98 protein-coding genes, 3 pseudogenes and 2 riboswitches (1 of these 103 running past the window's edge) are annotated in these 112,900 nt (G+C 63.0%); of the genes and pseudogenes, 43 read left to right on the top strand and 58 right to left on the bottom strand.

The window, feature by feature from the left end:
• The first annotated feature begins 20 nt into the window (after positions 1-20).
• Entirely contained in the window at positions 21-731 is a 711-nt protein-coding gene (locus E8E78_RS08335; protein WP_041167791.1) for a response regulator, read from the top strand.
• Entirely contained in the window at positions 728-2,083 is a 1,356-nt protein-coding gene (locus E8E78_RS08330; RefSeq protein WP_049274938.1) for an ATP-binding protein, read from the top strand. Before E8E78_RS08335 ends, E8E78_RS08330 begins: the two co-directional genes overlap by 4 nt.
• Here E8E78_RS08330 and E8E78_RS08325 read toward each other — a convergent pair whose 3' ends face one another.
• Both E8E78_RS08325 and dkgB read right to left on the bottom strand, forming a co-directional pair.
• Complete coding sequence (locus tag E8E78_RS08325) at positions 2,084-2,548, bottom strand: nuclear transport factor 2 family protein (RefSeq protein ID WP_049274937.1); 465 nt, start codon at positions 2,546-2,548, stop codon at positions 2,084-2,086.
• A 184-nt stretch (positions 2,549-2,732) separates the two neighbouring features.
• Entirely contained in the window at positions 2,733-3,536 is an 804-nt protein-coding gene (dkgB, locus tag E8E78_RS08320) for a 2,5-didehydrogluconate reductase DkgB (protein ID WP_016500496.1), read from the bottom strand.
• A 204-nt stretch (positions 3,537-3,740) separates the two neighbouring features.
• Here dkgB and E8E78_RS08315 point away from each other — a divergent pair, with 204 nt between their 5' ends.
• Complete coding sequence (locus tag E8E78_RS08315; protein WP_280314058.1) at positions 3,741-7,775, top strand: NEL-type E3 ubiquitin ligase domain-containing protein; 4,035 nt, start codon at positions 3,741-3,743, stop codon at positions 7,773-7,775.
• 46 nt (positions 7,776-7,821) lie between these two features.
• Here the strand turns inward: E8E78_RS08315 and E8E78_RS08310 are convergent, their stop codons facing one another.
• The gene (locus E8E78_RS08310) at positions 7,822-8,316 is read right to left on the bottom strand and encodes a DUF934 domain-containing protein (RefSeq protein WP_016485947.1); all 495 of its coding nucleotides are present in this window, start codon (positions 8,314-8,316) and stop codon (positions 7,822-7,824) included.
• Positions 8,300-9,952 (bottom strand): nitrite/sulfite reductase, encoded by a 1,653-nt coding sequence (locus E8E78_RS08305; RefSeq protein ID WP_016500494.1) that lies wholly within the window; start codon positions 9,950-9,952, stop codon positions 8,300-8,302. Before E8E78_RS08305 ends, E8E78_RS08310 begins: the two co-directional genes overlap by 17 nt.
• A 213-nt stretch (positions 9,953-10,165) precedes the next feature.
• Here E8E78_RS08305 and E8E78_RS08300 point away from each other — a divergent pair, with 213 nt between their 5' ends.
• Positions 10,166-11,242: an ABC transporter substrate-binding protein gene (locus E8E78_RS08300; RefSeq protein WP_016500493.1), complete on the top strand. Its 1,077-nt coding sequence runs from the start codon at positions 10,166-10,168 to the stop codon at positions 11,240-11,242.
• Positions 11,243-11,619: 377 nt separating this feature from the next.
• On the opposite strand, the gene E8E78_RS08295 is transcribed toward E8E78_RS08300, so the two are convergent.
• Both E8E78_RS08295 and metH read right to left on the bottom strand, forming a co-directional pair.
• Positions 11,620-11,835 carry a DUF2970 domain-containing protein gene (locus tag E8E78_RS08295; RefSeq protein WP_016500492.1) on the bottom strand — a complete coding sequence of 72 codons (216 nt, stop codon included), beginning with the start codon at positions 11,833-11,835 and terminating at the stop codon, positions 11,620-11,622.
• A 110-nt stretch (positions 11,836-11,945) separates the two neighbouring features.
• On the bottom strand, positions 11,946-15,653 hold the full coding sequence (gene metH / locus E8E78_RS08290; protein WP_049274935.1) for a methionine synthase: 3,708 nt from the start codon (positions 15,651-15,653) through the stop codon (positions 11,946-11,948).
• Positions 15,654-15,828: 175 nt separating this feature from the next.
• Between metH and E8E78_RS08285 the strand changes: the two genes are divergently transcribed.
• From E8E78_RS08285 to E8E78_RS08265, 5 genes are all read left to right on the top strand, one after another.
• Positions 15,829-18,129: a fatty acid cis/trans isomerase gene (locus tag E8E78_RS08285; protein WP_016500490.1), complete on the top strand. Its 2,301-nt coding sequence runs from the start codon at positions 15,829-15,831 to the stop codon at positions 18,127-18,129.
• A gap of 172 nt (positions 18,130-18,301) precedes the next feature.
• A complete protein-coding gene (locus E8E78_RS08280) occupies positions 18,302-19,336 on the top strand; it encodes an acyltransferase (protein ID WP_049275397.1) in 1,035 nt (344 codons plus the stop codon).
• Positions 19,337-19,394: 58 nt separating this feature from the next.
• On the top strand, positions 19,395-19,979 hold the full coding sequence (nfuA, locus tag E8E78_RS08275; protein ID WP_016500488.1) for a Fe-S biogenesis protein NfuA: 585 nt from the start codon (positions 19,395-19,397) through the stop codon (positions 19,977-19,979).
• Between the two features lie 219 nt (positions 19,980-20,198).
• On the top strand, positions 20,199-20,807 hold the full coding sequence (locus tag E8E78_RS08270) for an SCO family protein (RefSeq protein WP_016500487.1): 609 nt from the start codon (positions 20,199-20,201) through the stop codon (positions 20,805-20,807).
• Positions 20,808-21,290, top strand: a complete 483-nt coding sequence (locus E8E78_RS08265; RefSeq protein WP_016500486.1) for a copper chaperone PCu(A)C — start codon at positions 20,808-20,810, stop codon at positions 21,288-21,290.
• A 50-nt stretch (positions 21,291-21,340) separates the two neighbouring features.
• Here the strand turns inward: E8E78_RS08265 and E8E78_RS08260 are convergent, their stop codons facing one another.
• Positions 21,341-21,568 carry a hypothetical protein gene (locus E8E78_RS08260; RefSeq protein WP_016500485.1) on the bottom strand — a complete coding sequence of 76 codons (228 nt, stop codon included), beginning with the start codon at positions 21,566-21,568 and terminating at the stop codon, positions 21,341-21,343.
• A gap of 400 nt (positions 21,569-21,968) precedes the next feature.
• Between E8E78_RS08260 and E8E78_RS08255 the strand changes: the two genes are divergently transcribed.
• Positions 21,969-23,186: an MFS transporter gene (locus E8E78_RS08255; protein WP_049275398.1), complete on the top strand. Its 1,218-nt coding sequence runs from the start codon at positions 21,969-21,971 to the stop codon at positions 23,184-23,186.
• A gap of 42 nt (positions 23,187-23,228) precedes the next feature.
• Here E8E78_RS08255 and E8E78_RS08250 read toward each other — a convergent pair whose 3' ends face one another.
• The 7 genes from E8E78_RS08250 to E8E78_RS08220 form a co-directional block, all read right to left on the bottom strand.
• Positions 23,229-24,074, bottom strand: coding sequence for an AraC family transcriptional regulator (locus E8E78_RS08250; protein ID WP_049275399.1), 846 nt, complete (start codon positions 24,072-24,074; stop codon positions 23,229-23,231).
• A complete protein-coding gene (locus E8E78_RS08245; RefSeq protein WP_010953340.1) occupies positions 24,071-24,385 on the bottom strand; it encodes an AzlD domain-containing protein in 315 nt (104 codons plus the stop codon). The genes E8E78_RS08250 and E8E78_RS08245 overlap by 4 nt, the downstream gene beginning before the upstream one ends.
• Entirely contained in the window at positions 24,382-25,074 is a 693-nt protein-coding gene (locus E8E78_RS08240) for an AzlC family ABC transporter permease (protein ID WP_049275400.1), read from the bottom strand. Before E8E78_RS08240 ends, E8E78_RS08245 begins: the two co-directional genes overlap by 4 nt.
• A 264-nt stretch (positions 25,075-25,338) precedes the next feature.
• The gene (locus E8E78_RS08235) at positions 25,339-26,025 is read right to left on the bottom strand and encodes a sel1 repeat family protein (protein ID WP_065426116.1); all 687 of its coding nucleotides are present in this window, start codon (positions 26,023-26,025) and stop codon (positions 25,339-25,341) included.
• A 147-nt stretch (positions 26,026-26,172) separates the two neighbouring features.
• Positions 26,173-27,255, bottom strand: a complete 1,083-nt coding sequence (locus E8E78_RS08230) for a hypothetical protein (RefSeq protein ID WP_049275266.1) — start codon at positions 27,253-27,255, stop codon at positions 26,173-26,175.
• A gap of 39 nt (positions 27,256-27,294) precedes the next feature.
• Positions 27,295-27,921: a LysE family translocator gene (locus E8E78_RS08225; protein ID WP_016500479.1), complete on the bottom strand. Its 627-nt coding sequence runs from the start codon at positions 27,919-27,921 to the stop codon at positions 27,295-27,297.
• 2 nt (positions 27,922-27,923) lie between these two features.
• A complete protein-coding gene (locus E8E78_RS08220; protein WP_016500478.1) occupies positions 27,924-28,712 on the bottom strand; it encodes a YqcI/YcgG family protein in 789 nt (262 codons plus the stop codon).
• Positions 28,713-28,871: 159 nt separating this feature from the next.
• Between E8E78_RS08220 and E8E78_RS08215 the strand changes: the two genes are divergently transcribed.
• On the top strand, positions 28,872-29,792 hold the full coding sequence (locus tag E8E78_RS08215) for a LysR substrate-binding domain-containing protein (RefSeq protein WP_049275267.1): 921 nt from the start codon (positions 28,872-28,874) through the stop codon (positions 29,790-29,792).
• On the opposite strand, the gene E8E78_RS08210 is transcribed toward E8E78_RS08215, so the two are convergent.
• Positions 29,773-30,669, bottom strand: a complete 897-nt coding sequence (locus E8E78_RS08210; RefSeq protein ID WP_049275294.1) for a LysR family transcriptional regulator — start codon at positions 30,667-30,669, stop codon at positions 29,773-29,775. The two genes, E8E78_RS08215 and E8E78_RS08210, sit on opposite strands and share 20 nt — an antisense overlap.
• 117 nt (positions 30,670-30,786) lie before the next feature.
• Here E8E78_RS08210 and E8E78_RS08205 point away from each other — a divergent pair, with 117 nt between their 5' ends.
• The 8 genes from E8E78_RS08205 (at position 30,787) to E8E78_RS08170 (ending at position 46,517) form a co-directional block, all read left to right on the top strand.
• Entirely contained in the window at positions 30,787-31,977 is a 1,191-nt protein-coding gene (locus E8E78_RS08205) for an MFS transporter (protein WP_049275268.1), read from the top strand.
• A gap of 34 nt (positions 31,978-32,011) precedes the next feature.
• Positions 32,012-34,372, top strand: coding sequence for a DNA polymerase II (locus E8E78_RS08200; protein WP_049275269.1), 2,361 nt, complete (start codon positions 32,012-32,014; stop codon positions 34,370-34,372).
• A 78-nt stretch (positions 34,373-34,450) separates the two neighbouring features.
• A complete protein-coding gene (locus tag E8E78_RS08195) occupies positions 34,451-38,872 on the top strand; it encodes an NEL-type E3 ubiquitin ligase domain-containing protein (protein ID WP_114942470.1) in 4,422 nt (1,473 codons plus the stop codon).
• 98 nt (positions 38,873-38,970) lie between these two features.
• The gene (locus tag E8E78_RS08190) at positions 38,971-43,467 is read left to right on the top strand and encodes an NEL-type E3 ubiquitin ligase domain-containing protein (protein ID WP_114942471.1); all 4,497 of its coding nucleotides are present in this window, start codon (positions 38,971-38,973) and stop codon (positions 43,465-43,467) included.
• Positions 43,468-43,694: 227 nt separating this feature from the next.
• Entirely contained in the window at positions 43,695-44,255 is a 561-nt protein-coding gene (locus tag E8E78_RS08185) for a DUF4174 domain-containing protein (RefSeq protein WP_016500470.1), read from the top strand.
• Positions 44,256-44,429: 174 nt separating this feature from the next.
• Complete coding sequence (locus E8E78_RS08180; protein ID WP_049275272.1) at positions 44,430-44,921, top strand: hypothetical protein; 492 nt, start codon at positions 44,430-44,432, stop codon at positions 44,919-44,921.
• A gap of 74 nt (positions 44,922-44,995) precedes the next feature.
• Positions 44,996-45,829, top strand: a complete 834-nt coding sequence (locus tag E8E78_RS08175) for a DUF692 domain-containing protein (protein ID WP_049275273.1) — start codon at positions 44,996-44,998, stop codon at positions 45,827-45,829.
• The gene (locus tag E8E78_RS08170) at positions 45,822-46,517 is read left to right on the top strand and encodes a putative DNA-binding domain-containing protein (RefSeq protein ID WP_049275274.1); all 696 of its coding nucleotides are present in this window, start codon (positions 45,822-45,824) and stop codon (positions 46,515-46,517) included. Before E8E78_RS08175 ends, E8E78_RS08170 begins: the two co-directional genes overlap by 8 nt.
• Before the next feature lie 33 nt (positions 46,518-46,550).
• Here the strand turns inward: E8E78_RS08170 and E8E78_RS08165 are convergent, their stop codons facing one another.
• The 3 genes from E8E78_RS08165 to E8E78_RS08155 all read right to left on the bottom strand — a co-directional run bounded on the left by E8E78_RS08165 (position 46,551) and on the right by E8E78_RS08155 (position 49,265).
• Entirely contained in the window at positions 46,551-47,072 is a 522-nt protein-coding gene (locus tag E8E78_RS08165; protein ID WP_049275275.1) for a DoxX family protein, read from the bottom strand.
• A 169-nt stretch (positions 47,073-47,241) separates the two neighbouring features.
• A complete protein-coding gene (locus tag E8E78_RS08160; protein ID WP_049275276.1) occupies positions 47,242-48,528 on the bottom strand; it encodes a HAMP domain-containing sensor histidine kinase in 1,287 nt (428 codons plus the stop codon).
• Complete coding sequence (locus tag E8E78_RS08155) at positions 48,525-49,265, bottom strand: response regulator (RefSeq protein ID WP_016500464.1); 741 nt, start codon at positions 49,263-49,265, stop codon at positions 48,525-48,527. Before E8E78_RS08155 ends, E8E78_RS08160 begins: the two co-directional genes overlap by 4 nt.
• 246 nt (positions 49,266-49,511) lie before the next feature.
• Between E8E78_RS08155 and E8E78_RS08150 the strand changes: the two genes are divergently transcribed.
• The 3 genes from E8E78_RS08150 to E8E78_RS08140 all read left to right on the top strand — a co-directional run bounded on the left by E8E78_RS08150 (position 49,512) and on the right by E8E78_RS08140 (position 50,772).
• Positions 49,512-49,709 (top strand): hypothetical protein, encoded by a 198-nt coding sequence (locus tag E8E78_RS08150; RefSeq protein WP_172439585.1) that lies wholly within the window; start codon positions 49,512-49,514, stop codon positions 49,707-49,709.
• Positions 49,710-49,970: 261 nt separating this feature from the next.
• On the top strand, positions 49,971-50,246 hold the full coding sequence (locus E8E78_RS08145) for a DUF2790 domain-containing protein (RefSeq protein ID WP_016500463.1): 276 nt from the start codon (positions 49,971-49,973) through the stop codon (positions 50,244-50,246).
• A 10-nt stretch (positions 50,247-50,256) separates the two neighbouring features.
• A complete protein-coding gene (locus E8E78_RS08140) occupies positions 50,257-50,772 on the top strand; it encodes a thioredoxin family protein (protein ID WP_059395137.1) in 516 nt (171 codons plus the stop codon).
• Positions 50,773-50,832: 60 nt separating this feature from the next.
• Here E8E78_RS08140 and E8E78_RS08135 read toward each other — a convergent pair whose 3' ends face one another.
• On the bottom strand, positions 50,833-51,681 hold the full coding sequence (locus E8E78_RS08135; RefSeq protein WP_041167787.1) for a shikimate dehydrogenase: 849 nt from the start codon (positions 51,679-51,681) through the stop codon (positions 50,833-50,835).
• On the bottom strand, positions 51,678-52,127 hold the full coding sequence (gene aroQ, locus E8E78_RS08130) for a type II 3-dehydroquinate dehydratase (RefSeq protein ID WP_049275278.1): 450 nt from the start codon (positions 52,125-52,127) through the stop codon (positions 51,678-51,680). Before aroQ ends, E8E78_RS08135 begins: the two co-directional genes overlap by 4 nt.
• Before the next feature lie 326 nt (positions 52,128-52,453).
• Between aroQ and E8E78_RS08125 the strand changes: the two genes are divergently transcribed.
• Genes E8E78_RS08125 through E8E78_RS08115 form a run of 3 tightly spaced genes read left to right on the top strand, consistent with a single transcriptional unit; the run spans position 52,454 to position 58,077 of the window.
• Positions 52,454-53,707, top strand: coding sequence for a TolC family protein (locus tag E8E78_RS08125; RefSeq protein WP_049275279.1), 1,254 nt, complete (start codon positions 52,454-52,456; stop codon positions 53,705-53,707).
• Complete coding sequence (locus E8E78_RS08120) at positions 53,700-54,914, top strand: efflux RND transporter periplasmic adaptor subunit (RefSeq protein ID WP_049275280.1); 1,215 nt, start codon at positions 53,700-53,702, stop codon at positions 54,912-54,914. Before E8E78_RS08125 ends, E8E78_RS08120 begins: the two co-directional genes overlap by 8 nt.
• Positions 54,915-54,930: 16 nt before the next feature.
• A complete protein-coding gene (locus E8E78_RS08115; protein WP_049275281.1) occupies positions 54,931-58,077 on the top strand; it encodes a CusA/CzcA family heavy metal efflux RND transporter in 3,147 nt (1,048 codons plus the stop codon).
• Positions 58,078-58,191: 114 nt separating this feature from the next.
• Here the strand turns inward: E8E78_RS08115 and E8E78_RS08110 are convergent, their stop codons facing one another.
• From E8E78_RS08110 to E8E78_RS08080, 7 genes are all read right to left on the bottom strand, one after another.
• A complete protein-coding gene (locus E8E78_RS08110; RefSeq protein ID WP_049275282.1) occupies positions 58,192-59,529 on the bottom strand; it encodes an MFS transporter in 1,338 nt (445 codons plus the stop codon).
• 151 nt (positions 59,530-59,680) lie between these two features.
• Entirely contained in the window at positions 59,681-60,439 is a 759-nt protein-coding gene (locus tag E8E78_RS08105) for a hypothetical protein (protein WP_049275283.1), read from the bottom strand.
• Positions 60,440-60,592: 153 nt separating this feature from the next.
• On the bottom strand, positions 60,593-62,743 hold the full coding sequence (locus E8E78_RS08100) for a TonB-dependent receptor (RefSeq protein ID WP_049275284.1): 2,151 nt from the start codon (positions 62,741-62,743) through the stop codon (positions 60,593-60,595).
• Between the two features lie 68 nt (positions 62,744-62,811).
• A complete protein-coding gene (locus tag E8E78_RS08095; RefSeq protein WP_049275285.1) occupies positions 62,812-63,222 on the bottom strand; it encodes a DUF2946 family protein in 411 nt (136 codons plus the stop codon).
• Between the two features lie 167 nt (positions 63,223-63,389).
• Entirely contained in the window at positions 63,390-64,166 is a 777-nt protein-coding gene (locus E8E78_RS08090) for a ParA family protein (protein ID WP_016500451.1), read from the bottom strand.
• Positions 64,167-64,294: 128 nt separating this feature from the next.
• A complete protein-coding gene (locus E8E78_RS08085) occupies positions 64,295-65,866 on the bottom strand; it encodes a sensor domain-containing diguanylate cyclase (RefSeq protein WP_049275286.1) in 1,572 nt (523 codons plus the stop codon).
• 63 nt (positions 65,867-65,929) lie between these two features.
• On the bottom strand, positions 65,930-66,409 hold the full coding sequence (locus E8E78_RS08080; protein WP_016500449.1) for a hypothetical protein: 480 nt from the start codon (positions 66,407-66,409) through the stop codon (positions 65,930-65,932).
• Positions 66,410-66,539: 130 nt separating this feature from the next.
• Here E8E78_RS08080 and E8E78_RS08075 point away from each other — a divergent pair, with 130 nt between their 5' ends.
• Together E8E78_RS08075 and E8E78_RS08070 are read left to right on the top strand one after the other, a co-directional pair.
• The gene (locus E8E78_RS08075) at positions 66,540-67,037 is read left to right on the top strand and encodes a GNAT family N-acetyltransferase (RefSeq protein WP_016500448.1); all 498 of its coding nucleotides are present in this window, start codon (positions 66,540-66,542) and stop codon (positions 67,035-67,037) included.
• Positions 67,038-67,168: 131 nt separating this feature from the next.
• A complete protein-coding gene (locus tag E8E78_RS08070) occupies positions 67,169-67,483 on the top strand; it encodes a hypothetical protein (protein WP_230676117.1) in 315 nt (104 codons plus the stop codon).
• Positions 67,484-67,604: 121 nt separating this feature from the next.
• Here the strand turns inward: E8E78_RS08070 and E8E78_RS08065 are convergent, their stop codons facing one another.
• The 7 genes from E8E78_RS08065 to E8E78_RS08035 all read right to left on the bottom strand — a co-directional run bounded on the left by E8E78_RS08065 (position 67,605) and on the right by E8E78_RS08035 (position 76,018).
• Positions 67,605-68,942, bottom strand: coding sequence for an OprD family porin (locus tag E8E78_RS08065; protein ID WP_049275288.1), 1,338 nt, complete (start codon positions 68,940-68,942; stop codon positions 67,605-67,607).
• Positions 68,939-69,373 carry a pseudoazurin gene (locus E8E78_RS08060; protein WP_049275289.1) on the bottom strand — a complete coding sequence of 145 codons (435 nt, stop codon included), beginning with the start codon at positions 69,371-69,373 and terminating at the stop codon, positions 68,939-68,941. Before E8E78_RS08060 ends, E8E78_RS08065 begins: the two co-directional genes overlap by 4 nt.
• Before the next feature lie 17 nt (positions 69,374-69,390).
• Positions 69,391-70,179 (bottom strand): ABC transporter ATP-binding protein, encoded by a 789-nt coding sequence (locus tag E8E78_RS08055; protein ID WP_049275290.1) that lies wholly within the window; start codon positions 70,177-70,179, stop codon positions 69,391-69,393.
• Positions 70,176-71,192 carry an iron ABC transporter permease gene (locus tag E8E78_RS08050; protein ID WP_016500443.1) on the bottom strand — a complete coding sequence of 339 codons (1,017 nt, stop codon included), beginning with the start codon at positions 71,190-71,192 and terminating at the stop codon, positions 70,176-70,178. The genes E8E78_RS08055 and E8E78_RS08050 overlap by 4 nt, the downstream gene beginning before the upstream one ends.
• Positions 71,192-72,202, bottom strand: coding sequence for an ABC transporter substrate-binding protein (locus E8E78_RS08045; RefSeq protein ID WP_059395106.1), 1,011 nt, complete (start codon positions 72,200-72,202; stop codon positions 71,192-71,194). Before E8E78_RS08045 ends, E8E78_RS08050 begins: the two co-directional genes overlap by 1 nt.
• 109 nt (positions 72,203-72,311) lie before the next feature.
• A riboswitch (cobalamin riboswitch) is annotated at positions 72,312-72,510 on the bottom strand.
• 28 nt (positions 72,511-72,538) lie between these two features.
• Positions 72,539-73,705, bottom strand: coding sequence for a DUF1624 domain-containing protein (locus E8E78_RS08040; RefSeq protein WP_049275292.1), 1,167 nt, complete (start codon positions 73,703-73,705; stop codon positions 72,539-72,541).
• Positions 73,706-73,891: 186 nt separating this feature from the next.
• Positions 73,892-76,018 (bottom strand): TonB-dependent receptor, encoded by a 2,127-nt coding sequence (locus E8E78_RS08035; RefSeq protein WP_049275296.1) that lies wholly within the window; start codon positions 76,016-76,018, stop codon positions 73,892-73,894.
• Between the two features lie 108 nt (positions 76,019-76,126).
• Positions 76,127-76,335, bottom strand: a riboswitch (cobalamin riboswitch).
• A 160-nt stretch (positions 76,336-76,495) separates the two neighbouring features.
• Here E8E78_RS08035 and E8E78_RS08030 point away from each other — a divergent pair.
• Positions 76,496-77,242: an outer membrane beta-barrel protein gene (locus E8E78_RS08030; RefSeq protein ID WP_049275293.1), complete on the top strand. Its 747-nt coding sequence runs from the start codon at positions 76,496-76,498 to the stop codon at positions 77,240-77,242.
• Between the two features lie 132 nt (positions 77,243-77,374).
• Here the strand turns inward: E8E78_RS08030 and E8E78_RS08025 are convergent, their stop codons facing one another.
• The 3 genes from E8E78_RS08025 to lpxO form a co-directional block, all read right to left on the bottom strand.
• Positions 77,375-77,944: a GNAT family N-acetyltransferase gene (locus tag E8E78_RS08025; protein WP_059395103.1), complete on the bottom strand. Its 570-nt coding sequence runs from the start codon at positions 77,942-77,944 to the stop codon at positions 77,375-77,377.
• A gap of 78 nt (positions 77,945-78,022) precedes the next feature.
• Positions 78,023-78,367, bottom strand: a complete 345-nt coding sequence (locus tag E8E78_RS08020; protein ID WP_049275536.1) for a carboxymuconolactone decarboxylase family protein — start codon at positions 78,365-78,367, stop codon at positions 78,023-78,025.
• A 162-nt stretch (positions 78,368-78,529) separates the two neighbouring features.
• A complete protein-coding gene (gene lpxO, locus E8E78_RS08015) occupies positions 78,530-79,429 on the bottom strand; it encodes a lipid A hydroxylase LpxO (RefSeq protein WP_049275535.1) in 900 nt (299 codons plus the stop codon).
• Positions 79,430-79,587: 158 nt separating this feature from the next.
• Here lpxO and thpR point away from each other — a divergent pair, with 158 nt between their 5' ends.
• Positions 79,588-80,133, top strand: coding sequence for an RNA 2',3'-cyclic phosphodiesterase (gene thpR, locus E8E78_RS08010; protein ID WP_049275534.1), 546 nt, complete (start codon positions 79,588-79,590; stop codon positions 80,131-80,133).
• Positions 80,134-80,140: 7 nt separating this feature from the next.
• Here the strand turns inward: thpR and E8E78_RS08005 are convergent, their stop codons facing one another.
• From E8E78_RS08005 to E8E78_RS07990, 4 genes are all read right to left on the bottom strand, one after another.
• On the bottom strand, positions 80,141-82,573 hold the full coding sequence (locus E8E78_RS08005) for a TonB-dependent receptor (protein WP_049275533.1): 2,433 nt from the start codon (positions 82,571-82,573) through the stop codon (positions 80,141-80,143).
• A gap of 93 nt (positions 82,574-82,666) precedes the next feature.
• Positions 82,667-83,641, bottom strand: a complete 975-nt coding sequence (locus E8E78_RS08000; RefSeq protein WP_049275532.1) for a FecR family protein — start codon at positions 83,639-83,641, stop codon at positions 82,667-82,669.
• Positions 83,638-84,144 carry a sigma-70 family RNA polymerase sigma factor gene (locus E8E78_RS07995; RefSeq protein ID WP_016500433.1) on the bottom strand — a complete coding sequence of 169 codons (507 nt, stop codon included), beginning with the start codon at positions 84,142-84,144 and terminating at the stop codon, positions 83,638-83,640. Before E8E78_RS07995 ends, E8E78_RS08000 begins: the two co-directional genes overlap by 4 nt.
• Before the next feature lie 122 nt (positions 84,145-84,266).
• Positions 84,267-84,863, bottom strand: a complete 597-nt coding sequence (locus E8E78_RS07990; RefSeq protein WP_049275531.1) for an NAD(P)H-dependent oxidoreductase — start codon at positions 84,861-84,863, stop codon at positions 84,267-84,269.
• A 91-nt stretch (positions 84,864-84,954) separates the two neighbouring features.
• On the opposite strand from E8E78_RS07990, the gene E8E78_RS07985 reads away from it, so the two are divergent.
• Positions 84,955-85,554 (top strand): TetR/AcrR family transcriptional regulator, encoded by a 600-nt coding sequence (locus tag E8E78_RS07985; RefSeq protein WP_049275530.1) that lies wholly within the window; start codon positions 84,955-84,957, stop codon positions 85,552-85,554.
• Between the two features lie 119 nt (positions 85,555-85,673).
• Here E8E78_RS07985 and E8E78_RS07980 read toward each other — a convergent pair whose 3' ends face one another.
• Positions 85,674-86,579 (bottom strand): AraC family transcriptional regulator, encoded by a 906-nt coding sequence (locus tag E8E78_RS07980; protein WP_049275529.1) that lies wholly within the window; start codon positions 86,577-86,579, stop codon positions 85,674-85,676.
• 181 nt (positions 86,580-86,760) lie between these two features.
• Here E8E78_RS07980 and calA point away from each other — a divergent pair, with 181 nt between their 5' ends.
• On the top strand, positions 86,761-87,813 hold the full coding sequence (gene calA, locus E8E78_RS07975) for a vanillin reductase (RefSeq protein ID WP_049275527.1): 1,053 nt from the start codon (positions 86,761-86,763) through the stop codon (positions 87,811-87,813).
• 141 nt (positions 87,814-87,954) lie between these two features.
• Here calA and E8E78_RS07970 read toward each other — a convergent pair whose 3' ends face one another.
• Positions 87,955-89,271, bottom strand: coding sequence for a hypothetical protein (locus tag E8E78_RS07970; RefSeq protein ID WP_049275526.1), 1,317 nt, complete (start codon positions 89,269-89,271; stop codon positions 87,955-87,957).
• A gap of 204 nt (positions 89,272-89,475) precedes the next feature.
• On the opposite strand from E8E78_RS07970, the gene E8E78_RS07965 reads away from it, so the two are divergent.
• On the top strand, positions 89,476-90,675 hold the full coding sequence (locus tag E8E78_RS07965) for a sugar transporter (RefSeq protein ID WP_041167785.1): 1,200 nt from the start codon (positions 89,476-89,478) through the stop codon (positions 90,673-90,675).
• Positions 90,676-90,721: 46 nt separating this feature from the next.
• Here E8E78_RS07965 and E8E78_RS07960 read toward each other — a convergent pair whose 3' ends face one another.
• From E8E78_RS07960 to E8E78_RS07950, 3 genes are read right to left on the bottom strand one after another with little or no spacing between them, the layout of a single operon-like run.
• Positions 90,722-91,306, bottom strand: a complete 585-nt coding sequence (locus E8E78_RS07960) for a LysE family translocator (RefSeq protein WP_049275524.1) — start codon at positions 91,304-91,306, stop codon at positions 90,722-90,724.
• Between the two features lie 50 nt (positions 91,307-91,356).
• On the bottom strand, positions 91,357-92,187 hold the full coding sequence (locus E8E78_RS07955) for an AraC family transcriptional regulator (RefSeq protein ID WP_016500425.1): 831 nt from the start codon (positions 92,185-92,187) through the stop codon (positions 91,357-91,359).
• Between the two features lie 48 nt (positions 92,188-92,235).
• Complete coding sequence (locus tag E8E78_RS07950; protein ID WP_016486010.1) at positions 92,236-93,159, bottom strand: LysR family transcriptional regulator; 924 nt, start codon at positions 93,157-93,159, stop codon at positions 92,236-92,238.
• 102 nt (positions 93,160-93,261) lie between these two features.
• Between E8E78_RS07950 and E8E78_RS07945 the strand changes: the two genes are divergently transcribed.
• The gene (locus E8E78_RS07945) at positions 93,262-93,915 is read left to right on the top strand and encodes an oxygen-insensitive NAD(P)H-dependent nitroreductase NfsB (protein ID WP_016500424.1); all 654 of its coding nucleotides are present in this window, start codon (positions 93,262-93,264) and stop codon (positions 93,913-93,915) included.
• A gap of 52 nt (positions 93,916-93,967) precedes the next feature.
• Here E8E78_RS07945 and E8E78_RS07940 read toward each other — a convergent pair whose 3' ends face one another.
• The 3 genes from E8E78_RS07940 to E8E78_RS07930 all read right to left on the bottom strand — a co-directional run bounded on the left by E8E78_RS07940 (position 93,968) and on the right by E8E78_RS07930 (position 96,457).
• The gene (locus E8E78_RS07940; RefSeq protein WP_049275521.1) at positions 93,968-94,903 is read right to left on the bottom strand and encodes a cyclase family protein; all 936 of its coding nucleotides are present in this window, start codon (positions 94,901-94,903) and stop codon (positions 93,968-93,970) included.
• 96 nt (positions 94,904-94,999) lie between these two features.
• Complete coding sequence (locus E8E78_RS07935) at positions 95,000-95,542, bottom strand: WYL domain-containing protein (RefSeq protein ID WP_049275520.1); 543 nt, start codon at positions 95,540-95,542, stop codon at positions 95,000-95,002.
• A 117-nt stretch (positions 95,543-95,659) separates the two neighbouring features.
• Complete coding sequence (locus tag E8E78_RS07930) at positions 95,660-96,457, bottom strand: SDR family oxidoreductase (protein ID WP_059395093.1); 798 nt, start codon at positions 96,455-96,457, stop codon at positions 95,660-95,662.
• 267 nt (positions 96,458-96,724) lie between these two features.
• Here E8E78_RS07930 and E8E78_RS07925 point away from each other — a divergent pair, with 267 nt between their 5' ends.
• Together E8E78_RS07925 and E8E78_RS07920 are read left to right on the top strand one after the other, a co-directional pair.
• Positions 96,725-96,970, top strand: a complete 246-nt coding sequence (locus tag E8E78_RS07925; protein ID WP_016500420.1) for a type II toxin-antitoxin system Phd/YefM family antitoxin — start codon at positions 96,725-96,727, stop codon at positions 96,968-96,970.
• Positions 96,960-97,241 carry a type II toxin-antitoxin system RelE/ParE family toxin gene (locus E8E78_RS07920; protein ID WP_049275518.1) on the top strand — a complete coding sequence of 94 codons (282 nt, stop codon included), beginning with the start codon at positions 96,960-96,962 and terminating at the stop codon, positions 97,239-97,241. Before E8E78_RS07925 ends, E8E78_RS07920 begins: the two co-directional genes overlap by 11 nt.
• Positions 97,242-97,260: 19 nt before the next feature.
• Here the strand turns inward: E8E78_RS07920 and E8E78_RS07915 are convergent.
• From E8E78_RS07915 to E8E78_RS07905, 3 genes and pseudogenes are all read right to left on the bottom strand, one after another.
• Positions 97,261-97,894 (bottom strand): annotated as a pseudogene (locus tag E8E78_RS07915) (BRCT domain-containing protein).
• A gap of 15 nt (positions 97,895-97,909) precedes the next feature.
• Positions 97,910-98,305, bottom strand: coding sequence for a hypothetical protein (locus E8E78_RS07910; RefSeq protein ID WP_049275513.1), 396 nt, complete (start codon positions 98,303-98,305; stop codon positions 97,910-97,912).
• Positions 98,306-98,425: 120 nt separating this feature from the next.
• Positions 98,426-99,334, bottom strand: coding sequence for a LysR family transcriptional regulator (locus E8E78_RS07905; protein ID WP_049275512.1), 909 nt, complete (start codon positions 99,332-99,334; stop codon positions 98,426-98,428).
• Positions 99,335-99,625: 291 nt separating this feature from the next.
• On the opposite strand from E8E78_RS07905, the gene E8E78_RS07900 reads away from it, so the two are divergent.
• Together E8E78_RS07900 and E8E78_RS07895 are read left to right on the top strand one after the other, a co-directional pair.
• Entirely contained in the window at positions 99,626-100,930 is a 1,305-nt protein-coding gene (locus tag E8E78_RS07900) for an MFS transporter (RefSeq protein WP_049275511.1), read from the top strand.
• Positions 100,931-100,961: 31 nt separating this feature from the next.
• Positions 100,962-102,203, top strand: coding sequence for a Zn-dependent hydrolase (locus E8E78_RS07895; RefSeq protein WP_049275510.1), 1,242 nt, complete (start codon positions 100,962-100,964; stop codon positions 102,201-102,203).
• A 132-nt stretch (positions 102,204-102,335) separates the two neighbouring features.
• Here the strand turns inward: E8E78_RS07895 and E8E78_RS07890 are convergent, their stop codons facing one another.
• The 3 genes and pseudogenes from E8E78_RS07890 to E8E78_RS29070 all read right to left on the bottom strand — a co-directional run.
• Complete coding sequence (locus E8E78_RS07890) at positions 102,336-102,611, bottom strand: hypothetical protein (RefSeq protein ID WP_059395092.1); 276 nt, start codon at positions 102,609-102,611, stop codon at positions 102,336-102,338.
• On the bottom strand, positions 102,608-102,877 hold the full coding sequence (locus E8E78_RS29075; protein WP_308115471.1) for a hypothetical protein: 270 nt from the start codon (positions 102,875-102,877) through the stop codon (positions 102,608-102,610). The genes E8E78_RS07890 and E8E78_RS29075 overlap by 4 nt, the downstream gene beginning before the upstream one ends.
• 195 nt (positions 102,878-103,072) lie before the next feature.
• Positions 103,073-103,180, bottom strand: a pseudogene (locus tag E8E78_RS29070) (S-type pyocin domain-containing protein); the annotation flags it as partial.
• A 78-nt stretch (positions 103,181-103,258) separates the two neighbouring features.
• On the opposite strand from E8E78_RS29070, the pseudogene E8E78_RS07880 reads away from it, so the two are divergent.
• A pseudogene (locus E8E78_RS07880) lies at positions 103,259-104,103 on the top strand (IS5 family transposase).
• Positions 104,104-104,139: 36 nt separating this feature from the next.
• Here E8E78_RS07880 and E8E78_RS07875 read toward each other — a convergent pair.
• Positions 104,140-105,564 (bottom strand): PLP-dependent aminotransferase family protein, encoded by a 1,425-nt coding sequence (locus E8E78_RS07875; protein WP_049275504.1) that lies wholly within the window; start codon positions 105,562-105,564, stop codon positions 104,140-104,142.
• Positions 105,565-105,889: 325 nt separating this feature from the next.
• Between E8E78_RS07875 and E8E78_RS07870 the strand changes: the two genes are divergently transcribed.
• Complete coding sequence (locus E8E78_RS07870) at positions 105,890-107,305, top strand: amino acid permease (protein ID WP_016486018.1); 1,416 nt, start codon at positions 105,890-105,892, stop codon at positions 107,303-107,305.
• Between the two features lie 3 nt (positions 107,306-107,308).
• Here E8E78_RS07870 and E8E78_RS07865 read toward each other — a convergent pair whose 3' ends face one another.
• Positions 107,309-107,488 (bottom strand): hypothetical protein, encoded by a 180-nt coding sequence (locus tag E8E78_RS07865; RefSeq protein WP_016500411.1) that lies wholly within the window; start codon positions 107,486-107,488, stop codon positions 107,309-107,311.
• Between the two features lie 193 nt (positions 107,489-107,681).
• Between E8E78_RS07865 and E8E78_RS07860 the strand changes: the two genes are divergently transcribed.
• The 4 genes from E8E78_RS07860 (at position 107,682) to tam (ending at position 112,597) form a co-directional block, all read left to right on the top strand.
• A complete protein-coding gene (locus E8E78_RS07860) occupies positions 107,682-108,218 on the top strand; it encodes an RNA polymerase sigma factor (RefSeq protein ID WP_016500410.1) in 537 nt (178 codons plus the stop codon).
• Complete coding sequence (locus E8E78_RS07855; protein ID WP_049275503.1) at positions 108,215-109,057, top strand: FecR domain-containing protein; 843 nt, start codon at positions 108,215-108,217, stop codon at positions 109,055-109,057. Before E8E78_RS07860 ends, E8E78_RS07855 begins: the two co-directional genes overlap by 4 nt.
• Positions 109,058-109,253: 196 nt before the next feature.
• Complete coding sequence (locus E8E78_RS07850) at positions 109,254-111,659, top strand: TonB-dependent siderophore receptor (RefSeq protein ID WP_280337101.1); 2,406 nt, start codon at positions 109,254-109,256, stop codon at positions 111,657-111,659.
• Positions 111,660-111,820: 161 nt separating this feature from the next.
• Positions 111,821-112,597 (top strand): trans-aconitate 2-methyltransferase, encoded by a 777-nt coding sequence (tam, locus tag E8E78_RS07845; RefSeq protein ID WP_049275500.1) that lies wholly within the window; start codon positions 111,821-111,823, stop codon positions 112,595-112,597.
• Here tam and E8E78_RS07840 read toward each other — a convergent pair.
• Positions 112,587-112,900, bottom strand: partial view of a DUF2784 domain-containing protein gene (locus E8E78_RS07840; RefSeq protein ID WP_016500406.1) — the 3' portion only. Its footprint extends 58 nt past the window's final position; only the last 314 of its 372 coding nucleotides appear in the window; its start codon lies beyond the right edge, outside the window — the gene reads right to left on this strand; the stop codon is at positions 112,587-112,589. The two genes, tam and E8E78_RS07840, sit on opposite strands and share 11 nt — an antisense overlap.

The raw sequence follows: 112,900 nt of genomic DNA, 5'->3' as shown, positions 1-112,900 counted from the left end.
CTTGTCTGTGGTGCGTTTTCGTGAGCCATTTGCTGATAGTCGACGATGATGTCGAGGTGCTTGACCTGCTGCAGAAGTTTCTTCGCCAGCATGGTTACGAAGTGGACGTGGCCCAGGATGGCCAGGGGCTGTGGCAGGCGCTTGATCGGCGGGTGCCGGACCTGGTCATCCTCGATGTGATGTTGCCCGGCGACAGCGGCCTGGTGTTGTGCCAGCGGCTGCTGGCCGAACACAAGGTGGCGGTGATCATGCTCACCGCCATGGGCGAGTTGAGCGACCGGGTTGTGGGCCTGGAACTGGGGGCTGACGACTACGTGACCAAGCCGTTTGCTGCCCGTGAACTGCTGGCGCGGGTGAGGGCAGTCTTGCGTCGGGCCGGCGAAAAGGCAGGGGGCACGGCGGGCCACGCCAGTAGCAGCCTTGAGTTTGCCGGCTGGCAGCTGGACGTGGTGCGGCGCGAATTGCGCTCGCCGGACAACGTCATGATCCCCTTGTCCAATGGCGAATTCGAACTGCTGCTGGTGTTTGCCGAACACCCGCGTCGGGTGCTCAGCCGCCAGCAATTGCTGGACATGGCCCGTGGTGATGCCTACGACGCTTATGACCGCAGCATTGACGTGCAAGTAAGCCGGCTGCGCCGCAAGCTTGAAACCGACAATGGGCGTGAGCCCCTGATCCGTACACTGCGCAACGCCGGTTACCTGTTCACCCCCACGGTCGCGAAGCGATGAGCCTGGTTGCCCGGGTTCGCCAGGCCCTGCCGCAGCCCAGAATCACCATTGCCCGATGGATTGCGTTGACCACGCTGACAGCGATGCTGTTCCTGCTGCTGCTCAAGGGGCTGTTCAGCCTGCTGCTGAGTGTGTGGGCGCAACCACCGCTGCTGGAGAGCGGGGTGATCGAGAAGGTTGCAGCGGTGACCCGCATCCTCGATGCCGCGCCGATGGCGCAGCGTGCCAATATTGCCATTGCGGCAGGTGACGGCTCCTATTCCGTGCGATGGTTGCGACGCCATGACGAGGCGGGTGTGCCGGCGTTGGTCGATGCCGAGTTCCGCGAGGGCACGCCTATCCTGCGTGCACTGCTCAAGCGCCCGGATGCCAGGGTCGAGGCGTTCGAGCCGTCCGACATGCCGGAATACACCTCTGAACGTGGCTATGCCTTGATGATCGAGCTGGCCGACAAGTCGTGGGTGCTGTTTCGAGCCACAGACCGTAGCTGGGGCCTGGACGAGCTGCCGCGCAACCTGATCGTCCTGGTATTGATGCTGGTTTCCAGCCTGGCTGTCGCACTGTCGGCCACACGCTATCTGGCCAAGCCGTTGGAGCGCTTTGCCCAGGGGGTGCGGGGTTTTGGCAAGGACTTCAACGCCCCGCCGATTCCGGTGGTTGGCCCGCACGACCTGCGCCAGGCCATTCTTGCGTTCAATGCCACCCAGGCCCAGCTCAAGCATTACCTGAACGACCGTACCCAGATGCTGGCGGCAATCTCCCACGACTTGCGTGCACCGCTGACGCGCATGCGCTTGCGTGCCGAGTTCATCGACGATGCCCAGCTACAGGCCAAGTTGTTCAAGGACGTGGATGAGATGCAGGCGATGGTCGACGCCGCGTTGGCGTTTTTCCGTGATGATGCGCGGCTGGAGCAGACGACCGTGTTCGACCTGGGCGAGTTGCTGCTCACGGTGGTGGACGATTTCAAGGATGCGGGTGTCGAGGTCGGCCTCAGCGGGCCGCGCCGTTGTGTGTATACAGGGCGGCCGGTGGGTATCAAGCGGGTGTTGGTCAACTTGATCGACAATGCTGCCAAATACGGCCGCGAGCCATCGGTGGTGTTGGCGGTAAGTGCCAGGCAGATCGAGATAACCGTGCAAGACCGCGGCCCGGGCATCGCGCCGGCCCTGCAGGAGCAGGTATTTGTGCCGTTTTACCGTATCGAAGGTTCGCGTAATCGGGACACGGGTGGTGTGGGGCTGGGCCTGCCCGCAGCACGGGCCATCGTGCTGGAGCAAGGCGGCAGCCTGACCCTGAGCAACCGCCCCGGTGGCGGTTTGCAAGCCAGGGTAGAGCTGCCGCTGGGTTGATCAGAGGCCCAGTTCGCTGAGCCCGGGGTGGTCATCCGGGCGGCGACCCAGCGGCCAGTGGAACTTGCGTTCGGCTTCGCTGATGGGGTGTTCGTTGATGCTCGAATGCCGGTTCTGCATCAGCCCATCTTCGGCAAACTCCCAGTTTTCGTTGCCATAGGCACGAAACCACTGGCCGCTGTCGTCGTGGTACTCGTAGGCATAGCGCACGGCAATGCGATTGCCGGTGAAAGCCCATAGCTCCTTGATCAGGCGGTATTCCAGTTCATGGTTCCATTTACGGGTCAGGAATGCCTCGACCTCGGCACGCCCACGGGGGAACTCGGCGCGGTTACGCCAAACCGTATCAGGGGTATAGGCGAGTGCAACTTTGGCCGGGTTGCGGCCGTTCCAGCCATCTTCGGCCAGGCGGACCTTTTCGATGGCGCTTTCGCGGGTAAAGGGCGGCAGGGGTGGGCGGGACATCGCGGTACTCCTCAGGTCGGTTTACGTGTAGCAGATTAACCGCCGATGCCCGATCAAGAGAACGGATGCGCCAGGCACTTCATAATTGCAGTGCGTGGAACAATGCATGATTTCACGCGTAGTGCAGCCGCGGCTACAGGTGGTCGCAGTCAGACAGTACTGGCTGCGGCCACCCAACCCTCCATCAGTCCCAGGCAGGCGCCAGGCCGTCAGGGCTGACCTCGCGGCCATTGCGTTCCAGCGTGGCGATGCGTGCCATGTCGTCGGTGTCCAGCTTCAGGTCGCGGGCAAGCAGGTTGCTGGCCAGGTTTTCGCGCTTGGTCGAAGACGGTATTACCGCGTAGCCCAGCTGCAGGGCCCAGGCCAGGGCAACCTGGGCGACGGTGGCCTTGTGCTTGGCCGCGATGTCGGCCAGCACCGGGTCTTTCAGGACCTTGCCATAGGCCAGGGTCATGTACGAGGTGACGGTGACGCCTTGCTCCTTGAGAAACGCGGCCAGCTTGCTGTTCTGCAGGTACGGGCTGAGTTCGATCTGGTTGGTGGCAATTTCGCCCTTGCCAACGATTTCGATGGCCTGGCGAGTCAGTGCGATGTTGAAATTGGACACACCAATCTGTCGGGTCAGGCCCAGCTTCTTCGCTTCGGCCAGTGCGGTCATGTATTCCGGCAACTCGACGCCGTTGCCTGGGGCTGGCCAGTGGATCAGCAGCAGGTCGACGTAGTCGGTACGCAGTTTCTTCAGGCTTTCGCGCAGGCTTGGCACCAGCTTGTCCGCCGCGTAGTTGTCGACCCAGATCTTGGTGGTAATGAAAAGCTCGCTGCGCGGTACGCCGCTTTCAGCGATGGCTTGGCCGACTTCCGCTTCATTCTTGTAGATCTGTGCGGTGTCGACGGCCCGATAGCCCAGCTCAAGGGCCGATTTGACCGAGTCGATGACGGTCTGGCCAGTGAGTCGGAAGGTGCCGAGGCCGAAGGAAGGAACGCTCATGGGCTTACTCCTGGGAAATAGGGTTGGATCCTGTGGCAGCCAGTGTGCAGGTTCGCAGGGCAACGAATAACCGGCTGCTGCGTCAAAGTCCTTTGACCAGCGGGCAAGAATCGCGTTTCACCCTGGCCTTCATTACATAAGTAACGCCAGAACGGGATGAGACCTTGGGTCAGCTAACGCTTTTATCAAGCGGACACACTGCCCATGACCCCTCCTGTGATACCTGCCGATTCCATCGATGCGCTGATTGCCAATAATCTGCCTGGTTGGGTAAAGCGCGCTCGCGTCGAACACTTGACACTGTTGCGCGCAGCTTCATTGCGTCAGCAGCGGGCGCAGGAGCAACTCCACGCCAGGTTGCAGGCCCTCAAGCCTCTGGACGAGTTCGCCGAGCCGCTGCTCAAAACTGCGCTCGCGGCGCGCTCCATCACACAGGTAGACCTACGCCTGGCCCGGGTCAGATGGGTGACCCTGCGGGCAAATCCGCCGATATCGCCTGCTTTGCCGGCTTCCTCGACGCGGATCGAAAGTACCCAGTCGCTGCTTTCGGCGGCACTGCACAACTTCCACGAAAATGAAACTCGACCGGGCTGGTTCGCCACAGGGTCACAGCTGGTCAATGCCAGTGGAAAAAGGCTGCCAATGAGCGTTGAGGTATTCGCCCAGCTCTGTCGCAGCCTCGATATCGGTCGACATTATCAGCGCCATCTGCAATCGCAGCTGCAAACCGAAAGCATGGCCGGGGTGCAGGTCGAGGCCATCATGGACGAGGCATTGAGCGCCAGGCTGGGGCTTGACGCGGTTGTAGCCAGGGTCAAGGGTGAAATTGACGAGTTGACGTATCAGCGTATCCGCCACGTTGTCGAAGCCGCATCTGGGCCTGCCGAGGACACCGTTGTGAGGTGCCACACCCTGAGGCTGCTGGGCAAGAAGATCATTGGCGCACTGGCGATCGAAGTGCGTCAGAACGCCCGCCTGGTTGGCGTTATCGCATGGTTGCCTGAGGACCGGTACGCCGCAGTGAGCTGGCATGCCAACTGGGAACTGCTGTACCTGACGCTGGGTGTACGCATGCGTGACGAAGCGTATCGCCAGTTCTTTCAGCGTTTTGTCGCAGAGCGGGATCGCGTCGCTTTCTACACGGCCCTGAACGCGCTGCTGAGGCAGGGCAATACTGTGTTACCGCTCGAGCTGGATGGCCGCTGCTTTGCGGTCGAAGGCGACGTGTTCACCGCGCTGCGCAAAGCGCTGCTCGACAAGATGCTGGATGATGCACGGGTACTGGCGGTATCAACGGAGGATGAGGATATCGCCGACCGCCAGGCCCGTCTGCAAGGCTATCTTGACTTGGGGCTGAGCGTGGCAGGCCTGGCAGCGCTGTTTGTGCCCGGGTTGGGCCAGGCCATGCTCGGGCTCACGGTCGCGCAGTTGGCGGGCGAAGTCTACGAAGGGTACGAAGACTGGCAGCTAGGTGATCGCAACGCTGCCTTGGGCCACCTGTTCAACGTGGCGGAGACGGTGGCTACAGGGGCGTTGACGGCTGCAGGGGCGGTGGGTCTCGGCAAGCTCGCGCAGCGCGTCGCACGCGTGGATGCGCTGGTGCCGGTAAGCCTGGCGGATGGCCAGTTGCGTCTGTGTGATCCGGCTTTGCCAGGCTATCAGCTACCGGGCATCGACCTGCCGCCAGGGCAGGCCATCAATGAAAATGGCCGTTCGCTGAGGCGCCTGCACGATGCCGTGTATGAGGTAAGTGAAGGCGACGATGGAGTATGGCGCATTCATCACCCGTCCAGGCCGGGGGCCTATTTACCAGCACTCGAGCACAATGGTGCCGGGGGATGGGTGCATGAGTTCGAGCAACCGCAGCGCTGGCAGGACGCCGCCTACATGGTTCACCGGCTTGCCAGCCGCACAGCGGCTGTTTCCGACGAGGCGGCTGCCTTTGGCGTGCAGGTTACAGGTTACGGCGCGGACCAGCTGCGCCGGTTGGTTCTGGAGAGCGCAGCACCACCGGCGCGTTTGCTCGATGCCATCGAGCGCTGGCACCTGCACAATGAGTTTCCGACTCTGCGGGGTGAGGCATTCGAGGCAATATTCAACGAGCGGCAGGTCAACCCGAACGCTGCGGACCAGGTGCTGATGCGCGACTTCCCTGGCCTTTCCCGTCGCTGCGCACGAGAAATTGTCGAGCACGCCAACAGTGTCGAGCTCGAGCGCCTGGATGATGCGGGGCGGGTGCCGCTTACCTTGGCGGAGCGAGCACGTTGGGCCGTACGTGACAGCCGGATTGATCGTGCCTTGGCAGGGTTGCGTCAGCCTGCTGCGGTAAATGCTGATACTGAAAAGCTCGCGCAGGGCGGGCTGGGCGATGCCCTTGCCGACCGGGAGGTGGCGGCCCGAATGATTGGGCTGGCCCCGGTGGGGCAAGGCGTTCGCCCGCCTTTGCGGTTGTTCGATGGGCGCTTGGGCTACCCGCTCAGTGGCCACCTGTCGGGGACCCGCCAGGCGCTGCGGCGCACTTTGAATCATGTGTTCCCGCTGATGACCGGTGAAGAGTTGCAGTCGTACCTGCAAGACCTGGCTCGGCGGGGTTTAGAGCCGTGGAGCCATGTCAGCCAACTGTTACACGCCAAGGCCAGCCTCAAGCAGGCACTGTACGCCTGGCGGAGTGAGCCAGGGCTGAACCTGGTTCGCCGCTGGCGCCGGATCAAGGTTGCCAGGCGCATCATGATGAGCTGGCAGCGCGCGACGCTGGGTGATGTAGCGGGTGATTACCACCTGAGCATCGTGGGTGAGCGGGTGGGCAATCTGCCGGCGTTGCCTGAGCATGTGTCTTTCGACCACATCACACACCTCACATTGCGCGATATGCGGGTGACGAGCGTCGAGGCGGGTTTTCTGGTTCGCTTCAGCAACGTGCGTAACCTGGATTTGCGGGGCAATCAGCTGACCCGGCTTCCGGCAGGCATCGAGCAACTGGGCGAATTGAGAAACCTGCGCCTTGCTGACAACCAGATCGTACTTACCCGCGACGACAACCTGCGCCTCAGCCAGCTCGAGGGGCTACGCCGCCTCGAGCTGAACGGTAACCCGGTAGGTTTGCTCCCGCCATTGGCATCGTTCCCGCTGATGCGCCGGTTGTCCTTGCGCAACACCGGGCTGGGCGAATTGCCCGTTGATCTGGCCAGGCACGGCAACCTGGAATTGCTGGACATGCGTGACAATCAGATCCCCACGCTGCCTGAGGCACTGTCTGCGCTGCCGCTTCGCTTGTTGCAGGGCCTGGAGCTGCACGACAATCCACTCTCGGATCAGACCTTGCAGCGCCTGCAATTGGCCAGAGCGTCCGCCGGGTTACCTGCACGTCGGCTTGCACCCCACCCATCATCGGGCCCGAGCGCTGCATCACCTTGGCTGTCGGGGTTTTCCACGGCGCAGCGCGAGGCGCGACTGGCGCTATGGGCCCGCTTGTACCGGGAGGACGGTGCGAGTGATCTGTTCCGGTTCATTTCAGACTTGCAGGGCCTGCGTGAATACCACGAACAGCCCCGCGATTTTCAGTTGCGGGTGTGGCACATCCTTGATGCCTGCGAGCAGCACGCTGAAGTGCGTGCTAGCCTGTTAGAGCAAGTTAGCCGGCCGCGCAGTTGCAGTGACGAGTTGCTGCTTACGCTCAGCGAACTGGAGATTGGCGCGATGGTCGCCAGGGCTGGAACAGCTGGCGATGGGTTGCACAAGGAGTGCGCCCTGGTGAAGCTGGGCCGTTCTTTAGCCCGCCTGGACAAAGTCAACGCAATTGCGGCCCGGCATATTGCTGAGCAGCATTCTGTCGATCCCGTCGAGGTGTATTTGACCTATCGCGTGAAGCTTGCGAATAGCCTCGATCTCCCCGCGCAGCCTGAAAAACTGATGTACCAGAGTTTTAGCGGGGTAGGCTCTGACGAGCTGGACGCTGCACGCAACGAGGTCCTGCGAGAGGAAACACCACACTCCTTAGCGCAGGCTCTGGCAGATCGAACCTTCTGGCAGGCCTACCTGCACGAACACCAGGCGGCACGCTTCAGCCAGATGGAGGTGCCTTTCCAGCAGCGCTTGGATACGTTGTTCATGCAATGGAAAACACTGAGTGACGGCGACTATCTCGCGCAAATCGAGCAAATCTGCGCTGAGCGGGAGGCCGTGCGACACCAGCTTCTGCTGGCGTTGAGCCGCGAGGCAATGCAGCGCCACGGCCTTTAAACGAAACAGCCCGCCGAGGGGCGGGCTGTTCGCTGGAGCGGGACGATCAGCGGCGGCGGAACAGCGGCAGCGGTTCGTCTGTCGCGGCCTGGTAGGTCACCGAGAAGTCCTTCAGGCTTTGCAGCGCGTCTTCCGGGTCCTTGTCGGCACGGATGGCGAATGCATCGAAACCGCAACGGGCCATGAAGAACAGCTGGTCGCGCAGTACGTCGCCGATGGCGCGCAGCTCGCCCTTGAACTTGTAGCGGTCACGCAGCAGGCGCGCATTGGAGTAGCTGCGCCCGTCGGTGAAGGCCGGGAAGTTCAGTGCGATGACCTGGAAGTACTGCACGTCTTCGCCGATTTCTTCCGCTTCTTCGTCGCTGTCCAGCCACACGCCCAGGCCGCCGTCGCGGGCCTTGAGCACGTGGGCATGGTCACGCCACAGCTGCAGCGGCACGATGTAGTCGTCGCAGTTGGTCAGCTCGTCGAACGAGGTTTCCTTGGGCAGCAGGTGCCAGGTTTCGTCGACGATCTGGTTGTTCTTAATGATTCGCTGCATAGACGCGTTCCTTGAAGGGGTCGATGCCGATACGCTGGTAGGTGTCGATGAAACGCTCTTCCTCGGTACGTTGCTCGACGTACACGGCGATCAGCTTCTCGATCACATCGGCCATGGCATCCTGGGCAAAGGACGGGCCGAGGATCTTGCCCAGGCTCGCGCCGCGAGCGGCATTGCCGCCCAGCGATACCTGGTAGAACTCCTCACCCTTCTTGTCCACGCCGAGGATGCCGATGTGGCCCACGTGGTGGTGGCCGCAGGCGTTCATGCAGCCAGAGATGTTCAGGTCGATCTCGCCGATGTCGAACAGGTAGTCCAGGTCGTCGAAACGGCGCTGGATGGACTCGGCGATCGGGATCGACTTGGCGTTTGCCAGCGAGCAATAGTCACCGCCCGGGCAGCAGATGATGTCGGTCAGCAGGCCGATGTTCGGGGTGGCGAAGCCACCTTCGCGCAGTTCCAGCCAAAGCGCGTGCAGCTGACGCTGCTCGACGTCGGCGAGGATGATGTTCTGCTCGTGCGAAGTACGCAGGAAGCCGAAACTGTAGCGCTCGGCCAGGTCGGCCACGGCGTCCAGCTGCTTGTCGGTCAGGTCGCCCGGGGCAACGCCGGTAGGCTTAAGCGACAGGGTTACAGCGACGTAGCCAGGGCGCTTGTGGGCCCGGGTGTTACGCGAGCGCCAACGGGCAAAGCCTGGGTTTTCGGCGTCCTGGGCGGCGTAGTCGACGTTTTCGAGGGCCAGGTACTCCGGGTCGACGAAATGGCGCGATACGCGCAGTACTTCGTCTTCGGTCAGCGTGGTGTTGCCGCCGCGCAGGTGGACCATTTCGGCCTCGACCTTCTCGGCGAACACTTCAGGCGTCAGTGCCTTGACCAGGATCTTGATCCGCGCCTTGTACTTGTTGTCACGGCGACCGTAACGGTTGTACACGCGCAGGATGGCGTCCAGGTAGCTGATCAGGTCCTGCCACGGCAGGAACTCGTTGATGAACGAGCCGACCACCGGGGTACGGCCCAGGCCGCCGCCGACCAGTACACGGAAGCCCAGCTCGCCAGCAGCGTTGCGCACCGGCTCCAGGCCGATGTCGTGCACTTCAATGGCAGCGCGGTCTTCCTGCGAGCCGTTGATGGCAATCTTGAACTTGCGCGGCAGGTAGGCGAATTCCGGGTGGAAGGTGGTCCACTGGCGGACGATTTCACACCACGGGCGCGGGTCGATGATTTCGTCTGCGGCCACACCGGCGAACTGGTCGGTGGTGGTGTTGCGCAGGCAGTTGCCGCTGGTCTGGATCGCATGCATCTGCACGGTGGCCAGTTCGGCGAGAATGTCCGGAATGTCTTCCAGTGCCGGCCAGTTGTACTGCACGTTCTGGCGGGTGGAAATGTGCGCGTAGCCCTTGTCGTAGTCGCGAGCGATCTTCGCCAGGGTGCGGACCTGGCGGGCGCTCAGCTGGCCGTACGGCACGGCGACACGCAGCATTGGCGCGAAACGTTGGATGTATAGGCCGTTCTGCAGGCGCAGAGGGCGGAATTCTTCTTCGCTCAGCTCACCGGCCAGGTAGCGGCGGGTCTGATCACGGAACTGCTTGACGCGGTCCTCGATGATCCGCTGATCGTACTCGTCGTATACGTACATAAAAGTCCTGTCTCAGGCATGCAGCTATTCGCGCGCACGGCCGCGCACTCCGGTACGGAGCCGGGGAACGATATCAGGTTGCGGTTATGCGCTAAAGTGATGTTTTTGCATATGAAAAGAACCAAATGAACTATGTGAGACTGACTGCCATTTGTGCGCTGGCGGTAGCCAGGCGTTTATAATCCGGGGTTTGCTTCGCAGAGATGTGACCCCATGCTCAAGGCCCTGTGCCAAAGCTTGTGTCTTGCCCTGCCACTGGCGGCAAATGCGCAGCCGGCCTCGGTGGTGTTTCTCAATCCGGGGCTGTCCACCGAGACGTTCTGGACCAGCTACACCCGCTTCATGCAGGCCGCTGCGGACGAACTGGGCATGTCCCTGCGCGTGGAGTACAGCGAGCGCCGCGCCGACCTGGCGCTGACCCAGGCCAGGGCGATCCTGGGTGGGGCGCATCGGCCGGATTACCTTGTGCTGGTCAACGAGCAGTACGTGGCACCCGAAATTCTGCGGTTATCGCGTGGCACCGGGGTCAAGCTGTTGCTGGTCAACAATGGCCTGACCCCCGGCCAGGCCCGCAGCATCGAGACCCAGCCCGACAAGTATGCCGAGCCCTTGGGTACCTTGATGAGCAACGACGAGCAAGCGGGCTTCCAGATGCTGCACCTGATGGTTGCCCAACTGCCTCGTGACGCAGGCCCGGTGGACCTGGTGGCCTTTGCCGGGCTCAAGACCACACCGGCTTCGCAGCTGCGCGAGGAGGGCATGCGCCGCGCCCTGGCCGACTTCCCTCAGGTCCGCCTGCGCCAGGTGGTATACGGCGGCTGGAGCCGCGAGCGCGCCTACGAGCAGGCGCAGCAATTGCTGGAGCGATACCCGGCCACTCGCCTGGTGTGGTCGGCCAATGACGAGATGGCCTTTGGCGCCATGCAGGCGTTCGAGGAGGCCGGGCGCACACCGGGGCGTGACGTGCTGTTCGGCGCCGTCAACAGTTCGCCCGAGGCCTTGCGTGCGCGCATCGACGGGCGCTTGAGCGCGTTGATGGGTGGGCACTTCACCCTTGGCGGTTGGGCCATGGTGATGTTGCACGACGATGCCCAGGGTGTCGCGCTGAACCGCGACGGCCAGCGCGTGCACAGTGCCCCGGTACTGCAGGCAATCGACGAGGCCAAGGCCAGGCGTTGGCTGAAACTGCTGGAACGGCCCGACTATGGCGTCGACTTTCTGCATTACAGCGCCGAAGGGCGGCCGGCCAGCTACCAGTACCCGTTTCTGACGTCACCGGTCGACTATTGAAAGACCTTGCTTGAGGGAAGGGCATTGCTCGTCTTAACTGCTGGTTGTGAAGTGCATTCCCATAACCACTACAAGAGGCAATGCAATGGGAAACTCAACCAAGGTCCGCAAAGCTGACAGCAGCGTCGATGCCTGGGCGATCCTCTGCCTGATCGTCCTGGTGGTGGTCACTGCCGTGTATTGGGTCAGCCACCAGTAGACTTTTCTTTCAGACCGTGATGTGGCAACAGCGCCTGCGGGGGGATGTCCTGCGGGCGTTTTTGTGTTGCCTGTCCGGGCCTCATCGCCGGCAAGCCAGCTCTCACAGGTACAGCGCAGGCCCTGAGGCTGCAGAAAACCTGTGGGAGCTGGCTTGCCGGCGATGAGGCCGCTACAGGCTAGCGGGTAAGGTGCAGGGCCAGCTGCACCAGGCCGATCAGCACCATGATGAATATCAGGGTGAAGAGCGTCCCCAGCGCAATGAAATGGCTGGCTTTGCCGTGGGTGAAGTCGCGAGCGCGGTTCTTGCCGCTTTGCACGCCAAAAGCGGCGGCGAGGATGCTGTGCAGCATCTGCCAGAAGGTTGGGGGTTTGCCTTGGCTGGAATCGTCCATGGTGGCTCCTGAAGAAATCAGAGGCAATCAGGGACAGTGTAGGCAACGGCGCTAAGGTTGCATGTGCCGGCCTATTCGCGGGGCAAGCCCGCGAAGAGGCTGGCACACCCTTAGTTGTCGTACCCGAGGTTCGGCGCCAACCAGCGCTCGCTGACGCTGACATCCTGGCCTTTACGTGCGCTGTAACGCTCGATCTGGTCCTTGTCGACCTTGCCCACGGCAAAGTACTGCGCCTGCGGGTGGGCAAAGTACCAGCCGCTGACCGCCGCGGCCGGGAACATCGCAAAGTGCTCGGTAAGGAACACGCCGCTCGGCCCGGTTTCGCCAATGGCGGTGCCGTCGAGCAGGCGGAACAGGGTTTCCTTTTCGGTGTGGTCGGGGCAGGCCGGGTAGCCCGGGGCCGGGCGGATGCCGCTGTACTGCTCCTTGATCAGCGCTTCGTTGTCCAGGTGCTCGTCGCGGGCATAGCCCCAGTGCTCTTTACGCACTTGCTCGTGCAGCCACTCGGCGCAGGCTTCGGCCAGGCGGTCGGCCAGGGCCTTGACCATGATCGAGCTGTAGTCGTCGCCTTTGTCCTGGTAAGCCTTGGCCACTTCTTCGGCACCGATGCCGGCGGTGGTGATGAACCCGCCCACATAGTCGGTGACGCCGCTGGCTTTTGGCGCGACAAAGTCGGCCAGCGACCAGTTGGGCTTGCCGTCCGGCTTGATGGTCTGCTGGCGCAGGTGGTGCAGGGTGGCCAACGCCTGGCCGTCTTCGCCGTACACCTCGATGTCGTCATCGGCCACCTGGTTGGCCGGCCAGAAGCCGAACACCGCGCGGGCGCTGATCAGCTTTTCGTCGATCAGCTTGTCGAGCATCTCGCGGGCGTCCTTGTACAGCGAGGTGGCAGCTTCGCCAACCACTTCGTCGGTGAGGATGCGCGGGAACTTGCCGGCCAGGTCCCAGGAGATGAAGAACGGGGTCCAGTCGATGTATTCGGCCAGGGTGCGCAGGTCGATGTCTTCCAGCACCTTGACGCCGGTGAAGGAGGGCACCGCTGGCTGGTAGCCGGCCCAGTCGTACTGCGGCTTGGCGGCGATGGCCTGGGCGTAGCTCAGGCGCTCGGTGCGGGCACTGCGGTTGGCGGTGCGCTCGCGCACGTCCACGTACTCCAGGCGGGTCTTCTCGACGAAGCCCGGCTTGAGCTCCTTGGACAGCAACTGGGTGGCCACGCCAACCGCACGCGAGGCGTCGGTGACGTAGATGACGGCGTCGTTGCTGTACTTCGGTTCGATCTTGACTGCGGTGTGCGCCTTGGAGGTGGTGGCGCCGCCGATCATCAGGGGCAGTTCGAAGCCCTGGCGCTGCATTTCGCGGGCAACGTGGACCATCTCGTCCAGCGACGGGGTGATCAGGCCAGACAACCCGATGATGTCGCACTTCTCGTCGCGGGCGGTTTGCAGGATTTTCTCGGCAGGCACCATCACCCCGAGGTCGACGATGTCGTAACCGTTGCAGCCCAGTACCACGCCGACGATGTTCTTGCCGATGTCGTGCACGTCACCTTTTACCGTGGCCATCAGGATCTTGCCCTTGGCTTCTGGCTTGTCGCCTTTTTCGGCTTCGATGAACGGAATAAGGTGCGCCACTGCCTGCTTCATCACACGGGCCGACTTGACCACCTGGGGCAGGAACATCTTGCCTGCACCGAACAGGTCGCCCACCACGTTCATGCCGCTCATCAGCGGGCCTTCGATGACCTCGATGGGGCGTGCGCATTGCTGGCGGCACTCCTCGGTATCCTCGACGATATACGCGGTGATGCCTTTGACCAGTGCGTGCTCCAGGCGCTTGCCGACCGGCAGCGAACGCCAGGCTTCGTTTTCGACTTCCTTGGTGGCGCCGCCGCCTTTGTAGTCGTCGGCAATGGCCAGCAGGGCATCGGTCCCTTCCGGGGTGCGGTTGAGCACCACGTCCTCGACCTTCTCACGCAGCTGGGCCGGAATTTCGTCGTAGATCTCCAGCTGGCCGGCGTTGACGATACCCATGGTCAGGCCGTTGCGGATGGCGTGGAACAGGAACACCGAGTGGATCGCCTCGCGCACTGGGTTGTTGCCACGGAACGAGAACGACACGTTGGACACACCGCCCGAGGTCAGCGCATGGGGCAGGTGGTCACGGATATAGGCACAGGCCTCGATGAAGTCGACGGCGTAGTTGTTGTGCTCTTCGATGCCGGTGGCAACGGCGAAGATGTTCGGGTCGAAGATGATGTCTTCCGGCGGGAAGCCCACTTCGTTGACCAGAATGTCGTAGCTGCGTTTGCAGATTTCCTTCTTGCGCGCGGCGGTGTCGGCCTGCCCGACCTCGTCGAAGGCCATCACCACCACGGCGGCGCCGTAGCGCTTGCACAGGCGGGCGTGGTGCTTGAACTGCTCGACGCCTTCCTTCATGGAAATGGAGTTGACGATGCCTTTGCCCTGAATGCACTTCAGGCCGGCTTCGATCACTTCCCACTTGGAGGAGTCGATCATGATCGGCACGCGGGAAATGTCCGGCTCGCCAGCGATCATGTTGAGGAAACGGACCATGGCCGCCTGGGAATCGAGCATCCCTTCGTCCATGTTGATGTCGATCACCTGGGCGCCGGCCTCGACCTGCTGCAGGGCGACTTCCAGGGCTTCGGTGTAGTTCTCTTCACGGATCAGCCGGGCGAACTTGGCGGAACCGGTGATGTTGGTGCGCTCACCCACGTTGACGAACAGCGACTGGCGATCGATGGTGAACGGTTCCAGGCCCGACAGGCGACAGGCCTTGGCGATCTCCGGGATCTCGCGTGGCTTGTATTTGGCCACGGCTTCGGCAATGGCCTGGATGTGGCCCGGGGTGGTACCGCAGCAACCCCCGATGATGTTGAGGAAACCACTGGCAGCGAATTCTTCGACTACTGCCGCCATTTCGGCCGGGGTCTCGTCGTACTCACCGAAGGCGTTCGGCAGGCCGGCGTTGGGGTGGGCGGAAACGTGGGTATCGGCCTTGGTCGACAGCTCTTCCAGGTACGGGCGCAGGTCCTTGGCGCCAAGGGCGCAGTTCAGGCCCACGGAAATCGGCTTGGCGTGGCGTACCGAGTTCCAGAACGCTTCGGTGGTCTGGCCCGACAGGGTACGGCCGGAGGCGTCGGTGATGGTGCCGGAGATCATGATCGGCAGTTCGACAGCGTCCTCCTCGAACACCTGCTGCACGGCAAAAATGGCCGCCTTGGCGTTGAGGGTGTCAAAGATGGTTTCGATCAGGATCAGGTCGGCGCCGCCCTCGATCAGGCCACGGGTGGCCTCGATGTAGTTCTCTACCAGCTCATCGAATGTGACGTTGCGGTAGCCGGGGTCGTTGACGTCCGGGGAAATCGAACAGGTGCGGCTGGTAGGGCCGAGCACGCCTGCAACGAAGCGCGGCTTGTCGGGCGTTTCCAGGGTCTTGGCATCGGCTACCTGGCGGGCAATGCGCGCGCCTTCCACGTTCAGCTCATAGACCAGGGATTCCATGCCGTAGTCGGCCTGGGAAATCTGCGTGGCATTGAAGGTGTTGGTTTCAAGGATATCCGCCCCGGCATCGAGGTAGGCTTTCTCGATGGCAGCAATCACGTCCGGGCGGCTGAGCAGCAACAGGTCGTTGTTACCTTTCACATCGCTTGGCCAATCGGCGAAGCGCGTGCCACGATAGTCGTGTTCCTCGAGACGGTAGCTTTGGATCATAGTACCCATGCCGCCGTCGAGGATCAGGATGCGCTCTTTGAGTGCGTTCTGGAGTGCTTGGAGACGAGCGCTGCGGTCGGACATAGGAACTACCTGGTCGGGCAAATATCAGAAGGTGCGGAATCATATCAAAGTTGCGCGGTTCTTAGGCGCATCGCCCATTTGCATGAAAACCGCTCATGTTGATGACACGGTTAACAGCACCCGGCACGACCAGGCAACAATCGTGATAGCTTTTTAGAATCAGGACTTTTCGCACATGGTGCATCGTATCCTTGCCGGCGCCTTCGCCCTGCTCATCAGCGGCGCGGTGTTCGGGCAAGCCCCCCAGTCGAGCCCGGCTATTTCCTACACCCGGGACATTCAGCCGATCTTCACCGAGAAATGCGTGGCCTGCCATGCCTGCAACGACGCCGCCTGCCAGCTGAAGCTGGAAAGCCCCGAAGGTGCGGTACGTGGGGCCAGCAAAGTCCCGGTCTACGAGGGCGACCGCAGCAAGGCGGTGCCCACCACGCGGCTGTTCTACGACGCCCACAGCGAAGAGCAATGGCGCAAGAAAGGCTTCTACTCGGTGCTCGACAACCAGGGCAGCCAGGCCGCGCTGATGGCGCGCATGCTGGAGCTGGGGCACAAGACCCCGCTCACGCCCAACGCCAAGCTGCCCGAGGAAATCGTCCTGGGCCTGAGCCGCAACAACATGTGCCCGTTGCCTCATGAGTTCGACGCCTATGCGGGTGCGCACCCCAAGGAGGGCATGCCGCTGGCGGTTACCGGGCTGACAGACAAGGAATACGACACCATGCGTCGCTGGCTGGCGGCCGGTGCGCCGGTGGAGTACCAGCCGATCAAGCCCAGTGATACCGAAGCCAGGCAGATCGCCGACTGGGAAGAGCTGCTCAACCGCCCGGGTTCCACCGAGGCGCTGGTTGGCCGCTGGCTTTACGAGCATCTGTTCCTGGCGCACATCTACTTCGTCGGCGGCGAGCAGGGCCACTTCTTCCAATGGGTGCGGTCACGCACGCCCAGCGGCCAGCCGGCCGACATCATTGCCACGCGTCGCCCCAACGACCCACCTGGCACCGACTTCTATTACCGCCTGATCCCGGTGCAGGGCGTGATCGTGCACAAGACGCACATCACCTACCCGATGGGGCCGCAGAAGCTCAAGCGGGTGAAGCAGCTGTTCTACGCCGGCGACTGGCATGCCGCCGCGCTGCCAGGCTACGGCCCGCGTCACCGGGCCAACCCGTTCGAAACCTTCGAGGCCATCCCGGCAGTGGCGCGCTACCAGTTCATGCTGGATAACGCCGAGTACTTCGTGCGCACGTTCATCCGTGGCCCGGTGTGCCGCGGGCAGATCGCTACCGACGTGATCCGCGACAACTTTTGGGCATTGTTCCAGGAGCCGGCCTTCGACCGCTATATCACCGATGCCAAGTACCGTGGCGAGGCCACGCCGCTGCTGGCCATGCCCGGGCAGATCGATGACGTGGGCAGCGTGCTGAGCCTGTGGCACGCCTACCGCGACAAGCGCAACGCGTATGAAAAGCTGCGCCGCGACGCCTATGCCGACATGCCGGCGCCGGGCTGGTCGACCTTGTGGGCCGGTAACGACAACGCGCTGCTGAGCATCTTCCGCCATTTCGACAGCGCTTCGGTCAGCAAGGGCCTGATCGGTGATGTGCCGCAGACCGTGTGGCTGTTCGACTACCCGCTGCTGGAACGCACCTATTACCAGCTGGCGGTAAACTTCGACGTGTTCGGCAACGTTTCGCACCAGTTGCAGACGCGCCTGTACTTCGACCTGATCCGCAATGGCGCCGAGGTCAACTTCCTGCGCCTGATGCCGGCCGACCATCGCCAGGCGATTCTCAGCGACTGGTACCAGAACAGCGGCAAGGTGAAGATGTGGATGGATTATGAAGACATCGACAGCGACACCCCGAGCGGCATCAAGCTCGACCCACGCGACCCCAAGCGCGACTTTGGCCTGAAGCTGCTGCAGCGCACCGGCAGCCTGAATGCTGCGCCCGACCCGATCAACCGCTGCCAGGGCGCGTTCTGCTCACGGCCGCAGATGAGCGAAGAGTTCCGCAATGCCGAGCAGTCACTGAGCCGCCTGGTGTCGCGCCCGGCTGCCGGGCTGAAGGTGATCAACCAGTTGCCCGAGGCGACCATGCTGCGCATCGAAGGGCAGGGCGGCCAGCGCCAGGTGTACAGCCTGCTGCGCAACCGCGCGCACAGCAATGTGGCGTTCCTGCTGGGCGAGGCGTACCGCTACCAGCCGGGGCTGGATACCCTGACGCTGTACCCGGGCGTGCTCAGCAGCTATCCCAACTTCATCTTCAATGTGCCAACCAACGATGTGGCGGAATTCGTCGAGGACATGGAGTATGCGAAAGACGATGCAGCCAGGTTCGAGCGCATTGTCATGCGTTGGGGTGTGCGCCGCAGTCACCCTGACTTCTGGCGCTACTTCCATGACCTGAACAGCTTCATCAAGGAGACCACGCCGGTCGAGGCGGGTGTGCTGGACATGAACCGCTATGAGAACCTCTGATCGGGTAGGCTGACCTTTCCGAGTACCCTGCGGTCGGAAATGGTGGGTGGTCCGGGGGCTGCTATGCAGCCCGGTTGCCGGTGAGCGCGGTCCCTGTGGGAGCTGGCTTGCCGGCGATGGAGCGCAAAGCGCGCCCGAAGGCCTCAATACACCGGCAAGCGCAGGGTATTTCATGCTGTATTCGCTTCAGGCACTGCGGGCGTTCGCCGCCTGGGTGGTGGTGTGCCACCATTTCATGCAGATCTTCTTCGATTTCCACGCCACCGGTCCTGTGGGCCAACTGCTCACCGACCGTGGTGCCGTGGGTGTCGACATCTTCTTCGTCATCAGCGGGCTGGTCATCTACCTGTCGACCCGCGACAAAACCATCGAACCGCGCCAGTTCCTGCTCAATCGGGTGCTGCGTATCGTCCCTGCCTACTGGTTTTACACCGCGTTGATGGCCGCTTTGCTGCTGGCCTTCAGCCAATGGATGCCACATCAGGAATTCGCCTGGCATCACATGCTCCTGTCAATGCTGTTCATCCCGGCGGAAAACCCCGGTGGCTATGGCCTGTACCCGACCCTGAATGTGGGCTGGACGCTGAACTTCGAGATGTTCTTCTACCTGCTGTTCGGTTTGGCCTTCCTGGTACGCCAACGGCATCACCTGCTGCTGGTTACCGCCGCACTGTTACTGGTCAGTGAGGTGCTGGGCCGGCTGGGTGTGCTCAGCCGCTTCTACAACAACGACATCATCTACGAGTTCCTGCTCGGCATCGGCCTGGGTGTGTTGTACCGCCGTGGCCTGATCCGCCAGGGGCGTTGGCTGCCGCTGGTGGTGCTGGGGGTGGCGGGCCTGGCCATCTATCACTTGGATGCGTCCCAGCGCTTGCTGCACTGGGGCGTGCCGAGCGCCATGATCGTGCTGGCCTTCATCGCCCTGGAACCGGCCTTCCAGGGCAACCGGCTGCTCAAGGCCTTGGGCGACTGTTCGTATTCGGTGTACCTGGTTCATGTGCTGGTGCTGTACGCCGGCTGGTTCGCTAGCGAGCGGCTGCATTTGAACCCATACCTGGTGTTCGCCCTGTGCGTACCGTCCATTGGACTAATGTCGTGGTTCAGCTACCAGTGGCTGGAGCGCGGCCTGTACCGGCGCATGCAGGCCTGGCTGGCGGCGCCACGGGGGCAGGCCGCGGAATATGCGCTTTCCCGAGTCAAATGCTAGGACTTTGTTCGAGGAGCCGGTTGGCGTACACTTGGCGGCAAGTCTGTGAGGAACCTACATGAGCGATATAACCATTACCGACGCCGCCCATGACTACCTGGCCGATCTGCTTTCCAAGCAGAACACGCCTGGCATCGGCATTCGAATTTTCATCACCCAGCCGGGCACTCAGTACGCAGAGACGTGCATTGCCTATTGCAAGCCGGGCGAAGAGAAGCCTGACGACACCGCCGTGGGTCTGAAGAGCTTCACCGCTTACCTGGACGCAGTCAGCGTGCCGTTCCTGGAAGACGCACTGGTCGACTACGCCACCGACCGCATGGGTGGCCAGCTGACCATCAAGGCACCGAACGCCAAGGTGCCGATGGTCAACGAAGACAGCCCGATCAACGAGCGTATCAACTACTACCTGCAGACCGAGATCAACCCCGGGCTGGCCAGCCACGGTGGCCAGGTCAGTCTGGTGGACGTGGTCGACGACGGCATCGCGGTGCTGCAGTTCGGTGGTGGTTGCCAAGGCTGCGGCCAGGCCGATGTTACCCTGAAGGAAGGCATCGAGCGCACCTTGCTCGAGCGTATTCCGGAGCTGAAGGGCGTGCGTGACGTGACTGACCACACCCAGAAAGAGAACGCCTACTACTAACGCCGATGCACCTGCATGGCTTGTGTAAGGGCGGCTCTCTTAGCAACAAACTGTTACGGTTTCAACCCCTGCGACAACAGGCCGCAGCCCGTATTCAAAGGGCTGCAGGCCATACCCGCGTTCGTCGGGTAGAACCGCTTTGGGTGTCATGCAAGAATGCCCCGGTTTTTCAGCCGGCCCGTCCCGAGGGCCGGCACCTTCCCTGTAAAGGATGGTTTCATGAATGATCTATTTACCCGGCGCGCGGTTGTCGCCGGGATGGGCGTTCTCGGGCTTGGCCTGCTGGCAGGCTGCAGCCCGGCCCGCGGGCTCGAGTTCAAGTACGGCAAGAACATGAGCAACGAGATCCTTGGGCGCAAGTTCCGCCTCAAGGACCCGCAAGGCAATGTGCGCACCCTGTCGAGCTTCTACGGCAGCATGCCGATGATCTTCTTCGGGTTCACCCAGTGCCCGGCGGTTTGCCCGACCACCCTGGCGCGCGCGGCACAAATCCGCAAACTGCTGCGCGGTCGTGACCGCGACCTGTTCCAGGTGGTGTTCATCACCTTGGACCCGGAGCGCGACACCCCCGAAGTGCTCGATGCCTACGTCAAGGCCTTCGACCCGTCGTTCACCGCACTCACTGGCACCCCCGAAGAAATCGCGGAAGTGGCCAAGGAGTTCAAGGTGTTCTACGAGAAGGTCCCGGCCGGTGACACCTATACCATTTCTCACTCGTCCACCAGCTACGTCTACGATACGCGTGGCACCCTGCGCCTGAGCCTGGGCCATTCCCTGAATGCCAAGGAATGCGCCGAAGACCTGGTCACCCTGATGGAGATCTGCTGAATGTCGATGCAACCGATCAAACGCGGCCTGGCTGCCCTGGCACTGATGGGTCTGGCCCTGCCGGCCCTGGCGCAGACTACCGTGAGCGATGCCTGGGTCCGTGCCAGCGTGCCGCACCAGCAGTCCACCGGTGCCTTTATGACCCTGACCGCCAGCAGCGATAGCAAGCTGGTGAGCGTGGCTTCGCCCGTGGCCAAGACCGTGCAGGTGCACGAGATGACCATGAACGGCGACGTGATGGGCATGCGTGAGGTGAAGGCTGTCGAGTTGCCGGCCGGCAAGGCCGTGACCCTGGACCCGAATGGCCTGCATGTGATGCTGATGGGCCTGAACAATCAGGTAAAGGAAGGCGATAAAGTGCCGCTGACCCTTACCATCGAAGATGCAAAAGGTGCCAAGGAAACACTGGACGTGCAGGCAGAAGTGCGCCCGCTCAACGCCGAGGCTGGCGGTGGGCATGACCACATGCACATGAAGCACTGACAGACCAAAGGGCCGCGCTTAGCGGCCCTTTTCTTTTTCAGCGGCGCCTTTCAGCTTCGAAAGCGCGGCAGCGGCCTGTCGAGCGTCAGCGAGGTCAGGGTCTTTCGAACCTGAGCCTCATCGGCCTCCAGTGCCTTCAGGCTGGCGCGGATCTTGCCGGCGGCGGGCACATCGCCCTGCCGGTCGATCCAGTCGGCAATCTCCTTGCAGGCACTGTTCAGGCAGGCCTGGCGCTGGTTCATCAGCGACAGGAGGGTGGTGAGCTCTCTTTCGGACATGGCAGGATCCTCCATTCAGCCTTGTCAGTGTAGCAGAGGGTTGGCGGGGCTCCCGTTGCCTCTGCAGGAGTTGCCGAAGAGGCGAAAATGAACGCTCCATTGCCCAAGTAACACCGAGTTACTGTTTTGGGCGAATAAACACAGTGTTTAAACCGATGCCGCTACGCGGCATGGGGTATCAACCTTAACTGCTTGATCTGGTGTGCTGCATAGTTCTGTCATGCAGTGTTGCAGACCTAGGCCCGCTTTCGGCATCGGTTGACGCGTGTAGGAATATTCTCAGCCTGATTCTTCCTGCGCTGGCCGTGCCCGCTATGGTTACAACTTCAGCATTGAGCCCGGTGGTGGATGAACTCTAAAGTCAGTCGACCTAAACCGCTGGCTCAGGAATACAGCCATTATGCAGGCGTTGAGTCGTAACCCCGGAACACGTTCTCTGGCGTTGGGCTATTGCTTTTCCAAATGTGGTGAATTTGCCTTCGAAGCTGCGTTTGCCGTGGCAATCGTGTCCATGACCGAGGCGGATCTGCTTTTGATTGGCATCGCCTATTTCTTCCGCTACTTGCCGAGCATGGTGTTTTCACCCTTGGGGGGCTGGCTGGCAGATAACGCAGACAAGAAACGAACACTATTTGCGGTCGAGGCGGCCAAAGGTCTGCTGGCACTTGCCTTCTTTACCTTGTTCAGCTTGTCCTCACCCGTGTTGCCCGTCCTGGTCGGCCTTGCGATGCTGATGACAGCGCTCGAATGCCTTTATGTGCCTGCGTTTCGCGCGTACTTTCCGGACCTTGTCGAAAAGGCCCAGCTGGCCTCGGTGAACAGCGCTATCCAGGTGATCGAGGATGCTGCCTCGATTATCGGGCCGTTGGTGTTTTCGGCATGTGTGTTACTGCTGACTCGCGAAGCAACCTTTTTGTTCTTTGCGGGGTGCCTGGTGTTGTCGGCCATTTCCATCGCTACCCTGGGGCCTGCCAGGCAGAGCGCCCGGCAGGCATTCGATGGTCGCGCCATAGTCCGGGATGCGGCGCGCAGTGTCAGTCAGCTCAGGGTCAGCAATGCGCCTTTGTTTGCTGTTATTGGCTGCACCACGCTCTGTGCGATGTTCGCCACCTCGGTGATTCGCTTTATCCTTCCTGCGTCAGTGCTGGAACACTTTGTCTCTGAAGCGGCGGTGGGCTACGTATTCTCACTGCTTGCGGCAGGCACTGTGTTGGGTGGCGTGCTCTACACACGCTTCAACCCGCGCACCACCGCACGATTGGTGGTGCGTTACTGGGTGCTGTACGGTGCACTGTTTTTTGCTGCAGCCGTGGCACTGCAATTCAACAACTGGCTGTTCCTGCTTATGTTGTTCCTGGTCGGCTTCATGGGTGCATTTGTCGATATCGCTATCGTGACCAACATCCAGTGTTTGTCGAGCGAGCATGAAGTTGGCCGGAATTTTTCCCTCTACTACTTTACTGCCGTCATTGGTGACGCCGTGTCAGGGCTGGTTGCCAGCCTGGTCTTTGTGCTTGCGGGGCCGGCCACCTTGGTCTGGATGACGTTCATGCTGTTCATCGCGCCAGTACGCTGGAACCTGAAAGCACATTCCCTGGATGGCGACAATCGTGGATAGCCCGACGCGCGGTGTGGCGCATGGGGCAAGCTTGAGTTGGCTTCAGGCGGGTAATACAGATTGAGCGCATGCCTGCCGATACGCCCCCGGCGTAACCCCATACGCCTGCTTGAACTGCCGGCTCAAATGGCTCTGGTCAGCAAAACCAAGGTCGAACGCCACCTCCGAGGCGGCCAGGCCGCTCTTCAGCATTTCCCGGGCGCGGGCCAGGCGCCGCTGCTTCAGCCAGGCGTGCGGCGGCTGGCCGGTGGCTTGGCGAAACACCCGGGCGAAGTGGAAGGGTGACAGGTTGACGGCCGCCGCCAGCGCTTCGAGCGAGGGTGGGTCGGCCAATTGGCTTTCCAGCAGTTCGCGGGCGCGGGCCACGGCCAGTGGTTCGTGGCCTGGGGCCGAGGGTTCGGCGCATTGCCCGTGGCGTTGCACCAGGGCCAGCACCGCCTGGCGCCAGGCGGTCTGTTGCTGCAGGGCGCTGGCGCCGTTTTCGGACAACTGATGCAGCTGGCTGAAGGCGATGGCCAGGGCCGGGTCGTGGATCACGCTGTCCTTGAAGCTGGGCATGCCGTGGCGGCCCAGTTCCAGTTCGTCCAGTACACCGGTGACCCGCTCGTGCTCGGGGTAGAAGCCGCGATAGCGCCAGCCCGCCTCATGGGCGGTGGCGCCGGTATGCAGCTCGTCGGGGTTGATCAGCACCATGCTGCCGACCGGCGCCAGGTGCTCGCTGCCGCGGTGCCAGAAGCGCTGGGCGCCGGATTCGATCACCGTGAACACATAGCCTTCATGCACATGCGGGGCGAAGCGCTGCTGGAAGTAGCGCGCGTGCAGCATCTCGACGTCGCCCAGGGCCGGCGCCTGCCAGAGGTGTGTCTGCTCGCGCAGGGGCGTGGTCATGCCAGCCAGCTGCGCAGAAGGAAGAAGATCAGCATGCTCACCAGCATGCTCAGCAACACGCTGCGGGTCAACAGTACCAGGGCGATGGCCACCAGTGAACCGAGCAGGTAGGGGTTTAGCAGGCTCAGGTTGAGCTGGTGGTCGGGCATGAAGATGATCGGGCCGCAGATGGCGGTGAGCATGCCGGGCACGGCAAAGCCGAGGAACTGCCGGGCATTGGAGCTCAGGCGCAAGGGCAGGCGTGGCTCAAGGAACGCGTAGCGGTTCAGGAACACAATGGCGCCCATGGCGAAAATCAGGATCCAGGTCATGCGCGGGCTCCGGCAAACTTCTGGCAGATGAACCCGGCGCTCATGCCCAGCAGGCCTGCAGCCACCAAGGCGGCCTCCCAATGCCAGTAGCTGAACAGCACCGAGCAGAACAGCGACACGGCTACACACACCACGGTAGCCAGGTTGCGCACCAGCGGCGCGATCAGGGCGACGAAGGTGGCTACGATGGAAAAATCCAGGCCGAGTTGGTCGAGGTGGGGAATGTTCTGGCCCAGCAGGATGCCGGCCAGGGTGAACAGGTTCCAGGCAACGTAGAACGTCAGGCCTACCCCCAGGGCATACCAGCGGTTGAATTGCTGCTGGTCGTACTTGCTGGTCAACGCGAAGAACTCGTCGGTCAGCAGGAAGCCCAGGCCCAACCGCCAGCGCAATGGCTGGCTGGACAGCACCGGGCGCATCGACAGGCCATAAAGCAGGTGCTGCGAGGTCAGCAGCAGGGTGGTGAGCAGGATCGACGCCAGGTTGGCGCCGCCCTTGAGCATGCCAATGGCAACCAGTTGCGCGGCACCGGCGAAGACGATGGCCGATAGCCCTTGCCCCTGCCAGGCACTGAGGTTGGCCTCGATGGCCATGGAGCCGGCCAGCAGGCCCCAGGGGGCGACGGCCAGGGACAACGGCATGATGGCGATGGCGCCGTGGAGGAAGGCTTGGCGAGCGATGTGGGGCATGATGGCTGCAATGCGTGTACGAGGCAGATCAGCATGCCAGACGGGGCGGGGGATGGCTTGAACGATCTTGCTGATCGGGTTTGATTTCAAGGCAAACACAAGCCCTGTAGGAGCAGCCTTGTGCTGCGAAGAGGTCATTGCAGCCGAAAACAATCTTTAGCCTTACCGGCCTCATCGCAGCACAAGGCTGCTCCTACAGTGATCGCGCGGAATCCAAAGTTTGGGTGAGACAGTTGCCCGACAGGGACCGCGTCTGGCAGAGGATCACGGGTGGCGGGTCAGGTGTTGTTGCGCCGTCACGCAGCCGTTGATGTCCACGGCTTTCTGCAGCAGGCTCAGGCGGTGCGGTGGGTCCAGGTCGCCGAGCAGGCGGTACACCTCGGCCTGGTAGTCGCGCTGGCGCCCCCACAACATTTGCAAGCCTTCTGGCCGGCTGCGGCTGCAGGCCAGGCGGGTCGTCGGTTGCGGGTAGTAGGGGGCGTACACGGTGGCCATGCTGGGGATGGCCTCCAGCGCCGCACGGTATTCGCTGCTGGCATTGTAGGGCCGGCACCAGGTGGCGATCGCTGGCGCGGGTGCGGCAAACCCCTGCTTGAGACTGGCTTCGAGCAACGGACAAGCGGCATCCGGAATTTGCGCGGCGGGCAGGTAAGTCATGTAGTACAGCGCCAGGCGGTACTGGGCGACCGGATGGCCCAGCTCTACCGACTTTTTCAACAGGGCAACCGCTGTCGGCAGCGTATGGGCCATGGCCTGGCCCTGGCGGCTAAGCTCGGGATCGCCGCCCAAGGCGGTGCGCAGGGTACTGGTATCGTCGCCCTGGTTATCGGCCTGCTCCAGCAGCGGCAAGGCCTGGCGATAGAGCAGGTCGGCGTGAGGGTCGATGCGCACCTCCAGCGCGTGCGCAGCCAGCGGCATCAGGGCGGCCAACAGCGGGGGCAGGCGTCGCATGCGGCTCACAGGCAAGCCCCGTGGGCGGCCAGGCAAGGATGGGCGGCTTCGATGTTAATGGCGGTCAAGCGTACGCCTCTGGAAAATCGGAACGACGGCCTATTCTAGCCACCCAATGGGGGTGGCCGGAAGACCAGTCGACAACTGTCAGACGAGCTTGATCGGCGTGACCTTGCGTTGAGCGTGTTTTTCCTGGGCCAGGCCAAGCTTGGCGGTAATGACCTTGGCCAGGGCGTTGTTGCCCAGGTCGTTCAGGTGCAGGCGGTCGATGAACAGGTCGGCGCCGAACACTGGCGAGCTGCTGAGCATGCCGTTCATGTCATAGCAGGGCACCGGGTCGGCCTGGCTTTTGATGCGGCGGAAGAAGGCCGAGTGCAACTGGCTGTCGAATGCGCCGTCCAGCAGCCGGTCGAAGTTTGCCGGTTGTTGTTCCAGCGCGGCCAGCATGGCCTGCTCGCCAGCAGGCAGGGTGTCCCGGCACCAGGGCAGCAACGGCTGCAGGATGAAGGTGAGGGTAGCGTGGCTGTCTGCCAGCAGCCGGTCCCACTGACGCAAGGTGCGGCCAATGCTGTCGGCCGCGCGGGCCAGGCGCTTTTCCGGGGGCGAAAGCGGCCAGATGACCGGAGCTTGGGCCGCAGGCATGGTCAGGGCCTGGCCGATGCGCCGCCACAGTGACGGCCTGCGGGGTGGTGCGGCAGGCTGCAGGCCTTCGCTGAAACTGTTGAGAAAAGCCTGGTAGGCCTTGGCGTGCAGTGGGTTGTTGGGGCTGCCGAGCACTTCACTCAGCGCTTCGTGGGCCAGGCTGTTGAGGCCGCTGAGCACCACCACGTGGCCGAGCTGGCCAAGGCGGTGCTGGTGAGTCAGGAACATAAGCAGCTCCTGGCTGGCATTGAGCCCGCAACCGGCCAGGCTCAGCCAGACCTCGCCGGTGAGCGCCGACAGGTGCGAGGCCACCGTGTGTTCGTCGGAGCTGGCGCCGATGCCCAAGGCCGTGGAGCCGCCGACCAGCAGGTTGATACGTGAAGCGCCGCCGCGTTCGGCCGCCGAAAAACGCTTCCCGGCGCAATGGCTGTAGCGCAGGCCAAGGGCATCTGTGTTGATGGTGCCGGAGCGGTAGCCGGTTTCATGCACGTGCACAGTGTGCGGCGCACGGCGGCTGCCCAGCAGCAGAAAGCGCTGGTAGTCCTGTTGCAGCGGCGAACGAGGCGGGCTCATATCAGTCGCTGTCATGGTCTTTCCTTCTGTTGCAACGGGCACTTCGCATCAGGGTCAGGCCGCCAGTTCGTTAAGGTTGTACAGCAGGCCGCCGGCGGCGATCAGCAGCAGGGCAACGCCCGAAGCCAGGCTGATCACGCGGTTGCTGCGCTGCGAGGCGATTTTGCCGATGGCGAAGATGTACAGGCTGAGCACGGCGAAGTCGATGGCCACCCACAGCAGCGACAACACCACCATGCTTTTGCCGAACGACTCGGTGATCTGGATGAACTGTGGGAAGAAGGCGATGAAGAAGATGATGTCCTTGGGGTTGGAAATACCCACCATGAAGCCTTGCAGCAGCCCGCCACGCGCGGCCTTGGGCGCCTCGCTCGCCGCCTCCGGGGCCGGCGCCTGCAGGGCGTCCCTCAGCGTGCCCACGGCGATGTAGCCGATGAACAGGCAACCCAACAGGCTCATGGTGCTGAGCCATGCCTTGTCGATGGCGGCGCTGGTGAGGATGATCCAGGCTGCGGCGCCGATCAGCACCAGTGAGGCCCAGTTGGTGCCAACGGCGGTGAACATGGCCTTGCGCGAGCCGGAGGCAGCCGCAGTGTTGACGATCAGCGCCACCACCGGGCCGGGGGTGGCGATGAGCAGCAGGACGGTAAGGGCATAGGTGAAGGTGAGTGCGGTATTCACGGTCAGTTCTCGATCAGTAAGTCGGGTGTCGCAGGGTGTGCGGCATGTGCGTGGAACGGGCAGCGTGACGGGTTGAGCGAGCCTGTCTCCTGCAGTTGGTATTGCTTCCATTCGTAGTTGTCGGTGTCGCCGAAAAAGCCAAGGGTGTCGGGCATGACGCCGTCGTTGTAGTGGTGCACGCGCTCGCGTATGCGCTCGCGGATGCGTTTGCCACTCTCGGTGTTGGCGTTGGCCACTTCGTCGAAGTTCGCCCGTGGATTGATGACGAAGGTGATGTGATGCCCCAGGTTGCGGCTTTTCATCTGCTGGTGGCCGGGGAAGTTCATGTTGATGAACAAGGGCATGCCGGCATAGCAGAACGACCAGCCGTTGTCGTCGGGGTCGGTGGGCATGCCCTGCGGCCAGGGGTGCGGGTCGCGCGCATGCACGCCACGCAGCACCTTCCAGGCCAGCGCCTGCTGTTCGGCCAGGGTGTAATCGGCGGCGGTTTCGAGAAACACCACCAGTGGGCTGCCGATGCGCTGCTTGGGTGTGATCGGGGCGACGGTACCCACGTAGTCAGCCAGGCCCTGGGCGATGTCATCGGCCAGTTGCTCGGCGCGGGCGAAGAGGATGTGGCAGGTTTCGCCATTTACCGCCTTGCGGCCGAACAGGCAAGGGAAGTCGGGGTTGGCGAGGATACTGCGAAAGTGTTCTATGGTTTTGAAGGTCCAGTGTTGCGTATTGCATCCATGTTCAACGGCCTGCTCTAGCGCATCCAGGCGATAGCAATTTCCATATCCCGTAAACATGATTTCCCCAGGCGTTGATTAAGTGAACGTTCCAGTCATATGCAGGCAGGATCTTGGTTATGTTTATTATTTACCTGCATTTTCCGAGACGCTCTCGACGTTGTAAAACGCGTGGAACTATGACCTACTATTAGTCTTGTTCATGCTCGGGACGTCGCCATGTCGGAACGGATTCAGGCCTTGCACGCCCTGCGTGCCTTCGAGGTGGCCTCTCGCTATGGCTCTTTTACCCGTGCGGCGGAAGAACTGGCCCTGACCCAGGGGGCGGTCAGCCATCACATCAAAACCCTGGAAGCCCTGTTTGGCTGCGACCTGTTCGAGCGGCGTGGCCCGAAACTGAGCCTGACCGAGCACGGGCGCCTGCTGTCGCAAGAGCTGAAGGTTGGTTTCAAGATCATCGAAAATGCCTGCGCGTTGCTGCGCCAGGACCGCTACGGCCTGCGCCTGAAGGCGCCGTCAACGCTCACCATGCGCTGGCTGTTGCGGGCGCTGGATGCGTTCAAGAAGGCCGATGACAACTGCAGCGTGCAACTGTCCAGCGTGTGGATGGATATCGACACCGTGGACTTCTATTCCGAGCCCTACGACTGCGCCATCCTGTTGGCCAGCGGGCGTTTTCCCGCTGATATCGAGAGTTTCAAGCTGTTCGATGAATGGCTGATCCCGGTGTGCCAGCCCGATTACATGCCACAGGCTCAACCGGCCATGGCGGACCTGGCCCAATGCGAGTTCCTGCACCCGTCACCCGACCGGCGCGACTGGCGGCGCTGGCTGGCGCGGATGGGCGCACTGGAGATCAGCATCGACCAGGGGCAAGTGTTCGATACGCTCGACCAGGGCATTTCGGCTGCCCAGCAAGGCCTGGGTATTTCGGTGGTCGACCTGGTGCTGGCCAGTGCCGACCTGCAGGCCGGGCGCCTGGCCACGCCGTTCAAGCACGCAGTGGCCACCGGTGACGGGTACTACATGACCTGGCTAAAGGCCAGCCCAAAAGCGCGGCAGATGCACAAGCTGCGCGACTTCCTGCTGGGCCAGGTTCCACCACTGGCCTACAAGGACATCAACTACCTGTACGGTTGAACACCCGCTCGAGCATGAAATCGATGAACACCCGCAACTTCGGCGGCATCTGCCGCCCGGACGGCCACAGCAGATAGAAGCTGCCGCGCCGTTCCATGAAGTCGTCGAGCACACTGACCAGCGAGCCATTGGCCAATTCACGACCCACGTTGAAGTCCGGCAGACAGGTAATGCCGCGGTGGTTCAAGGCAAAGCAGACGCGTGTTTCGACGTGGTTGCAGACCATCGAGATGGGGATGTCATAGGCTTGCTCGGGATGCTCCTGGCGCAGCGGCCAGGTTTCCAGCTTGCCGTTGCTGGGGAATCGATAGTGCAGGCAGGTATGCGCCGCCAGGTCGCGTGGGTGCAAGGGTGTGCCGCGTTCGCGCAGGTACTCGGGCGAGGCCACCAGGCGGTGCTGAAAGTGCCCGAGGAATTTGGCGCTGAGCCGGGAGTCCACCGGCTGCCCGCCGCGCATCACCACATCGAAGCCTTCGCCGACGATATCCACCATGCGGTCGGAGAAGTCCAGGTCCAGTTCAACCTGTGGGTACAGTGCCATGAACTCGGCCAGTGCCGGCATTACCAGTCTGGTCACCTGCGGCATGCTCACCCGCAGGCGCCCGCGCGGCGTTTCGCTGGCCTGCGACAGTTCCTGCTCGGTGGCCTCTATTTCGGCTAGGATGCGCCGGCTGCGCTCGAGGAACATCGTGCCTTCGGCGGTGAGGGTAATGCTGCGTGTGCTGCGGTGGAACAGGCGCACGCCCAGGCGGCTTTCCAGGCGCGCCACGCGTTTGCCCACGGCCGAGGCAGTGATGCCCAGCGACTGGCCGGCGGCGACGAAGCTGCGGGTTTCGGCCACCCGATTGAAAACCACGAAGCCGCTGAGGCTGTCCATGTTGCATTCCTGATTGCGGACATGAATGTCCTGGGTGAGCGGCATTGTAACCGTCTTTTTCCGCAGTGGCCTTGCTTGCAGACTGTCCGCCTTGTTTTCCCACTCAAGGCAATTGCAATGTCCCAGACATCCTCCCCACCGTTGCTGGACGCCAGCAGCGAGCGTCTGCCCGTCAGCGGGCTGCTGGCGCTGGCCATGACTGGCTTTATCGCCATCCTCAGCGAAACCCTGCCGGCGGGCTTGCTCGACCAGATCGCCAACGGCATGCACATCAGCCAGGCCATGGCCGGGCAATGGGTCACGGCGTATGCCTTGGGCTCGTTACTGACCGCCATCCCGTTGGTTACGTTGACCCAAGGCTGGTATCGGCGCCGGGCGCTGTTGCTGGCGATCCTCGGCTTCGTGCTGTTCAACGGGCTGACGGCCTTGTCGGGCTCCAACAGCCTGACCCTGGTGCTGCGCTTTTTCACGGGGGCTGCGGCCGGCCTGGCATGGGGCCTGATCGCGGGCCATGCCCGGCGCATGGTGCCGGCACCGTTGCAGGGCCGCGCCATGGCGTTGGCGATGCTCGGGCAGCCGATTGCGCTGTCGCTCGGGCTGCCCATTGCCACCTGGCTGGGCGCTGGGCTGGGCTGGCGTGCAACGTTTGTGCTGGTCACCCTGGTGGCGTTGCTACTGGTGGTGTGGGTGCTGCGCTCGGTGCCGGAGTACCCGGGGCATGCCGCTGGCAAGCGCCCGGCGGCCATGCAGGTGTTGCGCACGCCGGGGGTGTTGATCGTGCTGCTGGTGATCCTGACCTGGATCCTTGGCCACAACATCCTCTACACCTACCTTGTGCCGCTGCTGGCGGCGGCAGGCATGGCTGGGGAAATTGGGGCGGTGCTGATGGTGTTCGGCCTTTCGGCGCTGGCCGGGATCGGCCTGGTGGGGATGCTGGTCGACCGACACCTGCGCAAGCTGGTGTTGCTGAGTTTGGCCGGTTTTGCCTTGGCCACGCTGGCATTGGGGCAGGCGTCGTCGTGGTTCATGTACCTGAGCATCGCCCTGTGGGGCTTGACCTACGGTGGCGCACCGACCCTGCTGCAGACCGCCTGTGCCGATGCGGCGGGCGAGGGCGGGGATGTGGCGCAATCGATGCTGGTGACAGTGTGGAACAGCGCTATCGCCTTGGGCGGGATCGTGGGTGGCGCGTTGCTCGTCGGGGGCGGGACCGAGGCCTTTGGCGGGGTGGTGTTGGCATTGATCGCGGTGGCCTTGTTGCTGACCTGGGCGGCGCGCAGAAGTGGCTTCGTGGCGGGGGCCCGCTAGCGTAGAATTGCGTTTTTCAGCAGAGGTCGACGCAGTGGAGTTGCAGCAGGGTTTTGTGCTGACCCGTCATTGGCATGACACGCCCGAAGGCACCTGCGTGGAGTTCTGGCTGGCAACCGATCAGGGACCACGGCAGCTACGCCTGGCGCCACAGGTCTCGGTGGCGTTCATTGCGCAGACGCATGAGGCGCATGCGCGGGTGTTGCTGGCCAACGAGCCCGGCGTCGAGCTGCGGCCACTGGCCCTGAAAGACTTCGACCAGCGCCCTGTGCTGGGGTTGTACTGCCGGCAGCACCGGCAACTGATGCAGTTGGAGCAACGCCTGCGTACGGCGGGTGTCGAGGTGTTCGAAGCGGATATCCGCCCACCCGAACGCTACCTGATGGAGCGGTTCATCACTGCTCCGGTGCAGTTCACCGGCCAACCCGATGCCCAAGGCGTCCTCTGCGATGCCCAGCTCAAACCCTCGCCCGGTTATCGCCCGCCGCTGCGCCTGGTGTCGCTGGACATCGAGACCAGCGAGCGTGGCGAGCTGTACAGTATCGCGCTGGAGGGCTGTGGCCAGCGCCAGGTGTACATGCTCGGCCCGGCCAACGGCGATGCCGCCGAGCTTGACTTCGACCTGGAGTATTGCGCCGATCGCGCCGCTTTGATTACCCGGCTCAACCAGTGGATGGCCAGGCATGACCCGGACGCGATCATTGGCTGGAACCTGGTGCAGTTCGACCTGCGCTTGCTGCATGAGCATGCCAAGTCGTTGCAGGTGCCACTGACGCTGGGGCGCAACGGTGCGGCCATGACCCTGCGCAGCCATGCCGGTGGTGGCCACGTTTTTGCCGATGCGCCGGGGCGTTTGCTGATCGATGGCATCGAGGCGTTGCGTTCGGCTACCTGGAGTTTTCCCTCGTTCAGCCTGGAGAACGTCGCCCAGACCCTGCTGGGCGAAGGCAAGGCCATCGACACGCCGTACCAACGCATGGACGAGATCAACCGCCGCTTCGCCCAAGACAAACCGGCCCTGGCGCACTACAACCTGAAGGACTGCGAACTGGTCACGCGCATTTTCGCCCATACCCGGCTGCTCGACTTTCTGCTCGAGCGTGCGTCGGTGACGGGGCTGGCCGTGGACCGCAGCGGTGGGTCGGTAGCTGCGTTCTGTCACTTGTACATTCCACAGATGCACCGTCTTGGGTTTGTCGCGCCCAGCCTTGGCAGCCGCCCTGACGAAGCCAGCCCCGGCGGTTTTGTCATGGATTCGCGGCCGGGGCTTTACGATTCGGTGCTGGTGCTGGACTACAAGAGCCTGTACCCGTCGATCATCCGTACCTTTCTCATTGACCCTGTCGGGCTGATTGAAGGCCTGCGTCTGCCTGACGACGCACATTCGGTCGAGGGTTTTCGCGGTGGGCGTTTTTCACGCACACAGCACTGCCTGCCAGCCATCGTCGAACGGGTGTGGCAGGGCAGGGAAGCAGCCAAGCGCGAGGGCAATGCGCCGCTGTCGCAGGCTTTGAAAATCATCATGAATGCCTTCTATGGCGTGCTGGGTTCCAGCGGTTGCCGTTTCTTCGACCCGCGCCTGGCGTCGTCGATCACCATGCGCGGCCACCAGATCATGCGCCAGACCAGGTCCCTGATCGAGGCGTGTGGCTACGATGTGATCTACGGTGATACCGACTCCACCTTTGTCTGGCTCAAGGGGGCCCACGCCGAGGAGGACGCGGCGCGCATCGGCCGCGAGCTGGTGGCAAAGGTCAACCAATGGTGGCAAGCCCATCTGCACGAGACCATGAACCTGCAGAGCGCCCTCGAACTGCAGTTCGAGGTGCATTACCGGCGCTTCCTGATGCCCACCATCCGCGGTACCGATGAAGGCAGTAAAAAGCGCTATGCCGGCCTGGTGCAGCGGGCCGACGGTTCGCAAGAAATGGTTTACAAGGGCCTGGAATCGGTGCGCACCGACTGGTCACCGCTGGCCCGGCAGTTCCAGCAGGAACTCTACGGCCGTGTGTTCCGCAGCCAGCCCTACCGAGATTATGTCCGCGAGTACGTGCGGCGAACGTTGGCCGGCGAGCAGGACGAACTGCTGGTTTATCGCAAGCGCCTGCGTCGCCCGCTGGCCGACTACCAGCGCAACGTGCCGCCGCATGTGCGTGCCGCACGCCTTGCCGACGAGTACAACAAACGTCTGGGGCGCCCTCTGCAGTACCAGCGTGGGGGCTGGATCAGTTACGTGATCACCACCGCCGGCCCTGAGCCGCTGGAAAACCTGCAGGCACCGATCGACTACGATCACTACATCAGCCGTCAGCTACTGCCGGTGGCCGACGCCATCCTGCCCTTTGTCGGCGATGATTTCGTTCGCCTTACTGACCATCAGTTACTGCTGTTCTGAATGGGTGGTAGATAGCTAGGCGTCAGCATCACGCTGCAGTCTTCAGACTCGGGCCTCCATGCTACCGCGGAGGCAGAGATGCAGAACACGAGCAGTCAACCATCGGCTGCGGTCGATACCCTTGCCATGGCACAAGCATGCCAGGACCACTACATTGCACGGCGGCTGCCGGCCTGGATGAAGCGGCTGAGCATGGCCGAATTCACCCTGTTGAGCGAGGCATTGCCTGAACTGCTGGCCTGTCGCGCAGGCTTGTCCTCAGCGCTTGCGCGGCTACGCAACCTGAGTGCATTCACCCAGCCCTTGCTGCAGCAAGCGCTGGGCACCCACGGCAGCCTTGATGTAGATCGCTTGTACTTTCGCCAGTGGTACACCTTCACTTCGCCGACGATCAATTATGTAACGAGTCGGCTTCCGCTTGTCGCCAACGACTACTACGACATCCCTCTGCTCGAGGCCGCCTTGGGCAATTTCACCGCGCAACAGCAGCGCGACCAGCCGCCTGGTAATTGTCTGGTCGATGCGCATGGCGAAAAGCGTGCTGAACTATCTGCAACGGCCTTCGCCAGGCTTTGTCGCACGCTGGACCTCGGGCAGAAATACCAGGCGCACCTGGATGACGTACTGCAGCCCGAGGTCAAGGGATTGCTGACCCGACGGCAACGCTACAGCATGCTGGTGGATGCCTTGCAAGCCAGGGCGCAAGGCGTATTGAGCGCAGCCGAACTGCAGTGGGTGGTCGCGCTCTGCCTTGAGGACACCCTCAACAAACTTGAAGGTGCACCGGTTCGCGTGCGGCAGTTGGCGTTGTTCGGTTGCCGCCTGCAGCAGATCGTCGTGCTGGACGTGATCGACGATGGCGTGTTGTTCGACACCAGCAAGCGCGTGCTGGTCTATGTGCCGGGTGACCCGCATGGCCCCTGGAGCGTGCGCAGCGACCTGGATGAGTACGCCCGCCGGGTGCTTGGCAAACGCCTGCGCGAAGATGACTACCGGCGTTTCTTCAACCGCTTCGTGCGCCGACGCGACAGCCAGCGATTTTTTTCGGCCGTCAGTGAGCGGCTGGATGACGTGGCCGGCTGGGCGACCAGAGACCTCGATGAGCAGACCTTCGCGTATCGCCTGCCCCTGTTCGAACACCTTGCGAACGACTGGGTCGCGTGGATCAAGGACGATGCTGCCGTCATCGCCCCGCCTGTGGCCTTGCTTGATCGCGAGGTCCAGGCCGAACATGCCCGCCGTTTGCGTGCTGAAGGCTGGACGCTGTTGGGTGTTGCAGGGCTTTTCGTTCCGGCCATCGGCGCGGTGTTGTTGGGGGTGATGGCCTGGGAACTGCTACAGCAGACGTTCCAGGCGATAGGGGACTGGCAGGACAACGAACGCAACGCGGCACTTGCGCACCTGCTGAATGTTGGCAAAGGGCTGCTGGCTGTGGGGGCAACCGTTGCCGTCGTCGCCACCGCCCGACGCGCCTGGAGCGTGGTCGACAGCCTGGTACCGGCGCAGCTGGAAAGCGGGGAAGAAAAACTGTGGAACGCAGACCTCAGCCCCTATCGCGGCGAAAGCCCGCCAGCTACGGCAGTGCTGGACATGCAGGGTACGCACCGCCTGGGCGAGCGCCGCTGGATCAGCATGGACGGGCACTGGTATGAGGTGACCTGGCACGACGCCGATGAGCAGTGGCAACTGCTCCCCTATCAGGGTTATGCGCCGCCGCTGCGCCACAATGGCGCCGGTGCGTGGCGGCTGTGGTGCGAGCAGCCCGCCGAGTGGGACGACACCCGCCAGTTGTTCCGCCGCCTGGGCGGGCCATTCAGCGACCTTGACGATGCGCAGATCGACCGGTCGCTGGCGATTCATGGCCTCGATGATCAGCACCTGCGGGCATGGCATGTGTATGGACGACCAGCGGAGGCAGCACTGGTCGACACCGTCGCACGCGTGCGGCTCGCCGGCAGGATTGGTACGTTGATCAACCAGTTGCGCGAGGGAGGGGTTACCGCAGACCCGTTGCTGATGGCGCGGGTCATGCGCCTTCCACAGGCGGCCGGAAAGCATGGGCCAGCGTTGGCCGATGTGGCTTGGGCTGGCCGACGGGAACTGCTGCAGACGGTGTACGACGAGCAGAACCCCGACACGGAAACCGGCCGCCTGTTACGGCAGGATTTCACCAGCCTGCACCGCTTGGCCGCGGATGAGGTGCTGCGCGATGCCAGCGAGGATGACGTGCAGCTGTTGCGTGAAACCGGGCGTGTGCCGTTGCTGATGGGCGAGGCTGCAAGGTTGAAGGTAGCGCGAATTCGAATGGCGCGGGTGTATGAGTCGCTCTGCATCGACACGCCGCAAAACCTCGACCTGGCGCGGGTGGTATTGAACCTGCTGGTGCATGTGCCGGGCGCTGGCGGCCCGGGCTGGCGGTTGTTCGATGCAGATGCCAGCGAGCCGTTACTGACGGTCCAGGGATCGGGGCAGACGTTTGACCTGCTTCATCGCCATGGACTGTTCCGCCTGCGCGCCCGAACGCCCAGCGTTGTCGGTGAGACGGGCGAGTTGTTCGAAGCTTTGGCCGGCGCCTATGACGACCCAGCACAAGCGGCCATCGGCCAGGGTCAGCCTTTTGTGCCTGCGCTGCGCCAGGCGTTGACCAACGTTGCTTTCGACCGACGCCAGGCCGTGGTGAGCCTGCTCAGGCTGGAACAGCCCAGCGGCTCGTTTCTTGCGCCGCAGCGGCTTGCGGATGGCCGGATTGGTTACCCCATGGCTGGCGGCAGGCTATGGGGGGCGCTAGGGCGAAACAGGCCTAGGGCATTTCAGGCCCGGTTGCGAGATCTGTACCCGGCCTTTACCGACGAACAGATCGAGCGCTGGTTGGCCTCAGGCGACGCGCAGGCCAGGTTAAATAGGCTGGAGCAGCAATATGGGGTGCTGAAGAGATACTTGACCAAGTGGGCACGCAGCGCCTTGCTATCCTCGGAACTGGTCGCACGGCGTGAATTCAGAAAGGGCCTGATCAACTGCTGGCGCTGCCTTGTGCCCGAACTGCAAGCGCAAGCGGCACTGGACGACGGGCGCTTCATGCTGACCCAGACGATCAGCCGTTTGGGCCACCTGCCAGCCCTGCCCGCGCCGGTGGGCTTTCCCCACGTCTCCATCCTGGCCCTGCGCTCAATGCGTGTGGAGCATGTTCCGGATGAGTTTCTGCAGGCATTTCCCAACTTGCGCAACCTCGAAATCACCAATTGCCGACTCAGGCGTTTGCCATTGCCGCTGGGGCTTGTCCAGAAGCTGGAGGTGCTGGACTTGTCTGGTAACCAGATCGCGCTCGACCAAGGTCAGGCATTGGTCCTGGCAGATTGCCGGTCCCTGGTGTACCTGAACCTGTCGGACAACCCGCTGCGCAGGGCATTTTCTGTCCTCGCCATGACCGAGCTGAATGCTCTTTTCCTGGCCAACACACAGATACCCGAGTTTCCCTACGGGCTGATGGACTCGCCAGAACTGCATACCGTGAATCTCAGCGACAACCGTATTGCGGAACTGCCAGAGGGTTTTCATCGATCGCAGCTGTGGCGCTCGGGCAGGGTCGAGCTTTCCGGCAACCTGCTGGAGGACGGTCAGGATGGGTTATCAACCTGGCATTTGCTTGAGGCCAATCGCGTGCCTTACCGGTTGCGCATTCTGGATGCGTTGCCTGGCGAACGTCGGGATGAAATGGCTGCACTGTGGGCCCATCTGGAGGCCGAGGAGCAATCGGAAGAGTTCTTCAATACCCTGTCGATGCTGACAGAGTCGGGCGCCTTCAGTTTCTCATCGACCGCATCCGCGCTGGCGGCCCGGGTGTTCGACATGCTCCAGGCGATGTCGGAGCATGATGCCCTCAGGCGGGAGCTGTTCGAGCACGCTGCGGCGACCGGTTGCCAGGATAACGCCACCGCGCGTTTTGCCGACCTGGAACTGCGAGTGATGATATGGCGCACCAGGCACAGCGGATCTGCGAGGCCTGAACGGGCCTTGCTGAAGCTCGGTGCGCGGATGTGGCGGTTGGCGGTGGTTGAGCAAATTGCCGCTGAACATGCTCAGCGGGTGGGGGCGGGGGCTGAATCGATCGAATTCGCCTTGGCCTATCGAATTGGCTTGCGCACGTCGCTGGATTTGCCTGGCCAACCCGATGAAATGCTTTATGCAGGTATCCCTGCCTTGGGTAAGCAGGACCTTCTCCTGGCCCGTGAAAGTGTCCTGGCGCGACAGACCCGAGAGGGCATTGCTGATTACCTGTCACGCCAGCGGTTCTGGCAGGATTACCTGCGCAAGGCCTCTGCGGTTCGCTTGCAAGTGCCCCCATCCATGCACGCAGAGCTGGAGCGGCTGATGGCGCTGGGGAACCGGGACGAGGAAATCGCACGGCTGCAGATCCGCAATCAGCAACGCGAGCATGCGGTGTTGCTGCAGTTGACGCTCGAGGCGCTGGACCGGAATACGGTGCAGCGTGTGCTCAGCTAGCGGGTGGCCGGTTGTCTGGCCGCAGGCATTAGTTATATAGCTCCTGGCGCGGGGCAGGCGACTTAGTCTGGCTTCTTTTCATGAAGAGGCCCCCAGCCATGGACACCACTGTGCCGTCAGATGCGCAGGCCGCCATCGATGCTTTCCAGGACGGCATCATCGGCAGGCGCCTGCCGCCCTGGTTGCGTCATGCACCGGCTGAGCAACTGCCTGAGATCGGCAAGGCATTGGCAAACAGCCTTCGCTGCTGTGAGCACGTGAAGGCGGTGCTGCGAGGTATCGAGGGCCTCGACAGTTTCGTCGCATCAGCCTTGGGGAAGGCCCTCGACGAGCGTTACGGACTTGGCCGCAACCCGTACTTGCTCAGGTTTCTGGAGGGCCGCCGGGAGCCTGTGATCAACAGTCAGCCGGTAGGCACGCACCTGACTGACGTGGTGTATGAAGAAAAGCCGCTGCTCGAAGTGGCATTGCGCAACTTCACGGCCGCGCAGGCGCAGGAAGGTGGTCAGCCGCGCGGTAACCGCCTGCTGCTTCCACGCCATGGCACGGTCAAACCCCCTACGAGCATCGAATTTGCCGGACTGTGTCGTGAGCTGGACCTGGGTGAGCGCTATCAACGTCATCTGGATGCCGTCCTCTCGCCCACTGGCAGTTCCGAGCGCCTGGTATCACAGCTTGTAGATGCCACGCGCTACACCATGCTTGTGGACGCCTACAAAGCCAGGCAGGAGGGAACGCTGGATGCCAGCGAACTCAATGTGATGGTGGCTGTGTGCGAGAAGGGCGAGCTGCCGCGCCTGGCGGGCGACCTTGTGCAGGCCAGGCGACTGAAATTGCTGGGTTGCCGGATTGAGCAGGTGACAGTGTTCGCAGTGGTCGAGCAGGGCGTCCTGTTCAACACGACGCGTCGGGTGTTGCTTTACGTGCCTGGAGACCCTTTTTCGCCCTGGCGCGCGTTCGAGAGCATCGACAAACTGAACCGCGAACTGGGCCGTCGCTTGCGAGACAAGGCTTACCAGCGTTTTTTCAGCCGCTTCGTGCTGCGGCGCGATAGCCAGGCTTTTTTCGCCCAGGTCGCGGAGCGCTTCGATGACCTGCCGGGCTGGGCTTTTCGCGATCTCGAACCGCACTTGCAGGCTTACCCGCAGCCATTGTTCATCAGCCTGGCACAGGCACGTATCCACCAGATCAAGGAAGATGCGGCGATGATCGCGGTCCCTGTGGCCAGACTGGATCGTGAGGTTCAGCGCCAGCATGACCTGCGCCTTGAAGCCGAAGGGTGGGCGCTGCTCAACCTGGCCAGTTTCTTCCTGCCTGGGCTTGGCCTGGCGCTGCTGGCCGTGACGGCCTGCGAATTACTGGGTGAGGTCTACCATGGCGCCGAGGCCTGGCAGGAAGGCGATAGCCAGGAGGCGCTCGACCATTTGACCCACGTGGCGACAGACCTTGCCGTGCTGGCGACCACGGTAGCCGGGGTTGGTGTCGCTCGACGGGTTTGGGCACGCTCTGCGCAGGTCGATGCCATGGTGCCGGCTCGGCTGGAGGACGGCACCGAGAAACTCTGGCAACACGACTTGACCCCGTTTCAAAGCCAGGCCCCCGTTGCGGCCTCGAGCCGGGATGCCTTGGGTATTCGGCGCCAGGACGGGCAGGCCTGGGTCGAAATGGACGGGCATCACTATCGCGTGGCAGAGGCGGGTGATGATCAATGGCAGTTGTATCCGGTCGACGGCCACGGGCCGTTGCTGCGCCACAATGGCGCAGGTGCCTGGCGGTTGTGGAGCGAGCAACCGGCCCGGTGGACCGACAAATACCGCATGTTCCGGCGTTTGGGTGAACCCTTCAATGGGCTGAATGACGAACAGATCGATCAGGTTCTGCTGTTCCATGGCCTTGATGGCGATGACGTGCGTGGCCTGCATGTACACGCCCAGGCACCGAGCCCCGGGATGATCGACAGTGTGGAGCGGGTCAGGCTTGATCAACGCATCCGCAGCATGATTGGCCGCCTGCGCAACGGCGAGCCGGTAGAAGATGCAACAGTGCTCGATCACGCTCGGCACTTGCCAGGCGCGAGTGGCCTGACAGATCAGGCACTGGCCGCGCTGGCATGGACGCAGCGCCGAACACTGCTGCAGCACCTTTTCGAAGCCTTGCAGCCCAGCGACACCCCTGGCAGCGCGGCGCTGCGCCGGGTCTTCCCGGGGCTGAGCGCGCGCACTGCGCAAGCATTGGTACAGGCCGCCAGCAGCGTGGATCGCATGCGGCTGCAGTCCAGCGCAAGGGTTGCACTGGGGTTGGCCGAGGCGGCAAGGGGCAGTGTGCTGGCTACCCGCCAGGCTCGGGTATTTGAGGCGTTGTACCTTGATACGCCGCAGCATGCAGACCTGGCACGGGTGGCGCTGGGCTTGCTGCGGCATGTACCCGGTGGTGAACAAGGTGTGTGCTGGCGTCTGTACGAAGGTTCCCTGGGCGGGCCGATGCTGGCGAAGACCGAACAAGGGCAGCGGGCGTTCGATCTGGTCCACCTGAACGGTACGTTTCAACTGCATGGCAGCCAGGGCACGGCGCTGGGTGAGGCAGGTGAGTTGTTCGAAGTCATCGCGCCAGCCTATACCGAAGCGCAGAGGGAGGCGATGGGGATCGGCGATCCCTTTGCGCACAACCTCAGGGTGATAGTGGCGCGCGAAGCGGCACGCCATCGTGATGAGATCAGTCGTTTGCTTGGCGCGGTACGCCCCGGTGCTGTCCGAGGGCCCATGCGCTTGGCCGATGGACGTATTGGCTACCCACTGGGGGGCGGCGGAGTAGGTGGTTTTGCATCAAGGGGGCGTGCCCTGAGGGCGACGCTGCGCGATCTCTTTCCGTGGTTGAGTGATGAGCAGGTCGAGACCTTCGCCGATGACGCCAGGCGTTCCGGGCATCAGATTGAACAAGTACTGGCTGACCTTCGCAATGAGTTCGCGGTGCTCCGCATCACACTGAATACCTGGGTGGCACGAGGGCAGGGCGATGTCAGGGAAGATCGAGAGGCTTTACGCCAGACGTTGTTCAATTGCTGGCGGCGGTCGGTGGGCGTGGGGGAACTGCAAATCAATGCACAGGAAAACCTCCACGTCATGTTCTGCAATTTCAGATCGAGTGGCTTGCCTAACATACCCGCACAGGTCAGTTTCAGAGGTGTGACCAGCCTGTCGCTGCTGCACCTTGACCTTCTGGAGGTGCCCAGCAGCTTATTGCTGGCTTTCCCTAACCTGCAAACCCTCGATCTGGGAGGGAACCTGTTGACGCGCCTTCCGCAGCCGTTGCTACAGATAGCGCAGCTGCGGCATCTGAGCCTGACCAACAACCGTATCGTCCTGAACACTGCACAAACCGCCACATTGGCCAGTTGCACGGGCCTGCAGTCTCTCGACCTTTCCCATAACCCCCTGGGGAGCCGGTTCACGTTGGCGGGTTTGGCTGAATTGCGTTGGCTGAGCTTGCGCGACACACAGATCTCGCAGTTTCCACTGGGCGTGTTCGACAACGATCAGTTGGTATCCGTTGACTTGCGGGATAACCGGATCAGGCACATTCCAGAGGGTTTCTACCAGTTGCCCCTGTGGCATCGGCGGCGGTTTCGCTTGAATGCGAACCCTTTGGGCGAGGCCCAGACGTTACGCTTGCAGGCTTCGTTGAGTAGCGACGATCCTGCCCACGACGAGGAGCAAGTGCTTCTGCGCCTGCAGCACGCGCGTGAAGTCTGGGGGGATGCCGTGGCCCCGGAGCATCGCGGCTTGATGCTTGCTGCCTGGGACTCGCTGGATGTAGGGCAGGAGGACGCCGAGCGTTTTTTCCGTGTGCTTCGCCAGTTGTTGCTGTCCGAAGACTTTCGTGTCAATCCGCGTGCACTGGGCAATCGGGTAATGGGGATATTACAAGCGATGGCCATTACGCCGGAGCTGCGGCAGAACTTGCTGTCCGTGGCCAATGACGAGTGGGGGTGCCAGGATGGTGCAACCTGGTGCTTGAGCAACCTTGAACTGAAGTTGCTGGTTTGGCAGGTTGAGCACACGGCCAAGGGAGGAAGCGAACGCGCTTTGCTAGACCTGGGCAGACGTTTATGGCGCCAGGATGCAGTCGACATGTTCGCTACCCGATGGGCGTTACAGCATGGCAGGACGCTGGAAGGAAGCGAGGTGGGGTTGGCTTTCAGGATCGGGCTGAGGGAGCGTCTCGACCTGCCATTGCAGGTGGGCGAAATGAGCTTTCTTGCGATCTCGGGCGTCCTGGATGCGGACCTTGCAGAAGCAGAGGCTGCGGTGCGGGATGCAGAAACGCCGGAAGAGATTGCCCGCTCCATGGTTGACCGTGAATTCTGGCAGGCGCACCTGGAGCGTTTCCATCCTGAGCGATTCGCTGCGGTCGACCTGCCGTTCAGAAGGCAGCTTGAAACCGTGCTTGACGACGAAGCGCTGACCGAAGGGGCCATGATCGACCAGGCGGATGCCATTCGTGATGCTCAGCGCGCTGCACGCAGAGGGCTGATGCTGGATATGACGATTTACGCGATGGAAGTCGGCCCCAAGGGGCCAGCGATCGATGTGCGTTGACCTGCGTTCAGATCAAGGGCTGCCTGGCCCTGCCAAAGCGGCTTTGGGCTATGCTCAATCGTGCTGACAGTGGTTTGTAGCAGCGCCGTAGTCTTGGCTTCAGGTGGCTCGGAAATCGACAGTTACTTTTGCACACCCCGTTCTGGAATGAAGTGGTTTAGGCTCCCTGTCGGATTTTTCTCCGTGATCTGTAGTCATTGGTATATCGAGACAATAAGGAGATACGCATGCTTGTCCGGTCACTGACCCTCGCAACCTTGCTTGCTGTTGCCGGCCCCCTGTTTGCCGCAGACAGTGATGCGCCTCTAGCCAAGGAACTGGGCAAGGCCAGACCATTGGTGGTTATCGCTCCCAGCAGTGCCGACCCAACGTTGCGAGGGCTGAACAAGGCGCTCGAGGACCCGGCCACCCAGGCTGCGTTCAAGGAGCGCAACCTTGTCCTGTACAGCGTCGCCAACATGATGGGCAAGCGAGAGGACAAGAACCTCGAGCAGCAGACCACAATGGCCCTCATTCGGGAACTGAAGCTGGGTGCGAGCAAGGGAACCAAGGTGATTCTGGTGGGCAAGGACGGTGAGCGGCACATGCTCAAGGACGACGACACCGGCGAGGCCATCGACCCACAGGTGATCCTCAAAGCGGTCGATGAACTGCCTGCCAGCGAAAAGGCGGTGGCGGCGCCCGAGCCCGTAGCCGCGGCCCCGCAAGCCAAGGACAAGGACAGCAAGCCGGCCAAGCCTGCCAAGCCCGCCAAGCCAGCGGCACCGCCCAAACCGCTGGAAGACTGATCACGCCTCAGGGCCCCAAGGCACCTTGGGGCCCGTCGCCGGGTGGTGTGTATCGCACTGTATCTGCCTGTACTGCAGACCTACTGCCATACAAAAGTGCGCCTGCCACGATACATCCACGACAAACCGCAACGGCCTAATGGCTCCACTTTCCAACCCCAGTGGAGCTGCATCATGACTCAAGCAAAAAACACCCTCGGCCTGCTCGGCGCCGCCCTGATCGGCAGCATGGCATTGAGCAACAGTACGTTCGCCGTCGAGCCGCTGGCTCAAGGTTACCAACTGGCCTCTGCCAAAGTGGCCGGCGAGGGCAAGTGTGGTGAAGGCAAGTGCGGGGGGAGCGGCAAGGCTTCCCAAAGCGAAGGCAAGTGCGGTGAGGGTAAATGCGGCGCCGGCGCCAAGGCCGGGGCTGAGGGCAAGTGTGGTGAAGGCAAGTGCGGTGACGCCTCGTTCGCCAAAACCGACAGCAATCACGATGGCAAGGTCTCGCGCGATGAGTTTCTGGCGGTGGCCAAGGACCGTGCCCGTGAGTTCGACACGATCGACCGCAACCATGACGGCTTCATCTCCGAGCAGGAAGCAGCGGATCACCTCAAGGCGATTTATCAGGCCAATGGCAAAGCCATGCCTGATGGGTTGTTCAGCCACCTGACCGGCAAGCCCTGACTTTCTACCCCATGAGACGCCACAACGCTCCTCCTGCTGGCCAGGTGGGGCGTTGTGCTGGTTGGAGAGCTTTTATGTTTCCTGCGATGTTGAACATCGGGTTAGGCTTGCGTCGTGGCCTGTTGCCGGAACTGCTGGCCATGGAGGCGGGTGCGGTGGACTTTCTCGAGTGTGCGCCGGAAAACTGGATTGCCGTGGGCGGTGCCTATGGCAAGGGCTTGGCCCAGTTGGCGGAGCGCTTTGCTGTCACCTGTCATGGGTTGTCTTTATCGCTGGGTGGCAGTGCGCCGCTGGACCGCCATTTCCTTGAGCAGACCCGGCAGTTTCTCGATCGGTACCAGGTGCGGCTGTACAGCGAGCACCTGAGCTACTGCAGTGATGACGGGCACCTGTACGACCTGATGCCCATCCCGTTCACCGATGAAGCCGTACACCATGTGGCCGCGCGCATACGTCAGGCTCAGGAGCAGCTGGAGCGGCGCATTGCCGTGGAGAACATCAGCTACTACGCCGCGCCGTATCAGGCGATGAGCGAACTCGACTTCATCCGGGCGGTGCTCGAAGAAGCGGATTGTGACCTGCTGCTGGACGTCAACAATGTTTATGTCAACGCCTGCAACCATGGCTACGACGCCCAGCAATTCCTTGCAGGCTTGCCCCCGGCGCGAGTGACCGGGATGCACGTTGCCGGGCATTACGATGAAGCGCCGGACATCAAGGTGGATACCCACGGGGCAGCCGTGAAGGAGGATGTCTGGGCCCTGTACGCCAGCGCTTGCGTGCGCTTTGGTGTAAAGCCGACGGTGCTTGAACGTGATTTCAACTACCCGCCCTTGGCCGAACTGTTGGCCGAGACGGCGCGTATGCGTGCTGTGCAATGCGCTGCCGGAGGGCAAGAAGATGAATGAGACCCTGCGTGCGCAGCAGTATGCCTTGGCCCGTCACCTGCGCGACCCACAACGCCATGCCCCGCCGCCCGGCGTCGAAGCCCGGCGCCTGAAGGTTTACCGTGAATTGTTCTATGGTGCCATCGAAGGGTTGCTGGCTGGCAGCTTCCCGGTCATGCGCCAGGTGTTGGGCGAGCAGCGCTGGCACGCCCGAGTACGTGATTTCTACGCCAGTTACCGTTGCCAGACACCGTTGTTTACCGAAATTGCCGAGACGTTCGTCGACTACTTGCAACGTGTAGCGCTGGACGCCCCTTGGCAGCTGGAGCTGGCGCACTATGAGTGGGTCGAGGCGCAACTGTACCTGAGCGATGCCGAGGACCCGGCGCATGACCCGGGTGGTGACCTGCTGGCGGGAGAGCCGTTGTTGTCTTGTGTGGCGCGGGTGCTGGCCTATCGTTGGCCGGTGGAAAGCATTGGCGTGGACTACCAGCCAACGGCTGCCCCTGCATCGCCGAGCTTGCTGCTGGTTTATCGCGATGCCCGGTTGCAGGTGCGTTTTGCCCGGCTGGCACCCATGGCGTATCGGTTGCTGATGGAGCAGGGGACTGGAAGAGAGCGGCTGCAGGCATTGGGCGGGAATGTGCAGCAAGGGTTGGTATTGTTGGAGGCATTGCGCGAGCAGGGCGTCATTGTCGGAACAATTTGAAGGCATTGGGGGCTGCGCAGCAGCCCCCGACCCTCATCTGCCGAACCGCATGCCAAGCCAATGATCGAGGCTAAGGCGCCCGGCGCCCTTGAGCAGCAGGGGTAGCAACGCCACCAGGTAGATCAATGGCAACTTGTAATTGCCGAAGCCCTGGTCGGTAATGGCATAGCCTTGGGCCAGCTCCGCCAGGCCTGACCAGTGCGCCGGCCAGTGCACTGCCGCTATCGCTACAACGGTTACCACCATCAAACCCAACGATGCCAGCCGGGTACCCAGGCCCAACAGCAGCAGCAACGGCAGCACCAACTCGGCCCACATCGACAGCTGCCAGTTCAACTCCGCGGGCAGTAGGTTGAAGGGGAACGGGAAGCTGGACTGCAGGTCGGCGAACCAGTTGCTGCCGTTGAATTTTTCCAGGCCGGATTCGAAAAACTCCCAGGCCAGAAATACCCGTAATGGCACGTCGGCACTCCAGCTACCGAGGCGATCAACGGTGGTCAGGCCGGCGAGGGCGGCGGACTGCTTCCAGTCGGAGGGCAAGGTGAAGGCTTTCATCAGGGACTCCCGGGGTGTGGTTGTGTGACCGGGAGTGTGTCGAGGCGGGGTATCTGCAGTGTGTCAGGGGGATGCAGTTGTGTATCTGTTTGTAGAGGCGACCTCGCGTTTTACAGGAACGGCCCGATCCAGATCCAAGGCCGTTCCTGCCAACGATCGCAGATGCACTTCAGGAGAGTTCGATCTGCGCGCACAATCCGCCCTGTTCGCGGTTGCTCAGGGTCAGCCGCCCCCCCATGGCCTGGATCAACTGGTGGGCAATGGCCAGTCCCAGGCCGGTGCCACCCGTGCTGCGATTGCGTGAACCTTCAACACGGTAAAACGGCTTGAGCACTTCATCCAGCTCGTCACCGGGTATCCCCGGCCCGTTGTCGAGCACGCGGATTATGGTGGTACTGCCCTCGCGTGATACTTGCAGCTCGGCAGCACCTGCAAACTTCAGGGCGTTGTCGACCAGGTTCACCAGTACCCGGCGCAGCGCATGCGGGCGGGTCTCCAGCAGGGCACCGCTGCTGCCGTGGCGTTCAACCTGGGCGCCGCTGTCCTGGTAGTCGAATACCAGGCTGTCGAGAAAGGCATCAAGGTTGACCCGGCAGGTCGCTTCGGTGCTGCTGTCCATGCTGCGGGCGTAAGCCACGCCTTCGCGCACCAGGTGTTCCATTTCATCCAGGTCGCTTCCGAACTTGTCCTTTTCGACCCCTTCATCCATCACTTCGACCCGCAACTTCATGCGAGTGATGGGGGTTTGCAGGTCGTGGGAAATGGCTGCCAGCAACTGCATGCGTTCCTTGAGGTGGGCAGCAATGCGCGCCTGCAGGGCGTTGAAGGCCACGGCAGCGTAACGCACCTCGCGTGGCCCGCTTTCATCCAGTTGCACGCCGGGGTGGTCCGGGTCGAGGTTGTCCACTGCCTGGGCCAGTCGGGTGAGCGGGCCGATGGCCAGGTGTACCGCCAGCCAGGTACACAGCATCAGCACAGCCAGCTGAATCAGCAGCACCACGGGCAACCAACGGGCTACCGGCACCGGTGCGGGTGTCACGTCGATGGTCAGGGGCGCGCCGTCGGCCAGGTTCAGGTGCGCCTGGAAGCGCGCATTGGGCCCCGGAATTTCCTGGAAGGTCAGGCGGTAGTCGCTGCCAATGGCTTTGACGATCGACGCGGCGGCCATCGGTGGGTCACTGCTGGCCATCGCTTCGCCTGCCAGGCCCTGGTCAAGGCGATAGCGGTAGGTGCGCCGTTCCAGGCGTGGCAGCCAGGCGGCACGCTCGGCTGCAGGCAGGCGATCAAGGATGGCAACCGAAGTCGCCACGTCCTGTTCGAGGTTGCTGAGCATCATCGAGCGGCTGCTGATATAGCGCTCGTAGGCCTGCAGGCCGAACGACAGACCATAAGCCAACACCAGGCCGGTGAAAAAGATCATCGCCAGACGCGAGGCCAGGGTGCGCGGCCATTTCATGAGGGGGACTCGAGCAATTGCACCGGCAGCGAAAACACGTAGCCCTCGCTGCGCACGGTCTTGATGCAGCTGGGCTCGCGGGCGTCGTCGCCCAGGCGCTGGCGCAGGCGGCTGACCAGCAGGTCGATGGAGCGGTCAAAGAGGTCGGCCTCGCGGCCTTGTGTCAGGTTGAGCAACTGTTCGCGGCTGAGCACCCGCTGCGGGTGGTCAAGAAACACCCGCAACAGGCGGTACTCGGCGCCGCTCAGGGCTACCAGGGTGCCGTCGTTGTCGAGCAGGTGGCGTGCGGTGGTGTCCAGCCGCCATTGGCCGAAGCGCAGCAGGCGGCTGCTTTCGCTGATGGTGAGGTTGGGTGGCAGCATGCGCGTGCGGCGCAGCACGGCATTGATACGGGCCAGCAGTTCGCGGGCAGAGAACGGCTTGGTCAGGTAATCGTCGGCGCCCATTTCCAGGCCGATGATGCGGTCGGTTTCATCGTTGCGGGCCGTCAGCATCAACACGGGGGTGTTACGGTGCTTGCCGGCGCGCAATTCACGGCACAGCAGCAGGCCGTCGTCGCCAGGCATCATGATGTCGAGCACGATCAGGTCGACGCTGTTGGCTTCGAGAAAGGCGCGCATCTGCCGGCCGTCGGCGACGATGCTGGTGCGCAGGCCGTTCTTCTTGAGGTAGTTGCCGACCAGTTCGCGGATTTCGCGGTCGTCGTCGACGATCAGGATGTGATCGACGTGTTCCATGCGCAGCGTTCCTGTTCGAGTGGGGTTGGCGCAGTGTACCCGGCGCGTTTGCGCTTGCCTGCGGGGTTTGTATTGCAGTGTATCTGGCAGGGACATATGACCCCGCATGCGGTGGTTTGGGTGGCTCGGGCAGCCAGCGAAACGGTGAGCATTGACCGCCGGGCCGATATAAACCGGGTTTTACTCCGGTTTAGCGCCTGAATGCAGCACAGCGCGTACAATGGCGCCTCGGGTAACTGTATTTCAGTGGCTCATTACCGAGTAGCCTGCATGTCCCAGACATACCCCAGCCCAGCCCATAGAGCCCACGACCGCCTCTGCGAGCAGATCGAAGCGTTCCTCCAGCAAGGCGGCCATATCCAGCAAGTAGCACGCGGTGTCAGCGGCTCCCCGGATGGCGTATCCAAACTTCAGTGGCATAAAGCGCGTACCGCCAAGCCGTGATGGCCAAGCATCCGCAAACGCCTGAGCCGATTGTATTCCTTTGTACAAGCTGGGCGCCCTTCGTGGGCGCCTTCTTTGTTTCAACTACCTGCTTGCAAAGGCTTTTGTAGGATTTCACGAGGTTTGGCCGACAGGCGTGCAGCTACAGGAGGACGCACAGCACAGCGTTGAGCGACACAGACGGGATACATGGCAGGCGTCAAATGGCTCTCGACCGGGGAAAAAACGCCCCACAGCCAAGCGTTACACAGGAGAGATGCCATGAACTTGAAGACTTTCGCCAGCGCCAGCCTGTTTGCCATGCTCAGCTTCGGCGCCATTGCGGCCCAGGCTGCCGCCATGCCGACGCAGAATACAGGTGCAATGCAGTACCACTACGGTGAGCATCTGGATGTAAAGAAAGTGCTGTCGGTGCAGGATGACCAGAGCAACGCCTGCGGCCTGGTGAACACCCGCATGGACTACCTCGACTCCCACGGCCGGCCGCAGAGCGTGGAGTACCGCAGCTACGCCACTGGCGGTTGCCATGACAATTGATGGCCGCTTGATGTTGAAGGTGGGGGGCATTGCGTTGGCGCTGAGTGGGCTGGGTTTGGCCGGGCACCTGATGGCCCGTGACAGTTATGGCGCCATGCCGTCGCTGTCGGGGGCCAGCCAGTGGATCAACTCGACCCCGCTGGATGGGCCAGCGCTGAAGGGGAAGGTGGTGCTGGTGGACTTCTGGACCTGGGACTGCATCAACTGCCAGCGCAGCCTGCCGCATGTGAACGACTGGGCGCGGCGTTATGCCGATCAGGGGCTGGTGGTGGTGGGCGTGCATACGCCGGAGTACGACTACGAGCACGATGTGGGCACCCTGCGAAACAAGGTGGCAGGGCTGGGTATCGGTTACCCGGTGGCGGTGGACAACGACCATAAGGTGTGGAATGCCTGGGGCAACCAGTTCTGGCCGGCGCATTACTTTGTCGACCGCAAGGGGCAGGTGCGCCATGTGCACTTTGGCGAGGGGGATTATGGCGGGCAGGAACAAGTGATACAGGCGTTGCTGGATGAGCGCGGGTGATTCGCCTGTACCGGCCTCTTCGAGGTGGCGAACCGCCGCGAAGAAGCCAACACTTTTCTATCAGGTGAAACTGGCAAAGTGCGCCTGCATCCGCGCCGCATCCGCCTGCCGCCCGCTGAACAGCTCGAACGCCTTTACCGCCTGGAACACCGCCATGTTGCTGCCATCCAGCGTGCGGCAACCCAAAGCCCGAGCCGCACGCAGCAGTTCGGTCTCCAGCGGGAAGTAGATGATTTCCGCAACCCATAATCCCGCATGCAGCAGCTCGACCGGCAGCGGTGTGCCTGGCAGCTTGGCCATGCCGACCGGCGTGGTGTTGACCAGCCCGTCCGCCTCGGCCACGGCTGCGGCCAGGTCGGTGCCGAGCACGGCACGGCCAGCGCCGAAATGGCCATTCAGGTTGTCTACCAAGGCCTGCGCGCGGGCCGCATCCACTTCGAACAGCACCAATTGCTCGACCCCTTCACCCAGCAGGGCGTGAGCCACGGCCGAACCGGCGCCACCGGCACCCATCTGTACCACCTGGCGGCGAGCCACGTCGGGCAGGCCGCGGCGCAAGCCTTCGGCAAAGCCCAGGCAGTCGGTGTTATGGCCGACGCGCTTGCCGTCCTTCAGTACCACGGTATTCACTGCGCCGATGCCACGGGCTTCGTCCGACAGTTCGTCGAGCAGTGGCAGGATCGACTGTTTGAATGGGTAAGTGATGTTCAGCCCGGTGAAGCCTGTGTGTTGCGCGGCGTCTAGCAGGCCGGGCAGGGCGCTGTCCTCCAGTTGCAGCTGGTCGGCATCAATCAGCCGGTACAGGTAGCGCAGGGCCTGGGCGTCACCTTCGTGTTCGTGCAGGGCAGGGGTGCGCGACAGCTGGATGCCGCGGCCGATCAGGCCGGCGAGGATGGCGTGCTGGCTCATGCCGTGCGCTCCTGGAACATTTCGGCAAAGTGGCTGAGGGCCATGCGGTAGCCATGGCTGCCCAGACCGCAGATCACGCCGACGGCAATGGACGATACGAATGACAGGTGGCGGAACGGCTCGCGCTTGTGCACGTTGGACAAGTGCACTTCGATGACTGGCACTTCGCTGGCCACCAAGGCGTCGCGGATGGCCACCGAGGTGTGGGTCCAGGCGCCGGGGTTTATCACGATACCGGCGCAACGGCCGCGGGCGGCGTGGATCCAGTCGATCAGTTCGCCTTCGTGGTTGGTTTGGCGGAATTCGATTTCCAGGCCGTTTGCATGGGCAGTATCGGCACAACTCTGGGCCAGGTCAGCAAGGGTTTCGCGGCCGTATTGGGCAGGCTCGCGGGTACCCAGCATGTTCAGGTTGGGGCCGTTGAGCACGAGAATAAGGGGCTTCATGACGAGCATCGCTTTGTTGTTGTTGGATGCATCTAGTTTTGTACCGACTGGTTAGTTTAGTCAATTGGACTAAACCGCTGCATCGGGAAAGTGGGCGATTATCGAACCCTCAACAGGTACATTCCCCCAGTAGGAGCAGCCTTGTGCTGCGAAGAGGCCGGTACTGCCACAGTAGATGTAATGGCATTGCCGGCCTCTTCGCAGCACAGGGCTGCTCCACAAGGAGAAACGCAGCTGGATTACAGAATTGTAATTTTCCCGCCACCGCCCCGATAAGCACGGCTTTCTAAAGTCCCTCGCCTACACGCGTCGACGAGGATTTGTTCGTGCCCATCCCCCGCAAGATCGCCTTGCTCTGCCTGTTGCTGGCCAGTGCCACCAGCGCCCAGGCCAGTCAGAGCCTGAGCCTGCACCAGGCGCTCGCCGCCGCCTTTGCGCAAAACCCGGAGCTGGCCGCAGCCGGCCGGGAAATCGGCATTGCCGACGGCGAGCGGCGCCAGGCCGGGTTGCTCCCCAACCCAGAGCTCTCCTGGGAGGTCGAGGACACCCGCCGCGACACCAGCACCACCACCGTCACCCTCAGCCAGCCGCTGGAGCTGGGCGGCAAGCGTGGCGCACGGATTGCCGTGGCCGGTACCGGCCAGGCCATTGCCCAGCTTGGCCTGGAGCGCCAGCGCAATGGCCTGCGTGCCGATGTGGTGCAGGCGTTTCACGCCGCCTTGCGCGCGCAGACTGCGCTGGAGCTGGCGCAGCAATCACAGGCATTGACCGAGCGCGGGCTGCGCGTGGTACAGGGACGGGTGACCGCTGGCCAGTCCTCGCCCGTGGAGGCCACCCGTGCCCAGGTGCAACTGGCCCAGGCCCAGGCTGAAGTGCGCCGCGCGCAGACCCAGCGCAGTGTGGCCTACCAGGCTCTGGCACGCCTGACCGGTAGCCCGCTGGCAAGCTTCGACCTGTTGCAGGCCGCTAACCTTTCGCCTGGCGTGGCGCCCAGTGCCGACGCCTTGCTCGACCGTGTCGAGCAAACGGTCGAATGGCGTCTGGCTGCTGCCCAGGTCGAGCGCGGCGACGCGTCGCTGGGGTCGGAAAAGGCTCAGCGTATTCCCAACCTCACCGTCAGCCTCGGTAGCCAGTACAGCCGGGAGGACCGCGAGCGGGTGAATGTAGTTGGCCTGTCCATGCCATTGCCACTGTTCGACCGCAACCAGGGCAACGTGCTGGCGGCTGCACGCCGTGCCGACCAGGCGCGTGACTTGCGTAACGCCGTGGAGCTGCGCCTGCGTAGCGAAACCCGCAGCGCCGTCAGCCAGTGGCACACGGCGATGCAGGAGGTGGATGCCTACGACCGCACCATCCTGCCCTCTGCGCAACAGGCCGTGGACACCGCCACCCGAGGTTTTGAAATGGGCAAGTTCGCGTTCCTCGATGTACTCGACGCCCAGCGCACGCTGATCGAGGCCCGCGGGCTGTACCTGGAAGCTTTGGCTGCGGCCACCGACGCGCGGGCGCAGGTCGAGCGGATCTATGGCGACCTCGATGACCTGAGCACCCCCTTGAACAGCAGGAGCAACAATGACTAACCCACGCAAAGTAGCCCTTCTGGTCGCCGCCATCGCCGCGCTCGGCCTGGGCGGGCTGGCCTGGACCGGCAACCTCGGCCAGGCGTCGAATGCGCAGGCCCGGCACGACGACCATGGCGAAGACAGCCACGGCCATGGTTCCGAGAAGGCGGCCGAAGGCCATGCCGAGGAAGGGCACGGCGAAGAAGAGGGCCAGTTGCACCTGTCCATCGCCCAGATCGAGGCCGCCGGCGTGCAGCTGGCTGCCGCCGGCCCTCGTGAGTTGGGCACCGCCTTCAGCTTCCCGGGGGAAATCCGCTTCGACGAAGACCGCACTGCTCACGTGGTGCCGCGTGTACCCGGCGTGGTCGAGGCGGTGCAAGCCGAACTGGGCCAGGCGGTGAAGCGCGGCCAGGTACTGGCGGTGATCGCCAGCCAGCAGATTTCCGACCTGCGCAGCGAGCAACAGGCCGCCCAGCGCCGCCTTGAGCTGGCGCGCCTGACCTTCCAGCGCGAACAGCAGCTGTGGCAGGAACGCATCAGCGCCGAGCAGGATTACCTGCAGGCGCGCCAGGTACTGCAGGAGGCCGAGATTGCCTTGGCCAACGCCCGGCAGAAGGTCGCCGCCGTAGGCCCGGCCGGCGCTGGCAACCGCTATGAGCTGCGCGCACCGTTCGATGCAGTCGTGGTGGAAAAGCACCTGACTGTGGGCGAGGTGGTCGACGAGACCAGTAACGCGTTTACCTTGTCTGACCTGAGCCGGGTCTGGGCCACCTTCGCCGTGGCCCCGCGTGACCTGGACAAGGTGGTGACCGGCCGCAATGTCACGGTCAGCGCACCGGACCTGGGCGCTCAGGTCGAAGGCAAGGTCAATTACGTCGGCAGCCTGCTCGGCGAGCAGAACCGCGCCGCCACGGTCCGCGCCACCCTGGCCAACCCCAACGGCGCCTGGCGCCCCGGGCTGTTCGTCAATATCGCGGTCAGCGTCGAGCGCTTCAATGCCGCCGTTGTGGTGCCGGAGAGCGCCCTGCAAACCTGGGAAGAACAGACTGTTGTGTTTGCCCGCACCGAGGAAGGCTTCGAAGCCCGCCCGGTGAAGGCCGGCCGCCGCGACGCCGGCCATGTGGAAATTACCAGCGGCCTGGCGGCCGGTACCCAGGTGGCCGCCGCCGGCAGCTTTGTCCTCAAGTCGGAACTGGGCAAGGGCTCGGCCGAGCATAGCCATTGATCACGGGGACGCCTGCATGTTCGAACGCCTGATCCAATTTGCCATCGAGCAGCGCCTGGTGGTGATGCTGGCCGTGGTCCTGATGGCCGCGGTGGGTATCCACAGCTACCAGAAACTGCCGATCGACGCTGTACCGGACATCACCAACGTCCAGGTGCAGATCAACACTGCCGCGCCTGGCTACTCGCCGCTGGAGACCGAGCAGCGCATCACCTTCGCCATCGAGACCGCCATGGCCGGCCTGCCAGGGCTGAAGCAGACCCGCTCGCTGTCGCGTTCGGGCCTGTCGCAGGTCACGGTGATTTTCGATGATGGCACCGACCTGTTCTTCGCCCGCCAGTTGGTCAACGAGCGCCTGCAAGTGGCCCGTGAGCAATTGCCCGAAGGCATGGAAGCGGGCATGGGGCCGATCTCCACCGGGCTGGGCGAAATCTTCCTGTGGACCGTGGAGGCCGAACAGGGCGCACTCAAGGAGGATGGCACCCCGTACACCCTGACCGACCTGCGGGTGATCCAGGACTGGATCATCAAGCCGCAGTTGCGCAATGTGCCCGGGGTGGCCGAAGTGAACAGCATCGGTGGCCATGCCAAGCAGTACCTGATTGCACCGGAGCCCAAGCGGCTGGCGGCCTACAAGCTCACCCTCAACGACCTGATCGCGGCCCTGGAGCGTAACAACGGTAACGTTGGCGCCGGTTACATCGAACGCAATGGCGAGCAGTTGCTGATCCGGGCACCGGGCCAGGTGACCTCGGCCGAAGACATCGCCAATATCGTCATTTCCAGTGTTGATGGCACGCCGATTCGCGTCAGCCATGTGGCCGAGGTTGGCCTGGGCGAAGAACTGCGCTCAGGCGCGGCCACCGAAAACGGTCGGGAAGTGGTGCTGGGCACGGTATTCATGCTGGTTGGCGAGAACAGCCGCACAGTGTCCCAGGCCGTTGCCGCCAAACTGGTCGAGATCAACCGCAACCTGCCCAAGGGTGTGGTAGCGGTGACCGTGTATGACCGCACCAACCTGGTGGAAAAAGCCATCGCCACGGTGAAGAAGAACCTGATCGAAGGCGCGATTCTGGTCATCGCCGTGCTGTTCCTGTTCCTGGGCAACATCCGCGCCGCACTGATCACCGCCATGGTCATCCCGCTGTCGATGCTGTTCACCTTCACCGGCATGTTCAGCAACAAGGTCAGCGCCAACCTGATGAGCCTGGGGGCGCTGGACTTTGGCATCATCGTCGACGGCGCCGTGGTTATCGTGGAAAACGCCATCCGCCGCCTGGCCCATGCACAGCAACGCCACGGCCGCATGCTGACCCGCAGCGAGCGCTTCCATGAAGTGTTCGCCGCCGCCCGCGAGGCGCGTCGGCCACTGATCTACGGGCAGTTGATCATCATGGTGGTGTACCTGCCGATCTTTGCCCTGACCGGGGTCGAGGGCAAGATGTTCCACCCCATGGCCTTTACCGTGGTCATGGCCCTGCTCGGCGCCATGATCCTTTCGGTCACGTTCGTGCCGGCGGCCATCGCCCTGTTCGTCACCGGCAAGGTCAAGGAGGAGGAAGGCCTGGTGATGCGCACGGCGCGTCAGCGCTATGCCCCGGTGCTGGCCTGGGTGCTGGGCCGGCGCAAGCTGGCGTTTGCCGCCGCGGCTAGCTTGGTGGTGCTGTCCGGGGTCATGGCCAGCCGCATGGGCAGCGAGTTCATCCCCAGCCTCAGCGAGGGCGACTTTGCCTTGCAGGCCCTGCGCGTACCGGGTACCAGCCTGTCGCAGTCGGTGGACATGCAGCAGCGCCTGGAGCAGGCGATCATCGCCCAGGTGCCGGAAGTGGAGCGGGTGTTCGCCCGTACCGGTACTGCCGAGATCGCCTCCGACCCGATGCCACCGAACATCTCCGACGCCTATGTGATGTTGCGCCCGCGCGAGCAGTGGGTAGACCCCGGCAAGCCGCGTGACGAACTGATCGCCGAGGTACAACGTGCTGCCGCCAGCGTGCCGGGCAGCAACCACGAGCTGTCGCAGCCGATCCAGTTGCGCTTCAACGAGCTGATTTCCGGGGTGCGCAGCGATGTGGCGGTGAAGTTGTTCGGTGATGACATGGATGTGCTCAACCGCACCGCCGCGCAGATCGCCAGCAGCCTGCAGGGGGTAGCGGGTGCGTCCGAGGTGAAGGTCGAGCAGACCAGCGGCCTGCCGGTGCTGACCATCGACATCGACCGCGACAAGGCGGCGCGCCATGGCCTGAACGTGGGCGACGTGCAGGACGCCATCGCCATTGCCGTGGGTGGCCGCACCGCGGGCACGTTGTATGAAGGTGACCGGCGCTTCGACATGGTGGTGCGCTTGCCGGAAACCTTGCGCACGGATGTGGACGGGCTTTCCAGCCTGCTGATTCCGGTACCGGCCAGTGCTGCAGTGGGCGCTGCGCAAATCGGCTTTATCCCGCTGTCGCAGGTGGCCACGTTGAACCTGCAACTGGGGCCTAACCAGGTCAGCCGCGAGGATGGCAAGCGGGTGGTGGTGGTCAGTGCCAACGTACGTGGGCGTGACCTGGGCTCGTTTGTGGCGGATGCCGAGCAGACTCTGATCCAGCAGGTGCAGATTCCGCCGGGTTACTGGACACGCTGGGGTGGCCAGTTCGAACAGCTGCAATCAGCAACCGAGCGCCTGCAGGTGGTGGTGCCGGTGGCCCTGCTGCTGGTCATGGCGCTGTTGCTGATGATGTTCAACAACCTCAGGGATGGCCTGCTGGTGTTCACCGGGATTCCGTTTGCCCTGACTGGCGGGGTGCTGGCGCTGTGGCTGCGGGATATTCCGTTGTCCATTTCAGCGGGCGTGGGGTTCATTGCCTTGTCGGGGGTGGCGGTGCTGAACGGGCTGGTGATGATCGCCTTTATCCGTAGCCTGCGCGAAGAAGGGCGCCCGTTGCGGGTGGCGGTGGAGGAGGGCGCGCTGACGCGCTTGCGGCCGGTGCTGATGACGGCGCTGGTGGCTTCGCTGGGGTTCATTCCCATGGCGTTGGCGACCGGGACCGGGGCTGAGGTGCAGCGGCCGTTGGCGACGGTGGTGATCGGCGGGATCTTGTCTTCTACCGCGTTGACGTTGCTGGTGTTGCCGGCGTTGTATCAGTGGGCGTATCGGCGCGAAGAGGCGCAGGAGGGCTGATATCTTGGGGCCGCTTTGCGGCCCATCGCGACACAAGGCCGCTCCCACAGGATTGCACATTTACCTGTGGGAGCGGCCTTGTGTCGCGATGGGCTGCAAAGCAGCCCCAAGATATCAAACGGTACTACGAGCTCCAGGCTGCACGCGGTCCACTCCCACCTCATCATGCAACGAAATCCGCGAAGTCTCCGGCAACGCCAACCCGCCCACCAACGCCACCAGCGCAATCACCACCAGGTAAAACGCCGGTGCCAGGCTGCTGCCGGTCTGCCCGATCAGCCAGGTCGCCACCAGCGGCGCGGTACCGCCAAAAAGGGTATAGGCCACGTTGTAGGTAATCGCCGAAGCGGTATAGCGGGTGCGGGTGGGGAAGCTCTCCGACAGCAACGCTGCGGTCACCACGCCACTGCACAAGGCCCCTACCGCCAGCAGGATCACCCCCAGCAGTGCGCCGGACATCGAGCCCGAGCTGGCCAGCCAGTACGCCGGGAACACGCACAGCATCACCCACAGGCAGGTAAAGCCAATGGTCTTGCGCCGCCCCACCCGGTCCGAGAATGCCCCGGCCAGCGGGCAGCCGACAGCGGCGAACAGCAGCGCCACGGTGGTTACCAGCAGCGACTGCGCGCGGGTCAGGTTGCCCACCAGTTGCAGGTAGGTGGCGAAGTAGGTGGTGAACATATAGAACGACAGCGCGGTCAGCGAGATGAAAGCCCCCAGGTTGCGAATGACCCGGCCATGGTGACGCAGGGTGTGTTTGAGCGGCGAATGCTCATGCTCCTTGCCCTGGGCGAGGGCTTCGCGAAATGCCGGTGTTTCCTCCATGCGCCAGCGCAGGTAGAGGCCAACCAACCCCAGCGGTGCGGCGATCAGGAACGGAACGCGCCAGCCCCAGGCATTCATCGCCTCGGCCGACAGGCTGGCTTCCAGCCCATAGGCGATCACGGCGGCGCAGGCGAAGGCGGAAAAGGTCGAGACCGGCACGAAGCTGCCGTAGAAGGCACGCCTGTCGTTGGGCGCGTGCTCCATCATGTAGGCGCAGGCCCCCGCGTACTCGCCACCGGCAGAAAACCCCTGCAGGCAGCGCGCCAGGGTCAGCAGCACGGGGGCTGCCAGGCCGATGCTGGCGTAGGTCGGCAGCAGGCCGATCAGGGTGGTGGAGCCGGCCATCAAGAGGATGGTCAGCGACAGGATGCGCTTGCGCCCCAGGCGGTCGCCCAGCGCGCCGAACACGATGCCGCCCAGCGGGCGAAGGGCGAAGGCCACGGCGAACACCGCAAACGTCTTGAGCAAAGCCACGCTGGCGTCTTCGCTGGCAAAGAACTGGCTGGCGATCAGGGTGGCGAGAAAGCCATACACGGCGAAGTCGAACCATTCGACGAAATTGCCGATGGCCGAGGCTGCGATCACCCTGCGCAGGGTGGCGGGGGATACCTCATGAGGTGCGGACATGCGGGTGCTCTCCGGTTCCATTGGCAGCCATGATGAAAGTGGCACGGTCGGGCCGCGCCATCATTGTTGTGCTTGCCAGTAGATAACCGGGCGCAGGCCGGTGCTTTGTCGAGGGCGACCTCGGGATACCTGATTCAACCGCTGTTGCGGTTTACAGCCGGCCCACCTTCCAGGGGGCGTATTCCATTTCACTGTAACCCTTGGCCCGGCCGTGCTCGTCGGCGCTGAAGCCTGGTAGCTTGCTCAGGTCAAGCGCCATGCAGCGGCTGTTGACTTCGGCCTGCAAATTGCCATCGAGACGAAAGTCATCCGGCCGGTTCGGGTGGGGATAGATCTGCACCAGGCAGCCTTGGACCTTGCCCTGCGCATTCGCATCATAGTAGAGCGAGGCCCTGCCGATGCTGTCTACCGGCAGGTCGCGGAACAGGTGCTGCCAGAAAAACTCACGTTGTGCATTGGCCTTGCGCCGCGCCGTTTCAGGCGCCTGGGCCGCAGCGGGCAGCACCACGAACAGGGGCGCACGTACTTCCACCGTACCGTCTTCGTCGCGCAGCGACTTGGGCACCACGGGGTAGATGGTCTTCCAGCATTGCGCCTCGACTACGCTGGCCAACGCCTTGAAGTCCGAGCGGGGCAGATCGGCAGGCAGCACGGTTTCATACTTGATCGGTGCCTTGCTGGCTTTGCAACTGACGGGCGCGGAATGCTGGTCGAGTTTGACATCCAGCATGACCACGCCGATCTGCTTGTCTGTGTCTGCTGTCGCGATGCCCAGCTTCAGGGCTTGTTGCATGTCGCTGACGAATGTCTGGCGCGCCTGCTTGTCCGCCTCGGAGGCAGGCCGGCTTTGGCAACCTGCCAAGGCGATGAGTGCGGTAGCCACGAGTGCCGGAGACAACGATCTGAACACAGAAACTTCCTTGATGTGATTGAGCCGGCCTTCATGCCAGTGGTAATGAGAACGAATATTATCACTCAAAATGATTGAGGGTTTTGTGTGCTTTTCGTGTAGGAAAGGTATGGTTTTGCGGTATCGGCGCCATGGCCGATACCGCCCTTCACATCAGAAGCGCATGTCCAGCGCCAGCTCGAAAGTGCGCGGCGGCCCCATGTAGTACTGGCTGTTGTAGGCCTGCTTGGCATATACCTCATCGGTCAGGTTGCGCACCCGCCCGGTCAGCGTGGTGTGTTCATCCAGCCGGTAGCGGGCGAACGCGCCGAACAGGGTGTAGGCCGGGGCCTTGAGGCTGTTGGCGTTGTCGGCATACACCGAGCCCACGTAGCGCCCGTCCGCGCCCACCGACCATGCCGGCGACAGGCTGTAGGTCAGCCACAGGTTGGCGACGTTGGCCGGCACGTTGGTCGGTGCATTGCCCTTGCGTGAAACCGATATGCCGTTGACCGCCTCGTTGAACTCATCGTACTGCGCATCGACATAGGCATAGTTGGCCTCGGCCAGCAGTTTCGGCGTTACCTGCAAGCGCCCGGACAGTTCGACGCCGCGTGAGGTCTGCTGCCCGGCCTGGACTGTTAGGTTGGCGTCGTTCGAGTCGCGCACGGCAAAGTCCTTGCGCACGATCTGGTACAGCGCCAGCGTGGCCGCACCGCGCCCGTCGAGGAAGTCGAACTTGCTGCCCACTTCCCACTGCTCGCCCTTGGACAGGTCGAACAGCCCGACGTTGGAGTAGGTCGCCGCTGCCAGCGAACCGGCCGGTAAATCGGCCGAAGAGCTGTACTGCACGTACACGCTGGCCGAAGGTGTCAACGCATAGGTCAGGCCGATGCGCCCGGACAGCGGTTCCCAGCGTCGTTCGAAATAGGCCGGCGAGGTGGGCGTTACCGCGCCGTAGTTGGTCACTTCCATGTCCAGGTAGTCGTAGCGCAGGGCGGTCAGCAAAGCCAGGCGCTCGGTCAGCTGCAAGCGGTTTTCGGCGAACACTGCGCGGTTGATGACCTCGTGGTGGCGTTGCTTGGTCAGGCCGGCATTCACCCCGGGGATGTCATCGAAGCTGCCGGGGTCGAACTGCTCGGCGTCGACCACGTCGCTCCAGCTGCTGGAGGTGGGGTAGAGGGTCTGGCGCATGCGCGAGTACTCCAGCCCCAGCGACCATTGGCTGGCCAGGCCGAGCAGCTGGTTATCGTGGCGCAGCTCGATGCGGTCGCCCAGCAGGTTCTGGTCGTGGCGCTGCAGGTAAGGGCTGCTGCGCTGCACCTGGCCATCGCTGGTATAGGCGTAGCGTTCAAGGTTGCGGTAATCGCGCTGGGCGTTGTAGTGGTACAGGGTGTTCTGCACGCTGGTGCTGTCGCTGATCTGGTAGTCGAGGATCGAGCGTAGCCAGCGCACCCGTTGCTCATAGCGGCCGTCGGCTACGTTGTAGTTTTCGAAGCGGCGGCTGTTGTCGATCTTCATCGTGCTGCGCCCGGGCAGGATCGGTGAGCCCCAGTAGGGGCTGTCTTCGCGGTCTTCCTGATACTCCAGCGCCAGGGTGTGGGTGAGGTTGGGTGCCAGGTCGCTGAGCAGCGAAAAGGCCAGGCTGTTGGTGTGCCGTTCGTTGCGGTCGACGAAGCCGTTGCCATGCCCGCGGCTGAAGTCCAGCCGCGCGAAATGGTGGGCATCGGCGGGGTTGCTGGCCAGCGCCTGGTTGATACCGAACGCCACCTCGCTGTCGTCGAAACTGCCATAGCGGATACGCCCGTCAATGATCTGCTGGTCGCGGCTGGCGAGCTTGGTGATGTAGTTGATCGAGCCGCCCACTGCGCCCGCGCCATGCAGAAACGAAGACGGCCCTCCAATCAGCTCGACGCGGTCGAGTACCCAGGCGTCCACTGGCCGGGTGGCGCTGCTGTAGCCCAGGTTGATGCCGTTGTACAACTGGGTGACCTGGTTCTGGGTAAAGCCGCGATAGGCGACGAAGCCGCCAAAGCCCGGGTTGGCGGAGGCGTTGACGCCGGTCATGGCGTTGACCACGTCCTGGCTGTCTTTGGCGCCGCGTTCTTCGATCAGGCGGCGGTCCGAGACGCTGACCGAGGCGGGCGTTTCCCGCGCGGTCAGGCCAAGGCGCGAACCGGTCCGGATCGGCTCGTCCAGCTGCACGCCGCTGGCGGCGTCGCGTTCGCCGTCGATGGTGGTGGCGCCGAGTTCGACAGGGGCGGTTTCAGCGCAGGCAAAGCTGCAGGTGCCCATGAGGAGCACCAGGGAGGTCTTGCGAAGCATGTTTGTGTGTCTTCCACGCAAAGGTCATGGCTGACGGCGAACGCGCGCAAAGGCGCGCCCGGCTGAAGTCAGGCGAAATGAAGTACGGCTGCGGGGGAGACTGTGGGGGAGGCGCGGGGGTTGAGGGCGGGGCGTTGGTAGCGCGGCGGCGGTTGTGCCCAGCTGCGCACGACGATGGGCGAGGTGGCCACGACTTGCGCCGGGGTGAACGACCAGCCACCGCTGCTGAGCGGTACGGCCAGGCCAAACGAGGAGCACACCGGGCAGTCGAGCTGGGCCATGTGCTGGTCACCGCCGGCACCGTCCAGGTCGATGGCCACGCCATGTTCGCTGTTGACCGAGCAGAAGCCGCCTTCCAGGCCGGCCAGGCGCAGGCCACCCATCTGACCGTGGTGCAGGCCGCACAGCAACAGACTGAACAGGACGCTGGCGTAGAGCGTCCATGCAGTCAGCGTGCGAGTGTGCCGGGTGGTTTTCATGGCGGCGAATCTACCATCCGGATGAACGGTCGGGTAGTGCTTTTACTGCAAGTTTTTGGGGCTGCGTTGCAGCCCTATCGCCACAAAGCCGCTCGCACAGGCAACCGCGATCTCCTGTGGGAGGGGCCTTGTGTCGCGATAGGGGCGCAGAGCGCCCCCAGGGTCTATCAGGCCGCCCGCTCCAGCACATCCAGCAAATCGACAAACTCCAGCGCCAGCTTGTGCCGAGGCGCCAGGTGCACCAACGGCACTGACGCCTGGTGCGATTCACGCATCTTGATCGAATTGCTCAGGTACACCGGCAGCACCGGCAGGCCTTCGCTGCGCAACTGGTCGACCAGGGTCTGGTGCAGGGCGGTGCGCCCGGCGAACTGGTTGACCACCACACCTTCTACCTGCAGCGCCGGGTTGTGGTCCTGGCGCAGTTCCTCGACCTCGGCCATGACACTGTGCAGGGCCTGACGCGAGAAGCTGTCGCAGTCGAACGGGATCAGCAGGCGCTCTGCCGCGACAAGCGCGCTGAAGGTGTAGAAATTGAGCGCCGGCGGGGTGTCGATGTAGATCCGCTCGTAATCCTCGCCCAGTTCCACCAGCAACTTGCGCAGCTTGTTGATCTTGAACTTGCTCTCCAGCTTGCTTTGCAGGTCGCTGAGGTCGGGGCTGGCGGTGACCAGGTGCAGGTTGCTGTAGCGGGTTTCGGTGATCGCTACCCGGTGCTTCTTGCCGGCCGCCGTGACCGGTGACAGGGTCTGGCGGAAGAAGTCGGCGATGCCGGCAGGAATGGCGTCGTTGACCAGGCCGGTCAGGTAGTAAGTGGCATTGGCCTGCGGGTCGAGGTCGACCAGCAAGGTCCGATACCCCTCGGCGGCACTGGCAGCGGCGAGGTTGCAGGCGATGCTTGACTTGCCGACGCCACCTTTCTGATTGAAAACCACACGACGCATGAGACGCTCATCCATGAAATGAAAATGTCAGGTTGGGGTCAATCCTATGACCGGAACAAGACAGTTTTATGACAAGGATTGTTACAACAATCACTTTCATCGTTGGCTGTAACTGCGCAGAGGCCGGTTCAGGCAATAGCTACCCGGTTACGCCCCTCCTGCTTGGCCTGGTAAAGCGCCCGGTCCGCCTCGCTCAATGCGTCCATGGGCCCGCTGCCAGCCTCGCCATCCCAGCGTGCCACCCCCAGCGAAACCGTCACCGCGCCCACCGGCTGCACGGGCGTATCCTGCACCGTGATCCGCAGCCGCTCGGCCACCACGGCGGCCACGTCCAGGCTGGCCCCCGGCAGCAGCATCAAGAATTCCTCGCCGCCGGTGCGGCACAGCAGGTCGCCCTCGCGGCAGCAGCGGCGCATCAGCTCTGCCAGGCGGCGCAGCACTTGGTCGCCGACCTCGTGCCCATGGTTGTCATTGACCTGTTTGAAATGGTCGATGTCCAGCACGATGGCCGCAAAGGCCCGGCCTTCGGCTTCCAGCAATGACAGGCTGAATTCCAGGCTGCGGCGGTTGCCCAGGCCGGTCAGCGGGTCGGTCTGGGCGTCACGGTTTAGCCGGCCGATGCGCTCCTGCAGCAGGTTCAGCCCGATCAACAGGGCGCGCTTGAGTTCGGCTGCCTCGAAGTACCAGGCCCGAACGCGATGCAAGCGCTCGGCGGTGCCAGCACGGTCCATCGCTCGGGCACCGGCAGCCAGTTGCCACAGCGGCCGGGCGATGGTCATGGCCAGCCACCACAGCAGCAGGCAGCCCACCAGCGCCAGGGGCGCAGAAGTGCCCACCACGTTGAGGATCAGGTGGTTCAGTGGCATCACCGTCTGCGTCAGCGGTTGCTGCGCCACCACCCCCCAGCCGGCGCTGGGTACAGTGGCAAACCCGGCGAGCATTTCCACACCCTGGCTGTTGGTCAGTTGGCGGGTACCGTTGTTTAGGGTCGCCAGCTGGTCGATCAGCGCATTGCCCTCCACCACTGTGCCGACCCGTTCGCTATCGGGGTGATACAGCAGGCGGCGGTTGCGGTCGACCACATACAGGTACGAACCGTCCTTGTAGAAATGTTCGCCCAGCAAGCTGTTGAGAATGTTGCGTTCACGCAGGTACAGGCTGCCACCGACATACCCCATGTAGCGACCGTTGCTGTCGAAAACGGGTTGCGACAGCGCCACCACCAGGTTGTCGGCCGCCGAAAGGTAGGGTGTGGAAACCAGCGGGCGGCGTTCTTGCAATGCTTCCTGAGCGCCGGGCGACTGTACGTGACTGCCGACCAGGTGCCGTAGCGGGGCAGGGGATACTGCCAGCAGCACGCCGTTGGCATCGATCACGAAGGTGGAGTTGAAGGCCATGCCCTGGCCCAGTACACGGTCGGTCTCCACCTGCAGCGCAGCGGCATCGCCCAGCTGCCGGCCTTGTAAGCCGGCGCTGAAGGCCAACTGCTGCTGGGCGTTGCCGATGAAGGTTTCGGTGATGCTGGCCAGCTTCATCGCATACACCCGGTTGGCTTCCAGGGCGTGGTCGATCAGCAGCTGGCGCTGCACCCGGTAGCTGGCGAAATAGCTGGCGCACAGCATGACCAGGGCGGTGAGGGCGCAGAGCACCAGAATGAGTGTGCGTAGATCCAGGCGCAATCCGTGCTTGGCGTGTGGCAATCCTGACCTCGGGTAATTGAAAGTAGCGACGACCTTTCGCGCTAGGGGGATGGGGCGCCGCGTTCAGGAACCGGGCCTGTCCAGTGCGTTCAGCTCGTCTTCCACCTGCTGCATGCGCCGCTCCACCAGCGCTTGCACCTTGACGTCGCGGGCGGTTTCGCGCATCAGCGCGGTGAGTTTTTCGCTCAGGCGCTTGCCGGCTTCGGTGTCTTCCAGCGCCCTGGCCTTGGCGGGGTCCTGGGTGGCGGCAACGATGGTGGCAAATTCGGCGTCGCTGAAGTTCTTTTCGCTGTACAGCCGGAACAGGTCCTGGCGCTGGTCCTCGACGGTCAGGTACTTGCGCAGTACATCCTGGATGGTGGCCTGCGACAGCTGCGGGTGAGTGCGGCCCAGCAGCGTGGCCATGCGCTCGATGTTATGGGTGTAGGCATCCTGCAGCGGCAGCTGGGCGAGGATCTGATCTTCGCGGGAGGGCTTCTGGTCGCAGGCGGTGAGGGCGGCAGTCAGCAGCAGGGGCAACAGCAACTTCTGGAAGCGAGGCATGGCGTGGCCTGGTCGGGCAGTGAAGACTGCCGATTATACCGATGTCCGCCTGGCCACGACGAGCTTTGTGATTTGCCTTGAACGGCGCGCTGCGGTAGAACCGTGCCCTCCAACCACTGCCAGCAGCCCCATGCCGAACTGGACCCTGCAACCTGTGGCGCGCGTCGCCATTGCCGAAGTCGTTGCGTTTGTCGATAACGCTCGCCGCGAGCTCTTCCCGATGCTTGCGAAGGCGCCATTGCCGCACGACCTTGCGCATTTTGCCGACACCTACCTGGACGGCGCGGGATGCTTTCTTGAGGCCCGTGATGACGGGCGGCTGGTCGCGGTGATCGGCTACGTGCCCTATGACCACCGCTTTGCCCAGCTTGATTACCACGCTGAGCGGGTAGTCGAAGTGGTACGCCTGTTCGTGCTGCCGGCCTACCGCCGGCATGGCCTGGCTGCCGCGTTGTTCGGCGCGTTGCGCGAGCGGGCGGAGCAGGCAGGCATCGGCTGCCTGTACCTGCATACGCATCCGTTTCTGCCGGGTGCCATTGCGTTCTGGGAGCGGCAAGGGTTCGCGGTGGTGGATGTGGAGCAAGACCCGGTCTGGCAGACCACGCACATGCACTTGCGACTGCCCTGACCTGTGGGAAAGCGCCTACAGCGGAGCTTTTGGCGTGATCGACGCGTTCATTTCAAAACCGGCCCGGCTTGCTTACCTTCCCCAGTGCACGGCTTGCTCACTGCACCCGAGGGAGACTCACGATGCCATACATGGCCCTGTACAAACTCAAGCTGCTGGACGAATTTGAAGAGCGTATTGACCGGTGGACCTTTGCGGATTTTGAACAAAGGCTGATAGGACTGTGGCGGGGGGCGACCTACCATGACGCCAAGGGGATTATAAATGCGGCGCACAAGGAACGCCGTTGGCCGAGGGTGGTGAAGCGGTATCTGCTGACCAATTACAAGGAGTTTGGCTACGTCAGTTCAGAGCTGCAACGGGCGTTTGCCGAGGTGCTGGTCGCGATGAATGAACAACAGCGGGCGGAGTGGGGGTTGTTGCCTGCGGGTAGCTCGCTCGCCTGATCGAGCCTGGGCCGCTCCTACAGGTGTCGCGCAGTCCGGGCTTTTCGCGATCCCTGTAGAGCGGCCTTGCGCCGCGATGGGCTGCAAAGCAGCCCCCGGCTCCATCAGGCAACTCGATCCATCAGAACCCCCCGGACAACGGCCACTCCACCGCCAACCGTATCTGGTCCCCGTCCAGCTCAGCCTGCGCCGTGTTCCCCCGGTGCACGTTATGCCTCACCGAGAACGTCGTCCCCTTGGCCTTGCCGCTCTGCACCACATACCGCGCCTCCAGGTCGCGCTCCCAATGCTTGCCACCCTTGCCATACCCCAGGTACGCATACCCGCCATTGGGGTCGACATGTGTGCCGTCGATATCGAACCCCCTCACGTACAGCGCCGTGAGGTTCAACCCCGGCACCCCATAGGCCCCCATGTTCAGGTCATAGCGTGCCTGCCAGGACTTCTCGTTCGGGGCGTTGAAGTCCGACATCTGCACGGCGTTGGCAATGAAGATTGCCCCTCGCGTCACGTAGTCGAACGGGGTGTTGCCGTCGACCTGCTGCCAGCCAAGGCTGAAACCGTGCGGCCCCTGGCTGTAGCGCGAGACCAGGCTCCAGGTGGTGTTGTCGATGCGCCCGGACAGCGCCTTGCCAGTGTCTGTGGTGCGGTACAGGTTGAGGTCCAGGCTGATGCTGCGTCGGTCATCCAGCGCATGGCTGAGGGTACTGCCCAGGTAGTGCTGGTTCCAGCTGTCTTCGTAGCGCGAGGTATACAGGCTGCCACTGAACGCTGCGCCGGGGTTCCAGACCACACCGGCCAGGTCGAAACTGTTGCCCTGCTTGCCGTTGGAGTAGTTCACCACGAAGCCCTTGTCGTGGCTGGAGGCATTGCGGTCGGTGCTTTCGTTGAAGTGCCCGGCCAGCAGCTTGAGCGTGTCGAACTCGTTGCTGGTGAGGAAGAACCCTGTAGCGGTCTCGGGCAGCAGGCGGCTGTCGGAAGAGCTGAATACCGGGGTCTTGACCCGTTGCTCGCCATAGGAGAGCACGGTATTGGACGCCCGCAACTTCAGCGCTGCCCCTGCACGGCTGTATTCGTTTTTCGGGTGCCCATCGTTATCCACCCCCAGCAGGCGCGCTTTGCCCGCGCGCCCGCCGCCACTGTCGAGTTGCACGCCCAGGTAGGCATGGGCATCGACGCCAACACCGATCAGGCCCTGGGTGAAGCCGGACTGAAAGGTCCCCATCAAACCGTAGGCCCATTCCTCGGCCTTGCCATTACGTTCGCTGCGCGGTTTGTAGGCATTGCGCGCGGCACTGTTGCGCCCACCGTGCTTGTAGTCGCGTTGGTCGAATACGCTGCGGTTGAGGGTATTCCAGCTGCTGTCTTCGACAAAACCGCTGCTTTGCGACTGCGCGGAGTCGGCCAGGGCCAAGGGCGACAACCCCAGCAACGGCAACGCTAACAACAGCCGGTTCATCGCGCGGCCTCAAGCTTCTGCAACTGGGCCGCGAAGCGGGCTTGCGCCCGTGCAGGCAAGCTGGCTGGCAATTCGGCAGCCGGCGCATCACCCACCTGGATCAACATCACCATGCCCATCGCCAGGTGCGGAATGCACTGGATGCCATATACGCCCGGCACGCTGAAGGTTTGCTCGAAAGGCTGGTTCAGTTTGCTCTTGAAGGGTTCGGCGCCTGTGGGCAGCAGGCCGGGCACGCTGGCCGCATTGTGCCCGCTCTGGGTGGGCAGAAAGCGCACGGTGTCGCCGGGGGCAATGCGCAGGTGATCCGGCTCATACACCATGGCGCCTTCGCTGCCGCGGTTGAGCATTTTCACTTCATGCACCTCGGCCAGTGCGGCGGGGGCAAGCAGGGCGCTGACAAGCAGCAGGGCAACAGGGCGCAACAGCATCAGTAGAACTTCCTGGTTCAAGGGGCGCGAAAACGCAGGATGCGCGCGCCATCGAAGGGGTCGGTGAGGTAGCGGGCATGTACGCCGAAGGTGCACAGCAGGCGCTCGGGCGTGAGGACGTCGAACGGTTTGCCAAGGGCGACCAGGTTGCCCTTGTCGAGCACCGCGACGCGGTCGCAGGTGAGTGCCTGGTTGAGGTCGTGCAAGGCCACCAGCGTGGTGACCGGCAAGGCTTGAACTTGCTGCAGCAGGCTTAGCTGGTGCTGAATGTCCAGGTGGTTGGTCGGCTCGTCCAGCAACAGTACCTGTGGCCGTTGCGCCAAGGCGCGGGCGATGTGCACGCGCTGGCGCTCGCCACCCGACAGCGAACCCCACAGGCGTGTGCGCAGGTGCAGGGCGTCGAGGTCAGCCAGGGCCTGCTCGACGATGGCACGGTCCTCCCCAGAGAACGGTGCCAGTGCCGACAACCAAGGCGTACGGCCCAAGGCAACGGCATCGAACACACTGATTGCATCGAGGGTGTCAGCCTGTTGCTCAACCAGCGCCAGGGCCTGTGCAACACGGCGGCGGGGCAGCTGTGCCAGCGGTTTGCCCAGCAGTTGCACGTTGCCGCTGGCCGGCTTGCGCAGCCCGGCCAGCAGCTTGAGCAGTGAGGATTTGCCGGAGCCGTTGGGGCCGACAATGCCCAGGGTTTCACCTGCCACAACGTGCAGGTCAATATCGCGCAGCACGTTATTGCCGGCCAGTTGCAGCCCCAGGCCCTGGCAGCTCAGTGGCGCAAGCTGTGCAGCGATCATGACCGTCATGAGTGCCCTCGGCGGCTGACCAGAATCAGTGCGAACACCGGTGCACCGATCAGTGCGGTTACCACGCCCACGGGAATCACCTGGCCTGTAATCAAGGTGCGCGAAAGTACGTCGGCGGCAATCAGGAACAGTGCGCCGCCCAGTGCGCTGGCGGGCAAAAGGCGGCTGTGCCCGGGGCCGAGCAGCAGGCGCAGGGCATGCGGGATTACCAGCCCGACAAAGCCGATGGCGCCGACGATGGACACCATCACCGCCGTGACCAGTGCCGTGCAACTGATCAGCAGTAACTGGGTGCGCCGCACCGGGATGCCCAGCGATGCAGCCGAATCGGCTCCGAAGGTGAAGGCGTCCAGCGCGCGGCGGTGCAACAGGCACACCACCAGGCCGAACAGCGCCACCGGCACAGCCAGCCACACGGAAGGCCAACGCACGCCGCTGAGATTGCCCAGTAGCCAGAACAGGATGCCGCGTGCCTGTTCGGCGGTGGCCGACTTGGTGATGAGAAAAGCGGTGAGGGCGGTGAACAGTTGCGAGCCGGCGATGCCGGCGAGGATCACCTGCGCGTTGTTGCTGCCTGGGCCGGCCGCGCGGGCCAGTAGCAGCACCAGGGCGAACGCAGCCAGCGCACCGATGAAGGCGCCACCGGACATGCTCAGCGCCAGGCTACCCAGGCCCAGCAGGCCGACCAGCACTGCACCGGTCGAGGCGCCGGCCGACAAGCCCAGCAGGTACGGCTCGGCCAGCGGGTTGCGCAGCAGCGCCTGGAGCACCACACCGCAGGTGGCCAGGCCGGCGCCGCAGGCTGCAGCGACCAGGGTGCGGGTCAGGCGGTAGTTCCAGACGATGCCGGCGTCGATCGGGTCAACCGGGTAGCCGGCCTGCCACAGGTGGTTGGCCAGCACCTGGCCGACCACGCTGGGTGACAGGTTGGTCTCACCGATGGCAGTGCCGGCCAGCAAGGCGGCCAATAGTGCCGCCAAGGCGATTGCGATGCAGGGTAACAGGCGAATCATCACTGGGCCGCTTTACCGCTGGCGAAGGCTGCCGACAAGGTTTGCAGGCCACGGAACAGGCGGATGCCGGCCTGCATGGCGTCGGCGTCGAGGACGATGATGCGTTTGTGCTTCACCGCGTCCATGTTGCGGGTTACCGGGTCGTTGCGCAGGAATTCCAGCTTTTTCTGGTAGTCGTCGGCGGGGAAGCGGCGGCGGTCCATGCGGGCGATGATCAGCCAGGTGGGGTTGGCCTTGGCCAGGGTTTCCCAGCCTACGGTCGGCCACTCCTCGGTGGACTCGACCACATTGCGCACGCCCAACGTGCGCAGCATGAAGTCAGCGACACCTTGACGACCCGCCACGTAAGGGTCGATGTCGAGGTCGGCGCTGGAGAACCAGAACAGTGCCGAAGTGGTGGACAGGTCCTTGCCGGCCAGTTGTGCCTTGGCGCTGTCCAGGCGGCCTTTCAGCTCGGCGTTCAACGCAGTGCCGCGGTCCTGCACGTCAAAGATCTCGGCCAGCTGGCTGACGCTCTTGTAGATGCTGCTGACCTGGAACGCCTGCAGGCGGGTGCCGTCGGCGCCGACCAGGTTGTCCTTGCCCTCGCAGTCCGACGGCAGCAGGTAAGTGGGGATCTTCAGTTCATCGAACTGCTCGCGGGTGCCCACCACACCCTGGGCGCCGACCATCCATTCGAACTGCACCGTCACCAGTTGTGGGCGCTTGCCGACCACGGCCTCGAAGCTGGGGTCATTGTCGGCCAGGCGCGGCACCTTGTCGTTCTGCGCCTGGTACTCGGGCAGCACGTTGTTGAACCACAGCGAGGTGCCCGCCAGCTTGTCGCCCAGCCCGAGTGCGTAGAGCATCTCGGTGCCGGCCTGGCCGATGGTGACGGCGCGCTGCGGCGCCTGGGCGAAGGTTTGCGGTTTGCCGCAGTTCTCGACCGTCAGCGGGTAGTGGGTGGCAGCGGCCTGGGCCAGGCCAGTGAGGCCAAGGCCGGCGAGCAGGGTGGCGAAACGGGGCAGCATGCTGGGCGATCTCCTATCGGACAGTTCGGGTGAGGAACGCACGGACAGGCATCGCCGAGCCCCGCCGATGGCAGGGGCAACACTGATGGCCAATCCCGGACACCCCGCCGGTTGGTAAATGTAGGCCGGCAGGTCTCCTGACTGGTGCGTCATGGCCCGGCTCCGGCCTTCCCGGGCGCGTGGCCCAGTGGCATCGATGGAGCAGGCTCGGCACCTACAGTTGCGGGGGCAGTTCCGTTTGGCCCGTATTGACGGGCCTGGGATTCCCTATTAATTCCGTGGTGGAAACCGGCGGCCCGCATGGTAGACCATCGCGCCGCCGGGTGAAAACGCTTTTCAGAAGTACTTCAGCCAGGTGATGTCGCGGCGGCGCGCTTTCAGGCGGGCGAACCCGCGCACCGGCAGGTACAGCGAAACCGCCAGCGCCGCTGCACCCAGCCACACCGCCGTGATGCTGTCGAAACCGAAATAGTCGCCATGGTTGAGGCCGAACACCGCCACGCAGGCCAGGTACAGCAGTTTCAGCACGTACAGGTGCAACAGGTAGAAGAACATCGGTGCTGCGCCAAACACTGCCAGCGCGCTGATCCACCGGGCCTGGCCGGCGCGTTCGAAGGCGCGCAGCAAAAGCAGGCCGCAGCCCAGGGTCAGGGCCAAGAACAGCAGTGACGGCGGGTATTTGGTGATGTTGAAGAAGCTCATCACGGTTTGGGTGAGAGTAGGGTAACCGCTCCACGGCGCCTCGCCATAGCCGTTGAACAGGCGCAACACGACAAAGCCCAGCAACGCAGTCAGCCCAGCCAGCAGCAGGCGCTGCTGGCGTTGGCCGGCTGTGCTGCCAGGGGCGAACCAGGGGCCCAGGCCATAGCCCAGGGCGATGACGCCGATCCATGGCAGCACCGGGTAAGACGTGCGCAGGCGCAGGTTTTCGGAAAATTCAAGCCAGCCACGGTCGTGCAGGATGGCCCATGGCACGTGCAGGGCGGACTCCACGCCAAAGTGCAGGCCGTCGAGCAGGTTGTGACCGGCAACGATGACTGCGCCCAGGGCGAGCAGGGCCGCACGTGGCAGCCATACGAGCAGCGACAGGGCGATCATGCTGACGCCGATGGCCCAGATGACTTGCAGGTAGATGACGCTGGGGGGCAGCTGGAAGGTCCAGGCGAAGTTGACCAGAGTGAACTCCAGCACCACCAGGAACAGCCCCCGCTTGAACAGGAACGCCGAAACATCGCCACGGCCCTGGTGTTTTTCGCCATACAGCCAGGCCGACAGGCCGGTCAGCAGGACGAACACTGGCGCGCACAGGTGGGCCAGGGTGCGGCTGAAGAACAGCGAAGGCTCTGTGGCGTCGATGGTCATCGGGTCGCTGACCTGTCGGTGCAGGAAGAACGTTTCGCGGACGTGGTCCAGAAGCATGAACAGAATCACCAGGCCGCGCAGGGCATCGATGCTCTGCAGGCGCTGGGTGATCAGGGAGGGCGTGGCGCTGGCGCTTGTCATGGAGGGTCGCTGATAGGAATGAGTGTCATGTGAAATGTTATCTTATAACTAATTTATTAGAGGTTGGTAGAGTTTTTTGTGTTGCCTGGGCCGGCCTCTTCGCAGCGCAAGGCTGCTCCTACCGGTCGGTGGTGACTTACTAGGAGCAGCCTTGTGCTGCGAAGAGGCCGGCCCAGGCAACTCAGTTCAGAAGGTGTAATCCACCGTCGCAAAGTACGACCGCGGCATCCCCATCAACCACTGCTGCCCACTGAACGCCGACTGCACATATTCACGATCAAACAGGTTGTTCAACTGCAAGCCCAACTTCACATCCGGCAGCACCTGCCAGGCGATGTTGGCATCGACCACGGTATACCCGGGGGCGCTCTGGGTATTGGCGGTATCGGCATAACGCTCATCTACGTAGCGCGCACCAATGCCGGCCTCTACCTGCTGGCCGAAGCCTTTGCTCAACCACAGGTTGGCAGTACGCCGTGGCACGTTGGCCGGCCGGTTGCCAGCACGGTCCTGAGCCACGCCGCCGACCATCTCGTCGAAGTCGTCATACCTGGCGCGCACCAGCGACGCGTTGGCCGATACCTGCCACTGATGCGCCAGGGCCAGTTCCAGGGTGGCCTCAAGGCCATCGGACGTCTGCTGCCCCGCCTGCTGCTTCTCGTGGGTGATCGGGTCGTCCACCAGCAGTTTCTTCTTGACGATGTGGTAGGCGGCAAGCGTCCATTCGCCACGGCCGTCCCAGAAGCGCTGCTTGAGGCCTACCTCGGTCTGCTTCGCCTCGGTCAGGTCATAGTGCATCTGTGTGGGGCTGAGGCTGATGAGGTTGTTGACCCCCTCCTGGCTGGTGGAGTACTGCCCGTAGAGCGACAGGTCGTCGGTGACGGCGAACACCAGCCCGGCGCGCCAGTTGCCACCTTGCAGGCTGCGGTCGCTGCGGCTGTCGTTGGTCAGGTTGGTGCGGTCGATGTGGTTCTGGTCGCGGCGCACGCCGGTGACCAGCGACAGCCGGTCGCTCAGCTGCAGGCGGTTTTCGGCGAACAGGGCGAAGGTGTGGGTGCTGGACAAGGTTTGCGGGCGCAGCGGCGAGGCGCTGTGAAACCAGCCCGGTTCTGGTTGCCACGGGTCGATGTAGTCGCCGCCCACATCGTTGTAGGGCGCATTGCTGTCGACGTTGAAGCGGACCTTGTTGTATTCCGCGCCGACCACGGTCTTGCTGGCCAGGCCGAACACGCTGTGGTCAAAGGTGAAGGTCTGGCGGTCGCCGAACTGTTCCTGGTTGTGCTTGATTTCCAGGTAGCTGCCGCGCTGCAATTGCTGGCGCTCGGCGTCCCAGCTGTAGTCTTCGGCGTTGCGCCAGTGGCGGCGGCTCTTGATGTAGTACAGCTGGTTGCTGGCGCTGACGTGGTCGTTCAACGTCCAGTCGGTGGTCAGCCGGGTCCACTCATCGACGTAGTGCTGCACGTCGTTCTGCACGTTGTAGTTTTTCTTGCGCAGGCTGCTGCGGTAGTGCCCGTCGATCAGCGGGGTGCCGTAGTAGTTGGCAGGCTCTGCATCGCCACGGTCGTGGGCAAGGGTAAAGCTGAGGTTGTCACTGGCATCGAAACGCAGCGCGGCACTCAAGGCCAGGCTGCGCGAAGTGGTGCGGTCGACCCAGCCGTTGCCGGCCTGCTGGTTGAGGGTGAGGCGATAGCTCAGGCGCTCGCTGAGGCTGCCGCCGCTGTCCAGGCCCAGCTGCTGGCGGTCCCACGAGCCGTAGCCCAGGCGCAGGTGGTTGCGCACCTCACCGGCAAACGGTTTTTTCGGGATCACGTTGATCACCGCGCCGGTGGCGCCTTCGCCATGCAGTACCGAAGCCGGGCCGCGAATCACATCGATGCGTTCGACCATCCACGGGTCGACAGGGAACGTCTGGGTGCCGGCACCGGTGTACAGGCGGGCGCCGTCGAACAGTGTCATCACCGAGCTGTGGCCGGCAAAGCCGCGGGCGGACAGGCCGGTGCCGCCGTCGCCCGGGGAGCCGACGAAGGTGATGCCCGGCGACCGCGTTACCGCATCCTGCACGGTGAGGTTGTTGCGCTGCTGGATCTGCTCGGCGCTGATGCTGCTGGTGCTGGCCGGTGTTTCCAGGGCGCTGAGGCCAAGGCGCGAGCCTGCCTGGGTTGGCGTGGCCAAGTCGATGGCCCGGCTGTCGAGGGTGTCGGTGATGGCCGTGGAGGGCAAGGCCAGGGGGTGTGGGTCACGGTCATCGGCCAGGGCCGGCAGGGCGACGGCCAGGCAGGCCGCCAGGGGGTGAAGCTTGAACTTACGGGACATGTCGTTCCACTGCTGCAGGAATGAATGGATCCCGGTGGAAAACACGCAAAGGCGAACCATGCAGGCAGGCGCGCGCACGGATTCCGGCCTGCGCCCGCCCACCGCGGGTTGCCAAGTGACGCTCCAGGCCGGTCTCCGGGCTTGCGAGGGGCATGACACCTTCACCTTCCCATGCATGTGCACAGTGGTATCTCGAAGGGGTCGCTCGCTTACCGTTGCGGGGGCAGCGCCGGACTTGTCGTGGGTACCACGACGCACCGGCTTCCCGTTTCACCCTGCGCGCGGCGGCGAAGGGCACCTGAAACTGGCGCGCATCTGACCACTGAAACGCTGTGGCGTCAAATGTTGGCGCCCCATGAATACCGCGATAAAACACAAGGTTGCGCGCGTTTACTGATTTTTTTTCGAACTTTTTTCGCGGCGTTTGTCTCGAACCGCACGTTCGCCTTTCGTTATCAAGTCATGGAGACTTCCCGCATGTCTGCTCGTCAACTGTTGCGCCACACCTGCCTGCTCGCCCTGATCGCCGCGCCGCTGGCCGCCACCGCCGCGCCCAGCACCGACCCGCTGTTCACACTTGGTCTGCAGGGCGCCTACGACAAGTTCAAGTTTGAAGGTGGCAGTGAAAGCGACAAGGAACACATGGGCCAGGGCGGCGTGTTCGCCACCTTCGGCAACAAGCTGACAGCCGAATCCGGTTTCATCTACCAGCTCGGCGCCGAAGCCAAATTCGGCAAGAAGAACGACAACAAGCTCAAGGAGGCCCAGGCCGAACTTGACCTTGGCTGGCGTGCGGCGCTGGACGCTCGCAACTTTGTCGACGTGACCGTGGGCGGCGGTTACAGCTGGTCGCGCTTCGAACCGGAAATCAACGACCTCGATACCAAGCTCACGGTGAAATCGCCCTTTGCCAAAGCGGCATTGGGCTACAACCACCAGTTCGACGCCTCGACCTTGCGCGTGGAAGTTGGGGCACGCCACACCCTGGACGGCCGCGCGCGGCTGAAGGTTGACGACTTTGGTAGCGACACGGTCGACCTGAAAGACCGCACCAACCCGTATGCCGAAGTGACGTTGCTGATGAACCAGCAGGGCGGTATGCCGGTGCAGGCGGGTGTTTACTACACCCGCACCGAATACAAGCTGGATGAAGATTCGCCAGCAGCAGACAACACCAAGCTCAAGCGTGACGAGTTTGGGGTGAAGGTGGGCCTGGCCTTCTGAAACTGAGCGTTTAGCAGGCCCGACCTCTTCGCGGGCTTGCCCGCTCCCACAGGATCTCCACGTACCCCGAGGTGAGTGGGTTTGCTGTGGGAGCGGGCAAGCCCGTGAAGGGGCCGAGCCTGCGAGAGAAGATCAGCGCCCGCGACGCCGCGACACCCGTGCCTCGATATTCTTGCGCCCGATCAGCAGTGGCGGCTTCTCCACCACCGGCTCATCCGCCAGCCACTTGTACATCACCAGGCAGTCCACCAGCCCCAGGCGGGCATGGCGATAAGCCTTGGGCAAACGCCCGACCGTTTCGAAGCCCAGCTTGTGCCACAGTGCCACCGCGACTTCATTGCTGGCCACTACCGAGTTGAACTGCAGGGCCAGAAAGCCCTCTTGGCGTGCCAGCTTCTGCGAGTGCTCGCACATCAGGCGCGCCACGCCCCGGCCTCGTGCCTGTTCGCACACCATGTAGCCGCAGTTGCCCACGTGCGCGCCAGGCCCGGCGGCATTGGCCTTCAGGTAATAAGAACCCAGCAGCTCGCCATCCTCTTCGGCCAGCAGCGTGTGCAATGGCAGCTCCAGCCACAGCTGACGGGCCTGATCGATGCTCAGGGCCGGGTCGTATGCGTAAGTTTCAGCAGCCTGGACAATGGCCTGGAAGGTGGGCCAGAAGCGCTCGAAGTCTTCGGCTGTCATGGGGCGAATGTGGATCATGCGGGTTCCTGCAAGGGCTGGGCCGCCAAGTCTGTGGGGCGCGGCGCCGTCGCGCAAGGGCGACGACGCCGTTTGTGCCTAGTCGTTGGCCTTGCCCACCGCATCCATGGCCCGCGCCGAGTACACCAGCGCCGCACCGGCGTTCATCGCCACGGCCACGCCGAGGGCTTCGGCAATTTCCTCGCGGCTGGCACCGTGCTTGACCGCCTGCTGCGAATGCACGGCGATGCAGCCGTCGCAACGGGTGGTCACGGCCACGGCCAGTGAGATCAACTCACGCGTCTTGGCGTCGAGGTGGTTGGTCTTGGCTCCTGCACCGCTGGCGGTCATGTAACCGGCCACGGTGTCGGGGGAGAGTTGCTTGAGATCGCTGATGCCGGCCATCAACTGCTTACGATAGGCGTCCCAGTCCATCATGCTCATCGTCTTCACCTTGTGGTGGTTGCGAGTGGAGCTTTCAGGCTAGTCGAAGAGTGGCAGGAGCGAGGCTTGTACTTTGGTGGGTGTGCAGCAGTACTTGTGAGGGCAACTGTCTTGCACCATCACTCATGCTGCCGCAGCACCTTGCAGGAGCGCGCTGAGCATTCAGATGTAGATGAACACCAGCACCAGCGCCGCAACCACTGCCCACTTTTCCAGGTAGTAGCGCATGCGGTTGCGCTTTTTCAGCGCCTTGCCGCGTTCACGAATCTTGTAGATGCGGGTGAACAAGCGGTTGATACCGCCGGTCTTGTCGCCGTCACCGTTAGGCGCGGCGGCGGCGGCCATGACGTTGCGGCTGAACCAGCGGTTGAACGCAGTTGCCCAGCGGTACTTGAGCGGGCGCTCGACGTCACAGAACAGGATGATGCGGTTGTGCTCGGTGGTATTCGCCGCATAGTGGATGTAGGTTTCGTCGAAGATCACACCCTCGCCATCGCGCCAGGAATACTTCTCGCCGTCCACGTCAATGTAGCAACCGTCGTCGTTGGGCGTGTCCAGGCCCAGGTGATAGCGGTAAGAGCCGGCATACGGGTCACGGTGGCGCACCAGCTTGGCGCCCGGTGGCAGGGTGGCGAACATGGCGGCCTTGACCGTGCCGATGCTTTGCAGCAGCTCGGTGGTGCGGGGGCACAGGGCCATCGCCGACGGGTGGCTTTCGCCATACCACTTCAGGTAGAAGCGCTTCCACCCGGTCTTGAAGAACGAGTTGAAACCGACGTCATCGTAATTGTCGGACTTCTTGATTTCGCCCACGTGCAGCAACTGGCGGCCTTCCTCGCGGATTTCCTGCCAGTGGTCCTGCAGCGGCTTCAGTTCGGGGAAGGCTTCGACCGGCAAGTAAGGCTTGGCCGGGAGCTTGGAAAACAGGTACAGGAAACTGTTGACCGGTGCCAGGAAGCTGGAGTGGTCGCCCAGCTGGCGGGTCAACTTGTGGCGAACTCGACCGCGCAGGTGCACGTAGGCAATCGAGAGGGCGAAGATAAGTACGAGTGCAATTTTCATGGACGTTTACTTGTCGAAAAATGGCCATGCGCCATGGCATAAGCCCGCCAGCATAAACAATCATGGGGGTAGTTTGTACTTATTGTTACGAAACGCCGGGGCGACATTGGTGTAATACCCTACAGTCTTGCGCAAACGTTTCACGTCATGGAGTTGGTATGGTTCAGGATATACGCCCCAGCGGTAGCCCGTTCAAACGGCTGTTTTTCGCCTTGCCGGTCAGCGATGCCCAGCGCCGGGCCTTGGCCCAGTGGCGGCGTGGGCTGGGCCTGCGCAGCGGCAAACCGGTGCCGGCGGCCAACTTCCACGTCACGCTGTTGTTCCTCGGCGATGTAGATACTGCCCAGGTGCCTGCGATCTGTGCGGCAGTCGATCAACTGGCGCTGCCGGCCATGGCACCGCGGCTTTTGCTTGACCGCTTGCAGGTGTGGCAGCGGGCCGGCGCGCTGGTGCTGGAGCCACAGCAGACACCGCCAGCCCTGTTGCAACTGGTGTACGGCTTGCAGCAGGCACTGCTGCCGTTGGGGGTGGAGGCGGCCAACCGTGAGTATCGGCCACACTTGACCTTGTCCAGGGATTACCGCGGGCAACCACCCGAGGCCAGCAGCGCGCCGGAGTTCTACCTCGCGGCTCGCCATTTCACGCTCTACGAGTCGCGCAAGGGCGCTTACTGGCCCTTGGCGCAGTGGCCGCTGGCAGACTGACCTGGGGTCAGAGTTGCGGGGTGTACTTGACCGTCAACATGAAGTTGCGTGGCTCGCCATAGTTGTTGCTGCCATTGAGCTGGTTGAAGCCTGCAACCCAGTACTTCTTGTCGAACAGGTTGTTGGCGTTGACGGCAAGGTTCACTTCGGGGGTTAGCTGGTAGGCCAGGCGTGCGCTCCACACGGTATAGCCAGGCACGGTGTAGGTACGCTCGTAGCCGAGGGTGTGGCTCTGGGTGGTGAAGCCCAGGCCGGTGCTCCAGCGCTGGCCGTCCAGTGGCAGGGTGTAATCGGCCCATGCACGCAGCATGTGCTTGGGTGTCCACTGGCTGAAGGTGCGGCCTTTGTCGTCAGGGTCATCGAGGAACTTGGTGGTGTTGTAGGTGTAGCCTGCGAACAGTTGCAGGCCACTCAGCACTTCGCCGCTGATTTCGGCTTCGACGCCTTGGCTGCGCACCTTGCCCGCTGCGGTGGAGCAGTACCAGTCATCGCAGGCGAAGCCCGAGGCTACGTCGGTGACGGCGCGGTTTTCCTGGTCGTAGCGGAACAATGCGATCGAGGCGTTGACCCGACCGTCGAACAGTTCGCCCTTCAAGCCCGTTTCGTAGTTGCTGCCGATCACCGGTTTGAGCGGCGTATTGCCCACGGCGCGTTCGGTTTGCGGTACGAACACGTCGGTGTAGCTGGCGTACCATGCCCATTCGCGGGTCAAGTCGTAGATAAAGCCTGCATAGGGGGTGACTTGGCCCGTTTCGGTCATGCGGCTGGTCGGGTAGCGGGTACCGGGGTCGGTCAGGCTGTCGAAGTCGATCGAGTCCCAGCTGTAGTCGAACCAGCTAACGCGCGAGCCAAGGACCAACGTCAGGTCCTGGGTGGGTTTGACGCGCCAGGCGCCGTACAGGCCTTTCTGGCGGATGTCGTAGCTGGCCCTGTTGGCACGTGCCAGTTCGCCCTCGAAGACGCTGTCGCGGCTGGGTTCCGGGCGGTCATGGTCGATGTCGAAGATGTTGCCGCCGGCATCGAAATTGCGCCAGTAGGCGTCATCCGAGGTCAGCTTCGAGTAGTTGCCGCCCACGGTGATTTCATGGGCCAGTGGGCCGGTATCGAAGTGGCCCACCACGTTCATGTCCAGGCCCAGCTTGGTCGAGTGAAAATCGGTGAGCCAGTCGGCGTAGGTGATGCCGCTGCCGTCAGGCGCAACGCCCTGGCGGGTGCTCTGCACGCGCTGGTGGGTGGATGTGTTTGTTTCATCCATGCGCACGGCTGCGGCCTTGAAGGTCCAGTCATCGTTGAAGCGGTGTTCAAGGTCCAGGTAGTACGTGGTGACGTCGGTTTCTGCGCGGCTCCAGCGGGCGCCGGTGTAAGTCGAACGCGGCAGGTCGACCGGTTTGCCACTGGCGTAGCGTGGGAGGCCGCGCAGCATCGGCCGGGACTGCTGACGGTTGTAGCTGATACCGCCGCCCACCGTGGTCGCGTCGTTCAGGTCGATGTCCAGGGCGCCATACAACGAATGGCTTTTGCTCCAGACATAGTCGATGAAGCTGTCGCTTTGGTCTTCGTCAGCGACAAGCCGCCCGCGCACACGGCCGTCGGTCGTCAGCGGGCCGCCGGCATCCAGCTGCAGGCCATAGTGGTCCCAGGAGCCAGCTTTGCCTGTCAGCGTAACGGTCGGCGCCGTTTGGCCACGCTTGCGCACCAGGTTGATTGCGCCACCTGGGCTGCCGGTGCCTTGCAACAAGCCTGAAGCACCGCGCAGCACTTCAACCCGGTCGAAGAACACCAGGTCCTGGGTGGCCCAGTTGCCCAGCGAATAGTTGTTTCGCGGGATCGGCACACCGTCGTATTGCCAGTCATCAATCTGAAAACCACGCGAGGTCACGACCACGCCCGGGCCAATGCCCTGTGCGCCGACAATGCCCGTGGTGTGGTTAAGCGCGTCCTGCAAGTCGGTGATGCCCTGGTCATCCAGTTGCTTGCGCGTGATGACGGTGACCGACTGGGGAATCTCCTTGAGGGTGTGCGTGCCTTTGCCCAGGGTCACCGCGCGGGCGGCATACGACCCGGTGCCTTCGCTGGTTGCGTCCACATAGTTGTCGGTGATACTGGTGCTGCCCAGCTCCATGACGTCGCTGCCCAGGTTGCCGGGCGCCACACTGAAATGGCCCTCGGCGGAAACCCGCAACTGCAAGCCGCTACCGGCCAGCGCAGCTTGCATGGCCTGCTCGGCACTCATCTGGCCGACCACGGCAGGTGCCTGCTTGCCGCGCACCAGTGCTGGCTCCAGCGCGATGATGTGGCCGCTCTGGCTGGCGATGCGGTTGAGCGTGTGAGCCAGGCTGGCGGGTGGCAGGTCGAACACTTGGGTTTGCGCCTGGGCAAGCACGTTGAAGCTGGCCAGGGCAGCGACCAGGGGCAGGGCGCGGGGCAAGGGGTTGTACACGGATTACTCCCGAATGAAGTGGCTGTCAGGAGGTATGTGGGACGAGCAAAGAAAACTTGCCACGATTGCGAATGATTTTGATAAATATTTTTATCAAGCGGGTTTCAGGTCGATCAACATCAGCCACGGGCCATAGCGCTCCACGCTGATTGGCAGGGCCTCGGCCAACGCCTTGAACGCCTGCTGTGGCTGGTCCAGAGGAAATACGCCCTGCACCCGCAGGTCGCGTGCCGCGGGGGCGAGCCGGATGTAGCCGCGCTGGTAGGGGCGCAGCGCGTCGACCACCACATGCAGAGGCTGGTCGAGGACCTCCAGGCGGCCCTCCAGCCATGCAGCGCGTTGCTGTTGCTCGCCTGTCAGCCGCTCGATGGTGTTGTTCCGTAGCAGGGCAGCCTGCCCCTGCTGCAGCTCCGCCCACTGCCCATCGGCGAGACTGGCGCGGACGCTGTGCTGCAGCACCACGACCCGTGTGGCGTCCTGCTCCTGGCTGACCAGAAACCGCGTCCCCAACGCCTGCACTTGCCCTTGCGCGGTGCGCACGCGCAAGGGGCGCAGCGGATCGCGCGCAACCTGGATCAGCAACTCGCCGTGACGCAGCATCAGAAGCCGCTGCCCGCCATCGAACTGCACGTCGACCGCACTGGCACTGTTCAGGCTCAGGCGGCTGCCGTCTGCCAAGGTAAAACTGCGCCGCTCGCCACGGCCCGTGTGCAAATCGGCCAGCCAGCCTTGGGTGGTGTCGCTGCGCCATCCACCCCACAGCGTCGCGCCGAACAGCCCCAAGCTGGCCATCGCGCCAAGTACGTCACGCCGTGAGCGAGTAGGCTGCATCAGCAATCGGCGTGCCTCTGCTGCTTGGCCAGGGGCCCGCTGATCCAGGGCGAGCAACGCGGCGAACGGATGGCCAAGGCGTTGCTCCAGGCGGTTCCAGGCCTGTTGGTGAGCGGGGTCTTGCTGCAGCCACAGCCTGACCCGTTGCAGCAGCGCCGGGTCAGGCGTAGCAGCCCTGAGCTCGACCATCCAGTCGATGGCTTGCTCGCTGACCCGGTCCAGGGCAGGCCTGCTCATGCCTGCACCTCGCACAGGTAACATTGGCGCAGCGCCTGTTTCATGTAGCGGCTGACAGAGCGTTCGCTGATCTGCAGCTTTGCCGCGATGTCGGCGTAGTGCATGCCGTCGAGCTGGCTGTAGAGGAAGGTGGCTTTGACGACTGCCGGCAAGCCGTCCAGTGCCTCATCGATGCTCACCAGGGCCTCGATCAGCAGCAGTTGCTCCTCGGCCGATGGTGCGACGGCCTCAGGCAACCGCGCCAGGTGTTCCAGGTAGGCCTGCTCGAGCTGGCGACGGCGATGGCGGTCAAAGATCAGCCGACGGGCGATGACAGTGAGGTAGGCGCGAGGCTGCTGAATGCTGTCTGGGTCGACACGTGCGCCGAGCATCTGGCAGAACGTTTCGGCGGCAGTGTCCTCTGCGTCGGCGTGGTTGCGCAGGCGTTTCTGGATGTGCTGGAGCAACCAGCGATGGTGGTCGCTGAAGAAAAAGCCCAGTTTACGGGTCGATGTGCTGTCCAACGCCTGGCTTCCGGTTGTGAGTGTGAATCGTTCTCAATGGTAGCCGGGTCGTCTGATTTCCTGCAATGGGCGGGTGTACAGAACCGAGGTGCCGCTACTTGAGTAGCGGCACTGCGCACAGTTCAGGCTGCGGCCTGGCAATCTGCAAACAGTTTTTTGCCCAAAGCGAGTGCGTGGTGCAAATGGGCGGCCTGGTCAGCCCCTTCGCTGTCATCCAGCAAGGTGGAGCTGAGTACCTCGGCGCCGCAATAGTCGAAGATGCCGTGCTCGATCTGCACGCGCATCGCCTCGCCATAGCCGTGCCGTTCGAAGGTGCCTGTATCGGCACCCGCGACGCCGATCAGGTGAACCTTCATGCCGCGCAGTTTCTTGATCGTGGTGCCTTCGTCATAGTCGAACGCCCAGCCGTTGCTGAATACCCGCTCGACCCAGCCCTTGAGCAAAGCTGGCAGTGACCACCAGTAGATCGGATAGACCAGCACCAGGGCATCGGCGCGCTCGATGCGTGCCTGCTCGTTGAGTACATCGGCCGGCGGTGCTGCCAGCCGTCGGTGCACGGCATGGTCTGCCAGGCTGAAGCGGGGGTCGAAGCCTTCGCTGGCCAGGTCGGCGATTTCGCTGCTGTGGCCGACGCTTGCCAGGCCGTCGGCAACCTGCCGGGCCAGCGCGTGGGTGAGGGATTGCGGGTCATGGTGACCGACGACGATCAGGGCGTGCATGGTGCCTCTCCATTCAACGATGCAGGGTAGCCTGAAGCGTTATATACTCCAGGTAAGTTACGCTTAGTAAGTTACTTTTGGTAGGTAATCGATGTCAAGCGATGATCAAGCCCGTTCGCGCAAGCGCCTGAGCCGCGACGACCGACGCAGGCAGTTGCTGGATATGGCCTGGCAATTGGTGCGGGAGGAGGGTACCGATGCCTTGAGCCTGGGCCGCCTGGCTGAACAGGCGGGGGTGACCAAGCCGGTGGTCTACGACCATTTCGAGACCCGCAACGGGCTGCTGCTGGCGCTGTACCAGGAATACGATGCGCGTCAGTCGCAGATGCTGGCGCAAGCCTTGGCCAGCTGTGAAGCCAGCCTGGCCAGCCGCGCCCGGGTGATTGCCGAGGCCTACGTGGACTGCGTGATGAGCCAGGGCCGGGAGATACCCGGGGTGTCGGCAGCGCTGGCCGGGTCGCCGGAAATGGAGGCGCTGAAACGGGCGTACGAACAGCCGTTCCTGGACAAGTGCAGCGAAGCCTTGGCCGGGTTTTCGCCCAGCGGCAATGTAGGGGCTGCCGGCATGCGCCTGCTGGTGGGGGCAGCGGATGCGCTGTCCCAGGCGGCTGCAGCGGGAGAGCTGGAAGCCGGGCAGGCCAAGGCTGAGCTCAAGGCCGCCATCATCGCCATGGTCGAGCGGCAAACATGAAGCGCATGCGACCATTGTGGGAGCGGGCGCGCCCGCAAACACCGGCATAGCCGGTGCCATCCACCGCGTTGTCTGCTTCGCGGGCGCGCCCGCTCCCACAGTGATCGAGCATGGCTTCGCTACACAGGCAAGCTCTGATAGGGCTGTTCATCCCCCGGGCTGCGCTCGAACTGGCGCTTGTACTCGCGGCTGAACTGCGAGGTGCTCTGGTAACCCACCCGGTGCGCTGCCTGCGCCACCCCCAGGCCTTCGCCGATCAGCATCTGCTGCGCCTTGAGCAGCCGCAAGCGCTTGAGGTACTGCATCGGTGCCATGTCGGTGCAGCGCTTGAAGTGTTCATGGAAGGTCGAAACGCTCATGTTGGCCCGCGCGGCCAGTGCCTCCACGCTAAGCGGCTCGGCGTAATGCTGGCGCAGGTGGGCGAGGGCGGCGCCGATGCGGGCGAAGTGCCCCTGTTGCTCCACCAGTGCTCGCAACACACCGGCCTGCGGGCCGCGCAGCGCGGTATACAGCACCTCGCGTACGCGCGCCGGGCCCAGTACCTTGGCGTCAAGCGGGTCCTGCAGGCAGTGCAGCAGCCGTTCCACACTTTCGCGCATTGGCGCATCCAGTGCTGCGGAGGTCATCGATTGCGGTGTTTGCGCCTGTACTGCAGCGTCCGGCACCAGGCCCATGCTCTGCACCAGTTCACCTAGCACGCCACGGTCGATGTCCACCGCCACGCCCAGCAATGGCGCGTCAGGGGTGGCGAAGGTTTCGCACATGAACGGAACCGACAACGCCTGCACCAGGTAATGCCCGGCGCCGTACTCCAGGGTGCGCGGCCCCAGGCGCGCCAGCTTGCTGCCCTGGGCCAGGATCATCAGGCTGGGTTCGTAGATCTGCGGGCTGCTGGCCACATAGTGGTCCCAGCTCAGCACCTGCACCTGGGGCAGGTGCGTGGGCACAAAGCCTGGGCGCGTGGCGAGGCTGCGGATCAGTGCGCAAAGCGGCGCATTGGCGTCGACGTGACGGGTCAGTTGCATGGTGAACCAAGGGCAGAGAATCAGACAGCTTGATCATCGCAGATTGAAGGCGTGGCGCCAGGTGTTGGATGAAATCTTCGGAGATTCAGGCATGCATGCCGGAGAATCAGCCGTGGGCGCGGCGAAGTTGGGCGCGCAGAATGTGCCGACTGAATCGTTTCACTTCACTGCGAGGCCCTGTATGTATACCGCCATCGGTTACGCCGCCCAAACCCCGACCAGCCCGCTGGCCCCCATGACCTTCGAGCGCCGCAGCCCGCGCCCGGATGACGTCGCCATCGAGATCCTGTACTGCGGCGTGTGCCACTCCGACATCCACCAGGCACGCAACGAATGGGGCATTGCCGTGTACCCGCTGATGCCTGGCCACGAGATCATCGGCCGTGTCACCGCAGTGGGCGCCAAGGTCACCGGGCACAAGGTCGGTGACCTGGTTGGCGTCGGCTGCATGGTCGACGCGTGCCGCCATTGTGAAGCCTGCGCCAAGGACCTGGAGCAATATTGCCTGGAAGGCCCGACCATGACCTACGCCACCCCGGACCGGGTCGATGGCAGCAACACCATGGGCGGTTACTCCAGCAGCATCGTGGTCAGCGAGCACTTCGTGCTGCGCATCCCGGCCGGCATGGACCTGCCCAGCGCCGCCCCTATCCTGTGCGCCGGCATCACCACCTATTCGCCGCTCAAGCACCACGGCGTGGGCCCGGGCCACAAGGTCGGCATCCTCGGCATGGGCGGCCTGGGCCACATGGGCATCAAGCTGGCCAAGGCCCTGGGCGCGGAAGTGACCCTGTTCACCCGTTCCCAGGCCAAGGCCGAGGAAGCCCGCCGCCAGGGCGCCGACCATGTGATCGTGTCCACCGATGCCGAGCAGATGCGCGCCGCTGCTGGCCGTTTCGATTTCCTGCTCGACACCATTCCGGTGCAGCACGACCTCAATCCGTATCTGGAAACACTGAAGTTCGATGGTGTGCACATCCTGGTCGGCCTGATCGAACCGATCGACCCGCCCGTGCATGCGGCCAACCTGGTGCTCAAGCGCCGGGTGGTGGCGGGGTCGTTGATCGGTGGCATCGCCGAGACCCAGGAAGTGCTGGACTTCTGCGCCGAGCACGACATCCGTTGCGATATCGAGATGCTGGATATCCGCAATATCAACCAGGCGTATGAGCGGATGATCGCAGGTGATGTGAAGTACCGGTTCGTGATCGACATGGCCACCTTGCAAGGCTGATTGATCGGCTGCCTGTACTGGCCTCTTCGCGGGTAAACCCGCTCCCACAGTTGCACCATGGCATTCAGGCTATGTGCGGTCCCGTGGGAGCGGGTTCACCCGCGAAGGGGCCAGTACAGGCTGCAAAAGATCCTGGTTCTGTTACCAGACCATCGCTTTGTCCCAACCCCGCCAGAACAACCACCGCCGCACCTCGCCATGTGCCCCGGTGCCGATCTGCCATTCAGGTCGCCCGCTATCCAGCGCAATCACCGACACCACCCCCGCGTGGCTAGCCGCCACCAGCGTTTGCCCGTCGGCGCTGATATCCATCGCACTGATGGTCGAGCCCAGGTAATGCTGCCAGTGCTCCGTACCGTCCTCGCCAAACGCCCGCAGGTAGCCATAGGCATCACCCACAATGTACTCGCCCTCGCGCGCCACCCCGGCGTATACCCGCGCGCCATCCTGCAGCAGTGGGGTACGTGGGTCCTGGCTGTAGTAGTCGGTCTCCAGCCCCGGCAAATCGGCGACGTTTACTCCCAGCGTGGCGCCGCTGTAGAAATGACAGGCATTGAGGGCCAGATGGTTACCGGTGCGGTTGAACAACGCAAAGTGCGGGTACTCGCTGCCAGGGCCGATGTCCGCCAGCGGCCTGAGTTGCGCGTCCAGCACCAGGTGGCGGCTGCCTTGCTCACCCACCACGATCAGCCGGCCATCCGCCGACACCGCGCCATGCTCCATGCTCAGCCCCAGGCTGATGTCGTCCGGGTCGGTGCCTTCGGCCAGCTCATCGAGCACGCGTGTCTGCTGCGGCAGCAGGCGAGTCGCACCCTGGGTGGACAGCACGAAGATACCTTCGGCACTCACCAGCAGCACACGCTGGCCATCCGGGAAGGGGATCAGCGCGGTCGGGGTGGGCGGCAGGTCGAACGGCTCGAACGGGTAACCTGGCGGCAACCCCTCCAGCCCCGTGGGCCAGGCCAGGCGCTGCACGTGTGGGCCGCCCCAGCCATCGGTCACACGCACGCCTTCGGCGTTGGCCAGGGCGAAGTAGCGACGGGCCGGGCAGCGGCCAAAGTGTTCGATACCGATGACCGGGGTTACCTCTTGGTGGCCGATACGCACCACCTGGCCCTTGTCGTAAGGCATGCCGATGCGTGCCAGCAGGCTGCCATCCTCCAGCAGCAGGACATTGCTGATGCCTTGGCCGTGGTCTTCGAGCAACGGTACCAGGGGGTGGTGCGCAGGCGGCCAGGCCTCGCGGAAGGCTCGACGCTGTTGTTCGTCGGCGCCAGAGTGATTGGCTGCCTGCAGGGCTGCCAGCCAGGCGTCCAGCAGGTGCCCGGTAGCTGGTGCCTGAGGCTCTTCAAGATTGTCCCAGCCTTGCGCACGGCCCTGCGCGACGTAGTCGTTGACGGCCTGGGCATAGGCAGTGACTGCCTGCTGCCACTGCTGCTGGGGGGGCTGCTTGTCCATGAGCGGATCGGGCTCCTTGTTGCACGCGCGTTTCACACAAAGCGCGCATGGTACTCCTTCTGCCTGCCTTGCGGTTGTGAGGCCCCGGGTTGACGCGTACCATGCCGTGCATTCCTATCAATAACAGCGCGTACGTCGGCACCCCTGCAAGCGGTGGCTGGCGTGCGAACTGTTGCCTTGTCTGCGGAGAAGCGTTTTCCACCCATGAACGGACCCATACCCACCCACATGCCGCCCACGGCGGGCAGCGGCAGTTGGCTGAGCGTCATCGCCCTGGCCCTGGCGGCCTTCATCTTCAACACCACCGAGTTCGTCCCGGTGGCGTTGCTCAGCGACATTGGCCGCAGCTTCGACATGAGCACCGCCCAAGTGGGGCTGATGTTGACCATCTATGCCTGGGTGGTGGCGCTGGCCTCGCTGCCGATGATGCTGCTGACCCGCAACATCGAACGGCGGCGCCTGCTGTTGTTCGTGTTCCTGGTTTTCATCGTCAGCCACTTGTTGTCGTGGCTGTCGCAGAGCTTTGCCATGTTGCTGGTCAGCCGAATCGGCATTGCCCTGTCGCATGCGGTGTTCTGGGCCATTACCGCCTCGCTGGCAGTGCGCGTGGCGCCACCTGGCCAGCAGGCCAAGGCGCTGGGCCTGCTGGCTACCGGCACCACCCTGGCCATGGTTCTGGGCATTCCGCTGGGGCGCGTGGTGGGTGAGGCGCTGGGCTGGCGCGTGACCTTCCTCAGCATTGCCGGGGTCGCGCTGGCCACCATGCTGTGCCTGATGAAGTCGCTGCCTCTGCTGCCCAGCCAGAACTCGGGCTCGTTGCGCAGCCTGCCAATCCTGTTCAAGCGCCCGGCGCTGGTGATTACCTACCTGCTGGTGACGCTGGTGATCACCGCTCAGTTCACCGCCTACAGCTACATCGAACCGTTTGCCCTGCACGTGGCGCAGATTGGCGGTGAGCGCACCACGCTCTTGTTGCTGCTGTTCGGCGGTGCCGGGGTATTCGGTTCGTTGCTGTTCAGCCGCTACAGCGACCGTTTCCCCCATGGCTTTCTGGTGGGCTCGATTGGCTTGCTCGCCGCGTGCCTGTTGCTGATGTTGCCGCTGTCGGGCAACTTCTATGCGTTTGCGGTGCTGAGCATGTTCTGGGGTGTGGCGATCCTCAGCTTCAGCCTGTCGCTGCAGTCCAAGACGTTGAAGCTGGCATCCGATGCCACCGATGTGGCCATGGCGCTGTTCTCGGGTATCTACAACATCGGGATTGGTGGCGGTGCGCTGCTGGGCAGTATCGTCAGCAGCCAGATGGACGTGGCCGATATCGGCCTGGTGGGCGGTAGCGTTGCGGTGGTCGGGCTGGTACTGGCTGTTGCCAGCACGCGGCGCTTCCGCGAGGCGCTGACACACTGACCCAAGGCCGCTCCCCCTGTAGACCTGTGGGGCACCTGCTTGGCGTTCAAGCCAGTACGGCAGCCCAGGCAGAAATCAACAGCACCGCCGCCAACACCTGGTTGAACAGCTGCAACCGGCGCGGTGCCTGCAACCAGCGGGCGCTGCCCACCCCCAGCACTGCCCACGCTGCCATGCACGGCAGGGCTATGAGTAAAAACACCAGTGCCAACTGCCACACCGGCAACGAAGGCGCGGCAAACACCCCGACCACCGCCACGGCCATCAACCATACCTTGGGGTTCACCACCTGCAACGCTGCGGCGCTCAAAGCACTGAACCCTTGCGCCGTGGCCGCTTGCAGCGGTGCGGTGGCACTGCGCAGCATCTTCCACGCCAGCCAGCTTAGCCACAACACTCCCGCCCAACTCATCACCTGTTGGGCCAAGGGGTGACGCAGCAGCAGTTCACCCAGCCCCAGACCCACCATCAACACGATCGCCGCCGCTGCGCCACAGGCCGCAACGATTGGCGCCAGGCTCGCGCGCAAACCCGCGCGCGCGCCATGGGCCAGGATCAACAGGTTAGTCGGCCCCGGGCTGATGCTGGACACCAGGGCGAACAGAATGAAGGGCAACAACGACTGCGACATGGTTCATGGCTCCGGAAATTCGAAGCACCATGCTCGCTGCCCGCAGGCGATCAGTCTGGAAGGTTTGAGCAGCGCCTGCGGTAGTCGGCAGGGGTCAGCCGGTAGGCCCGACGGAACCATCGCCCCAGGTGGCTCTGGTCGGCGAAGCCCAAGGCCACGGCCACTTCGGCAGGCGTCTGGCCCAGGGCGAGCAGGCGCCGCGCCCGGGCCAGGCGCAGCTGGATCAGGTAGGCATGCGGTGCAATGCCGAATGCGGCCTTGAATGCACGGGTAAGGCGAAAGCGGTCGATGCCGCAGGCCTGGGCCAGGTCTTCCAGGCCGATGTCGTGCTCCAGGTTGGCGTGCAGGAAATCCCGTGCGCGCTGGGCGGTCAGCGGCAGGCGTGGGTCGGGGTTGATGCGTCGGCGCCAGTGCATGTGGCGGGTCAGGCAGGCAAGCAGGTCGTCCATGGCCGTTTGCCGGACGATGCGCAAGTCCTGGTCGTGCACGGACTGGAAGGCGAGGGCGGTGGCCCGGGCGAGGTGTTCGTCGTGGCACAGGGTGTCGGCGAAGCTGGGCAGGCTGTCGCCCGGGGCGTGCTCGAACAGCGCCCGCAGCTGTTGGTCGAGCCACGCGGGCTCCAGGTACAGCGTGGAATAGGTAAAGCCTTCTTCGGTGGGCGCCAGGCCATCGTGGATGTCGCCAGGCTCGAGCAAGAAAACCTGCCCCGGCGTGCTGCGGTGGCGCACCCGGCGGCAATTGAACTGCTGCACGCCCTGTTCGGTCACGCCGACCAGGAAGCTGTCGTGCCAGTGCGGGTCGTAGGCATGCCCGACAAAATGCGCACGGACCGACTCGATGCCGCTATCGGCGTCTTGCTTGAGGTCGATCCAGTTGCTCATGAACGTGTGCCGTTGGCTTAAATGGCTACCTTAGCGCAACCCCTCGGCTCAGTCTGGAACGATTGTGCAGCCGTTGGTCAGTGCCCGATCACGCAGGGCCTCGAAGCGCTCCCGCAGCCACAGGTGCAATTGCGAAACCGCCGGTGTGAGCTGCTTGCGATGCGGGCATACCAAGGTGACCGGGGTAGGTTCGCCGAGCAGTTCGGGCAGGACGATTTCCAGTTCACCGGCCGCAATGTTGGCGCTGACATCCAGCCACGACTTGTAGACGATGCCTTCGCCTTGAATGGCCAGGCGACGGATGACGTCGGCATCGTCACTGACCAGCGGCCCGCGCACCTGCACGGTACGGTTGCCCAGCTGCCACTTGTCGTATACCCGGTTGTGCTGCATGTACAGCAGGCAGGCGTGTTGCTGCAGGGCGTCGGGGCTGAGCGGGCGGCCGTGGCGGGCCAGGTAGTCGGGCGATGCGACCAGCACTCTGCGGTTCCAGTCGGCCAATGGCAGAGCGATGTAGTTGGCATCCTGGTTCAGGCCATAGCGGATGGCCACATCCACCGGGTCGCGGTTGAGGTCGGCAATCTGGTCGGACAGGAAGAAGCGCAGTTGCAATGCCGGGTGCTCGCGGCGGAAGGCGCTGAGCCAGGGCAGTAGCATGTTGCGGCCCATGTCGGAAGGTGCCGACACCTGCAGGGTGCCGCGCAGGGTATTGGGGTTGCCATGCAGGTCTTCATGGCCCTGGCGCAGGCTTTCCAGCACATTAAGCGCAGTGGGCAGGTAGCGCTCGCCCTCGGCGGTCAGGCGCAGGCTGCGAGTGGTGCGGGCGAACAGGCGCACATCCAGGTCGCGCTCCAGGCGTTTGATTGCTGCGGCCACCTGGCCCGGCAGCAAGCCGGCTTCATGGGCGGCGGCAGTGAAGCTGCCCAGTACGCTGCTGCGGGCAAACAGTTCGAGGTCGGCGATGCGCAGCATTTTCACTCCGGCGATGAAAGTGTTGCTGCATTGTGCCGGTTTTTCTTTTCTGCGGGAAAGATAAGATACGCGACAAATCCACTGTTCATTCACGGAGTTGTCATGGATACCGTCTCGCTGGCCAAGCGCCGCTACACCACCAAAGCCTACGATGCCTCGCGCCGCATTCCCCAGGCCACTGTCGATGCCCTGCTCGAACAACTGCGCCACAGCCCGTCCTCGGTCAACTCCCAGCCGTGGCACTTCATTGTCGCCGATACTGCCGAAGGCAAGGCCCGCCTGGCAAAAAGCACGACTGAGGGTTACGCCTACAACACGCCGAAGCTGCTCGATGCCTCGCACGTGATCGTGTTCTGCACCCGCACCGAAATGACCGAAGCGCACCTGAATGCGGTGCTCGATCAAGAGGCCGCCGATGGCCGTTTCCGTGACGAACAGGCGCGTGCCGGGCAGAACCAGAGCCGCCGTCACTACGTGAACCTGCATCGCTACGACCATAAGGATGTGCAGCACTGGATGGAAAAGCAAACCTACCTGGCCTTGGGCACGGCATTGCTGGGGGCTGCGGCACATGGCCTGGATGCAACACCCATCGAGGGCTTTGACAGCAAGATCCTCGATGCCGAGCTGGGCTTGCGTGAGCGTGGCTTTACCAGCGTGGTGATCCTCAGCCTGGGTTATCGCAGTGAATCGGACTTCAACGCCGGGTTGAACAAGTCACGGTTGCCGGCTTCGCAAGTGTTCACCTTCCTCTGAGATTGCGAGGGCCGCAAGCGGCCCCCATTTCGAAAGCCAGCCAGTCCGGCGATCAGTGAATGGCCACTGGGTTGATGTTCACCTGGGTCGAGCCCTTGTACAGCGGCTGCCCCAGCACGAACAGGAACTCGAACGCCTTGTCTTGCACCAGCGCACGCGTGTCGATCAGTTCCAGGTTGTAGATGCCCCGTTTGGCCAGCATGAACTGGTTGACCGGGAACTCTTCGCCGCTCGGGTTCGGGTACACCTCGGAGGCCCAGGTATCGCCACCAAAGGCGACGATACCCTGGTCCGCCAGCCATTCGGCTGCCGGCAGGTCGATGCCTGGCTCGGTGGCAAGGAATTGCTGGTTGTCCTTGCCGATCAGCTCCAGCCAACCGGTATTGAACAGCACCACATCACCCGTGCGCAGGGTAATGCCTTGTTTCTTCAGCACGGCCTTGATGTCAGCGACGGTAAACGCAGTGCCGCCCGGGACGATGGCCTTGCCGTAGTAGGCCGTCATGTCCAGCACCACACCACGGGTGACCATTGGCGGTACTTTCTCCACGCCCAGCCTTGTCACGCCTTCGACGGTGACGAAGTCGGCCGCCTTGTTGCCGTTGTAGTAGACGTTGTCGATGCCGATATGGCCGATGCCGTTGAGCTGGGTGCCGACGCCGGTCCAGCCGTTGACCAGTTCATCGTTGAAGCTGAACTTGTTGCGGCCCAGGGTCTGGCCCGCCTGTTCGCCGGGCTGGATGTTGTAAAGGTGGAAGCTGCGGTGGCGGAATGCCGGCAAGTCCTTGCTCACGGGCACGGCCAGGGGGTAGGTCTTGCCGGTCTTGACCAGGCCGACAGCCTGCTTGACCACCTCTGGGGTGAGCAGGTTGGCGGCGCCGATTTCATCCTGTTTGCCGTAGGGCGAGGTCTGCCAGTCGGCTGCCAAAGTGGCCTGGGCAGTGGTCGCCAGGGCGACGGCCAGTAGCAAGGGCTTGAAGCATGTCATCGAGTACTCCTGAAAAATGCGTTGTCAGGAGCGAATTCTGCGCAGGGCAGGCTTGGGGAAAAAGCGGCCCGTGGGACAATGACTTTTGCCTGCCGGTCAATAACTACCCTCGTGCAGCGCCAGGCTCTGGCGCAACTGTTCGAGCATGGCCACGCGCAGTGCCTGCGGGGCCTGGATGCGGATAGAACCTGCTTGGGACAGCAGCCAGCCCATCAGCGCCCGGTTGTCGTCAACAGTGGCCACCAGCGTGGCGCCGCCGCTCGCTTGCGGCGTCAGTTGCATGTCTGCTGACAGGGGTGATTGCTGCAGGCGCAAGGCCAGCGCGTCATCGACCCAGGCATGCAGTTCAACCTGGGCCGGGGGCGTAAGCACGTCGGGTTGCAGCTGCTGCGCTTCGCTCAGGCTCAGGCCGGGTTGCCAGTACCAACCATACGGCATGCCTTTACTGTTGCACTGCAACGGGAACAACGCGGCGAGCTCGACCAGATCGCGTTCGACGGTGCGTTTGCTGGTGGTATGGCCCACGGTTGTCAGGGCGGCCTGCAACTGGGTAGAGCTCATCCCGGGGTGGCGGCCGGGCAGCAACTTGAGCAGCTGCCACTGGCGGGCAATGGTGTGGCGGGTAGGGTGGCTGGGCAAAGGCTTCGTCCTTGAAGGCAGGCGTCAAACCTGCCTGGATAGTGGCGTATAGCTATTGCTCAGCATACCCTCTCATAGAATGGGATCCAAGTTTTCCCCGAATGCCTCCAGTTGAATTCAGATAGCGAGGCTGTCGACCACGCCGCCGTCGACCCGCAGGGCCGCGCCGGTGGTGGCTGAGGAATAAGGGGAGGCGAGGTATACCACCAGGTGGGCAACCTCATCGACATCGGCGACGCGCTGGATGATTGAGCTTGGCCGCGCGGTGCGTACGAAGTTGTCCGCCTCTTCACGAATGCTGCGCCCGGAAGCCTTGGCTGCATCGGCCACCATCGCGGTCACGCCATCGGTCAGGGTCGGGCCCGGCAGCACTGCGTTCACGGTCACCCCGGTGCCTGCCAGACGCTTGGCCAGGCCATGGGAAACAGCCAGGTTGGCGGCCTTGGTCACGCCGTAGTTGATCATGTCGGCAGGGATGGCGACACCCGATTCCGAGGAAATGAACAGGATCCGCCCCCAGCCGTTCTCGACCATGCCCGGGGCATAGTGGCGTGCCAGGCGCACACCGCTGAGCACATTGGTGTCGTAGAAGCGCGCCCATTCGCTGTCGTCCACCTCGAAGAAGTCGACGTCGTCGTAGATGCCCAGGTTGTTGACCAGGATGTCGGCCCGTGGGTGGGCTGTGAACAGGGTTTCGGCACCGGCGGCGGTACCCAGGTCGGCGACCACGCCGTGCACCTGGCCACGGCCACCTTGCTTGCGCACTTCGGCGAGGGCGGCGTCCAGCGACTTCTGGCTGCGGCCGGCAATGACCACGTCGGCATTGGCGCGGGCCAGGCCACGGGCGATGGCCAGACCAATACCGCCGGTCGAGCCGCTGATGATGGCGGTGCGTCCGCCCAGGTCGATGTTCATGGGATGGCTCCTGTAAGTGAGTTGCAGTGATGCAAGCCATCCAAGTGAAGCACGTTCAGTCAGTAAAAGACGGACTACCACTGGGTCGAGACCTGGTCCGGGGGCCTTTTGCCTGCTGACCCGCCTGCGTGAAGTTGGCGTGATCAAGCCCTGGGGCGTGGGCGGCAGCCGTGACGAGCTGATCGAGCACTGCCGTCTCTGAACAATACAGGGTTGTTTGTGTCCTATATATGGACCAAAATATGGTCCTGATTCGAGGGCGAAAAAATGCAGAACATCTTTGCTGACGTGACCGTAAGCGTGTCGGAACTGAAAAAGAACCCATCTGCTGTAATGACCGGAGCTGCGGGCATGCCCGTCGCAGTGCTTAACCATAATCGCGTGATGGGATACATGGTACCGGCCGAGCTGTATGAGGCCATGATGGAGCGCCTGGAAGATCTCGAATTGAGTGAATTGGCCAAGTCCAGGCTGGGGGAAAAAGGCGTACCGGTGTCTCTGGATGACCTATAAGCTCGAATTCCTGCCTTCAGCGCTAAAGGAGTGGGGCAAGCTGGGCCACACCGTTCGCGAACAGATCAAGAAAAAACTCGGCGAGCGTTCGCAATCCCCCAAGGTGCAGGCCGACGCGCTGCGCGACCTGCCGAACCACTACAAAATCAAGCTCAAGGCCTGCGGGTATCGCCTCGTCTATCGGGTCGAGGATGAGCGTATCGTTGTGGTGGTGGTATCGGTTGGCAAGCGCGAGCGCAGCGAGGTCTATCGCGCCGCTCAGAAGCGCTGAGCCCCATCACGTGTTCGCGTCAGCCAAAAGCTGCGCGCTGCCAATGCGCTTCGCTCACGATCGCGATGTTCGCGCCGGCTTCCCTGATTTCCACTGCTTTCTTGATCTTCGTGCCATAACTGCTATGCAGCCATTGGTCATTGCCAATACTGCCAATGACCAAGTAGTGGATCTTCTTGCTGACCCCGGCGGCGACTGCCCCCCCCACGCTCTATCATCAGTGCTTCGCAATCTTTGCGAGGCCCGTAAGCCATTGTCCCGGTAAATAGGAAAGTGCGGTCTCTCCATTCCAGTGTCGGTTCGGGACAATCAAGTGGCAATGTGGAGGGCGAAGAGAAGGGGTTGTCGCTGCAACGTGGCTCGCCGGTGAACTGTTGCAAAAGCTCCAGCAGTTCAGCTGACTCGGTGGCATCCAGCACATTGTCCTGAAGCATGTCACTCAGGCGACGGTACAATAAATTGATAACCGGATCTTCGAGATGAATGAGCTGCTGCTCCATCCATCCCCTGAGAAACTCAGCCTCTTGTTGATTGACTTGATTGTCAGCCGTCAGGCCGGCAGCGATGCCAATCAGTGCATCAACTGATCGCTGTGCGATTCGCGCTTCGTGGAAAAAGCGGCTGTTCTGAAACTCCTGGTAAAGATCGACCATTCCCTGCCCCCGTTTCTATTCCGTTAGAATCACAGCGTCGGCATATTTTTCCTGGTCCGGTGTAAATGTGGTGATCATGCCCGTGTGATTACAGCTCAAGGTGATTTCTGATCGTACGTCGATGAGCAGATCTTCGCCACGAAGGCCCTGCCATTGGGCCAGGTATTTGAAAGACCCGAACTTCATGGGTTTTTTCAATGCGCGATCATGTCCGCCTTTCCAACCAAGAACAGGGAGTGCGCCATTGGCACAGTGTTGGGCAAGGTCAGGTTGAGCCAGGGCCCGTTCACGACCAATCTCCCAGCACCGAATCAAGCCCTCATCGGGACCTTTCCATGCCTCTTCCCAAGTGAGTGATTGGCGGATAGGTTGATGGTGTGGGCGTTGAATGACTCCTGCAGTGCTATCCATGTCTGAAATTGTCCGTAGTGTCCAGTTGGATCGATGCTACTAATTGGCCATTATTGTGTCTAGTGCTTGCCGATGTTCTGCCAGGTACCTATTTGTGGGGTAAGCCGGGATGGTTTTTTGTTAGCCTAGGCTTTGTTGCAACGCCTCGATAAACACCTCTTCCGCCCGGCTGAACCGCTGTTCCTTGTTCCACAACAGGTGAATATCCACATCGGCAATCCCTTCCTGCGGCGGCAGCTTCCACAGCAACCCCGCTTCGACATCCGGTGCCACCACATGCTCGGGCAGGCAGCCGATGCCGAATCCGGCGATCACCAGCCGGCGTACTTCCTCAAGGCTTGGCGATGAGGCCACGATCCGCCCCGCAAACCCTTGCAGGTCACGGAAAATGGTCAGCGGCGACAACATGCCGCCAATCTGGTCGCTGGTGAAACTGACGAAGTTCTCCCGTTGCAGGTCGCCTTCGGCCTGGCCGAACAGGGCATGGTGCTTGCCACAGAAAAACGCATAGCGCTGGCGCAGGAACAGCCGCTGTTCCAGCCGTGGCTGTGCACGCCGGGTGAGGCTAAGGCCCGCAGTGGCGGTTTTTTCCTGCAGGGCGGCGACGATGTCGGAGCTGCGCATCACGTCGATTTCCAGTTCCACTCGCGGGCGCTGGCGGTGGAAGTCGGCGAGGAAGTTGTCGAAGCGTTCGCTGACGATGCGGCTGATCATCAGCAGGCGCACTTTGCCCACCACTTCGTCTGCCGGTTGCTCCAGCAAGCCGCCGATCTGCGACATTTGCCCATACACCTCGCCGGCGAGCTGGAACAGCTGCTCGCCCATTTCTGTCAGCACGAAGCGCGGCCCTCGGCGGGCAATGAGCTGGCGGCCGAGCTGCTCTTCAAGGCGCTTGAGCGCCTGGCTTACCGCCGGTTGGGTGAGGTGCAGGCGGGCGGCGGCGCGGCTGATGGACAGCTCTTGGCCGATGACCCGGAAGGTGCGCAGCAGGTTCCAGTCGAGGCGGTCGTTGAGCAGGCGGTCAGACATGGCGAGGGCTCGATGATAAGCGTGGTTAATAGTTCGAATAATAAATAGAAAATTGACTAATCATAGCCCCGGGCCGATAAATCGCATGCATTGAAGCCTGGTGCGTCGGCGTCGTCTTCTTCGCGGGCGTGCCCGCTGCCACACGTTCTGCACTGTCAGCAGACATCGTGCGATCCCTGTGGGAGCGGGCGAGCCCGCGAAGAAACCAGCACCGAACCAGCAGGCCAAGCGCCACTAGAGCGCCACCGTGTCCCAGCAACTCCTGCCAGAACAACAAGCAAAGGAGCCCCCATGAACCCCACCGCTTCCGCCCAGCCGCGCCGTGCAGCCGCCGCCGCGTTCATCGGTACCATGATCGAGTGGTACGACTTCTACATTTACGCCACCGCCGCCGCCCTGGTGTTCGGTGCCTTGTTCTTCCCCTCTGACGACAGCCTGTTCAGCACCATGGCCGCGTTCGGCACCTTCGCCGTGGGCTTCTTCGCCCGGCCGCTGGGCGGCATCGTCTTCGGTCACGTGGGCGACCGAATCGGACGCAAGAAGTCGCTGGTCATCACCCTGCTGATGATGGGCATCGTTACCGTGTGCATCGGCCTGCTACCGACTTACGCGCAGATCGGCGCCACCGCGCCGGTGCTGTTGATCCTGCTGCGCATCGTTCAGGGCATTGCCGTGGGCGGCGAGTGGGGCGGGGCGGTATTGATGGCGGGTGAGCATGCGCCCAAGGGCCGGCGTAACTTCTTCGCCTCGTTCGCCCAGCTGGGCAGCCCGGCTGGCCTGATTCTGTCGCTGTTGGCCTTTGGCGCGGTTACCCGCCTGCCTGAAGACGAGCTGATGAGCTGGGGCTGGCGCGTGCCGTTCCTGGCCAGCGCGTTGCTGCTGCTGGTGGGGCTGGCGATTCGCCTGGGGGTGAATGAGTCACCCGAGTTCATCGCCAGCCGCGAGCAGGCGCAAAAGGCCCGGCGCAAGGAGCAGGCGCCAGTGTTTGAAGTGCTGCGCACCGCCTGGCGCCCGCTGTTGCTGTGCATCGGCGCCAACACCCTGGGCATTGCCGGGGTCTATTTCACCAATACCTTCATGATCAGCTACACCACCCAGCAGTTGCACCTGGAGCGCTCGTTGATCCTTGAATGCCTGTTCTTTGTGGCGATCATCCAGCTCTGTGTGCAGCCGCTGGCGGCGTGGCTGTCGGAAAAGGTCGGCGCGACGCGCTTCCTGGCGCTGGTTGCGCTGCTGGCGATGGCCTCGCCCTACCCGATGTTCGTGCTGGTCAGCTCGGGCCAGGGCCCGTTGATCGTGCTTGGCATCGCCCTGGCCGCAGCCTGCATGGCTTCCTTCTACGCGGTCATTGCCGGCTATGTCAGCGGCATGTTCGCAACCCGCGTGCGCTACACCGCCATTTCTCTGGCCTATCAGATCTGCGGCGCGATCGCTGGCGGCCTGACCCCGCTGATTGGCACCTGGCTTGCCCATACCTTCAGCGGCCAATGGTGGCCGATGGCAGCCTTCTACACCCTGATCGCCACCATTTCGCTGGTTTGCGTGCTCGCCTTGGCGCGCCAGTACGCCCGTAGCCAGCGCCTGGAACTGGCCTGATCGAACCCCAACTATTCTGGAGTACCCGCATATGTTGAAAAGCAATGGCGAACGCCTGTGGGCGAGCCTGATGGCCATGGCCGAAGTCGGCGCCACCGCCCGCGGCGGCAACTGCCGCCTGGCCCTCAGCGACGAGGACAAAGCCGGCCGTGAACTGTTCAGCCACTGGTGCCGCGAAGCGGGCCTTAGCCTGTCGGTAGATGCCATCGGCAACCTGTTCGCCCGCCGTGCCGGCAGTGACCCGCATGCCGCCCCGGTCATGATGGGCAGCCACCTCGACACCCAGCCCGAAGGAGGCCGTTTCGATGGCGTCTATGGCGTGCTGGCCGGCCTGGAGGTGGTGCGCCGCCTGAACGATCTGGACATCCACACCCGCAAGCCGCTGGAAATTGCCGTATGGACCAACGAGGAGGGCGCGCGCTTCACCCCGGCCATGTTTGGCTCGGCGGTGTTCACCGGCAGCCTCGCGCTGGCCGAGGCGCTGGCCATTCGCGATGCCGATGGCGTCAGCGTCGCCGACGAGCTGCACCGCACCGGCTACGACGGCCAACGCCCGCTGGGCGGCGAGGTGGATGCCTATTTCGAGGCGCATATCGAACAAGGCCCGATCCTTGAAGACAACGCCAAGGCCATTGGCGTGGTCAGTGGTGGCCAGGCCATCCGCTGGCTGGACGTGACGGTCGAGGGCATGGCGGCACACGCCGGCACCACGCCGATGCCGCTGCGCAAGGATGCGCTGTACGGCACCGCGCGGATGATCCAGGCCGTTGAGCAACTGGCAGCGGACTTTGCCCCCGAAGGCTTGACCACCGTAGGTGAGCTTTCCATTGCCAAGTCCTCGCGCAACACCATTCCCGGCCTGCTGCAGTTCACGGTCGACCTGCGCCACCACCGCGACGAGGCCATCGAAGCCATGGAGCGCGAGCTGACCCTGAAGCTGCAAGCCATCGCCAGCCAGCGTGGCCTGCAAGTGCGTATCGAGCGCCACTGGGTGAGCCCGGCGACCCCGTTCGATGCCGACTGCGTGGCTGCCGTGCAGCAAGCGGTGGACGGCCTTGGTTATGCGCAGCAATCGATTGTCAGCGGGGCGGGTCACGATGCCATCCTGTTGGCGCGGTACTGCCCGACGGCGATGGTGTTCATCCCCTGCGTCGGTGGACTGAGCCACAACGAGGCTGAGGACGTGCTGCCTGATGATGCCCGACAAGGCGCTGATGTACTGCTGAACGCTGTGCTGGCACGGGCGGGGTGTCTCAAACAGGGAGATGACTGATGTGTGCAGCTTTAGGGGCGGCAGCTGTGGTGTAGCTGCCGCCCCTGAACTGCGGTTTTCGAGTTTTTGGTAGGGGCAATGAGCAAATGTATTTGTGAATAAGTCCGCAACGCTAGAATTCGACTTGGGCTATCAACTTTGATTAAAAGTATACTTATTCTCGAGCATGAATTTTGGTGCACTCCATGTTGGACCTTTCACATATCCGCCGGCTTTTTGTTCAATCAAGCCGTCGCTCGTCATTTTTCTGGTCAGTTCGATGAGGGCCATGCAGTCACCTAGGTGAATCCAATTGTTCTGGGTATAAAGCCTGTCTATGTGCGGGTGGGAGATGCCATTACCTCTGGTGAGAAATAAAATCACATCCGTAGGGGGTTCGTTTTTAACTACGTCGTGGATAGTGTTCATGGATTTTCCCGCTCAAGTTGGATTGCATCTGCTTCTAGAGCTTCCGTTGTATACAATAGCGTGGCATCTGATCCAAGCTGATAGTCTTCTAAAGTGGCCGCGTGAGTATTGTTCCAAGCCTCGCCACGATCAGTTGGTAAAATTTTATCAGCAATGCCAAGGGCGCGGAAGCGCTCAAGCTCCCTTATTTCATGTGTGAAAAATCGCTTGTCGATGTCGGTTGTTTGTAGGGTGCCCTGTAGGATTTTCTCAAGTCTATCGATCATGACTTTGTTTGCATCCGAAGGTAGAAAGCGACTTACGTGAAGTTTGACTAACTCGACGCCGTCTGCTGTGATCCGGGCCTCTCTCCAATCCAGTCGTTCGATTGCTCCCCCGGCTTTTTCCGGGTTATAGGGACGTCCGCTGTAAATCCCTATGGTTGTCGCGCCTGGATAGGGAGAATTGAAAACTACGTACAGTGGCGGTAGGCCAGACTCTGGCGGGAAGCAGTAGATGCAGTCTTTGTAATTTGGTGGCTCATGGGCAAGGAGTGGTGTCGCTTCTGTCCATGCTCGTCTGAGGTTAATCCCGAGAAATCAAATCGTCGCTCCTCTAGCGCTGAGATTTTGTAGAGTCACGCGCCATTAACGGAAAGGAATTCTGTGATGGTAAGGCGCTACGAACTCACGGACGAGGCCTGGGATGTGGTCTCCGATCTCTTCATCGAAACCCATGGCCGCGGCCGGCCCCGACTGAGCGACCGGCTGATGCTCGATGGTGTGCTGTGAGTGCTCTGCTCAGGTGCTGCATGGCGAGATATGCCAGAGCGCTTCGGCCCATGTTCAACGGTGTATCAACGGTTTCGGGGCTGGCGAAACCAAGGGACTTTCGAGCAGATGCTCGAACGTCTGCACCTGCGACTGAATGAGCAGGGCTTGATCGATCTGCAAACCTGGATGATCGACTCAACCGCAGTACGCGCAACCCGAGCCTCATCTGGCGCCGGGAAAAAAGGGGGCCTGACGAGCCTGCCGATCATGCTCCAGGCCGCAGTCGCGGTGGCCTGACAACCAAAATCCACATGCTCTGCGACGCCAACGGAACACCGCTGCGCTTTCTCCTCTCCGGCGGTCAAGCCAGTGACATCAGCTACGCACAACCACTATTGGACAAGGTCAGCATTCCATCGAGCCAACGTGGCCGCCCGCGCAACCGCTGCAAATGGCTGCTCGCCGACAAGGGCTACGACGCCGAAGCGCTACGCCGCTACTGCGACCAATATCGAATGCAACCCGTCATCCCGCTGCGCTCGATGAAGCGCAAGCCCAAGCCTGGCTTACCAAGACTGTTTGACCGGCCAAAATACCGACAGCGCAACATCATCGAGCGCATGTTCGGCTGGCTGAAAGAGAACCGCCGGATCGTGACCCGCTTCGACAAGCTTGCGAAAAGTTATGCCGCCATGGTCTCACTGGCTTGCTCCATGCGGTGTTTGCGGTACAGAGCCTAGGGGCGAGAGGAGCAAGCGTGAAGACGTCGTGGCGAACTACATCCCACCCCGGCGCACATGCTTGACGAACACCTTCTCCAGCAACTCCCACATCGCCGGGTCGGTACTGAACGCCACATTGAAGCGCATCCACCCGGTCGCTTTGGCATCGACCATGAACAACTGCCCAGGCCCAAGCATGATGCCTTTCTCCAGCGCATCATCCAGCAATGCGGCACTGTCCGGAATCGCCGGGTGGCGGGTCCAGATGTACATGCCTTCATCCGATTCGGTGAACAGTTCGAAGCCCAATCGATGCAGATGCCGGCCAACTTCCTGATGCGCCTCGGCCAGCCGCTGGCGCAGGCGCTTGAGGTGCTTGCGCCAGCGGCCGTCGATGATCGCGGCGTACACCACACGCTCCATCACCTGCGAGGTGGTCAGGCCTGAGCGCATTTTCAGGTGCAGCAGTTTCTGCATCAGCTCGGGGTTGGCCAGCATGTAGCCGACCCGCACGTTGGGCGAAATGCTCTTGGAGTAGCTGCCGACGTACACCACCTGCTGCAGGTGGTCGAGGCTGGCCAGGCATGGCTGCGGCTCGGCGACCATGTCGGCGTACAGGTTGTTCTCCACCAGGCGGAAGCCATGCTGGCTGGCCAGCTGCAGCAGGCGATGCAACTGCGGCAGCGGTGTGCGTGAGCAGGTCGGGCTGTGCAGGTGCGGCTGGGTGAAGAACGCCGTCGGGCGGTGGTGGGTGAGCAATTGTTCCAGCTGGTTCAGGTCGTAGCCGGCCGGGGTGCGTGGGACGCCGACCAGCGTCGCGCCCTGGGTACGCAGGATGCTCATCAGGTTGGGGTAGCCGGGGTCGTCCACCAGCACCACATCGCCAGGGCGCACCAGGGTGCGTGCGGCCAGGTCCAGGGCCTGGCTGGCGCCGTGGGTGAGCATCAGCTGCGCCGGGTTGGCGACGATGGAAAGCTCTTGCTGCAAATTCTGCGCAGTCAGCGTACGCAGCTCCATCAGACCCATGGGGTCGCCGTAGCCCGACAGTTCCAGCGGGCTACCCGCCACCTGGCGCAGCCCCCGACGCAGGCCTTCTTCGTACATCCAGTCGTTAGGCAGCCATCCGCACCCCGGTTTGAAGGGCAACTGGCGGATCTCGAAGATCTGCTGCAGGTACCACTCGGAGTTGAACGTTGGTCGGCTGGCGTCGGCCTCGGTATTGTGCCGTTCCAGTAGTTCGCCCGCCGCACGGTTGACGAAGAACCCCGCATTGCCACGGCTCACCAGCAGGCCCTGGGCGACCAGGCGATCATAGGCCTCGACCACGGTGAAAGTACTCACCGAATAGCTCGCGGCAAAGGCGCGGATAGACGGCACCTTGGCGCCCGGCTTCAGGGTCTGGTTGTCGATCAACTCACGCAACCCGTCGATGATCTGGTTGACCAGCGGGGTGGAGGAGTCTGGATGTAATTCGAACATTCGGGGCCTTCAGGGTGCGTATCGCCTGGCGTCTGCAGGGTGTACTGCAAGGGCGACCTGTACAGTGCAGTGCGAGATTCATGCCACTGTGCATGGCTCTCTGCGTCGGACATTTTTACATTAGGTGTCGGATATCGCCACATAAAGCATGTTCAGTTCGCTTCAGGCAGTCGTCCTGGGGCGCGTCAGCAGGCCGCCATGGAGGGCCTGCGTGTGTTCGTTCACACCATCCTGCCCGCATTAGCACTGATGTACAGGTGAAACCGCCAGCCATCGGGGTTTCACGGTTTTCCTTGGATAAAAAGAAGCACGGGGTACACAACTGATGGACGCAACATCCACAACCACCACCGCGAAAGGCGGGCACGAGAGCAAGCTCAGTGCCTCGCTGAAGTCGCGCCACCTGACGATGATGTCGATCGCCGGGGTAATTGGCGGCGCCTTGTTCGTCGGTTCCGGCAGCGTGATCCACAGCGCCGGCCCAGCCGCTGTCCTGGCCTACCTGGCGGGCGGCATCCTGGTGGTACTGATCATGCGCATGCTGGGTGAAATGGCGACTTCCTCGCCAGACACCGGCTCGTTCTCCACCTACGCCGACCGCGCCATTGGCCGCTGGGCCGGTTTCACCATTGGCTGGCTGTACTGGTGGTACTGGGTCATCCTCATGGCCTGGGAAGCCTATGTGGCGGGCAAGATCCTGCATGGCTTCTTCCCCGACGTTAGCGTCAATGTGTTCGTGCTGGCCACGACCCTGCTGCTGATCACCGTCAACTTCTTCAACGTCAAGCACTACGGTGAGTTCGAGTTCTGGTTCGCCTTGATCAAGGTGATCGCGATCGTCTGCTTCCTGATCGTGTGTACCGCTGCCGTGATGAACGTGTGGCAGTTCGGTGAAGTGCGTGGCATCAGCCACCTCACCGCCGAAGGCTTCATGCCCAATGGCATCACCACCGTGATCGGTGCGCTGCTTGGGGTGATGTTCGCCTTCCTGGGCGCCGAAATTGTCACCATCGCAGCTTCGGAAGCCAAAGACCCGGCCGCGCAGATCGTCAAGGCCACCAACTCGGTGGTATGGCGTGTGTGCCTGTTCTACGTCGGTTCGATCTTCCTGATCGTCTGCCTGGTACCGTGGAACGACCCGCACCTGGGCGTTTCCGGCTATGGCGCCTATCGCCGTACCCTGGAACTGCTGGGCGTGCCGTATGCCGAGCTGCTGATGAACTTCGTGGTGCTGACTTCGGTGAGCAGCTGCCTGATCTCGGGCCACTACACCGCTTCGCGCATGCTGTTCTCCCTGGCTCAGCGTGGCGATGCGCCGTCGTTCTTCAAGATCACCCGTGCCGGCACCGGTGTACCGGTATACGCGATCATGGGCTCGTGCGCCGTGGCCGTGGTGTGTGCGCTGATCAACTTCAGCGAGACCCTGCGCCCGAAAGACGTGCTGGATACCTTGATGAACACCACCGGGATGATCGCCCTGCTGGTGTACCTGGTGATTGCCTTCTCGCAACTGCGCATGCGCCGCAAGCTGATTGCCGAAGGCAAGGAAGTGCGCCTGAAGATGTGGCTGTTCCCGTGGCTGACCTACCTGGTGATCGCGTTCATCGTGGCCGCCCTGGTAACCATGGCCTTCATGCCTGACTACCAGATCCTGGTTATTTCCACCGGTATCGCGGCGGCAGTCGTGGTGGCAATGGGCGTGGTGCACCAGATCCGCTCTGGCAGCAGCAAGCAGCACTAAGCGTCACTCGTGTCTGGAAACGGCCGGCTCCCTTGGGGACCCGGCCGTTTCGCGTTGTTGGGCCTGGGCTTTTTCTGCGGGCATGTGGAAGCGCTGGTTCATCCACGGCGAGCCGAGCAGGGCGGCGGCGCCGATGAGGGCCAGGATGGCGAGGGCGATGTAGGGCTTCATGGGCATGCGCATACATGGACTGACTCCACGCGTAGGTAGTCAGTTCCGGCCTCATCGCCGGCAAGCCAGCTCCCACAGTTGATAGCTGTACCCAGCCGTGTGGTGACCCTGGTGGGAGCTGGCTTGCCGGCAATGAGGCCATAGCAGACAAACACAGGTCTGCGCCTCTACAATGCGAAGCATTATCACTTGGCGCCGGCCCTCCATGTCTAATACACCGCCCAACCAGGAACTGCTCGACGCGCTGGCGTTGCACTATGACGACCTGGTTCGCTACATCCGCCAGCGCTTTCGCGACCGCCATTTTGCCCGCGACCTGGTGCATGACGTCTACCTGCAGATTCTCGACAAGCCTCCCCGCCAGCGCATTTCGCTGCCGCTGGCATTTCTGCGCAAGGTCACCTTCAACCGGGCCATCGACCGGGTGCGCGCCGAATCGCTGCGTGCGGCTCACCTGGCTGCCGCGAGCCATGACGAACCCGCCCTGGACAGCTGGGACGGTGCCCGCGAGCTGGATTTCGAGCAGCAGCTGCATGCCCTGCTGGCGATTATCGAGGCCCTGCCGGCACGTCAGCGCCAGGTGTTCCTGCTGCACCGTATCCATGGCATGGCTCAGCGTGACATTGCCGCCGAGCTGGAGATTTCGGTCAACATGGTCACCCAGCACTTCAACCGGGCGATGCGTACCATCGCCAGCCGCTGGGAACCGGCCCGGCGCCTGCATGGCGAGGCACGGGCATGAGCCAGGGCAAGCGTGAAAGCAAGGCCCAGGCCGACCCGTTGGAGGTGTTCAGCGAAGCCCTGCGTGAGCGGGTGGCGTCCCGCGAGGCGTTGCTCGCCGAAGGCAAAGCCATGACCGCACGCCGGCGCAAGGCCGGCAAGGCGGCCAAGGCCAGCCTGCTGTCGTTGCTGGTGGCGGGCAGCCTGTGGTGGCTGGACCCTGCCTGGCATACCGAGCAGGTGAGGGTGGCCGTGGGCGCGCAGCGCGAGCTGGTGCTGGCGGACGGCAGCCAGGTGCTGCTGGATTCGGGTAGCCGCCTGCAGATTGAACGGCACCTGCGCAGCCGGCAGCTGGAACTGCTCGAAGGGCAGGCGCGGTTTACCGTAGTGCATGCCGATGCGCCGTTCATTGTGCACAGCCAGGGCGTGCGGGTGCGTGATATCGGTACGGTGTTCGACGTGCGCAGCGATGTGCGTGGCGTGCGGGTAGGGGTGCTCGAGGGGGCGGTCGAGGTCGGCATTGGACACGGCGCTGTGCAACCACTGCGGGCCGGGCAGCAACTGCTTGCTGCTGCTGGCGAGTTGGGCGAGGTGCAGGCCGTGGCGTCAGGTGCGATGGAGGCCTGGCGCAGCTCGGTGTTGCGTTTTGACGGCACACCGTTGCGCGATGCGATTGTGGATTTGCAGCGCTACAGCGAGGTGCCATTGCGGCTGGCGGATGAACGTACCGGTGGTTTGCGCTTGTCGGGTGAGTTCGACAGCCGGCAGGTGCGGGCACTGCAGGAGCAGTTACCAGTGGTGTTGCCTGTGACGGTGGTGCGTGCGGCTGATGGTGGCTTGGTCATTGGCCGGGTTGATTGATCGCCTGCGCCGGCCTTTTCGCGGGCTTGCCCCACAGGTTACAGAAGTGAATCCGATGGTTCGGATATCCTGGGGGGCGGGCAAACCCGCGAAAGGGCCAGAACAGGCAACCGATAATTATTTTCATTGGCACATCAACATTCTCCCAGGGCCAGCCGCCATCCCCATGAAGTCACTTGAATCGTATGGGGAACACATGGGTTACCACCTTTCACCGCTGACGCTGCTGGCTGCCAGCCTGCTGACCTGCGCCACCGTCCAGGCGCAGGATGCCACCTTCAGCCTGGACATCCCGGCCCAACGCCTGGACCGCTCGCTAAACGCCCTGGCCCAGCAGACCGGCACCCGCATCCTGTTTTCCACGGATGCTGCCGAGGGCCGGCAGGCGGCGGCCGTGCAAGGGCGCATGAGCGTCGCCCAGGCCTTGCAACAGCTGCTCGCCGGCTCTGGTCTGCAGCTGCAGCGGGCGGGGGAGGGTTACCTGATCGGCGCGCCGGCCAGCGGCATGGCGCTGGAACTGGGTGCTATCAACATCGACAGCCAGCGTTATGGCAACACCACCGACGGCACCGGTGCCTACACCTTGGGCACTACGCGCGCCGGTACAGGGCTTGATCTGTCGCCACGGGAAACGCCGCAGTCGATCAGCGTGGTCACCCGCCAGCGCATGGACGACCAGGGCCTGAACGACCTCACCGAAGTGCTGCAGCAAACCCCTGGCCTGTCGGTCCAAAGCCTGGGCAGTGAGCGGTTCAACATCTACTCGCGTGGCTATTCGGTAGACAACTACCAGTTCGACGGCATTCCCACCACCCTTGATATCGTCAGCCAGGTGTCGGCGCAAAGCCTCGCCGACATGGCCATCTATGACCATGTGGAGGTGCTGCGCGGTGCCACCGGCCTGCTGACCGGCGCAGGTGACCCTTCTGCCACCATCAACCTGGTGCGCAAGCGGCCCACCGCCGAGTTCAAGGGGCATGTCAGCGCTGGGCTGGGGTCGTGGAACAAGTACCGCACCGAGGTCGACCTGTCCGGGCCGTTGACCCCCAACGGCAATGTGCGCGGGCGCATGGTTGCCGCCTACCAGCAGAACGACAGCTTCGTCGACCACTACCACCAGGAAAAGCAGGTGTTCTACGGCATCCTTGAGGCCGACCTCAGCGACACCACCTTGCTCACCGTGGGCGCCGACTATCAGCGCAACCGGCCAGAGGGCTCGTCCTCGGTGGCGTTCCCGCTGTTCTACAGCAATGGTGAGCAAACCGACTTTTCCCGCTCCACCAATAGCGCCGCGCGCTGGAGCAGCAACCCTCAGGACGCACTGAACACGTTCGCCAGCCTCGAACAGAAACTCGGCCACGACTGGAGCCTGCGGCTGGCAGTGAACCAGATGTACATCAACCGCGACGACTACCGCCTGGCCACCGCCAGTTGGGGTTTCCCCGACAAGCAGACCGGCGACGGCGTGCGCCTGTACGGCGGCGCCGGCAGTACATGGCAGAAGCAGGTGGGTGTGGATGCGCAGCTCAAGGGACCGTTCCAGGCATTCGGCCGCGAACATGACCTGGTGCTGGGCTACAACTTCTCCCGCTACCAGAACCACCACGACCCGCTGCGCGGCACCGCGATCGAGGGCACCCGGGTCAACTTCTACACATGGGACAACTACACCACCAAGCCCAACACCGCCAACGGCAAGCTGTACGACGGCGATACCAGCATCTACCAGAGCGGTACCTACCTGGCGACGCGCCTGCGGCCCACCGACGACCTGTCGCTCATCCTGGGCGCCCGGGTCAGTAACTACCGCTACCGATACGACCTCAGCACGCAGCCGAACAAAATCCCGGGTAACCGTGAAAGCGGCGTGGTAACGCCCTATGCCGGTGTGGTCTACGCGCTGAACGACATTCACTCGGTCTATGCCAGCTACACCAGTATCTTCAAGCCGCAGACGGTACGTGATGCCAGCGGCGCAACGCTGGCGCCGCGCGAGGGCGACAACTACGAAGTCGGCCTGAAAGGCGAGTATTTTGACGGGCGCTTGCAAACCAGCGTCGCCGCGTTCGAGATCAAGCAGGACAACCTGGCCGTGGTCGACCCAGGCCGAGTTGTGCCAGGTACCACCACGGCGGCCTATGAAGCGATTTCCGGTGCCACCACGCGTGGCTTCGAAGTGGAAGCCAGCGGTGAGTTGCAGCCGGGCTGGAACCTCAGCGCCAGCTACAACCACAGCATCATCAAGGACGCCGACGGCGAGCGCATCAACACGGTGTTTCCGGCCAACATGGTCAAGCTGTGGACCACCTACCGCCTGCCGGGCGAGCTGGACCGCCTGACCGTGGGTGGTGGCATGAACTGGCAGAGCGGCACGCACTTCACTGCCGCGCCTGCCGAGCTTGGCACCGTCAAGGCCAAGCAAGGGCAGTTCGCCGTGTTCAACCTGATGGGCCGTTTTCAGATTACTGACCAGCTTTCCACCACGCTGAACGTCAACAACCTGTTCGACAAGAAGTACCTCAGTGCGCTGGATACCACGTTCTACAGTGGCTATTACGGCGAGCCACGCAACGTCATGGTGACTACCCGCTGGGATTTCTGAAAACGGGTCAAGGCCTCATCGCCGGCAAGCCAGCTCCCACAGTTGATCGCTGTACCCAGCCGTTGTGGTGACCCTGTGGGAGCTGGCTTGCCGGCGATAGGGCCCTCACAGTCGACAGATGGCATATGCTAGGCACATTGCCCGCCTAAAAGGAGCCCCACATGGCCTGGTCCGCCAACCAGTATTCCCTGTTCGAAGACGAACGCACCCGCGCGGTGCGCGACCTGCTCGCCGCCATCCCGCCACGCCCGGTGCGCCATGCCACCGACCTGGGCTGCGGCCCGGGCAATTCCACCGAGGTGTTGCTGCAACGCTACCCCGATGCCCAGGTGACCGCGCTGGACAGCGACCCGGACATGATCGACAAGGCCCGCGAGCGCAAACGGCTGCGCATCCCGCGGGTACGGACGGTCATCGCCGACATTGCCGGCTGGTCTGCCCCCGAGCCGCAGGACCTGATCCTGGCCAATGCCTCTCTGCAATGGGTACCTGACCACGCCTCGCTATACCCGCACCTGGTGCGTCAGTTGAGCGAAGGCGCCAGCTTGGCCGTGCAAACCCCCGACAACCTCGACGAACCGGCTCACCGGCAGTTGCGCGATATTGCCAGCCAAGGCCCCTGGGCGGCGAAATTCGCCGATTTCCAGTTGCCGCCACGGCACAATGCGGCGTTCTACTACGACTTGCTCAGCCCGCTGTGTGCGCGGGTGGATGTGTGGCGGACCACTTATCACCACCCCTTGGCGGGCGGCGCCGAAGCGGTGGTGGAGTGGTTCAAGGGTTCGGCGTTGCGGCCTTACCTGGCCAGGCTTGATGAGCAGGAGCAGGCTGACTTCCTGCAGATGTACTTGCAGGCCATGCAGCGCGACTACCCGCCGGCCACCGATGGCAAGGTGCTGCTGCCGTTCCCGCGGTTGTTCGTGATCGCTACCCGCTAGGCCGGCGCCAGCGCCAGGCCACGTAGCTGTAGATGCCCAGGTTGAGCAGCAGCACGATGCTGCCCAACAGCAATTGAGTGTGCGGTGTCAGCCCGGCGGGGTAGATCAGTGGCCAGATGTAGTGCTCGACAAAGCCGCCCTGGTAGCCTGCGCCCCCGGCTGCGCTGCGCATGCGGTTTTCCCAGGTGGTGAGCGGGCAGCCCAGGTGCAGGCACTCCACCGCCAGGCCCCAGGCCAGGGCCGGCAAGTGGATTAACAGGGCAGGGCGCCACTTGAGCACCAGCAGGCCGCCGAACAGCACTA

The sequence above is a fragment of the Pseudomonas sp. BN505 genome (assembly GCF_029873175.1).
Taxonomy (GTDB): domain Bacteria; phylum Pseudomonadota; class Gammaproteobacteria; order Pseudomonadales; family Pseudomonadaceae; genus Aquipseudomonas; species Aquipseudomonas putida.
The sequence above is the reverse complement of the archived record's forward strand: the minus strand, read 5'-3'. Positions and strand labels throughout refer to the sequence as shown.

Bases quoted from the DNA above. Each gene is read 5' to 3' on its own strand.
- E8E78_RS08330 (WP_049274938.1), top strand. From the start codon at position 728: ATGAGCCTGGTTGCCCGGGTTCGCCAGGCCCTGCCGCAGCCCAGAATC.
- E8E78_RS08325 (WP_049274937.1), bottom strand. From the start codon at position 2,548: ATGTCCCGCCCACCCCTGCCGCCCTTTACCCGCGAAAGCGCCATCGAA.
- dkgB (WP_016500496.1), bottom strand. From the start codon at position 3,536: ATGAGCGTTCCTTCCTTCGGCCTCGGCACCTTCCGACTCACTGGCCAG.
- E8E78_RS08315 (WP_280314058.1), top strand. From the start codon at position 3,741: ATGACCCCTCCTGTGATACCTGCCGATTCCATCGATGCGCTGATTGCC.
- E8E78_RS08310 (WP_016485947.1), bottom strand. From the start codon at position 8,316: ATGCAGCGAATCATTAAGAACAACCAGATCGTCGACGAAACCTGGCAC.
- E8E78_RS08305 (WP_016500494.1), bottom strand. From the start codon at position 9,952: ATGTACGTATACGACGAGTACGATCAGCGGATCATCGAGGACCGCGTC.
- E8E78_RS08300 (WP_016500493.1), top strand. From the start codon at position 10,166: ATGCTCAAGGCCCTGTGCCAAAGCTTGTGTCTTGCCCTGCCACTGGCG.
- E8E78_RS08295 (WP_016500492.1), bottom strand. From the start codon at position 11,835: ATGGACGATTCCAGCCAAGGCAAACCCCCAACCTTCTGGCAGATGCTG.
- metH (WP_049274935.1), bottom strand. From the start codon at position 15,653: ATGTCCGACCGCAGCGCTCGTCTCCAAGCACTCCAGAACGCACTCAAA.
- E8E78_RS08285 (WP_016500490.1), top strand. From the start codon at position 15,829: ATGGTGCATCGTATCCTTGCCGGCGCCTTCGCCCTGCTCATCAGCGGC.
- E8E78_RS08280 (WP_049275397.1), top strand. From the start codon at position 18,302: ATGCTGTATTCGCTTCAGGCACTGCGGGCGTTCGCCGCCTGGGTGGTG.
- nfuA (WP_016500488.1), top strand. From the start codon at position 19,395: ATGAGCGATATAACCATTACCGACGCCGCCCATGACTACCTGGCCGAT.
- E8E78_RS08270 (WP_016500487.1), top strand. From the start codon at position 20,199: ATGAATGATCTATTTACCCGGCGCGCGGTTGTCGCCGGGATGGGCGTT.
- E8E78_RS08265 (WP_016500486.1), top strand. From the start codon at position 20,808: ATGTCGATGCAACCGATCAAACGCGGCCTGGCTGCCCTGGCACTGATG.
- E8E78_RS08260 (WP_016500485.1), bottom strand. From the start codon at position 21,568: ATGTCCGAAAGAGAGCTCACCACCCTCCTGTCGCTGATGAACCAGCGC.
- E8E78_RS08255 (WP_049275398.1), top strand. From the start codon at position 21,969: ATGCAGGCGTTGAGTCGTAACCCCGGAACACGTTCTCTGGCGTTGGGC.
- E8E78_RS08250 (WP_049275399.1), bottom strand. From the start codon at position 24,074: ATGACCACGCCCCTGCGCGAGCAGACACACCTCTGGCAGGCGCCGGCC.
- E8E78_RS08245 (WP_010953340.1), bottom strand. From the start codon at position 24,385: ATGACCTGGATCCTGATTTTCGCCATGGGCGCCATTGTGTTCCTGAAC.
- E8E78_RS08240 (WP_049275400.1), bottom strand. From the start codon at position 25,074: ATGCCCCACATCGCTCGCCAAGCCTTCCTCCACGGCGCCATCGCCATC.
- E8E78_RS08235 (WP_065426116.1), bottom strand. From the start codon at position 26,025: ATGCGACGCCTGCCCCCGCTGTTGGCCGCCCTGATGCCGCTGGCTGCG.
- E8E78_RS08230 (WP_049275266.1), bottom strand. From the start codon at position 27,255: ATGACAGCGACTGATATGAGCCCGCCTCGTTCGCCGCTGCAACAGGAC.
- E8E78_RS08220 (WP_016500478.1), bottom strand. From the start codon at position 28,712: ATGTTTACGGGATATGGAAATTGCTATCGCCTGGATGCGCTAGAGCAG.
- E8E78_RS08215 (WP_049275267.1), top strand. From the start codon at position 28,872: ATGTCGGAACGGATTCAGGCCTTGCACGCCCTGCGTGCCTTCGAGGTG.
- E8E78_RS08210 (WP_049275294.1), bottom strand. From the start codon at position 30,669: ATGGACAGCCTCAGCGGCTTCGTGGTTTTCAATCGGGTGGCCGAAACC.
- E8E78_RS08205 (WP_049275268.1), top strand. From the start codon at position 30,787: ATGTCCCAGACATCCTCCCCACCGTTGCTGGACGCCAGCAGCGAGCGT.
- E8E78_RS08195 (WP_114942470.1), top strand. From the start codon at position 34,451: ATGCAGAACACGAGCAGTCAACCATCGGCTGCGGTCGATACCCTTGCC.
- E8E78_RS08190 (WP_114942471.1), top strand. From the start codon at position 38,971: ATGGACACCACTGTGCCGTCAGATGCGCAGGCCGCCATCGATGCTTTC.
- E8E78_RS08185 (WP_016500470.1), top strand. From the start codon at position 43,695: ATGCTTGTCCGGTCACTGACCCTCGCAACCTTGCTTGCTGTTGCCGGC.
- E8E78_RS08180 (WP_049275272.1), top strand. From the start codon at position 44,430: ATGACTCAAGCAAAAAACACCCTCGGCCTGCTCGGCGCCGCCCTGATC.
- E8E78_RS08175 (WP_049275273.1), top strand. From the start codon at position 44,996: ATGTTTCCTGCGATGTTGAACATCGGGTTAGGCTTGCGTCGTGGCCTG.
- E8E78_RS08170 (WP_049275274.1), top strand. From the start codon at position 45,822: ATGAATGAGACCCTGCGTGCGCAGCAGTATGCCTTGGCCCGTCACCTG.
- E8E78_RS08165 (WP_049275275.1), bottom strand. From the start codon at position 47,072: ATGAAAGCCTTCACCTTGCCCTCCGACTGGAAGCAGTCCGCCGCCCTC.
- E8E78_RS08160 (WP_049275276.1), bottom strand. From the start codon at position 48,528: ATGAAATGGCCGCGCACCCTGGCCTCGCGTCTGGCGATGATCTTTTTC.
- E8E78_RS08155 (WP_016500464.1), bottom strand. From the start codon at position 49,265: ATGGAACACGTCGATCACATCCTGATCGTCGACGACGACCGCGAAATC.
- E8E78_RS08145 (WP_016500463.1), top strand. From the start codon at position 49,971: ATGAACTTGAAGACTTTCGCCAGCGCCAGCCTGTTTGCCATGCTCAGC.
- E8E78_RS08140 (WP_059395137.1), top strand. From the start codon at position 50,257: ATGTTGAAGGTGGGGGGCATTGCGTTGGCGCTGAGTGGGCTGGGTTTG.
- E8E78_RS08135 (WP_041167787.1), bottom strand. From the start codon at position 51,681: ATGAGCCAGCACGCCATCCTCGCCGGCCTGATCGGCCGCGGCATCCAG.
- aroQ (WP_049275278.1), bottom strand. From the start codon at position 52,127: ATGAAGCCCCTTATTCTCGTGCTCAACGGCCCCAACCTGAACATGCTG.
- E8E78_RS08120 (WP_049275280.1), top strand. From the start codon at position 53,700: ATGACTAACCCACGCAAAGTAGCCCTTCTGGTCGCCGCCATCGCCGCG.
- E8E78_RS08115 (WP_049275281.1), top strand. From the start codon at position 54,931: ATGTTCGAACGCCTGATCCAATTTGCCATCGAGCAGCGCCTGGTGGTG.
- E8E78_RS08110 (WP_049275282.1), bottom strand. From the start codon at position 59,529: ATGTCCGCACCTCATGAGGTATCCCCCGCCACCCTGCGCAGGGTGATC.
- E8E78_RS08100 (WP_049275284.1), bottom strand. From the start codon at position 62,743: ATGCTTCGCAAGACCTCCCTGGTGCTCCTCATGGGCACCTGCAGCTTT.
- E8E78_RS08095 (WP_049275285.1), bottom strand. From the start codon at position 63,222: ATGAAAACCACCCGGCACACTCGCACGCTGACTGCATGGACGCTCTAC.
- E8E78_RS08090 (WP_016500451.1), bottom strand. From the start codon at position 64,166: ATGCGTCGTGTGGTTTTCAATCAGAAAGGTGGCGTCGGCAAGTCAAGC.
- E8E78_RS08080 (WP_016500449.1), bottom strand. From the start codon at position 66,409: ATGCCTCGCTTCCAGAAGTTGCTGTTGCCCCTGCTGCTGACTGCCGCC.
- E8E78_RS08075 (WP_016500448.1), top strand. From the start codon at position 66,540: ATGCCGAACTGGACCCTGCAACCTGTGGCGCGCGTCGCCATTGCCGAA.
- E8E78_RS08070 (WP_230676117.1), top strand. From the start codon at position 67,169: ATGGCCCTGTACAAACTCAAGCTGCTGGACGAATTTGAAGAGCGTATT.
- E8E78_RS08065 (WP_049275288.1), bottom strand. From the start codon at position 68,942: ATGAACCGGCTGTTGTTAGCGTTGCCGTTGCTGGGGTTGTCGCCCTTG.
- E8E78_RS08060 (WP_049275289.1), bottom strand. From the start codon at position 69,373: ATGCTGTTGCGCCCTGTTGCCCTGCTGCTTGTCAGCGCCCTGCTTGCC.
- E8E78_RS08055 (WP_049275290.1), bottom strand. From the start codon at position 70,179: ATGACGGTCATGATCGCTGCACAGCTTGCGCCACTGAGCTGCCAGGGC.
- E8E78_RS08050 (WP_016500443.1), bottom strand. From the start codon at position 71,192: ATGATTCGCCTGTTACCCTGCATCGCAATCGCCTTGGCGGCACTATTG.
- E8E78_RS08045 (WP_059395106.1), bottom strand. From the start codon at position 72,202: ATGCTGCCCCGTTTCGCCACCCTGCTCGCCGGCCTTGGCCTCACTGGC.
- E8E78_RS08040 (WP_049275292.1), bottom strand. From the start codon at position 73,705: ATGACAAGCGCCAGCGCCACGCCCTCCCTGATCACCCAGCGCCTGCAG.
- E8E78_RS08035 (WP_049275296.1), bottom strand. From the start codon at position 76,018: ATGTCCCGTAAGTTCAAGCTTCACCCCCTGGCGGCCTGCCTGGCCGTC.
- E8E78_RS08030 (WP_049275293.1), top strand. From the start codon at position 76,496: ATGTCTGCTCGTCAACTGTTGCGCCACACCTGCCTGCTCGCCCTGATC.
- E8E78_RS08025 (WP_059395103.1), bottom strand. From the start codon at position 77,944: ATGATCCACATTCGCCCCATGACAGCCGAAGACTTCGAGCGCTTCTGG.
- E8E78_RS08020 (WP_049275536.1), bottom strand. From the start codon at position 78,367: ATGAGCATGATGGACTGGGACGCCTATCGTAAGCAGTTGATGGCCGGC.
- lpxO (WP_049275535.1), bottom strand. From the start codon at position 79,429: ATGAAAATTGCACTCGTACTTATCTTCGCCCTCTCGATTGCCTACGTG.
- thpR (WP_049275534.1), top strand. From the start codon at position 79,588: ATGGTTCAGGATATACGCCCCAGCGGTAGCCCGTTCAAACGGCTGTTT.
- E8E78_RS08000 (WP_049275532.1), bottom strand. From the start codon at position 83,641: ATGAGCAGGCCTGCCCTGGACCGGGTCAGCGAGCAAGCCATCGACTGG.
- E8E78_RS07990 (WP_049275531.1), bottom strand. From the start codon at position 84,863: ATGCACGCCCTGATCGTCGTCGGTCACCATGACCCGCAATCCCTCACC.
- E8E78_RS07985 (WP_049275530.1), top strand. From the start codon at position 84,955: ATGTCAAGCGATGATCAAGCCCGTTCGCGCAAGCGCCTGAGCCGCGAC.
- E8E78_RS07980 (WP_049275529.1), bottom strand. From the start codon at position 86,579: ATGCAACTGACCCGTCACGTCGACGCCAATGCGCCGCTTTGCGCACTG.
- calA (WP_049275527.1), top strand. From the start codon at position 86,761: ATGTATACCGCCATCGGTTACGCCGCCCAAACCCCGACCAGCCCGCTG.
- E8E78_RS07970 (WP_049275526.1), bottom strand. From the start codon at position 89,271: ATGGACAAGCAGCCCCCCCAGCAGCAGTGGCAGCAGGCAGTCACTGCC.
- E8E78_RS07965 (WP_041167785.1), top strand. From the start codon at position 89,476: ATGAACGGACCCATACCCACCCACATGCCGCCCACGGCGGGCAGCGGC.
- E8E78_RS07960 (WP_049275524.1), bottom strand. From the start codon at position 91,306: ATGTCGCAGTCGTTGTTGCCCTTCATTCTGTTCGCCCTGGTGTCCAGC.
- E8E78_RS07955 (WP_016500425.1), bottom strand. From the start codon at position 92,187: ATGAGCAACTGGATCGACCTCAAGCAAGACGCCGATAGCGGCATCGAG.
- E8E78_RS07950 (WP_016486010.1), bottom strand. From the start codon at position 93,159: ATGCTGCGCATCGCCGACCTCGAACTGTTTGCCCGCAGCAGCGTACTG.
- E8E78_RS07945 (WP_016500424.1), top strand. From the start codon at position 93,262: ATGGATACCGTCTCGCTGGCCAAGCGCCGCTACACCACCAAAGCCTAC.
- E8E78_RS07940 (WP_049275521.1), bottom strand. From the start codon at position 94,903: ATGACATGCTTCAAGCCCTTGCTACTGGCCGTCGCCCTGGCGACCACT.
- E8E78_RS07930 (WP_059395093.1), bottom strand. From the start codon at position 96,457: ATGAACATCGACCTGGGCGGACGCACCGCCATCATCAGCGGCTCGACC.
- E8E78_RS07925 (WP_016500420.1), top strand. From the start codon at position 96,725: ATGCAGAACATCTTTGCTGACGTGACCGTAAGCGTGTCGGAACTGAAA.
- E8E78_RS07920 (WP_049275518.1), top strand. From the start codon at position 96,960: ATGACCTATAAGCTCGAATTCCTGCCTTCAGCGCTAAAGGAGTGGGGC.
- E8E78_RS07910 (WP_049275513.1), bottom strand. From the start codon at position 98,305: ATGGATAGCACTGCAGGAGTCATTCAACGCCCACACCATCAACCTATC.
- E8E78_RS07905 (WP_049275512.1), bottom strand. From the start codon at position 99,334: ATGTCTGACCGCCTGCTCAACGACCGCCTCGACTGGAACCTGCTGCGC.
- E8E78_RS07900 (WP_049275511.1), top strand. From the start codon at position 99,626: ATGAACCCCACCGCTTCCGCCCAGCCGCGCCGTGCAGCCGCCGCCGCG.
- E8E78_RS07895 (WP_049275510.1), top strand. From the start codon at position 100,962: ATGTTGAAAAGCAATGGCGAACGCCTGTGGGCGAGCCTGATGGCCATG.
- E8E78_RS07890 (WP_059395092.1), bottom strand. From the start codon at position 102,611: ATGAACACTATCCACGACGTAGTTAAAAACGAACCCCCTACGGATGTG.
- E8E78_RS29075 (WP_308115471.1), bottom strand. From the start codon at position 102,877: ATGATCGATAGACTTGAGAAAATCCTACAGGGCACCCTACAAACAACC.
- E8E78_RS07875 (WP_049275504.1), bottom strand. From the start codon at position 105,564: ATGTTCGAATTACATCCAGACTCCTCCACCCCGCTGGTCAACCAGATC.
- E8E78_RS07870 (WP_016486018.1), top strand. From the start codon at position 105,890: ATGGACGCAACATCCACAACCACCACCGCGAAAGGCGGGCACGAGAGC.
- E8E78_RS07865 (WP_016500411.1), bottom strand. From the start codon at position 107,488: ATGCGCATGCCCATGAAGCCCTACATCGCCCTCGCCATCCTGGCCCTC.
- E8E78_RS07860 (WP_016500410.1), top strand. From the start codon at position 107,682: ATGTCTAATACACCGCCCAACCAGGAACTGCTCGACGCGCTGGCGTTG.
- E8E78_RS07855 (WP_049275503.1), top strand. From the start codon at position 108,215: ATGAGCCAGGGCAAGCGTGAAAGCAAGGCCCAGGCCGACCCGTTGGAG.
- E8E78_RS07850 (WP_280337101.1), top strand. From the start codon at position 109,254: ATGGGTTACCACCTTTCACCGCTGACGCTGCTGGCTGCCAGCCTGCTG.
- tam (WP_049275500.1), top strand. From the start codon at position 111,821: ATGGCCTGGTCCGCCAACCAGTATTCCCTGTTCGAAGACGAACGCACC.